Source organism: Mycobacterium mantenii (assembly GCF_010731775.1).
GTDB lineage: Bacteria > Actinomycetota > Actinomycetes > Mycobacteriales > Mycobacteriaceae > Mycobacterium > Mycobacterium mantenii.
Genome location: NZ_AP022590.1, coordinates 4867686 through 4978895, shown reverse-complemented (window position 1 = coordinate 4978895; position 111210 = coordinate 4867686). Strand labels below are relative to the sequence as shown.

The 111210-nt window shown below is 66.5% G+C and carries 118 protein-coding genes, 5 tRNA genes, 1 other RNA gene and 4 pseudogenes (2 of these 128 running past the window's edge); 64 read left to right on the top strand and 64 right to left on the bottom strand.

Annotated elements, in window-relative coordinates:
* On the top strand, positions 1-315 hold the 3' end of the coding sequence (leuA, locus tag G6N50_RS22760) for a 2-isopropylmalate synthase (RefSeq protein WP_083095560.1). It extends 1485 nt beyond the left edge of the window; the window shows 315 of its 1800 coding nt (coding positions 1486-1800); its start codon lies beyond the left edge, outside the window; its stop codon occupies positions 313-315.
* Here leuA and G6N50_RS22755 read toward each other — a convergent pair whose 3' ends face one another.
* A complete protein-coding gene (locus G6N50_RS22755) occupies positions 316-1308 on the bottom strand; it encodes a DEDDh family exonuclease (protein WP_083095561.1) in 993 nt (330 codons plus the stop codon).
* A 146-nt stretch (positions 1309-1454) separates the two neighbouring features.
* Here G6N50_RS22755 and G6N50_RS22750 point away from each other — a divergent pair, with 146 nt between their 5' ends.
* From G6N50_RS22750 to G6N50_RS22740, 3 genes are read left to right on the top strand one after another with little or no spacing between them, the layout of a single operon-like run.
* Entirely contained in the window at positions 1455-2684 is a 1230-nt protein-coding gene (locus tag G6N50_RS22750; RefSeq protein WP_083095562.1) for a Mur ligase family protein, read from the top strand.
* Positions 2685-2688: 4 nt separating this feature from the next.
* A complete protein-coding gene (locus G6N50_RS22745) occupies positions 2689-3384 on the top strand; it encodes a type 1 glutamine amidotransferase (RefSeq protein ID WP_142275589.1) in 696 nt (231 codons plus the stop codon).
* Complete coding sequence (locus G6N50_RS22740; protein WP_232068820.1) at positions 3384-3821, top strand: hypothetical protein; 438 nt, start codon at positions 3384-3386, stop codon at positions 3819-3821. The genes G6N50_RS22745 and G6N50_RS22740 overlap by 1 nt, the downstream gene beginning before the upstream one ends.
* Positions 3822-3827: 6 nt before the next feature.
* Here G6N50_RS22740 and recR read toward each other — a convergent pair whose 3' ends face one another.
* Together recR and G6N50_RS22730 are read right to left on the bottom strand one after the other, a co-directional pair.
* Entirely contained in the window at positions 3828-4439 is a 612-nt protein-coding gene (recR, locus tag G6N50_RS22735) for a recombination mediator RecR (protein WP_008263246.1), read from the bottom strand.
* 14 nt (positions 4440-4453) lie between these two features.
* Positions 4454-4798, bottom strand: a complete 345-nt coding sequence (locus G6N50_RS22730) for a YbaB/EbfC family nucleoid-associated protein (protein WP_083095564.1) — start codon at positions 4796-4798, stop codon at positions 4454-4456.
* A gap of 98 nt (positions 4799-4896) precedes the next feature.
* Between G6N50_RS22730 and G6N50_RS22725 the strand changes: the two genes are divergently transcribed.
* Entirely contained in the window at positions 4897-5658 is a 762-nt protein-coding gene (locus tag G6N50_RS22725; protein WP_197748036.1) for an Rv3717 family N-acetylmuramoyl-L-alanine amidase, read from the top strand.
* Between the two features lies 1 nt (position 5659).
* Here G6N50_RS22725 and G6N50_RS22720 read toward each other — a convergent pair whose 3' ends face one another.
* Positions 5660-6097, bottom strand: coding sequence for an SRPBCC family protein (locus G6N50_RS22720; RefSeq protein ID WP_083095566.1), 438 nt, complete (start codon positions 6095-6097; stop codon positions 5660-5662).
* Between the two features lie 139 nt (positions 6098-6236).
* Between G6N50_RS22720 and G6N50_RS22715 the strand changes: the two genes are divergently transcribed.
* Together G6N50_RS22715 and G6N50_RS22710 are read left to right on the top strand one after the other, a co-directional pair.
* Positions 6237-7583, top strand: coding sequence for an FAD-binding oxidoreductase (locus G6N50_RS22715; RefSeq protein WP_179970051.1), 1347 nt, complete (start codon positions 6237-6239; stop codon positions 7581-7583).
* A gap of 5 nt (positions 7584-7588) precedes the next feature.
* Positions 7589-8899 carry a class I SAM-dependent methyltransferase gene (locus tag G6N50_RS22710; RefSeq protein WP_372509953.1) on the top strand — a complete coding sequence of 437 codons (1311 nt, stop codon included), beginning with the start codon at positions 7589-7591 and terminating at the stop codon, positions 8897-8899.
* A 4-nt stretch (positions 8900-8903) separates the two neighbouring features.
* On the opposite strand, the gene G6N50_RS22705 is transcribed toward G6N50_RS22710, so the two are convergent.
* From G6N50_RS22705 to ffs, 3 genes are all read right to left on the bottom strand, one after another.
* Complete coding sequence (locus tag G6N50_RS22705; RefSeq protein WP_083095632.1) at positions 8904-10805, bottom strand: DNA polymerase III subunits gamma/tau; 1902 nt, start codon at positions 10803-10805, stop codon at positions 8904-8906.
* 141 nt (positions 10806-10946) lie between these two features.
* On the bottom strand, positions 10947-12239 hold the full coding sequence (locus tag G6N50_RS22700; RefSeq protein WP_142275590.1) for an aminotransferase class I/II-fold pyridoxal phosphate-dependent enzyme: 1293 nt from the start codon (positions 12237-12239) through the stop codon (positions 10947-10949).
* Between the two features lie 142 nt (positions 12240-12381).
* An RNA gene (gene ffs, locus G6N50_RS22695) (signal recognition particle sRNA small type) lies at positions 12382-12478 on the bottom strand.
* A gap of 76 nt (positions 12479-12554) precedes the next feature.
* Between ffs and G6N50_RS22690 the strand changes: the two genes are divergently transcribed.
* Positions 12555-12643, top strand: a tRNA-Ser gene (locus G6N50_RS22690).
* Positions 12644-12732: 89 nt separating this feature from the next.
* Positions 12733-13536, top strand: a complete 804-nt coding sequence (locus tag G6N50_RS22685; RefSeq protein WP_083095569.1) for a hypothetical protein — start codon at positions 12733-12735, stop codon at positions 13534-13536.
* Positions 13537-13542: 6 nt separating this feature from the next.
* On the opposite strand, the gene G6N50_RS22680 is transcribed toward G6N50_RS22685, so the two are convergent.
* On the bottom strand, positions 13543-14286 hold the full coding sequence (locus G6N50_RS22680) for an enoyl-CoA hydratase/isomerase family protein (protein WP_232068819.1): 744 nt from the start codon (positions 14284-14286) through the stop codon (positions 13543-13545).
* A gap of 18 nt (positions 14287-14304) precedes the next feature.
* Positions 14305-14682 carry a hypothetical protein gene (locus G6N50_RS22675; RefSeq protein WP_083095570.1) on the bottom strand — a complete coding sequence of 126 codons (378 nt, stop codon included), beginning with the start codon at positions 14680-14682 and terminating at the stop codon, positions 14305-14307.
* A 176-nt stretch (positions 14683-14858) separates the two neighbouring features.
* Here G6N50_RS22675 and G6N50_RS22670 point away from each other — a divergent pair, with 176 nt between their 5' ends.
* From G6N50_RS22670 to G6N50_RS22660, 3 genes are all read left to right on the top strand, one after another.
* Positions 14859-15317 (top strand): lipoprotein LpqH, encoded by a 459-nt coding sequence (locus G6N50_RS22670; RefSeq protein ID WP_179970179.1) that lies wholly within the window; start codon positions 14859-14861, stop codon positions 15315-15317.
* Positions 15318-15414: 97 nt separating this feature from the next.
* On the top strand, positions 15415-17139 hold the full coding sequence (locus G6N50_RS22665) for a hypothetical protein (protein WP_083095572.1): 1725 nt from the start codon (positions 15415-15417) through the stop codon (positions 17137-17139).
* Positions 17136-18521, top strand: coding sequence for a CHAT domain-containing protein (locus G6N50_RS22660; RefSeq protein ID WP_083095573.1), 1386 nt, complete (start codon positions 17136-17138; stop codon positions 18519-18521). Before G6N50_RS22665 ends, G6N50_RS22660 begins: the two co-directional genes overlap by 4 nt.
* Positions 18522-18524: 3 nt before the next feature.
* Here G6N50_RS22660 and G6N50_RS22655 read toward each other — a convergent pair whose 3' ends face one another.
* Positions 18525-18863, bottom strand: a complete 339-nt coding sequence (locus tag G6N50_RS22655) for a hypothetical protein (protein WP_083095574.1) — start codon at positions 18861-18863, stop codon at positions 18525-18527.
* Positions 18864-18907: 44 nt separating this feature from the next.
* On the opposite strand from G6N50_RS22655, the gene G6N50_RS22650 reads away from it, so the two are divergent.
* Genes G6N50_RS22650 through G6N50_RS22640 form a run of 3 tightly spaced genes read left to right on the top strand, consistent with a single transcriptional unit; the run spans position 18908 to position 22472 of the window.
* Positions 18908-20236, top strand: a complete 1329-nt coding sequence (locus G6N50_RS22650) for a hypothetical protein (protein ID WP_083095575.1) — start codon at positions 18908-18910, stop codon at positions 20234-20236.
* The gene (locus G6N50_RS22645) at positions 20233-21372 is read left to right on the top strand and encodes a hypothetical protein (RefSeq protein WP_083095576.1); all 1140 of its coding nucleotides are present in this window, start codon (positions 20233-20235) and stop codon (positions 21370-21372) included. The genes G6N50_RS22650 and G6N50_RS22645 overlap by 4 nt, the downstream gene beginning before the upstream one ends.
* A gap of 38 nt (positions 21373-21410) precedes the next feature.
* Positions 21411-22472 carry an NAD(P)H-dependent amine dehydrogenase family protein gene (locus G6N50_RS22640; RefSeq protein WP_083095577.1) on the top strand — a complete coding sequence of 354 codons (1062 nt, stop codon included), beginning with the start codon at positions 21411-21413 and terminating at the stop codon, positions 22470-22472.
* Here the strand turns inward: G6N50_RS22640 and lipL are convergent.
* Positions 22467-23741: an esterase/beta-lactamase LipL gene (lipL, locus tag G6N50_RS22635; protein ID WP_083095578.1), complete on the bottom strand. Its 1275-nt coding sequence runs from the start codon at positions 23739-23741 to the stop codon at positions 22467-22469. The two genes, G6N50_RS22640 and lipL, sit on opposite strands and share 6 nt — an antisense overlap.
* Before the next feature lie 38 nt (positions 23742-23779).
* A complete protein-coding gene (locus G6N50_RS28920) occupies positions 23780-23938 on the bottom strand; it encodes a hypothetical protein (RefSeq protein ID WP_169926963.1) in 159 nt (52 codons plus the stop codon).
* Positions 23939-23998: 60 nt separating this feature from the next.
* On the opposite strand from G6N50_RS28920, the gene G6N50_RS22630 reads away from it, so the two are divergent.
* The 3 genes from G6N50_RS22630 to G6N50_RS22620 are packed head-to-tail and all read left to right on the top strand — an operon-like array spanning position 23999 to position 25907.
* Positions 23999-24172 (top strand): CsbD family protein, encoded by a 174-nt coding sequence (locus G6N50_RS22630; RefSeq protein WP_083095579.1) that lies wholly within the window; start codon positions 23999-24001, stop codon positions 24170-24172.
* On the top strand, positions 24172-24894 hold the full coding sequence (locus G6N50_RS22625; protein WP_083095580.1) for a cutinase family protein: 723 nt from the start codon (positions 24172-24174) through the stop codon (positions 24892-24894). The genes G6N50_RS22630 and G6N50_RS22625 overlap by 1 nt, the downstream gene beginning before the upstream one ends.
* Before the next feature lie 26 nt (positions 24895-24920).
* Positions 24921-25907 (top strand): SDR family NAD(P)-dependent oxidoreductase, encoded by a 987-nt coding sequence (locus G6N50_RS22620; protein ID WP_083095634.1) that lies wholly within the window; start codon positions 24921-24923, stop codon positions 25905-25907.
* 12 nt (positions 25908-25919) lie between these two features.
* Here G6N50_RS22620 and G6N50_RS22615 read toward each other — a convergent pair whose 3' ends face one another.
* The gene (locus G6N50_RS22615; protein ID WP_083095581.1) at positions 25920-26309 is read right to left on the bottom strand and encodes a PPOX class F420-dependent oxidoreductase; all 390 of its coding nucleotides are present in this window, start codon (positions 26307-26309) and stop codon (positions 25920-25922) included.
* A gap of 246 nt (positions 26310-26555) precedes the next feature.
* Here G6N50_RS22615 and G6N50_RS22610 point away from each other — a divergent pair, with 246 nt between their 5' ends.
* Positions 26556-27977 carry a wax ester/triacylglycerol synthase family O-acyltransferase gene (locus G6N50_RS22610; RefSeq protein WP_083095582.1) on the top strand — a complete coding sequence of 474 codons (1422 nt, stop codon included), beginning with the start codon at positions 26556-26558 and terminating at the stop codon, positions 27975-27977.
* Between the two features lie 11 nt (positions 27978-27988).
* On the opposite strand, the pseudogene G6N50_RS22605 reads toward G6N50_RS22610, so the two are convergent.
* Positions 27989-28153 (bottom strand): annotated as a pseudogene (locus tag G6N50_RS22605) (aldehyde dehydrogenase family protein); the annotation flags it as partial.
* Between the two features lie 146 nt (positions 28154-28299).
* Entirely contained in the window at positions 28300-29004 is a 705-nt protein-coding gene (locus G6N50_RS22600) for an SDR family NAD(P)-dependent oxidoreductase (RefSeq protein ID WP_083095584.1), read from the bottom strand.
* A gap of 140 nt (positions 29005-29144) precedes the next feature.
* On the opposite strand from G6N50_RS22600, the gene G6N50_RS22595 reads away from it, so the two are divergent.
* The 5 genes from G6N50_RS22595 (at position 29145) to G6N50_RS22575 (ending at position 33400) form a co-directional block, all read left to right on the top strand.
* On the top strand, positions 29145-30110 hold the full coding sequence (locus tag G6N50_RS22595; protein WP_083095585.1) for a TIGR03621 family F420-dependent LLM class oxidoreductase: 966 nt from the start codon (positions 29145-29147) through the stop codon (positions 30108-30110).
* A gap of 101 nt (positions 30111-30211) precedes the next feature.
* Positions 30212-31093 (top strand): enoyl-CoA hydratase/isomerase family protein, encoded by an 882-nt coding sequence (locus G6N50_RS22590; RefSeq protein ID WP_083095586.1) that lies wholly within the window; start codon positions 30212-30214, stop codon positions 31091-31093.
* Positions 31090-32406 carry an aromatic ring-hydroxylating oxygenase subunit alpha gene (locus G6N50_RS22585; protein ID WP_083095587.1) on the top strand — a complete coding sequence of 439 codons (1317 nt, stop codon included), beginning with the start codon at positions 31090-31092 and terminating at the stop codon, positions 32404-32406. The genes G6N50_RS22590 and G6N50_RS22585 overlap by 4 nt, the downstream gene beginning before the upstream one ends.
* Before the next feature lie 49 nt (positions 32407-32455).
* Positions 32456-32782, top strand: coding sequence for a hypothetical protein (locus tag G6N50_RS22580; RefSeq protein ID WP_083095588.1), 327 nt, complete (start codon positions 32456-32458; stop codon positions 32780-32782).
* A 60-nt stretch (positions 32783-32842) separates the two neighbouring features.
* Complete coding sequence (locus G6N50_RS22575; RefSeq protein WP_067834319.1) at positions 32843-33400, top strand: TetR/AcrR family transcriptional regulator; 558 nt, start codon at positions 32843-32845, stop codon at positions 33398-33400.
* Between the two features lie 8 nt (positions 33401-33408).
* Here G6N50_RS22575 and G6N50_RS22570 read toward each other — a convergent pair whose 3' ends face one another.
* Positions 33409-34611, bottom strand: coding sequence for a cytochrome P450 (locus tag G6N50_RS22570; protein WP_083095589.1), 1203 nt, complete (start codon positions 34609-34611; stop codon positions 33409-33411).
* Positions 34612-34622: 11 nt separating this feature from the next.
* Complete coding sequence (locus G6N50_RS22565) at positions 34623-35456, bottom strand: mycofactocin-coupled SDR family oxidoreductase (RefSeq protein ID WP_083095635.1); 834 nt, start codon at positions 35454-35456, stop codon at positions 34623-34625.
* Between the two features lie 108 nt (positions 35457-35564).
* On the opposite strand from G6N50_RS22565, the gene G6N50_RS29785 reads away from it, so the two are divergent.
* The 3 genes from G6N50_RS29785 to G6N50_RS22555 all read left to right on the top strand — a co-directional run bounded on the left by G6N50_RS29785 (position 35565) and on the right by G6N50_RS22555 (position 37143).
* Positions 35565-36002: a cysteine hydrolase family protein gene (locus G6N50_RS29785; RefSeq protein ID WP_264028719.1), complete on the top strand. Its 438-nt coding sequence runs from the start codon at positions 35565-35567 to the stop codon at positions 36000-36002.
* On the top strand, positions 35948-36184 hold the full coding sequence (locus tag G6N50_RS29780; protein ID WP_264028720.1) for a cysteine hydrolase family protein: 237 nt from the start codon (positions 35948-35950) through the stop codon (positions 36182-36184). The genes G6N50_RS29785 and G6N50_RS29780 overlap by 55 nt, the downstream gene beginning before the upstream one ends.
* Before the next feature lie 131 nt (positions 36185-36315).
* The gene (locus tag G6N50_RS22555; protein WP_083095590.1) at positions 36316-37143 is read left to right on the top strand and encodes a rhomboid-like protein; all 828 of its coding nucleotides are present in this window, start codon (positions 36316-36318) and stop codon (positions 37141-37143) included.
* On the opposite strand, the gene G6N50_RS22550 is transcribed toward G6N50_RS22555, so the two are convergent.
* The 3 genes from G6N50_RS22550 to ligD all read right to left on the bottom strand — a co-directional run bounded on the left by G6N50_RS22550 (position 37084) and on the right by ligD (position 41355).
* Complete coding sequence (locus G6N50_RS22550; protein ID WP_083095591.1) at positions 37084-39123, bottom strand: glycoside hydrolase family 172 protein; 2040 nt, start codon at positions 39121-39123, stop codon at positions 37084-37086. The genes G6N50_RS22555 and G6N50_RS22550 overlap by 60 nt on opposite strands.
* A 414-nt stretch (positions 39124-39537) precedes the next feature.
* Entirely contained in the window at positions 39538-39717 is a 180-nt protein-coding gene (locus G6N50_RS22545; RefSeq protein WP_142275586.1) for a hypothetical protein, read from the bottom strand.
* Between the two features lie 606 nt (positions 39718-40323).
* A complete protein-coding gene (gene ligD, locus G6N50_RS22540) occupies positions 40324-41355 on the bottom strand; it encodes a non-homologous end-joining DNA ligase (RefSeq protein WP_083095592.1) in 1032 nt (343 codons plus the stop codon).
* Between the two features lie 26 nt (positions 41356-41381).
* On the opposite strand from ligD, the gene G6N50_RS22535 reads away from it, so the two are divergent.
* Positions 41382-42452 (top strand): ATP-dependent DNA ligase, encoded by a 1071-nt coding sequence (locus G6N50_RS22535; protein ID WP_083095593.1) that lies wholly within the window; start codon positions 41382-41384, stop codon positions 42450-42452.
* Positions 42453-42467: 15 nt separating this feature from the next.
* Here G6N50_RS22535 and G6N50_RS22530 read toward each other — a convergent pair whose 3' ends face one another.
* The 6 genes from G6N50_RS22530 to G6N50_RS22505 form a co-directional block, all read right to left on the bottom strand.
* Complete coding sequence (locus tag G6N50_RS22530; protein WP_083095594.1) at positions 42468-42755, bottom strand: CDGP domain-containing protein; 288 nt, start codon at positions 42753-42755, stop codon at positions 42468-42470.
* Positions 42756-42857: 102 nt separating this feature from the next.
* Entirely contained in the window at positions 42858-44117 is a 1260-nt protein-coding gene (locus G6N50_RS22525) for a cytochrome P450 (RefSeq protein ID WP_083095595.1), read from the bottom strand.
* Between the two features lie 35 nt (positions 44118-44152).
* A complete protein-coding gene (locus G6N50_RS22520; protein WP_083095596.1) occupies positions 44153-45058 on the bottom strand; it encodes a haloalkane dehalogenase in 906 nt (301 codons plus the stop codon).
* 1 nt (position 45059) lies between these two features.
* Positions 45060-45545 carry an NUDIX domain-containing protein gene (locus tag G6N50_RS22515; protein ID WP_083095597.1) on the bottom strand — a complete coding sequence of 162 codons (486 nt, stop codon included), beginning with the start codon at positions 45543-45545 and terminating at the stop codon, positions 45060-45062.
* 6 nt (positions 45546-45551) lie between these two features.
* Complete coding sequence (locus tag G6N50_RS22510; RefSeq protein WP_083095598.1) at positions 45552-46907, bottom strand: WS/DGAT/MGAT family O-acyltransferase; 1356 nt, start codon at positions 46905-46907, stop codon at positions 45552-45554.
* Between the two features lie 42 nt (positions 46908-46949).
* On the bottom strand, positions 46950-48026 hold the full coding sequence (locus G6N50_RS22505; RefSeq protein WP_083095599.1) for an SDR family oxidoreductase: 1077 nt from the start codon (positions 48024-48026) through the stop codon (positions 46950-46952).
* 308 nt (positions 48027-48334) lie between these two features.
* On the opposite strand from G6N50_RS22505, the gene G6N50_RS22500 reads away from it, so the two are divergent.
* Positions 48335-49141 carry a 1-acyl-sn-glycerol-3-phosphate acyltransferase gene (locus G6N50_RS22500; RefSeq protein ID WP_083095600.1) on the top strand — a complete coding sequence of 269 codons (807 nt, stop codon included), beginning with the start codon at positions 48335-48337 and terminating at the stop codon, positions 49139-49141.
* Positions 49142-49231: 90 nt separating this feature from the next.
* Positions 49232-49729, top strand: coding sequence for an adenosine-specific kinase (locus G6N50_RS22495; protein ID WP_083095636.1), 498 nt, complete (start codon positions 49232-49234; stop codon positions 49727-49729).
* Between the two features lie 10 nt (positions 49730-49739).
* On the opposite strand, the gene G6N50_RS22490 is transcribed toward G6N50_RS22495, so the two are convergent.
* Both G6N50_RS22490 and G6N50_RS22485 read right to left on the bottom strand, forming a co-directional pair.
* A complete protein-coding gene (locus G6N50_RS22490) occupies positions 49740-50126 on the bottom strand; it encodes a DUF1330 domain-containing protein (protein WP_083095601.1) in 387 nt (128 codons plus the stop codon).
* 7 nt (positions 50127-50133) lie between these two features.
* Complete coding sequence (locus G6N50_RS22485) at positions 50134-50991, bottom strand: SDR family oxidoreductase (protein WP_083095602.1); 858 nt, start codon at positions 50989-50991, stop codon at positions 50134-50136.
* A 104-nt stretch (positions 50992-51095) separates the two neighbouring features.
* On the opposite strand from G6N50_RS22485, the gene G6N50_RS22480 reads away from it, so the two are divergent.
* From G6N50_RS22480 to G6N50_RS22465, 4 genes are read left to right on the top strand one after another with little or no spacing between them, the layout of a single operon-like run.
* Complete coding sequence (locus G6N50_RS22480) at positions 51096-52181, top strand: NAD(P)H-dependent amine dehydrogenase family protein (protein WP_083095603.1); 1086 nt, start codon at positions 51096-51098, stop codon at positions 52179-52181.
* A complete protein-coding gene (locus G6N50_RS22475) occupies positions 52178-52684 on the top strand; it encodes a VOC family protein (protein ID WP_083095604.1) in 507 nt (168 codons plus the stop codon). The genes G6N50_RS22480 and G6N50_RS22475 overlap by 4 nt, the downstream gene beginning before the upstream one ends.
* Positions 52681-53454 carry an SDR family NAD(P)-dependent oxidoreductase gene (locus G6N50_RS22470; RefSeq protein WP_083095605.1) on the top strand — a complete coding sequence of 258 codons (774 nt, stop codon included), beginning with the start codon at positions 52681-52683 and terminating at the stop codon, positions 53452-53454. The genes G6N50_RS22475 and G6N50_RS22470 overlap by 4 nt, the downstream gene beginning before the upstream one ends.
* Positions 53451-54047 carry a TetR/AcrR family transcriptional regulator gene (locus G6N50_RS22465; protein ID WP_083095606.1) on the top strand — a complete coding sequence of 199 codons (597 nt, stop codon included), beginning with the start codon at positions 53451-53453 and terminating at the stop codon, positions 54045-54047. Before G6N50_RS22470 ends, G6N50_RS22465 begins: the two co-directional genes overlap by 4 nt.
* Before the next feature lie 5 nt (positions 54048-54052).
* Here G6N50_RS22465 and G6N50_RS22460 read toward each other — a convergent pair whose 3' ends face one another.
* Complete coding sequence (locus tag G6N50_RS22460) at positions 54053-55042, bottom strand: D-2-hydroxyacid dehydrogenase family protein (RefSeq protein ID WP_083095607.1); 990 nt, start codon at positions 55040-55042, stop codon at positions 54053-54055.
* A gap of 186 nt (positions 55043-55228) precedes the next feature.
* On the opposite strand from G6N50_RS22460, the gene G6N50_RS22455 reads away from it, so the two are divergent.
* Positions 55229-55609, top strand: coding sequence for a hypothetical protein (locus tag G6N50_RS22455; protein ID WP_083095608.1), 381 nt, complete (start codon positions 55229-55231; stop codon positions 55607-55609).
* A 59-nt stretch (positions 55610-55668) separates the two neighbouring features.
* Here G6N50_RS22455 and G6N50_RS22450 read toward each other — a convergent pair whose 3' ends face one another.
* Complete coding sequence (locus G6N50_RS22450; RefSeq protein WP_083095609.1) at positions 55669-57084, bottom strand: short-chain fatty acyl-CoA regulator family protein; 1416 nt, start codon at positions 57082-57084, stop codon at positions 55669-55671.
* 118 nt (positions 57085-57202) lie between these two features.
* Here G6N50_RS22450 and prpD point away from each other — a divergent pair, with 118 nt between their 5' ends.
* Genes prpD through G6N50_RS22430 form a run of 4 tightly spaced genes read left to right on the top strand, consistent with a single transcriptional unit; the run spans position 57203 to position 64131 of the window.
* Complete coding sequence (gene prpD, locus G6N50_RS22445; protein ID WP_083095610.1) at positions 57203-58702, top strand: 2-methylcitrate dehydratase PrpD; 1500 nt, start codon at positions 57203-57205, stop codon at positions 58700-58702.
* Positions 58702-59619 carry a methylisocitrate lyase gene (gene prpB / locus G6N50_RS22440; RefSeq protein WP_083095611.1) on the top strand — a complete coding sequence of 306 codons (918 nt, stop codon included), beginning with the start codon at positions 58702-58704 and terminating at the stop codon, positions 59617-59619. Before prpD ends, prpB begins: the two co-directional genes overlap by 1 nt.
* Positions 59616-60743: a bifunctional 2-methylcitrate synthase/citrate synthase gene (locus G6N50_RS22435; protein ID WP_083095612.1), complete on the top strand. Its 1128-nt coding sequence runs from the start codon at positions 59616-59618 to the stop codon at positions 60741-60743. Before prpB ends, G6N50_RS22435 begins: the two co-directional genes overlap by 4 nt.
* A 4-nt stretch (positions 60744-60747) precedes the next feature.
* Positions 60748-64131: a pyruvate carboxylase gene (locus G6N50_RS22430; protein WP_083095613.1), complete on the top strand. Its 3384-nt coding sequence runs from the start codon at positions 60748-60750 to the stop codon at positions 64129-64131.
* 79 nt (positions 64132-64210) lie between these two features.
* Here G6N50_RS22430 and G6N50_RS22425 read toward each other — a convergent pair whose 3' ends face one another.
* Genes G6N50_RS22425 through G6N50_RS22415 form a run of 3 tightly spaced genes read right to left on the bottom strand, consistent with a single transcriptional unit; the run spans position 64211 to position 67680 of the window.
* Complete coding sequence (locus tag G6N50_RS22425; protein ID WP_083095614.1) at positions 64211-65125, bottom strand: HpcH/HpaI aldolase/citrate lyase family protein; 915 nt, start codon at positions 65123-65125, stop codon at positions 64211-64213.
* Positions 65126-65138: 13 nt separating this feature from the next.
* On the bottom strand, positions 65139-66323 hold the full coding sequence (locus tag G6N50_RS22420) for a CaiB/BaiF CoA transferase family protein (RefSeq protein ID WP_083095615.1): 1185 nt from the start codon (positions 66321-66323) through the stop codon (positions 65139-65141).
* The gene (locus G6N50_RS22415) at positions 66316-67680 is read right to left on the bottom strand and encodes an LLM class flavin-dependent oxidoreductase (RefSeq protein ID WP_083095616.1); all 1365 of its coding nucleotides are present in this window, start codon (positions 67678-67680) and stop codon (positions 66316-66318) included. Before G6N50_RS22415 ends, G6N50_RS22420 begins: the two co-directional genes overlap by 8 nt.
* Before the next feature lie 68 nt (positions 67681-67748).
* Between G6N50_RS22415 and G6N50_RS22410 the strand changes: the two genes are divergently transcribed.
* The gene (locus tag G6N50_RS22410; protein WP_083095617.1) at positions 67749-68399 is read left to right on the top strand and encodes a GntR family transcriptional regulator; all 651 of its coding nucleotides are present in this window, start codon (positions 67749-67751) and stop codon (positions 68397-68399) included.
* Positions 68400-68755: 356 nt separating this feature from the next.
* Here G6N50_RS22410 and G6N50_RS22405 read toward each other — a convergent pair whose 3' ends face one another.
* The 6 genes from G6N50_RS22405 to G6N50_RS22380 all read right to left on the bottom strand — a co-directional run bounded on the left by G6N50_RS22405 (position 68756) and on the right by G6N50_RS22380 (position 74586).
* Positions 68756-69727 (bottom strand): LLM class flavin-dependent oxidoreductase, encoded by a 972-nt coding sequence (locus G6N50_RS22405; RefSeq protein ID WP_083095618.1) that lies wholly within the window; start codon positions 69725-69727, stop codon positions 68756-68758.
* 16 nt (positions 69728-69743) lie between these two features.
* Positions 69744-70223 carry a VOC family protein gene (locus tag G6N50_RS22400; RefSeq protein WP_083095619.1) on the bottom strand — a complete coding sequence of 160 codons (480 nt, stop codon included), beginning with the start codon at positions 70221-70223 and terminating at the stop codon, positions 69744-69746.
* Positions 70220-71458, bottom strand: a complete 1239-nt coding sequence (locus G6N50_RS22395) for an MBL fold metallo-hydrolase (protein WP_083095620.1) — start codon at positions 71456-71458, stop codon at positions 70220-70222. Before G6N50_RS22395 ends, G6N50_RS22400 begins: the two co-directional genes overlap by 4 nt.
* Positions 71459-71472: 14 nt before the next feature.
* Positions 71473-72744, bottom strand: a complete 1272-nt coding sequence (locus G6N50_RS22390; RefSeq protein ID WP_083095637.1) for a sulfotransferase family protein — start codon at positions 72742-72744, stop codon at positions 71473-71475.
* A 29-nt stretch (positions 72745-72773) separates the two neighbouring features.
* Positions 72774-74068 (bottom strand): IS3 family transposase gene (locus G6N50_RS22385; RefSeq protein WP_163650845.1). Its coding sequence is split into 2 segments (ribosomal slippage): positions 72774-73795 and positions 73795-74068, totalling 1296 coding nucleotides; the frame shifts between segments, so codons are not numbered across the junction.
* A gap of 131 nt (positions 74069-74199) precedes the next feature.
* Positions 74200-74586 (bottom strand): DUF2237 family protein, encoded by a 387-nt coding sequence (locus G6N50_RS22380; protein WP_083100221.1) that lies wholly within the window; start codon positions 74584-74586, stop codon positions 74200-74202.
* Positions 74587-74716: 130 nt separating this feature from the next.
* On the opposite strand from G6N50_RS22380, the gene G6N50_RS22375 reads away from it, so the two are divergent.
* The 3 genes from G6N50_RS22375 to G6N50_RS22365 all read left to right on the top strand — a co-directional run bounded on the left by G6N50_RS22375 (position 74717) and on the right by G6N50_RS22365 (position 77225).
* The gene (locus tag G6N50_RS22375) at positions 74717-75217 is read left to right on the top strand and encodes an NINE protein (protein WP_083100222.1); all 501 of its coding nucleotides are present in this window, start codon (positions 74717-74719) and stop codon (positions 75215-75217) included.
* A gap of 231 nt (positions 75218-75448) precedes the next feature.
* Positions 75449-76582 (top strand): cellulase family glycosylhydrolase, encoded by a 1134-nt coding sequence (locus tag G6N50_RS22370; RefSeq protein ID WP_083100224.1) that lies wholly within the window; start codon positions 75449-75451, stop codon positions 76580-76582.
* Positions 76583-76715: 133 nt separating this feature from the next.
* On the top strand, positions 76716-77225 hold the full coding sequence (locus G6N50_RS22365) for a DUF4185 domain-containing protein (protein ID WP_264028580.1): 510 nt from the start codon (positions 76716-76718) through the stop codon (positions 77223-77225).
* Between the two features lie 6 nt (positions 77226-77231).
* Here the strand turns inward: G6N50_RS22365 and G6N50_RS22360 are convergent, their stop codons facing one another.
* From G6N50_RS22360 to G6N50_RS22335, 6 genes are all read right to left on the bottom strand, one after another.
* Positions 77232-77708: a CAP domain-containing protein gene (locus tag G6N50_RS22360; RefSeq protein WP_169926989.1), complete on the bottom strand. Its 477-nt coding sequence runs from the start codon at positions 77706-77708 to the stop codon at positions 77232-77234.
* A 101-nt stretch (positions 77709-77809) separates the two neighbouring features.
* The gene (locus tag G6N50_RS22355) at positions 77810-78814 is read right to left on the bottom strand and encodes a glycoside hydrolase family 6 protein (RefSeq protein WP_083100226.1); all 1005 of its coding nucleotides are present in this window, start codon (positions 78812-78814) and stop codon (positions 77810-77812) included.
* A gap of 69 nt (positions 78815-78883) precedes the next feature.
* Positions 78884-79600: a cutinase family protein gene (locus G6N50_RS22350; protein WP_083100228.1), complete on the bottom strand. Its 717-nt coding sequence runs from the start codon at positions 79598-79600 to the stop codon at positions 78884-78886.
* A 743-nt stretch (positions 79601-80343) separates the two neighbouring features.
* Positions 80344-80433, bottom strand: a tRNA-Ser gene (locus G6N50_RS22345).
* Positions 80434-80462: 29 nt separating this feature from the next.
* Positions 80463-80921 (bottom strand): nucleoside deaminase, encoded by a 459-nt coding sequence (locus G6N50_RS22340; protein ID WP_083100230.1) that lies wholly within the window; start codon positions 80919-80921, stop codon positions 80463-80465.
* 12 nt (positions 80922-80933) lie between these two features.
* Positions 80934-81455 (bottom strand): tRNA adenosine deaminase-associated protein, encoded by a 522-nt coding sequence (locus G6N50_RS22335; protein ID WP_067836293.1) that lies wholly within the window; start codon positions 81453-81455, stop codon positions 80934-80936.
* A gap of 129 nt (positions 81456-81584) precedes the next feature.
* Here G6N50_RS22335 and G6N50_RS22330 point away from each other — a divergent pair, with 129 nt between their 5' ends.
* Complete coding sequence (locus G6N50_RS22330; protein WP_163650991.1) at positions 81585-82529, top strand: prephenate dehydrogenase; 945 nt, start codon at positions 81585-81587, stop codon at positions 82527-82529.
* Here the strand turns inward: G6N50_RS22330 and G6N50_RS22325 are convergent.
* The 5 genes from G6N50_RS22325 to G6N50_RS22305 are packed head-to-tail and all read right to left on the bottom strand — an operon-like array spanning position 82492 to position 86556.
* Positions 82492-83091, bottom strand: a complete 600-nt coding sequence (locus G6N50_RS22325) for a putative glycolipid-binding domain-containing protein (protein ID WP_163650880.1) — start codon at positions 83089-83091, stop codon at positions 82492-82494. The genes G6N50_RS22330 and G6N50_RS22325 overlap by 38 nt on opposite strands.
* Positions 83088-83807 carry an ABC transporter permease gene (locus G6N50_RS22320; protein ID WP_083097324.1) on the bottom strand — a complete coding sequence of 240 codons (720 nt, stop codon included), beginning with the start codon at positions 83805-83807 and terminating at the stop codon, positions 83088-83090. The genes G6N50_RS22325 and G6N50_RS22320 overlap by 4 nt, the downstream gene beginning before the upstream one ends.
* A complete protein-coding gene (locus tag G6N50_RS22315) occupies positions 83804-84490 on the bottom strand; it encodes an ABC transporter permease (RefSeq protein ID WP_083097322.1) in 687 nt (228 codons plus the stop codon). The genes G6N50_RS22320 and G6N50_RS22315 overlap by 4 nt, the downstream gene beginning before the upstream one ends.
* A 4-nt stretch (positions 84491-84494) precedes the next feature.
* Positions 84495-85607 (bottom strand): ABC transporter ATP-binding protein, encoded by a 1113-nt coding sequence (locus G6N50_RS22310; protein ID WP_083097335.1) that lies wholly within the window; start codon positions 85605-85607, stop codon positions 84495-84497.
* A gap of 1 nt (position 85608) precedes the next feature.
* Positions 85609-86556 carry an ABC transporter substrate-binding protein gene (locus tag G6N50_RS22305; protein ID WP_083097320.1) on the bottom strand — a complete coding sequence of 316 codons (948 nt, stop codon included), beginning with the start codon at positions 86554-86556 and terminating at the stop codon, positions 85609-85611.
* Between the two features lie 101 nt (positions 86557-86657).
* Between G6N50_RS22305 and G6N50_RS22300 the strand changes: the two genes are divergently transcribed.
* Entirely contained in the window at positions 86658-87008 is a 351-nt protein-coding gene (locus G6N50_RS22300) for a LapA family protein (RefSeq protein ID WP_083097319.1), read from the top strand.
* On the opposite strand, the gene G6N50_RS22295 is transcribed toward G6N50_RS22300, so the two are convergent.
* Both G6N50_RS22295 and G6N50_RS22290 read right to left on the bottom strand, forming a co-directional pair.
* Entirely contained in the window at positions 87005-88051 is a 1047-nt protein-coding gene (locus tag G6N50_RS22295) for a phosphotransferase family protein (RefSeq protein WP_083097317.1), read from the bottom strand. The genes G6N50_RS22300 and G6N50_RS22295 overlap by 4 nt on opposite strands.
* 61 nt (positions 88052-88112) lie before the next feature.
* Positions 88113-88751 carry a histidine phosphatase family protein gene (locus G6N50_RS22290; protein ID WP_083097312.1) on the bottom strand — a complete coding sequence of 213 codons (639 nt, stop codon included), beginning with the start codon at positions 88749-88751 and terminating at the stop codon, positions 88113-88115.
* 118 nt (positions 88752-88869) lie between these two features.
* Here G6N50_RS22290 and G6N50_RS22285 point away from each other — a divergent pair.
* The 6 genes and pseudogenes from G6N50_RS22285 to G6N50_RS22260 all read left to right on the top strand — a co-directional run bounded on the left by G6N50_RS22285 (position 88870) and on the right by G6N50_RS22260 (position 94355).
* Positions 88870-89542 (top strand): annotated as a pseudogene (locus G6N50_RS22285) (class I SAM-dependent methyltransferase).
* A gap of 84 nt (positions 89543-89626) precedes the next feature.
* Positions 89627-90676 (top strand): phosphotransferase family protein, encoded by a 1050-nt coding sequence (locus tag G6N50_RS22280; protein ID WP_372509885.1) that lies wholly within the window; start codon positions 89627-89629, stop codon positions 90674-90676.
* 1 nt (position 90677) lies between these two features.
* Positions 90678-91442, top strand: coding sequence for an SDR family NAD(P)-dependent oxidoreductase (locus G6N50_RS22275; protein WP_083097310.1), 765 nt, complete (start codon positions 90678-90680; stop codon positions 91440-91442).
* A gap of 57 nt (positions 91443-91499) precedes the next feature.
* Positions 91500-92783 carry an acyl-CoA dehydrogenase family protein gene (locus tag G6N50_RS22270; protein WP_083097309.1) on the top strand — a complete coding sequence of 428 codons (1284 nt, stop codon included), beginning with the start codon at positions 91500-91502 and terminating at the stop codon, positions 92781-92783.
* Complete coding sequence (locus G6N50_RS22265) at positions 92764-93387, top strand: TetR/AcrR family transcriptional regulator (RefSeq protein WP_083097307.1); 624 nt, start codon at positions 92764-92766, stop codon at positions 93385-93387. Before G6N50_RS22270 ends, G6N50_RS22265 begins: the two co-directional genes overlap by 20 nt.
* Positions 93387-94355, top strand: coding sequence for an NADPH:quinone oxidoreductase family protein (locus G6N50_RS22260; protein ID WP_083097305.1), 969 nt, complete (start codon positions 93387-93389; stop codon positions 94353-94355). The genes G6N50_RS22265 and G6N50_RS22260 overlap by 1 nt, the downstream gene beginning before the upstream one ends.
* A 14-nt stretch (positions 94356-94369) precedes the next feature.
* Here G6N50_RS22260 and G6N50_RS22255 read toward each other — a convergent pair whose 3' ends face one another.
* Positions 94370-96244: an alkyl/aryl-sulfatase gene (locus tag G6N50_RS22255; RefSeq protein ID WP_083097304.1), complete on the bottom strand. Its 1875-nt coding sequence runs from the start codon at positions 96242-96244 to the stop codon at positions 94370-94372.
* Between the two features lie 177 nt (positions 96245-96421).
* Between G6N50_RS22255 and G6N50_RS22250 the strand changes: the two genes are divergently transcribed.
* Positions 96422-96907 carry a lipoprotein LpqH gene (locus G6N50_RS22250; RefSeq protein ID WP_083097302.1) on the top strand — a complete coding sequence of 162 codons (486 nt, stop codon included), beginning with the start codon at positions 96422-96424 and terminating at the stop codon, positions 96905-96907.
* Here G6N50_RS22250 and G6N50_RS22245 read toward each other — a convergent pair.
* From G6N50_RS22245 to G6N50_RS22225, 6 genes are all read right to left on the bottom strand, one after another.
* The gene (locus tag G6N50_RS22245; protein WP_083097301.1) at positions 96904-98442 is read right to left on the bottom strand and encodes a sensor histidine kinase; all 1539 of its coding nucleotides are present in this window, start codon (positions 98440-98442) and stop codon (positions 96904-96906) included. The genes G6N50_RS22250 and G6N50_RS22245 overlap by 4 nt on opposite strands.
* Positions 98420-99124 (bottom strand): response regulator transcription factor, encoded by a 705-nt coding sequence (locus G6N50_RS22240; RefSeq protein WP_067913133.1) that lies wholly within the window; start codon positions 99122-99124, stop codon positions 98420-98422. The genes G6N50_RS22245 and G6N50_RS22240 overlap by 23 nt, the downstream gene beginning before the upstream one ends.
* A gap of 151 nt (positions 99125-99275) precedes the next feature.
* Positions 99276-99431, bottom strand: coding sequence for a DUF6131 family protein (locus G6N50_RS28915; protein ID WP_165606956.1), 156 nt, complete (start codon positions 99429-99431; stop codon positions 99276-99278).
* A gap of 24 nt (positions 99432-99455) precedes the next feature.
* Positions 99456-99695, bottom strand: a complete 240-nt coding sequence (locus G6N50_RS22235) for a hypothetical protein (protein ID WP_067836350.1) — start codon at positions 99693-99695, stop codon at positions 99456-99458.
* Positions 99696-99800: 105 nt separating this feature from the next.
* On the bottom strand, positions 99801-100208 hold the full coding sequence (locus G6N50_RS22230; protein WP_083097299.1) for an MmcQ/YjbR family DNA-binding protein: 408 nt from the start codon (positions 100206-100208) through the stop codon (positions 99801-99803).
* Between the two features lie 102 nt (positions 100209-100310).
* Positions 100311-101255, bottom strand: coding sequence for a class I SAM-dependent methyltransferase (locus G6N50_RS22225; protein ID WP_083097331.1), 945 nt, complete (start codon positions 101253-101255; stop codon positions 100311-100313).
* A 124-nt stretch (positions 101256-101379) separates the two neighbouring features.
* Here G6N50_RS22225 and G6N50_RS22220 point away from each other — a divergent pair, with 124 nt between their 5' ends.
* From G6N50_RS22220 to G6N50_RS22205, 4 genes are read left to right on the top strand one after another with little or no spacing between them, the layout of a single operon-like run.
* Entirely contained in the window at positions 101380-101736 is a 357-nt protein-coding gene (locus G6N50_RS22220; protein WP_083097297.1) for a nuclear transport factor 2 family protein, read from the top strand.
* Between the two features lie 39 nt (positions 101737-101775).
* Complete coding sequence (locus tag G6N50_RS22215) at positions 101776-102774, top strand: phosphotransferase family protein (RefSeq protein WP_276053088.1); 999 nt, start codon at positions 101776-101778, stop codon at positions 102772-102774.
* A gap of 19 nt (positions 102775-102793) precedes the next feature.
* A complete protein-coding gene (locus G6N50_RS22210) occupies positions 102794-103279 on the top strand; it encodes a hypothetical protein (RefSeq protein WP_083097294.1) in 486 nt (161 codons plus the stop codon).
* A gap of 9 nt (positions 103280-103288) precedes the next feature.
* Positions 103289-103861, top strand: coding sequence for a GNAT family N-acetyltransferase (locus G6N50_RS22205; RefSeq protein ID WP_232068817.1), 573 nt, complete (start codon positions 103289-103291; stop codon positions 103859-103861).
* Here G6N50_RS22205 and G6N50_RS29775 read toward each other — a convergent pair.
* Positions 103858-103986, bottom strand: a complete 129-nt coding sequence (locus G6N50_RS29775; RefSeq protein WP_264028567.1) for a hypothetical protein — start codon at positions 103984-103986, stop codon at positions 103858-103860. The two genes, G6N50_RS22205 and G6N50_RS29775, sit on opposite strands and share 4 nt — an antisense overlap.
* A gap of 364 nt (positions 103987-104350) precedes the next feature.
* On the opposite strand from G6N50_RS29775, the pseudogene G6N50_RS22200 reads away from it, so the two are divergent.
* A pseudogene (locus G6N50_RS22200) lies at positions 104351-104702 on the top strand (WhiB family transcriptional regulator); the annotation flags it as partial.
* 42 nt (positions 104703-104744) lie between these two features.
* On the opposite strand, the gene G6N50_RS22195 reads toward G6N50_RS22200, so the two are convergent.
* Together G6N50_RS22195 and G6N50_RS22190 are read right to left on the bottom strand one after the other, a co-directional pair.
* Positions 104745-104817, bottom strand: a tRNA-Arg gene (locus G6N50_RS22195).
* Between the two features lie 30 nt (positions 104818-104847).
* Positions 104848-104939: transfer RNA gene (locus G6N50_RS22190), tRNA-Ser, on the bottom strand.
* A gap of 83 nt (positions 104940-105022) precedes the next feature.
* Between G6N50_RS22190 and hisC the strand changes: the two genes are divergently transcribed.
* Positions 105023-106090: a histidinol-phosphate transaminase gene (gene hisC, locus G6N50_RS22185; RefSeq protein WP_083097292.1), complete on the top strand. Its 1068-nt coding sequence runs from the start codon at positions 105023-105025 to the stop codon at positions 106088-106090.
* A 10-nt stretch (positions 106091-106100) separates the two neighbouring features.
* Positions 106101-106562 (top strand): DUF4334 domain-containing protein, encoded by a 462-nt coding sequence (locus G6N50_RS22180; protein WP_083097291.1) that lies wholly within the window; start codon positions 106101-106103, stop codon positions 106560-106562.
* Positions 106563-106678: 116 nt separating this feature from the next.
* On the opposite strand, the gene G6N50_RS22175 is transcribed toward G6N50_RS22180, so the two are convergent.
* Complete coding sequence (locus tag G6N50_RS22175) at positions 106679-107263, bottom strand: TIGR03086 family metal-binding protein (RefSeq protein WP_179970050.1); 585 nt, start codon at positions 107261-107263, stop codon at positions 106679-106681.
* 23 nt (positions 107264-107286) lie between these two features.
* Between G6N50_RS22175 and G6N50_RS22170 the strand changes: the two genes are divergently transcribed.
* From G6N50_RS22170 to G6N50_RS22155, 4 genes and pseudogenes are all read left to right on the top strand, one after another.
* A complete protein-coding gene (locus G6N50_RS22170; protein ID WP_083097289.1) occupies positions 107287-108111 on the top strand; it encodes a crotonase/enoyl-CoA hydratase family protein in 825 nt (274 codons plus the stop codon).
* An 84-nt stretch (positions 108112-108195) separates the two neighbouring features.
* The gene (lipE, locus tag G6N50_RS22165) at positions 108196-109431 is read left to right on the top strand and encodes a lipase LipE (RefSeq protein WP_083097287.1); all 1236 of its coding nucleotides are present in this window, start codon (positions 108196-108198) and stop codon (positions 109429-109431) included.
* 29 nt (positions 109432-109460) lie between these two features.
* Complete coding sequence (locus G6N50_RS22160; protein ID WP_083097286.1) at positions 109461-109649, top strand: hypothetical protein; 189 nt, start codon at positions 109461-109463, stop codon at positions 109647-109649.
* A 37-nt stretch (positions 109650-109686) separates the two neighbouring features.
* A pseudogene (locus tag G6N50_RS22155) lies at positions 109687-110806 on the top strand (Rv2629 family ribosome hibernation factor).
* 3 nt (positions 110807-110809) lie between these two features.
* On the opposite strand, the gene G6N50_RS22150 reads toward G6N50_RS22155, so the two are convergent.
* Positions 110810-110896, bottom strand: a tRNA-Ser gene (locus tag G6N50_RS22150).
* Positions 110897-110933: 37 nt separating this feature from the next.
* On the opposite strand from G6N50_RS22150, the gene G6N50_RS22145 reads away from it, so the two are divergent.
* Positions 110934-111210, top strand: the start of a protein-coding gene (locus tag G6N50_RS22145; protein ID WP_083097328.1) for an NAD(P)H-quinone oxidoreductase. 692 nt of this gene lie beyond the right edge of the window; only the first 277 of its 969 coding nucleotides appear in the window; it begins with the start codon at positions 110934-110936; its stop codon lies off the right edge, out of view.

Below are 111210 nucleotides of genomic sequence, written 5' to 3'. Positions count from 1 at the left end.
GCTTCCGAGGAGGACGGCGGCGTCACCCGCATCACCGCGACCGTCAAGGTCAACGGGGCCGAGACCGAGATCAGCGGGGCCGGAAACGGCCCGCTCGCCGCGTTCGTCGACGCGCTGGGCACCGTCGGGTTCGACGTCTCGGTCCTGGACTACTCCGAGCACGCGATGAGCTCCGGCGAGGAAGCCCAGGCCGCGGCGTATGTGGAGGCCTCGGTGGGCGGCCGGACGGTATGGGGAGTCGGCATCGCGCCGTCCATCACCTCCGCGTCGCTGCGGGCGCTGGTGTCGGCGGTCAACCGCGCCGCTCGCGCCTGATCAGAACAGCGCGAGCTGCTGGTCCAGCGTGCTGGCGTCGGTGAATTCGTCCATCCCGGTGCCGCCGATGACGGCGCCCACGCAGGCCATGAACTGCGCGTCGGAGATCACCGGCACGCCCAACTGCCGGGCGAGGTAGCCCTTGCCCTGTTCGGGGGCGGGATCGTTGCAGACCACCAGCGAGGTTTCCCGGTCGACGGCGTCGGTGTAGGCCAGCCCGGCATGCAGGATCCGCTCCACGAGTTCCTCGTGGGTGCGGCCAACCTCGGCGGCCAGCGCCACACGCATGCCCTGCACCAGCGGTCGGCCGCCGACGTAGGGGCCGGGGTTGAGGTACGGGCAGGGCATCCGCGACGCCAGCACCTTCAGCGGTCGCAGCTCGTCGTGGGTGACCCGGCCATTCGGCCAGCGGCGCTTGGTCACCGGATGCACCGGCAACCAGATGTCGCCCTCACGCGCCAGCTTGAGCGCCGACGCGAGCACGCCGGTCAACACCAGCGCGTCGTCGAAGGCGTCGTGCGGCCGCTCCTGGGTGACGCCCCAGTGCGCCGCGAGCGTCTCCAACCGCAGGTTGTCGATCCCGAGGTCCAACCGCCGCGCCAGCTCCACCGTGCACATGACGCTGTCGACGGGCAGTTCGGTCTCGGCCAGTTCGGCTTCGGCGGCAAGAAACGCGTAGTCGAACGCCACGTTGTGGGCCACCAACGTGCGGCCGCGCAGTACCTCGGCCAGTTCGCCGACGATGTCGGCGAACTGTGGCTGGTCTTCCAGCATGGCGGCGGTCAGGCCGTGCACGTGGGTGGGACCCGGATCCACCCCGGGGTTGAGCAGGCTGACGACCGATTGCTCGACTTGGCCGTCGCCGTCCAGGCCGAGCGCCGCGACGCTGATGATGCGCGCCTGGCCGGGCCGAAACCCCGAGGTCTCGACATCGACGACGGCCCAGCCGGCGTCCGGCTCGCTGGCCGGCCGACCCCAGGACACCGCGCTCATGCACTGAGGATGGCACGGCAGGCCGACAACACCTGGGCGCTGCGCGCCGTGTCGGCGCTGAATTCGAGGGGCAACGGCCCACGGCGCCGAGCTCGCGATGGCCCGGAATTCGAAGACGGCGACGGCCCACATTTAGACTCACCCGCGTGATCACCACCCGTGCCCGCCTGGCCCTCGCCGCAGGAGCGAGCGCGCGCTGGGCGTCGCGGGTGACCGGACGCGGGGCCGGGGCGATGATCGGCGGGCTGATCGCGATGACGCTGGACCGCTCGGTTCTCCAGCAACTCGCCTCCGGACGGCGCACCGTCATCGTCACCGGCACCAACGGCAAATCCACCACCACCCGGATGACGTCGGCCGCCCTGACGACGCTGGGCGCGGTGGCCACCAACGCCGAGGGCGCCAACATGGACGCCGGCCTGGTCGCCGCGCTGGCCGCCAACCGCGATGCGCCGCTGGCGGCTCTGGAAGTCGACGAAATGCACGTCCCGCACGTTTCCGACGCCGTCGAGCCAAGCGTCGTCGTGCTGCTCAATTTGTCCCGCGACCAGCTGGACCGGGTCGGCGAAATCAATGTCATCGAGCGGACCCTGCGCGCGGGCCTGGCCCGCCACCCCCGCGCGGTCGTCGTGGCCAACTGTGACGATGTTCTGATGACGTCGGCGGCCTACGACAGCCCGAACGTGGTGTGGGTGGCCGCGGGGGGGTCGTGGTCGAACGACTCGATCAGCTGCCCGCGCAGCGGCGAGGTCATCGTTCGCGATAAGGGCCACTGGTATTCCACCGGCGCCGACTTCAAACGCCCCAGCCCGCAATGGTGGTTCGACGACGACACCCTCTACGGGCCCGACGGCCTGGCCCTGCCGATGCGGTTGGCGCTGCCCGGCGCGGTCAACCGGGGCAACGCCGCGCAGGCCGTGGCGGCCGCCGTCGCGTTGGGCGCGGATGCCGCGGCGGCGGTCGCGGCCGTCTCGTCGGTCGACGAGGTCGCGGGGCGTTATCGCACGGTCCGCGTCGATGCGCATGAGGTGCGCATCCTGCTGGCCAAAAACCCGGCCGGCTGGCAGGAAGCGCTGTCGATGGTGGATAAGGAGGCCGCCGGCGTGGTCATCTCGGTCAACGGCCAGGTGCCCGACGGTGAAGACCTGTCGTGGCTCTGGGACGTGCGTTTCGAGCACTTCGAGGAAACCGCGGTAGTGGCCGCCGGGGAGCGCGGCACCGACCTGGCGGTGCGTCTGGGGTATGCGGGCGTCGACCACACCCTGGTGCACGACACCGTGGCCGCCATCGCGACCTGCCCGCCCGGGCGGGTGGAGGTCGTCGCCAACTACACCGCGTTCCTTCAGCTGCAGCGAGCGTTGGCGCGCCATGGCTGACTCGGTGGTGCGGATCGGGCTGGTGCTGCCCGACGTGATGGGCACCTACGGCGACGGCGGCAACGCGCTGGTGCTGCGGCAGCGGCTGCGGCTGCGTGGCATCGCCGCCGAAATCGTCGAGATCACGCTGGCCGACCCGGTGCCCGAGTCATTGGACCTCTACACGCTGGGCGGCGCCGAGGATTACGCGCAGCGGCTGGCCACCCGGCACCTGATCAAGTACCCGGGCCTGCAGCGCGCCGCGGATCGGGGCGCTCCGGTGTTGGCGATCTGCGCGGCCGTTCAAGTGCTCGGGCACTGGTATGAAACGTCGGCCGGGGAACGCGTCGACGGCGTGGGCATGCTGGACGCGACGACGTCGCCGCAAGGGGCGCGAACCATCGGCGAGCTGGCGACCACGCCGCTGCTGGCCGGCCTGACCGAGCGTCTCACCGGGTTCGAGAACCACCGCGGCGGCACCGTTTTGGGCTCCGCGGCGACGCCGCTGGGGGCGGTGGTCAAGGGCGCGGGCAACCGGGCCGGCGACGGCTTCGACGGCGCGGTGCAGGGCAGTGTCGTTGCGACCTATATGCACGGGCCGTGCCTGGCCCGCAACCCGCAACTGGCCGACCTGCTGCTGAGCAAGGTGGTCGGTCAGCTATCCCCGCTGCCGCTGCCCGAAGTGGACCTGCTGCGCCGCGAACGCCTGGCGGCGCGCTAGTGCGGGCCGAGCTGGCGAAGATGACGCCGTGGCGGGCCGTCGGGGCCGCGCTGCTCGCCGCGTTCATCACGTCGTCGATACCGGCGAACGCCGCCCCGGAAGTGCCGAACGGCCGCTACAACGTTCTCTACGCGGGCACCGACAAACCGACCGCCTGGCTTTTTGTGCCGTGCGGATCGGACTGCACCCTGGCGACCTCGCAAGATGGCGGGACGTTCGTCATCAGCTGGGAATTCCACCTCGCCAATGGCCGATGGACGCACAGCGGTACCGCCCAGGCGCCGTGTCCGAACGGCGCATCGGCCCCGGTGACCGTCAACTACAGCTTCGATGCCGTGTCGCTTGCCGGCGAAGCCCAGACGACGGCGTCGCCGGACGCGTGCAGCGGGGAGCCGGGCAACACCTTTACCCGGACGTTCCAATTGAGCAAGGCCTGACGAAAGTCAGACCATGGCCCGGCGCCCGGCGAGCGCGCGGCCCAGCGTGAGCTCGTCGGCGAACTCCAGGTCGCCACCCATCGGCAGCCCCGACGCGATCCGCGTCACGGTCAGGCCGGGGATGTCGCGCAGCATCCGCACCAGGTAGGTGGCCGTCGCCTCGCCTTCGGTGTTCGGGTCGGTGGCGATGATCACCTCGGTGATGTCGACGTCGTCGACCCGCTCCCCGATCCGGCTCAGCAGCTCGCGGATGCGCAGCTGATCGGGCCCCACTCCCGACAACGGATCGAGCGCACCACCCAGAACGTGGTAGCGGCCGCGGAATTCGCGGGTGCGCTCGACGGCCTGGACGTCCTTGGGTTCCTCGACGACGCACACCTGCGAGCCGTCGCGGCGGGGATCCGCGCAGATCCGGCACCGCTCGTTGTCGGACACGTTGCCGCACACCGCGCAGAACCGCACCCCGTCGCGGACCTTCGCCAGCACCGCGGTCAGCCGGTCGATATCCGGCGGTTCCACCGACAACAGGTGGAAGGCGATGCGCTGGGCGCTTTTGGGCCCGATGCCCGGCAGCTTGCCGAGCTCGTCGATCAAATCCTGGACGGGTCCTTCGAACATGTCGGCCGCGGAATCTACAGCCCCGGCGCCGGCGCGGGCGGTTGTCCGGGCGGCGGGCCGAAGCCGCCGGCCAGCGACCCCAGTCGCTCCTGGGCCATCCGGGTGACCTGCTTGGAAGCGTCGCCCATGGCGCCGACGATCAAGTCTTGCAAGGTCTCGACGTCAGAAGGGTCGACGACGGAGGGATCGATCTTCACCGCGACCACCTCGCCGCTGCCCTTGACTACGACACTGACCAATCCCCCACCGGCCTGACCATGCACCTCGGCGTTCGCCAGTTGTTGCTGGGCTTCCATGAGCTTCTGCTGCATCTGCTGCGCCTGGGCCAGCAGCGCCGACATATCGCCTCCGGGTTGCATGACAATCCCCTCGCATCTTGGTCTCGAGTTGGTTTCGCTCGTGAGTCTCCGGCGATTCGAAACCCCCAGCGTAGACCGCGCGGCGTTAGCTTTGCGCCGTGGACCTACGACTGAGCAGACGTGTCGGGATCAAAGTGGCGGTTGGTGTACTCGTTGCTGCTTCGACGGCGATTATGCCGACGGCGACGGCGGTCCCATCCAACATCGCCGGCATGGTGGTTTTCATCGATCCGGGCCACAACGGCTCCAATGACGGCTCCATCAACCGTCAGGTGCCCACCGGCCGCGGTGGCACCAAGGACTGCCAGACCAGCGGGACCGCGACCAACACCGGGTATATGGAGCACACCTTCACCTGGGACACCGCGCTGCGCGTCCGCGCCGAGTTGAGCGCCCTGGGCGTGCGGACCGCGCTGTCCCGCGCCAACGACAGCGGCCTGGGCCCGTGTGTCGACGAACGCGCGAACGCGGCCAACGCCCTGCGCCCCAACGCGGTCCTGTCCATCCACGCCGACGGCGGCCCGCCGTCCGGCCGCGGTTTCCACGTCAACTATTCGGCCCCACCGCTCAACCAGGTGCAGGCGGGCCCGTCGGTGCAGTACGCGCGGATCATGCGCGACCAGATGCAGGCCTCGGGAATCCCGCCGGCCAACTACATCGGCCAGAACGGTCTGTACGGCCGCTCGGACCTGACCGGCCTGAACCTGGCGCAGTACCCGTCGATCCTGGTCGAGTGCGGCAACATGAAGAACCCCGCGGACTCGGCGCTGATGGAGTCCGCCGAGGGCCGGCAGAAATATGCCGACGCACTAGTCCGCGGTGTCGCGGGCTTCCTGGCCTCGCAGGGCCAGGCGCGCTAGCTCAGCCCTCCAGTTCCCTTTTCAGGTTGGCCAGCACCTCGCCCTGAATCCTCTTCAGCCCCAACGGCGCAAAGGTTTTTTCGAAAAAGCCCTTCACACCACCCGCGCCCGTCCAGGTGGTCTTCACGGTGACGCTGGAACCCGGTCCGGCGGGCGCCACCGTCCAGTTGATCACCATGGACGAGTTGGTGTCCTTCTCGATGATGGTGTGCCCGGCCACGTCGACGTTGACCTGCACGTCGCGCACGCGTGATTTGGTGGCCTGCAGCTTCCACTTGGCGACCGTGCCCGGTCCCTGCCCACCCTGTAGCACCTGGTAGTCGCTGTACTGCGGGGAGAGAATCTTCGGGCGGACGTTTTGATAGTCCGCGACGGCGGCAAGGGCTGCCGCGGGCTCCGCGTTGATCAAGATGGTGCTCTCGGCGCTCACCTGTCCCAAGGCGACCCCTCCTTATGGTGATTTCCCCCGGCGCCGCCGCTCACGACGGGTGCACGGGCTGTTGTCGAAGACTAGGGTATATGTGGTGCCTGTCCTTGGATCCGAACTCTCGGCCCACAAGTCTGGCGTCGACCGGATAATGGCAAGTTATCGATCCATTCCGGCAACATCCGCCGTCCGGCTGGCCAAGCCGACGTCAAATCTGTTCCGCGCCCGCACCAAACGTGATGCGCCAGGTCTGGACACTTCCGGGCTGACGGGCGTTTTGAGCGTGGATCCCGAGACCCACACTGCCGACGTGGCCGGCATGTGCACGTACGCCGACCTGGTGGCCGCGACGCTGCCGTACGGTCTTTCGCCGCTGGTCGTCCCGCAGCTGAAGACCATCACCCTCGGCGGTGCGGTCAGCGGGTTGGGCATCGAGTCGGCGTCGTTCCGCAACGGCCTGCCGCATGAATCGGTGCTGGAGATGGACATCCTCACCGGCGCTGGCGATTTGCTCACCACCTCGCGCACCCAGCACCCCAACCTGTTCCGCGCCTTCCCGAATTCCTATGGGACGCTTGGGTATTCAACTCGGCTTCGGATCGAGCTGGAACCCGTTGCCCCGTTCGTGGCGCTGCGGCACGTCCGGTTCCGGTCGCTGCCGGATCTGGTCGCGGCCATGGAACGCATCATCGACACCGGCGGACAGGGCGGGACTCCGGTCGACTATCTCGACGGGGTCGTCTTCAGCGCCGACGAGAGCTACCTGTGCGTGGGCCGACGGACCAACACTGCCGGCCCGGTCAGCGACTACACCGGACGAAACATCTACTACCAGTCCATCCGGCACGACGGCCCGGGCGTGGAGGCCACCAAGGATGACCGGCTGACCATGAACGACTACTTCTGGCGCTGGGACACCGATTGGTTCTGGTGCTCACGCGCGTTCGGCGTGCAGAACCCGCGGCTTCGACGCTGGTGGCCGCGCCGCTACCGGCGCAGCAGCGTCTACTCGAAGCTGATCGCCATGGACCGCCGCTTCGGGCTGTCCGACCGCATCGAGACACGTAGCATCCGTCCGCCGGACCATCCGGTCCGTGAACGGGTGGTGCAAGACATCGAGGTCCCGGTCGAACGGACCTGCGACTTCCTGGAGTGGTTCCTAAAGGAAGTACCCATAACGCCAATCTGGTTGTGCCCGTTGCGTTTGCGTGACCATCAGGGCTGGCCGCTGTATCCGATACGGCCGGATCACACCTACGTCAACGTCGGCTTCTGGTCGTCGGTGCCGGCCGGCGCCACCGACGGCGCCACCAACCGGATGATCGAAGCCAAGGTGGGCGAGCTCGACGGCCACAAGTCCCTGTATTCCGACTCCTTCTACTCCCGCGAGGACTTCGACGAGTTGTACGGCGGCGAGGCCTACAACGCCGTCAAGAAAACCTACGACCCCGATTCTCGTTTACTCGACCTATACGCAAAGGCGGTGCAACGGCGATGACTTCGATCAGGGAGACCAAAGAACCCCACCGCTCGCCGACCGGCAAACTCAGCATGGCCGAGATCCTGGAGGTGTTCGCCGCGACCGGGCAACATCCGCTGAAGTTCACCGCCTACGACGGCAGCACGGCCGGGAACGAAGACGCCGAACTGGGTCTGGATCTTCGCACTCCCCGCGGTGCCACCTACCTGGCCACCGCGCCCGGCGAACTCGGCCTGGCGCGCGCCTACGTGGCGGGTGACCTGCAGGCGTACGGTGTGCATCCTGGTGATCCGTACCAACTGCTCAAGACGCTGACCGATCGGGTCGAATTCAAACGTCCGCCGGCCCGGGTGCTGGCCAACGTCGTGCGTTCAATGGGTTTCGAGCGATTGTTGCCGGTCGCACCACCACCGCAGGAAACCCCGCCCCGCTGGCGCCGGGTCGCCGACGGGCTGATGCACAGCAAGACCCGCGACGCCGAGGCCATCCACCACCATTACGACGTCTCCAACACCTTCTACGAACTCGTGTTGGGTCCGTCGATGACCTACACCTGCGCGGTGTATCCCGACGCCGACGCCACGCTGGAGGACGCTCAGCAGAACAAGTACCGGCTGATCTTCGAGAAGTTGCGGCTGAAGCCGGGCGACCGGCTGCTCGACGTCGGATGCGGGTGGGGCGGCATGGTGCGCTACGCGGCGCGCCGCGGCGTCCGGGCGATCGGCGCCACCCTGTCGGCCGAGCAGGCGAAGTGGGCGCGGCAAGAGATCGCCGACGAAGGACTATCCGAGCTGGCCGAGGTGCGCCACACCGACTACCGCGATGTGGGCGAGGCGCAGTTCGACGCCGTGTCCTCGATCGGGCTGACCGAACACATCGGCGTCAAGAATTACCCCGCCTACTTCGGCTTCCTGAAGTCGAAGCTGCGCACCGGCGGTCTGCTGCTCAACCACTGCATCACCCGGCACGACAACACCTCGACCTCGTTCGCCGGTGGGTTCACCGATCGCTACGTCTTCCCGGACGGGGAGCTGACCGGCTCGGGCCGCATCACCTGCACGATCCAGGATGCCGGTTTGGAGGTGCTGCACGCCGAGAACTTCCGCCACCACTACGCGATGACGCTGCGCGATTGGTGCCATAATCTGGTCGAGCACTGGGACGTGGCGATCGCCGAGGTCGGCTTGCCGACCGCCAAAGTGTGGGGCCTGTACATGGCGGCATCCCGGGTGGCGTTCGAGCAGAACAACCTTCAGCTGCATCACGTGCTGGCGGCCAAGACCGACGCGCGGGGCGATGACGACCTGCCGCTGCGGCCGTGGTGGACGGCGTAGCGCGCTAGCCGTTGTCGATGGGGCGGGCGCCGAGCTCGTTCTGTAGTAGTTCGAGCGCGACCTCTTCCGGGTCGCGGCGCGGCGCCGACGGCTCGTCGCGGACCGCCTCGGCGAGCATGTGTTCCTCTTCATCGCGGCGCGCGGACTCCACGTCGGGGACGGGCTCGGCCACATTGGGAATCGCCGGGCCGTTGCCCCCGCCGGCGGGAGGGGGCGCCGCGGCCGACGCCGGCGTGCCGGCCTCACACCGCACCCGCCAGTTCACGCCCAGCGCGTCTTTGAGCGCTTCGGCGATGACGTCGGCGTTGCGCTGTTCGCAGAGCCTCTTGGCCAGCGGCGCCGATTCATGGCTGAGCACCAATGTGTTGCCCTCGAGCGCCCGGACGGTCGCGCCGGCCAGCATCACCTCGGTGGTACGGCTGCGCTGACGCACCTTTTCGCGCACCGTCGGCCACATGCTGCGCACCGCGGCGGTATTGAGTTCACCTGGCGCAGAAGCTGTTTCGGCCGCAGGCGCCGGAGCAGCGGTTGGTTCGCGAGCAGCGGGCGCCGCCGCTGCCGGAGCCGGTTCGGGAGCCGGAGTCGGCTTGGGGGCCGGGGCCGGCCGGGGTTCGGGCTTCGGTGCGGGGGTCAATTCGGGTTTGGCGGCGGCCGTCGCGGACGGCCGGGTGAACCGCACGGGTTGCTCGGGCTCGCCCGGCGCCGTCCCGCCGCTGAGCGCCGTGGAGGTGGCGTCGGAGCCGGGAATGGACATGTCCAGCCGGGTCTCGATCCGCTCGACGCGCTGCAACAGCGCCGCCTCGCTGTCGCTGGCCGAGGGCAGCAGCAGTCGCGCGCACACAACCTCGAGGAGCAGGCGCGGCGCGGTGGCACCGCGCATCTCCCCCAGTCCCGCCTGCACCACCTCGGCGTAGCGGGTCAGGGTCGCCGGGCCGATCCGGGTGGCCTGTTCACGCATCCGCTCCAGCACGTCCTCGGGTGCGTCCACCACGCCGCGGCTGGCCGCGTCCGGAACGGCCTGCAGCAGGATCAGGTCGCGGAACCGTTCGAGCAGATCGGTGGCGAAGCGCCTTGGGTCGTGGCCGGCATCGATCACCGACTCCACTGCACCGAACAGCGCCGCGGCGTCGGCGGCGGCAAGGGCGTCCACAGCGTCGTCGATCAGCGCCATATCGGTGGCCCCCAGCAGGCCCAATGCCCGCTGGTAGGTCACGTGGGCGCCTTCGGCACCGGCCACCAGCTGATCCAGCACCGACAGGGTGTCGCGTGGCGAGCCGCCGCCGGCGCGGATCACCAGCGGGTAGACGGCGTCGTCGACGGCGACGCCCTCTTGCTCGCAGATCCGCCCGATCAGCGACCGCATGGTCTTGGGCGGCAACAACCGGAACGGGTAGTGATGGGTGCGCGACCGGATCGTCGGCAACACCTTCTCCGGTTCGGTGGTGGCGAAGATGAAGATCAGGTGCTCGGGCGGCTCCTCGACGATCTTGAGCAGCGCGTTGAATCCCGCCGTGGTCACCATGTGCGCCTCGTCGACGATGAACACCCGGTAGCGGGACTGCGCCGGCGCGTAGAAGGCGCGGTCGCGCAGTTCGCGGGTGTCGTCCACCCCGCCGTGGCTGGCCGCGTCGAGCTCGACGACGTCGATGCTGCCGGGCGCGTTGGGCGCCAGCGCCTGGCACGAGTCGCAGACCCCGCACGGCGTGGCCGTCGGGCCCTGAACGCAGTTCAGCGAACGCGCGAGGATGCGGGCCGAGGAGGTCTTCCCGCAGCCGCGCGGGCCGGAGAACAGATACGCGTGGTTGATCCGGCCGGCTTCCAGGGCGATCGACAGCGGTTCGGTGACGTGCTCCTGCCCCACCACTTCGGCGAAGGTTGCCGGTCGGTACTTGCGGTAGAGGGCCACGGTCAGCAGGCTACCGGCGCCGTGCGACGACGATGCGGGCACCGCAGGTCCCGTTGAGGAGTCGCACCATCGACACGGCGACTACAGCCGGCCGGGCGTCGAGCGTGCACGTAGGGCGAGATTTCGGCGATTTCCCCGCCCTCAGCGCACACTCGGCGCCGACGACGCCAGCAGCGACTCGGAGGCCGCCAGCAACGCGCAGGTGGCCAGGCCGTCGACGGCATCGCGCAGGTCCGGCAGCGACGGGAAGGTGGGCGCGATCCGGATGTTGGTGTCCTTCGGATCCTTCCGGTACGGGAACGACGCCCCCGCCTCGGTCACCGCGATCCCGGCGTCCTTCGCCAGCGCGACCGTCCGCTTGGCCGTGCCGGGCAGCACGTCGAGGCTGATGAAGTAGCCGCCCTTGGGATCGGTCCACGACGCGATCTTGGAGTCGCTGAGCCGCTGATCCAGGATCTCGGCCGCCAGCGCGAACTTCGGCGCCAGGATCTGCTGGTGACGCAGCATGTGCAGACGCACCCCGTCGGCGTCGCGGAAGAAGCGCAGGTGCCGCAGCTGGTTGACCTTGTCGGGTCCGATCGACTTCTTTCCCGCGTACTGCAGGTACCAGGCGATGTTGCCCAGCGATCCGCCGAAGAAGCTCACGCCGGCGCCAGCGAAAGTGATCTTGGACGTGGACGCGAACACGTATGGCCGATGCGGGTTGCCGGCCGCGGACGCCAGCCCGAGCACGTCGACCTGCCGGATGAAGTCGTGCGTCAGGGTATGCACCGCGTACGCGTTGTCCCAGAACAGCCGGAAGTCAGGCGCCGCGGTCCGCATCTGGACGAGCCGCAGAACCGTGTCCCAGGAGTAGGTGACCCCGGTCGGGTTGCCGAACACGGGCACCGTCCACATTCCCTTGATGGCGGGGTCGGCGGCGACCAGCTCTTCGATCAGATCGACATCGGGTCCCTCGGACAGCATCGGGACGGGGACCATGTCGATGCCCATCGTCTCGGTGATCGCGAAGTGGCGGTCGTAGCCGGGCACCGGGCAGAGGAACTTGATGCTCGGTTCGTCCTTCCAGGGCCGCTGGGAGTCCACGCCGCCGTAAAGCATCGAGAAGGCGACCAGGTCGTGCATCAGTTCCAGGCTGGAGTTGTTGCCCGCGATCAGGTTCTGCACCGGGATGCCCAGCAGCTCCCCGAAGATGGCCCGCAGTTCGGGCAGGCCGTGCAGGCCGCCGTAGTTGCGGGTGTCGGTGCCCTCGCTGTCGCGGTAGTCGTCCCCGGGCAGGCTCAACAACTGGTTGGACAGGTCGAGCTGGGCGGGAGCCGGCTTGCCGCGGGTCAGGTCCAGCGACAGCTTCTTGGCCTGCAGTTCCGCGTAATCCTGCCGGTGGCGGGCGTTCGCGGCCGCAAGCTCGGCCGGGGTGAGGGACTCCAGCGACACCATGAACCCTTTCGCTGTCGAAGGCGGGAAACCAGTGGCGATCGCGAGCGCGGCGGAGCCGGGCGAAGCGGGTCGCCACTCATGGACCTAGTGGCGATCGCAAGCGCGGCGGAGCCGGGCGCAGCGGGTCGGCACCCGTTTAAGCTAGGGGACCCCGCGCACCCGACAGAGCCCATTGACCCTTGCTGCCTTCCGGCCCTGGGGGAGTTCACAGGATAGACGCCGCGCGGGGTCCAGCGACGAGTCTAATACCTGCCCCGGAGTCGACGACGAGCAACTGGCGGGGCCCGGATGGCCCTCGGTTACCATGGCCACGGAGGATTCGCCTAGTGGCCTATGGCGCTCGCCTGGAACGCGGGTTGGGTTAACAGCCCTCGCGGGTTCAAATCCCGCATCCTCCGCCATTGGTCCGCCCCGCGGACAGGTACGAATTGAGACGGGTTCGGCCCGGCCGCCTTTAGGCTGGCGTGGACCCACCAGCACGAGGAGGGGTATGGGGCGCAAGATTGCCGTGCCATGGCACCTGCTGTTCTCGCTGGTTGCCGGCGCCCTCTACTTCTTCTTTGTGTTGCCCCGCTGGCCTGAGCTGATGGGTGACACCGCGCACACGCTGGGCACGGTGCTGCGCATCGTGACTGGGGCGCTCGTCGCGCTCGCGGCACTGCCCGTGGTGTTCACCCTGCTGCGTACCCGCAAGCCCGAATTGGGGACCCCGCAGCTGGCCCTGTCCATCAGGATCTGGTCGATCGTGGCCCACGTGCTGGCCGGGGTGCTGATCATCGGCGCGGCGATCAGCGAGATCTGGCTGACCCTGGATGCCGCCGGCCGGTGGTTGTTCGGGATCTACGGCGCGGCCGCCGCCATCGCGCTGCTCGGCATTTTCGCCTTCTACCTCTCCTTCGTCGCCGAGCTGCCCCCGCCGCCGCCCAAACCGATCAAGGCGAAGAAACCCAAGAAACGCCGCGTCCGGCGCAAGAAGGGCGGCGAGGCCGAAGAGGACGAGGCCGAAGAGACTGAGACCGCCGCGGCGGAGGCCGAAGAAACCGAGGAAGCCGAGCAGGCTGAACCGGCGGCGGAACCCGCCGAAGTCACCGCGGAAACCACCGCAGCCGAGGCGGCGCCGGAGCCGACCACCGAGGCGGCGGCCGTCGCGGACACCGCCGAACTTGCCGGCCAGGGCAACGAGCCGAAGGCCAAGTTGCGTAACCGGCGCCCGACGGGCAAGGGATCGCACCGGATGCGGCGCAGGAGCACCGGTGCCGGCGTGGCCTTGGACGAATCCGGCGACGAGGACTAACTCTCGTCAGTCTTTGCGGCGCAGACCCGCTACATAAGCGGCGATGCGCTGCTGGACCTCATCCGACCCCCACATCCGGCGGACCTCGTCGTCAGCGATGCCCGCCTCGCGGATCCGCGCCATCGTCGGGGCGTGCAGCTGGATTTTCGTGTGGCTGTAGGCGTCAGCCGGGATGTCGCCCAGGTCTGATGCCTCCGCCACGGCCGCCTCGAGAAGACCCTCAGCGACGACCCGGTCGGCGAGTCCACCGGCAACAGCCTCCGGGCCCCGGTAGGTGCGGCCGCCGAGCAGTACTTCGTTGGCGTGGCGTCCGCACGCGTAGCGGATGACCTCGAGCGCGGCCACCGGAAAGGGCACCCCGACGCGCACCTCGACTGCTCCGATCTGGGCGTCGGGACTGATCAGCCGGCGATCACACGCGCACGCGAGCACACACCCACCCGCAATGGCGGCGCCGTTGATCGCGGCCACCGTCGGCCCCGGGTAACTGAACATCGCCTCGAAGGCGACCGAGAGTGCCGGGACCAGCCGGTCGGTGTAGTCGGCGCCGCCCCCTACCACGCGGTTGAGGTCAACCCCGGCGCTGAACACGCGGCCCGCCCCGGTGATGACCAGCGCGTGGGCACCGGCACCAGCCATGTCGCGCAGCGTTGTGGCCAGCTCTTCGAGCAGCTCGACATCCTGGGCGTTGACGCGCCCCGACGACATGGTCAACACCTGCACTGTCCCTGCAGCGTGGATTTCGATCACGGTCCCAGTCTTCCCTTGTCAGCTCGACGCGGCGAGGACGACGGGGATGTCCGTGTTCTCGTCGGTGTGGTAACTCGCGCAGACGCGGTGGTATCCGTCGGCGATCTGCAGTGGAATCCCGGTCATGAAGTCACCCCGCACCAGCAGGATGGGTGACAGCGGTAGGCCCTTCTCGATCTTGGTCAGGTCAGCCGCGACGTGCGGATTGTCCGCCGGCAGCAGACTCAGCTGCGCCGCCCGCAGAATGTCTTTAGCCTTTCGGTGCGTCACGGTCTGCGACTTCAGCTTCTTGATCACCTTCTTCACGGTCTGCCGGCCCGCGAGCATGGTCAGATAGTCCGCCGCCGCCGGAAAGTCATGCGCCTCAGGCCTTTCCAGCCACTTCACGCTCAGCATCGCGTTACTCCTCTCGCCGGCTCTGACATCGACGCAGCCTACCGCCTCGGCGCCGCGAAAGTTGGGATCGGTAGCAACCGCGGCGGCCTGTACTTGCGCCAGGACGACGCCATCGGGGCGGCGCTCGAAGGAAGGAACTACAAGTGAAACGTCTTCTCGCAGCAGCGATTGGGACCGTGGGTTGCGCCGCGGCTTCAGTGGCCCTGGTGGGGTGCTCGGGCGGCGGCCACACGGCCGCACCGGCGTCGAGCACGACGCCCGGCGCCTCCACGGGTACCAACGCGCAGGTCAAGGTGGGCGGTACCGACCTGGCGGGCGTGAACCCGGCGTCGGTGACCTGTGTACGGACCGGCGGCAAGATCAACATCGGCAGCGGCTCCACGGGCGGCGCCCAGCAGGCGCTGGCCGTCGTGATGACCGACGAATCCGCCCCGAAGGTCCAGTCGCTGGCCCTCGTTGTCGACGGCAACGCCCTGGCGGTCAGCGACAACATGGGCGCGAAGGTGGGCTCGGCCAACGTCGCGGTCGATGGCAAGACCTACACCATCACCGGCCATGCACAGGGTGCTGACATGAAAAACCCGATGGCCGGGATGATCACCAAGGACTTCAGCATCAAGGTGTCCTGCGGCTGACCGGTTGTGGCCCTCGAGCGGCGGACGTGCTTCACTCACGCGTCCGCCGCTCGCGGTTTGGCCGATACGACACCGCCGGCGGACTTATGATGCAGCCGTGTCGATCCCGGACGAATTGGAGAAGGCGCGCCGTTTGGCGTTCGCCGCCGACGAGACCGGGGCACGCGATCTGCTGCTGTCGGTGATTCCGCGGATCCAGAGTGACGACCGCGACGACCTCATGCTCGAAGCCCTTGCGCAGCTTGGCGAGATCTACCTGGTGCGCGGGGCCTACGACGGGGTCCGGGAATCCCTCTGGCGCATACAAGAATGTTTGGCGATCTACGCCGGCATCGCCGCCGGAGCGAGCGTCGAACAGGTACGCCTGGCCGAGACCGAGATCGCGCGGATGATCTGCCGATACTCCCGACGCGCCCAGTTCCTGCAGACGGGTTTGGCCGCGGCGCTGGGCGATCACGAAGGCGCGGCGGCGGAGCTGACGTCATTGTGCGACAACGATTCCGGGACCGGATTCGCTGACCTCGCCGACGAACACCGACGCCTGTGCACCCACGCACAGGTCCTGTGTGCCACCGCCCTGTGCGATGACGATCTGCATGTGCGGTCAGTTCCATTGTGGGAAAAGGTTCTTGACAGTATCGGTGCCGCCGGCGGAAGCGGCGAGCACTCCGACTACGTGTGGGTCGCCGCCGCGACCGGGTACGGCAGGTTCTGTGTGGAAACCGGACGTTTGCCGGAGGCCGAGCCGTGGCTGCGCCGCGCCGAGGCGCGCGCGGAAGCCAACTGTTGGGAACTGGGTACGGCCAGAGCGCAATTGGAGCGTGCGGCGGCGCGGTGGGCGGCCAACGACCATGCCGGCACCGAAGAGTTGGTTGGCCGGGCCTACCCCATCATCGCGCGCCACGACCGCGCCCACGACGCCGCCCGGTGCTGGCTGTACATGGGACTGACCCGGCTGGGAGCCGGTGCGCTCGAGGCCGCCGACGAATGCTGGGAACATGCGGAACGACACTGGCGTGACCTGGGAAGGCCGCTGCCCCTGCACCGTACCCTGTTGCAGCGCAGCTGGATCGCCATATTCTGGAGCCGCTTTTCCGACGCGGTCGAGCTGATCGCGCAGGCCCGGGATCTGCTGGACTCCTCGCCACGCAGCAGCTGGTTGCAGTACGCCCGGCTCGACAACCATCTCGGAACGGTCTGGCGCGCGGACGCTTTGGCGGACCTCGGCTTCGACAGCTCGGGCGATCCCGACGAGACGCTGCAGGAGACCGAAGCTCGTCAGGCCGAGGGGCTCGGCATCCTGCGCGGCGAGGTCGGCACGCCGGAGTACTGGCGCGGAATGGCCAAACTCGAACAGGCCGCCGAGCTCAAGGTGCCGGCCGCGCTCGCGGTCGACTCGGTGCGCTATTCGATCGCCGACGCCGACGCGAGGGCACGCTGGGCTTCCGGCATTTCGGCGCCCATCCTGGCCGGGGCCTTTGCCGTGGCCTGGGAATGGGAGAACACCGCGCTGATCAGCGAGCTGGTCGAATACCACAGCGCGCGGGGGACTTTCGAGGGTCTGCAGCGGCCGCAGATCGGCGAGTGGGCATCGACGGCCATCGCGTCGGTTCCCGGCGACGCGAATGCCGAACCCGTCGCGCTGGCGGCCGCGGGTCCGTCGGTAGCAGGCGGGGCCTCGTTGACCCGGCTGGGGCCGTTGCCGCCGTTGCAGATGCAACCGGGGGCGGCGCCGATCCTGAGCCGCTATCGGGCGCTGGCCTTGCGGCGCTACGGGCGCGATGTCACTGCGGCCGAACCTGCCTGGTCGACCTGGCCATGAGTGAGACCGACCGGCTGACCCTGGTACTGCGATACGCCGACCTCGGAATCGCGACCTATGCCAGTCTGCGGATCGTCGGAGAGCCGGACCGAACCGTCACGTGGGTGCTGGAAGAACCACTGCTGTTGGCCGCGCTGCAGGAACTCACCGCCGCCCTGCCCGAACCGCACGGGACCGAAAGCCGCCGTGACGCCATCGAACGCGCGCTGAGCACGGGACCATTCGCCAAGCCGGACACCGAACTCACGGTGGCCTACATCCTCGGTGTATTGCTGATCGGTACCCCCGGGTGGCGGCTGCTGGCCGAATGCGTGGCCTCGCCGCGGGCCGTGCTGTTCGTCTCGCCCAGCGCACGGCTGGCCCGGGTGCCCTGGGGACTGCTGGCGATTCCGAAATCGGGACCGAGCAAAGAAGAACTGGTGCGTGCGCGCCAGGACGCGATCACCGCCAGCGGCCGCTCTGCGGCCCAAATCCCTTGGCAGCTCGACAATATCGAAGGGCTGACCGACGGCTATCGGTTGATGGAATTGGTCGACGTGCTGATGGCGGTGCCGCCCAATATCGTGCACTCGCCGCGAACACCCGCCGGATGGAACGCTCGGCGGGCCGGGCCACCGCTGCTGGTTCTCGATCCTCGGGTGCCGGGACAACGACCGGACTCCGCGCTCGGATCGGTGCTGGGCCGGCCTTCGCCCCACACGCCCGTGGCGCAGCACTTCGCCGAAGCCATGCAACAACGTCCCGTCCTGCCGCAGGCCGACACCGTCGTCGACCTGTTCCGTCGCCCGGATGCCGACCGCGGGTGGCTGGCCGAGATGCTGGCTCAAACCCCGTGCCGGTTGCTCTATGTCGGCCATGCGAGTTCGGCGGATGATCACCACGACCGGGGCCCTCGTGCGGACCGGGCCGCCCTTCACCTGGCCGACACCGCGGCTATTCCCGGCGACGCCAACGCAATCGGCGATCACCGCCCGTTGACCGCCTCGGACCTGATGACCCTTCGGTTGCCGATGCCGCCACGCGTCGCGCTGCTGGCCTGCGGATCGGGTGGTGACTATCAATTCGACGAGGCGACCGGCCTGGTGGCGGCGATCATCCTGAACGGCGCGCAGTTGGTGACGGCCACCCTGTGGTCGGTGCCGACGACCGCTGCGTACCGGCAGTTCACCGGGTGGGCCGGTGCGACCGACCGAGATCCGCCCGATCCGATGGCCGCTCTGGTGGCCGCCGTGGACACCGCGCACGATGCCGCCGAGGACGCGGGTTGCGCGGTGAATCGGTGGCAGCGTGAACAGATGCGGCGCTGGCGCGACGGGGATCTCAGTGCCAGCCCACTATATTGGGCTGCCCTGGTCACGTTCGCCGTGGACGGCGCGCGGTAGCGCTCACAGGGAGGCCACCCAGGCCGCGTGAACAGCCAGCACATCGTCGGGCAGCGAAAGCTCCTCGCGGGCCGTCGGATCGAAGGCCACCAGCACGACGAGACCCGGCCGCAGCACGGATAGGTCCGGGCCGCCGTCGCAGCGCGCCAGCTTGCCGATGAACGTCTCCCCCGAGACGGCCACCACCTCGATGAAGACCTGGCGCTTGACCTTGCGCACGGTGCCGACACCGACGGTGCGGTTCCCGGCATCCCGGTGGCGGCGGGACCTGAGCCATTCGGCCAGCAGCAAGAGCTTGTTCATGCGATCAGGGTCCGGCCGGACACCGGCTACCGAACCCAACTTTATGGCTGCCGCAAACTTTGCGTTGGCCCTATTCTGTCCAGATGAGCGCCGACCCGCAGGTAGCGGCCGCCGTGGGCGGTGAGGCGGTGGGGCATCCACGCCGGTTGGTGATCGAGGCGGCGTGGCGGGCCATCGGCCCGGGTGTGGAGGTGCTCAGCGGCGACGACGGCGGCCCGTTGAGCCGGACCGTCAAGCGCATCATCGACCCGTTGGTGCTGCGCCTACGCTCCAACCCCGCGTATTCGGCCTCGGTGGTCACGCCCGGCACCGCCGCGGCGATGCACCACCTCATCGTCAACAGCGGCGACGAATTGCGTGCGGCCGCAGCGTGGTTCGAGGCGCTTAGGCTGGAGCGCCGCCGGCATCGGATCCGCACCGGAAACGCCCAGGAACTGTACTTTCCGGTGTGCTTCGAACTCGCGGTGACGAAAGGCCCACCGACGCGGCAGGATTCCCAGACGGCGGCGGCGGTGCTCGGCGAGATCCACCGGGAGCGCGATCGTATCGGCATCGAGGCCCTGCATCGATACGTGGCGGATGCCGATGTCGTTGCCACGCTGGCCAAGCAATTGGAGCGCAGTTGGCGCGACATCCGGGCGGGCGAGGTCGTCATCGACCCGTTCCGCGCCGAGCTCGGCACGGTGTTGGGAGCGGTAAGCAGCCACGGCGCCGCGGCGGCGCGCCAGCGCGTCTGGTCGGCGATGATCACCGACCCCACCCCGTATAACCTGGGCGCGCTGGCCCATACCGAGACCACCCGACTGCCATGGTCGATCGTCGAGATAGGCTTGAGTTCGGCCGCGCCGCAACGCCGTCCGTTGGTGGCACAGAGCTCCGAGGGCGAGCGTCCGCTGGATCGCAGCGTGGTGGACCGGGTGCGCGCGACCCTGCGCCGCGCGCTGGATCGCGATGCGTTGCCTGAAATCCCGTTGCTGTGTGAGGAAGAAGTCGACCGGGCCTGCGCGCCGTGGGGGTTGCTGGCCGAAGACAAACAGGCCACGCTGGTGGCCGGCATCGAGGTCGCGGTCCAGCTGGCTCCGCTGGATCCGTCCGCATCCTGCCGCTACGACTTGGCAACGCAAATTCAGGCGCGGCTCCGAAAGGAAGCCTATGTGTTGCACGCCCGGCGCTACCTGGCCGAGAACGGCCCAATTCATCCCCGCCAACGGCAAGTGGTCGACGACCTCGCCGCCTACGCGCAGCCCTACCTGAGCCGGCTCTGGGCGCGGCTGCACGGGCGTGATGTCTGGCAGGAGCCCTGTGCGGACGTCGATGACGTACGGGCGCTGCTCGACGGGGTGGCGCGGTCGGTGAGCCTCGACCACCGGCAACGGATCAAAGCGATGCTGGAATTGCAGGTGGCCGGATGAGATTGGTTGCCGATTCCGGACTTTGGAGCACCGGCCCGGTAAAACTAACGGCCGCAATGCCATTGGTCGCGCTGCTGGAAGTCAGCGGCGCGGTGCTGTCCTGGACGGTGGACGATCCCGACGATGCGGCCCCGCACATCACGTTCACCGATGTATCGCGAGCCGACTGGTTGTGGCGAATCCTCGGCGAGGCCGGACACGTCGCGCTGGTAGCGGCGGTGGACGGCGCGGCCGGCCGGCGGCATGGCATCGAGCTCACCGGCGTCGACCTGGTACCGGGCTCGGTCGCCCCGCTGCGCAGGCTGGCCACCGGCCATTGGCTGCGCCGGTGGTGGCCGGCCAGCGGGCAGGACGGCATCGCCGGTCTGGACCGTGCGCTGCTCGATGTCGAGGTTGCGTTGCTGACCGCCGGGGCGCAGAGCTTCTTTCCCGACGACACGCTGGACTCCGATGTGGCGCAACTGTTGGACCCGCACGCCGCCGCACTGATAAGCCATGTCCACAGCAAGGATTCGCGGATCGTGGACCTGGTGAATGCTGGCGCCGAACTCGCCGCCGAACTCGGTACGGAGAACGAGCAGTGGCCCGAACTCATTGCGGCTCTCGATGATTCGATCCTGGTCCTGACGTCGCCAAGTGATCGTCGCGATGACTACGCGCTGGCCGCCGGCGCGGGCGCGGGTCCGCGCAGTGCGGGCGCGATCGCCCGGGGCGTCACATCCATCGCATGGAGCGGGGTTCCGCCGGCGATCTTCGATGCCGGTGAAAACACCGTCGACTGGAGCGTGGACGCCAGCGGCTCGACCGTCGTCGCCGTCGTGCACGCGGCGGTGATCGGCCCGGACCCGGCGACGGGCATCGCGGTGCGACTGCGTTCTGCGGCCATCGAGGGCACCAACACTCTGGACGCGACCGGGCGCGCCACGCTCCCGCTGGAAGACGGTCAGGGCCTTCCCCTTACCGAGTCGGCGGCATGGCACCACGACTGGTCGGCGACGTCGGTGCTCGTGGGCATCGAAACGGCGGAGTCCGCTGAGATCCGGCAGCGAGTACGGCGGTGGGTGCGATCACGGCTGGACCTGCCGCCGCACGACGCCTTCCTCGCCGAAATATTGGCCGCAGAATCTGCCTATTAGGCCTACTAAGAACCCCGGCCATTCCCTATGCTGAGCGAGTGCCAAACACCTATCGCGTGGTTCAGTGGAATACCGGAAACGTCGGCAAGAGCTCGCTGAAATCCATCGTCACCAACCCCACCCTGGAATTGGTCGGCTGCTACGCCTGGTCGGCGGAGAAGGCCGGGCGCGACGCCGGCGAACTCGTCGGGATCGAGCCGCTCGGTGTCACGGCCACCAACGACATCGATGAGCTGCTGGCGCTGAAGCCGGATTGCGTGGTCTACAACCCGATGTGGATCAACGTCGACGAACTGGTCCGCATCCTGTCCGCGGGCGTCAACGTGGTGACCACGGCCTCGTTCATCACCGGACACAACCTCGGCGACGGCCGCGACCGCATCTTGGCGGCGTGCGAGAAGGGCGGCTCCACGATCTTCGGGTCCGGCGTCAGCCCGGGCTTCGCCGAACTGCTGGCCATCGTGTCGGCGATGGTCTGCAACCGGATCGACAAGGTCACCGTCAACGAGGCCGCCGACACCACCTTCTATGACTCACCCGAGACCGAAAAGCCCGTCGGCTTCGGCCAGCCGATCGACCACCCCGACCTGCCGGCGATGGCCGCCAAGGGGACGGCCATTTTCGGCGAGGCCGTCCGGCTGGTGGCCGACGCCCTGGGCGTCGAGCTCGACGAGGTGAAGTGTGTCGCCGAGTTCGCCCAGACCACCGAGGACCTCGTCATGGCGTCCTGGACCATCCCCGCGGGCCACGTCGCGGGCACCTACATCAGCTGGCAGGGCATCGTCGGCGGCAAGACGCTGATCGACCTCAACGTCCGGTGGAGAAAGGGACAGACGCTCGAGCCCGACTGGAAGATCGAACAGGACGGCTGGGTCATCCAGATCGACGGGCAACCGACGGTCACCACCAAGGTCGGCTTCCTGCCGCCGCCGTACTTCGAGGCCACCACGCTCGAGGAATTCATGGACCTCGGCCACATCATGACGGCGGTGCCGGCCATCAATGCCATCGCCGCCGTCGTCGCCGCGGCACCGGGAATCGCCACCTACGCCGATTTGCCGCTGACACTGCCACGCGGCAACGCGCACGTCGGGCTATAGGGCGGCGCGCCGCCGAGCGGGTTTGACGTATGCGGCGCCCAGCGCCGGCACCGCGATCGGACCCTGGTCGCGGACCGCCTCGATGGCGTTGCGCAGCGGACGGGCAAGCCCCGCAAAGGATCCCATATCGAACAGCAGCGGCGTCAGCAGCCTGTTGTGGATGAAACCGAAGGAGCTGCTGGTCTCGGGGTCGGCCCAGCCGAGCGTTCCGCCCAGACCGACGTGACCGAAACCGTGCAGCAAACCGGGAACCGGCGACTCGTGGTAGCCCAGGTGAAAAGGCATGGGCACCACCATGTTCGCGTCGGGCCACTTGCGCCTCGCCTGCCCGGCCAGTCCGCGCGCCAGCTCCTCGGACAGGAACTTCTTGCCGTCCATTCGGCCGCCGTTGGCCAGCGCGCCGAACATCTTGGCCAGCGCCCGGCCGGTCACCACGCCGTTGGCGGCGGGGATCTCGCCGTCCAGGAACGGGGTGTCGCCCTTGATCAGCGATACGACGCCGGGAAAGTACATCGCGCCCAGCGCTCCGGAGAAAGGCAGACCGGCCACCCTCGGTGCGATGAAGTTGAACACGGGTGCGCGCAGCCGTCCCTGCGGTATCAGGATTTGGGCCGGCGTGGTCGGTGAGCCTTCCGGTGGGCGGCCCAGGTGCAATCCGTCGGTGTTGAGCGGCCGGGCGACCTCCTGGCGAATCAGCTCGCGCATGCCTTTGCCGGTCACCGCCCTGGCCAGACCGGAGAGCAGCCACCCGTAGGTGAGCGCGTGGTAGGCCTGCACGCCGCGCAGGTGGTCGACCGGGGCCGCCGCCAGCCGCTCCTCCATGAGCAGGTGGTCCATCAACTCCGTCTTGCTGACGCCCCGCAGGTGCGACAACCCGGACCGGTGCCGCAACACGTCGCGGACCGTGATGCCGGCCTTCCCGTTGGCGGCGAACTCGGGCCAGTATTCGGCGACGGGCGCGTCGTAGGACAGCAGGCCACGGTCGGCGAGCCGGTGAATCACCGTCGACGCGACGCCCTTGGTTGCCGAGAACACCATGGCACCGGTGTCCGCGGTCCAGCGCTGGGTGCCGGCCCGGTCGGACCACCCGGTCCAGACGTCCACGACGGGCACCCCGTCGACGTAGACGCTCAGGGCGCCCCCGCCGAACCGGCGGCCGGGAAACAGCTGGGAGAACACCTTGACGGCGCTCGCGAAACGCGGGTCGGCAGCACCGGACACACCGCGTGGCAAGCCATCGTCGGTGGCCAGCAGAGTCGACGGCGTCACTGCGTCGCGACACCCCGAGCGTTCACGAGATGAAGCTATCAGCCGGAATGCTCCGGAGGCTCGGGTTTTATGTCGGGGGGTTGATCGGTGGGCGAGTCCCTCAAATAGCGCCTCAGCCGCAGTAGCTGATTGACCACCATGCCGATGCCGAGGAGCATCAACCCCGCGACTACTGCCACCACGATTGCGGTGCTCACGGGTCCATGATGACAGGGTCGGGGTTTTGATAAGTCCTGCTGAGGGGTAGTCAGCACGCCATGAGCGCCGAAGACAAGTTGAAAAACAAGATCGAGGACCTCGGGGGCCGGGCCAAGGAAGCCGTCGGCAGGGCCACCGGGAACGCCGAGACCAGGGATGAGGGCCGGGCCGATCAGGCGAAGTCGGCGTTGAAAGATGCCGGCGAGAAGGTGAAGGACGCTTTCAAAAAATAATGACCATTCGCAAGGTGTTGGCCGTCGTGTCGGTGCGCCGACTGTCGGTTTCTGCGCTGTCCGCGGCGGCGCTTTTCGGTTCGTTGCTGTCGAGCGCGGCTATTCCGTCCGCGGCGGCCGAGCCGTGCCCCGATGTCGAAGTCGTTTTCGCCCGAGGGTCCGGGGAGCCGCCCGGTGTCGGCGGAATCGGCCAGCCGTTCGTCGATTCGTTGCGCTCGCAGCTCGGCGGCAAGTCGCTGACCGTGTATCCGGTCAATTACCCTGCCAGCACTGACTTTTCAAACCCCGACTTCCCGTTGACCGTCATCGACGGCATTCGGGACGCCAGTTCGCACATCGAGTCGATGGCGGCGAATTGCCCCAACACCAAAGAGGTGCTTGGCGGCTATTCGCAGGGCGCCGCGGTGGCGGGCTACACCACTTCGGCCGCCGTGCCCCCGGGCGTGCCCGCGTCCGCGGTGCCCCCACCGATGCCGCCGGACATCGCGAAGCACGTCGCCGCCGTGACGCTGTTCGGAACGCCGTCGGGTCAGTTCCTGCAGAAGTACAACGCACCGCCGCTGGCAATCGGGCCGCTGTATCAGCCCAAGACGCTGGAGTTGTGCGCGCAGGGCGACCCGATCTGCGGCACCGGTAACGGCAACGATTTCGCCGCGCACACTTCCTATCCGGTTAACGGCATGACAAACCAGGCCGCTAACTTCGCCTCCAGCCACCTCTAGGATTTGCGGTCTTGCAGAATGAGGCCATGCGGGTTCTGATCACGGGCGGTACCGGTTTTGTCGGCGGGTGGACCGCGAAGGCCATCTCCGATGCGGGGCACTCCATCAGGTTCCTGGTCCGAAACCCCGACAAGCTGAACAAGACGGTCGCCAAGCTCGGTGTCGACGTCTCGGACTTCGCCGTCGCCGACATCACCGATCGCGTCGCGGTGCGGGCGGCGTTGCAGGGTTGCGATGCCGTCGTGCACAGCGCCGCGTTGGTCGCCACCGACCCCCGCCAGACGGCCGAGATGCTCGCCACCAACATGCAGGGCGCCCAGAACGTGCTGGGCCAGTCCGTGGAGCTCGGCCTAGATCCCATCGTCCACGTGTCGAGCTTCACCGCGCTTTTCCACCCGGACCTGGAGACGCTGACGGCCGACCTGCCGGTGGTGGGCGGCGCGGACGGCTACGGAACATCCAAGGCGCAGGTCGAGATCTATGCCCGTGGTCTGCAGGATGCGGGTGCGCCGGTCAACATCACCTATCCGGGCATGGTGCTCGGTCCGCCGGTCGGGGACCAGTTCGGTGAGGCCGGCGAGGGCGTGCGCGCCGCCCTGCAGATGCACGCGATTCCGGGTCGCAGCGCGGCGTGGCTGATCGTCGACGTCCGCGACCTGGCCGCGTTGCACGCGGCGTTGCTGGAACCCGGGCGCGGACCGCGCCGCTACACCGCGGGCGGTCATCGGGTGCCCGCGGCGGATCTCGCCAACCTGCTCGGGCAGGTTGCGGAGACGCCGATGGTGGCCGTCCCCATCCCGGACACCGCGCTGCGCGTTGCGGGCGCGGTGCTGGATCGAGCCAACCGTTTCCTGCCCTTCGAGACGCCGTTCACCTGGGCGGGAATGCAGTACTACACACAGATGCCGGCCTCCGACGATTCGCCGAGTGAACGAGACCTCGGCATCACCTACCGGGATCCGCTGGAAACCGTGGCGGATACCTTCGAGGCTATCCGCGCCGAGAACGGCTAGCCGCGGTGCGCCTTACGCGGCGGGTTTGATCTCCAATCCGACGTGCACCTTGTCGATGCCGCCGCGGACGATCGAATGCACGTAGAACCACGGCGCGTGATACCAGTACCGCTGGAGGACGGCGTTGTAGACCCGCCGCGTCTCGGACTTCGGTAGCACCCGGGCGACGGCTTCGACCTCTTCGCCCTTGGGCTTGCCCAGCGCCCCGCTCTTGGCGATCGTCACCCTGGGAGTGTTGTTGATGCGCTTGGTTTTCCACGACCCGTCGTCGGTGACCACCAACAACGTGTCGTCGCCGTCGGGCACGCCCCAGATCGGTGTCGGCTTCGGACGGCCGTCCTTGGTGAATGTCGTCAACAGCAAGTACTTGGACTGAATAACGTCCTTGAAGCTGGGGGCCACGCGTGTTCCTTATCTGTGGATGGTTGCCCCATCCATTCCCAAATCGCCAGGTTCCCAATCATCGCGTCGATCACCCGGATTTACCAGCCCGCGGATTCTTCTCGCCGAGGACTTACGACTGCCGCGGCAGGGTCCTAATGCCCTCGTCGCCCCGGATCTGCGGAGCGACCATCTCCGTAACGGCCCGGAGTTTTCGAGCACCCATCTCCTCTGTCGGTCAACGAGACTTCGGATTGGAGATTCGCTATGACCAAACCAATTCCGCCGCTTGATCTTTCATGGCTGCTGATCGAATCACCGGCCGGCACGACGCATGTCGGCGCGATGTTGTTGTTCAAAAAGCCGGCCGGCCGCAGGCCGATCGTCCGCGAGATCGTCGAGACGTACCGGGCGTGCGAGCCGGTGCCACCGTTCAACTACGTGCCGGAGATCCTCGGTCGCGGCGCGCCCCATTTCCGAGAGGTCACGAGCTGGGACCCGCACTACCACGTCGGACACCTGGCGCTCCCCGCCGGAGCCTCGTACGAAGACCTGTTGCGGCTCGTCGCCGATCTGCACGAGCCGCAACTCGATCGCGACCGGCCACTGTTTCGCTGCTGGCTGATCGACGGGGTGCCGGACCGAATGTTCGCGATCTACACCAAGACTCATCACTCGATCATCGACGGTGAATCGGGCCTGAAGCTGCTATACGCGGGCCTAGACAAGTCCGATCAGCACACCATCCCCAAGCCCGCCTTCGCGCTCGGCGCTCCGGCACCCGCACCGCACCCGTCGACGCCGCTCGGGGAGCGGATCGTCGACTCCATCCGCGGGGCCATCACGCAGGTCGGGGCGCTCAACCAGGTTTCGTTCGGCGCACTGCGCAAGGTGGTCGCCGGTCTTGTCGGATCGCATCTGGAGGGCAGCCTCCCGTTCACGGCGCAGCATGCGCCCACCAATGATCCGCTCAAAATCGGGCGAAGCTTCGCGACGCTCGCGCTGCCGCTCGATGAGATGTGCGAGACCGGCCGCCACTTCGGGGCGACCCTCAACGACGTTGCAGCCACCATCATCGACGCGGGGTTGCACGCATACCTGCGCGAAACCGGCCGCGCCGTCGCGCACCCGTTCATCGCGATGTGCCCGGTCTCATTGCGCGCCGCCGACGACATGACGATCGGCACCCGGGTGTCGGCGATGTTCGTACGACTCGGCGAGCCCGGCGCGAGCATGCCGGAGCGGATCCACCAGGTGGTGCACTCGGTTGCCGCTGCCAAGCGGGAAGTCGGCGACATGTCGAACGAGGCGGCGATGACCTACGCGGTCGGCCTCCTCGCGCTCGCGGGCTTGGGCGCCTCAACACACCTGGACCGCATCGGGCACCCGGCGTGCAACCTCGTCATCTCCAACGTGGTGGGCGCCAAGGAGACCCGGTATCTCAACGGTGCGCGCCTGCTCGGCATCTACCCGGTCTCCGCGCTCGCCGCCTCGATCGGGCTCAACGCGACGCTGGCGTCCTACCACGGCAGCGTGGACTTCGGCTTCGTCGCAAACGCCGCAGCCATCGCTGACACAACGCAACTGGCCCGCCACACGCTGCGGGCCTATAAGGAGTTGACGGCGGCGGCGAGAAGCCGGCCGGCGCACCCGAAACGCGCAACTTTCCGCACTGTCAACGTGTCCTGAGCCGCCTCTGATCAGTTCGTTGCGGCACCGGCCGAAATGGATTGGCTCACCGTGTAACTGTCGATTCCCTCGGTACCGAGTTCGCGGCCGTACCCGCTGTTCTTGACGCCGCCGAACGGTGCCGCCGGATCCATAATGTAGCCCTCGTTGACGCCGAAAGTGCGCGTCCTTGCGCGTCTCTGGCACCAGGATCCGGCTGAGCGCATTGCACACCTGGCCGCTGTTGCCAGGCTGGCCATGGATCGCCTCCACTCCACATCGATGAAGAGCTGATCTCTCTCTCGTACATCAATCTCCTTGGGGCTCTGCGGGTTGAGCCCGGTCAGGTATTGCGACCGCCGTTGACTCCAAGTATCTGGCCGGTGATGTAACCGGCTTCCTCGGACACAAAAAAGGCGCATGCCGCGGCGATGTCCTCCGGCTTGCCCACCCGGCGCACCGGGGTGCGCTGAATGTGATCCTCGACCATGCCACCGAGCAGGTGCCGCCGCTCGGCACTGCGCAGCATCGGCGTGTCGACGAACCCCGGCGGAACCGCATTGACGGTGATTCCGGCCGGTCCGTATTCGAGGGCCAGTGATTTGGTCAGGCCGTTCACTGCGGACTTCGCGGCCACGTAGTGGGCCATGAACGGCTGCCCGGAGTGGGTGCTGGACGACGAGATGTTGACGATGCGACCCCATCCGGCCTCGACCATGTCGGGCAGCACGGCTTGAACGGTGTGGAAGACACCGTTCAGGTTCACATCGATCACCTTGGACCAGTCCTCGAAGGACATGTCCGAGAACTTCTTGAAGCCCTCCACGCCTGCCGCATTGACCAGCACCAGAATCGGTCCGTACGCCGCGCGGATCGCGGCTACCGCGGTATCGACCTGGGCGCGGTCAGTCACGTCGGCGACATAGCCGAAGCCGTCATCGGTGGGCGACAGATCGACGACGGCCACCCGAGAACCGTCGCTGCGTAATCGCTCGGCGACGGCACGGCCGATCCCCGAGGCGCCACCGGTCACGACCGCCGTCTTCACGCGCGCACCACCCCAGCTTTCCTGAGCGACCGCCCAAATAATCGGCTTCACATGCCTATCACCCGGCCTCGGCCACGGTCAAGCGCGAGGTGGGCGATTTCGCCTTGATTCCGCTCAGGCGCCCTGCTTAGGGTCCGTGGATGGACAGACCCCCGTTCCGTTTCGGAGTGCAGGCCACCAATGCCGCCGGGTCACGCGCGTGGCGCGACACGGTTCGTCGGGTCGAAGACCTCGGGTACTCAACGCTTTTCCTCGCGGATCACTACCTGGGCCCGGGACCCGCGCAGCGCGAGGCGCGCACCCCGCGCCAAGACCTGGCACCCATTGCGGCGATGGCGGCGGCGGCCGCCTGGACCGAGACCTTGCGCATCGGTTGCCGGGTCTTCTGCATCGACTACCACGTGCCCGCGGTGCTGGCCAAGGAAGCCGCGACACTCGATCTGCTCTCGGACGGCCGTCTCGAATTCGGCATCGGCGCCGGTTGGAGCGGAGTGGAGTACGCCGCGATGGGGCTGGAGTTCGACCGGCCGGGTCGGCGAATCGTCAAGCTGGCCGAGGTGGTCTCGCTCATCAAGGCCCATTGGCGGGGCGGGGAACTGGACTACTCAGGCGAGTTCGTTGACGTGCACGGATATGCGGGGCGGCCACGGCCGGTGCAGCAACCCCATCCGCCGATCATGATCGGCGGGGGTGGCCGGCGCGTTCTCACGCTGGCCGGGCGTGAGGCCGACATCGTCAGCATCTCGAGCGTGCCGTTTGTGGCACATGACGCCGAGGGCCTGGCCCCACAGGCGGTGGCGGAGCGCCGGATCGGTTTCGTGCGGGCCGCCGCCGGTGAGCGCTACGGCAGTCTCGACGTCGAAAGCTCCCCGTACTTCACGGAGATCACCGACGATCCCGAGACCGTGCTGGCGGGGCTGGCGAGGTCGACGGGCATCGCGGCAGACCTGTTGCGCGACCACCCGAATGTGCTGATCGGCTCGGCGGAATGCGTTGTCGAGACGCTGCATTCGCGGCGGGAAACCCTCGGCGTCAACTACGTCACAGTGCAGCAGGGACAGATCGAATCCTTCGCGCCAGTGGTAACCCGCCTGCACGGCCGGTGAACCTTGACCACCGCAACCGGAGGTGCAAGCATGTCAGCTACCCGGTTTGGGCGATCGCTCAAACCAGCTCGCTGACAGTTTCTCGGGAATGAGACGGCTCAATGGCAAAGCGAACCAGATACAGCGAATATCACGATCGGTACGCAAATTACCGGCTCGAGCTCTCCGACGACGGCATCCTGCTCATGCAGTGCCACACCAACGGCGGCTCCCTGGTGTGGGACTGGCGGGCACACGACCAGATGTCGGACGTGTTCGCCGACATCGCGGGCGACCGCGAGATCAAGGTGCTCATCCACACCGGAACCGGCGAGAACTACAACGCCAACTGGGGACGCCTGCCCAATGGGGACCCCGTCGAAAAACCCGACTATCTCCTCATGCCCGGCACCCGAGGATTGCTGAAGCTCGACGAAAAAGCTTGGTATGCGCGTCATTTGATCACCAATGTGCTCGATGTCGACGTGCCGATGATCAGCGCCGTGAACGGGCCCTGCAACATGCACTCCGAGGTGCCGTTGCTCGGCGATATCGTCCTGGCCTCCGAAGACGCCTACTTCCAGGATGCCTCGCATTTTCCGCGCGGCCAGGTGCCCGGCGACGGCCAGCACGTGATCTGGAGCTTCTTGGCCGGCCACACCCGTGCCCGCTACTTTCTGTTGACCGGCATGAAGCTCGGCGCGCAGGAGGCCAAGGAGTGGGGCGTGGTCAATGAGGTGCTGCCCAAGGACCGATTGCTGGATAGGGCTTGGGGACTCGCCCGCGAACTGGTCAAGCGCCCACCCCTGACGCTGCGCTATTCGCGCCAGCTGTTCACCAACCCGCTCAAGCGAGCCTTCCTCGACGAGCTCGGCCACGGCCTGGCCCGGGAAACCTACGCGCAGCGCGCCTTCTTCCCGTTCGGCGGCGAGATGGCACCGCTGGACCGGGCCTGGGACGCGGAGCCTTGGTCGACACCGATAAACGACGGAGTCCGATCATGACCGGCATCCAGCAGCGCCTGTCGACCGGGCGGGGCAAGTTCACCACCGACTATCCCGAACTCGGGACCGCGCCCGTCAGCTACGAGGACTCGATCTCTGAGGAGTTCTTCATCGCCGAGCGCAAGGCGGTCTTCGAGCGAAACTGGTTGTGCATTGGACGTATTGAACGCCTCCCCCGCAAGGGCTCGTACTTCACCCGCGATCTGCCCGGACGCCTCGCCTCGATTGTGATCGCTCGCGACCGGGATGACACCGTGCACGCCTTCCACAATGTGTGCGCGCACCGCGGCAACAAGGTTGTCTGGCAGGAGCACCCGGGTCGGGAATCGTCGGGCACCTGTCGCGCGTTCGCGTGCAAGTACCACGGTTGGCGCTACGGCTTGGACGGCAAGGTCAACCACATCACCAATGAGGGCGAGTTTTTCGACCTCGACAAGAGCGCACTGCGGATGCCGCCGGTGCACTGCGAGGTCTGGGCGGGTTTCATCTTCGTCAACCTCGCCTCGGAAAAGGACGGGGTCGCCGTGCCGTTGCGCGGTTTCCTCGGTGACGGGCTGCTGGGCATCGAGGCTTACCCCTTCGAGAAGATGACTCAGCATTACGGGTTTTCCACCCGCATCAACGGGAACTGGAAGCTGGCCGTCGACTCGGTCTGCGAGTGGTATCACCCGCCGTATGTGCACGGCCGCTTCATCGACCCCGATGTCTCGAAGGCCGAGAAGATGGTGCCGCCGGTCGACTCGTATCACTACGAACTGTTCAGGCCGCACATGCTCACCTCGGTACCGGGGCCGCCGCCGCTACCGCCGCGCGAGCCGGGCACCGCGGGACCGGCCCGCCAAGACCAGCGCTGGGTCTACAAGCTGTTCCGCGCCGGGTTGTTCGGGCCCGACGATGTGCCCGACTTGGGCTTCGAGGGACCGCAACCGGACTTCCTCAACCGCGGAAACATCGCCTCGTGGGGCAACGACCAGTTCTGGGCCTTCCCAAACATTTCGATCCAGATCTGGGCGCGGGGGTACTACATCACCTACACCTATTGGCCCGAAACCGTCGACTCGCACATCTACGAGATCGACATGTACTTTGTGCCGCCGGCCAACGCCGCCGAACGCCTCGCGCAGGAACTGGTGGTCGACAGCACGATCGAATTCGCGATGCAGGACGTCAACACGATCGAGGCCACGCATTCGGCCCTGAAGACCCGCGCGCAGAACACCTTCCACCTCAGCGACCAGGAATTGCTGATCCGTCAGTTCCACACCGTCATCCGCGACACGGTGGATGCCTACCGGGCCGGGGAGTCGTCATGACCCCCGTCGGCGACGATGCAGAGCGAAGCGATGCTGAGGAGCGACGCTCATGACACTGCCCGACGGGTTCGCCGACCTCGAACCGTTCGCCGCCGATTGGGCGCTGCCGGCCCGGGCGCAACGCTACGAGGCGCGGCTGTCGAAGCCCTACGACGAACTCGTCGAGTTTTACGACGCCATCGCCCCCAGGGCGGAGCAAGCGATCGCCTACCTGAATGAGCTCGACATCAACGCTTTACCGGACGACGCGACCAGGCTGCTGCACCTGCTGTATTCGATGATCCTGGTCTCCTATGCCGTCAACGTGTTCAAGCAGAACCGCATCCCGGATTCCGGTGCCGCGTTCTTCGACATGGTCGCCGAACCGGCCGTGTGATATGACCACACTGTGACCGCATCCCAGCGACCGAAGGCGCGCAACTCCACGACGCGCGACATGCTGGTGGCCGCGACGAGTCAGATCATGCTCGAGGAAGGCTATGCCGCGGCCACGTCGCGCCGCGTCGCGGCCAAGGCCGGGGTCAAGCCGGCGTTGGTGCACTACTACTTTCCCACGATGGATGACCTGTATCTGGCCGTCTTTCGCCGCGGCGCCGCGATCTACCTGGAACGCCAGCAAAAGGCGTTGGCCTCCGACCGGCCACTGCACGCGTTCTGGGCCACGCTCACCGAGCCGAAGGACACCCGGCTGCTGCTGGAGTTCATGGGACTCGCCAACCATCGCAAGGAGATTCGGGCCGAGATCTCGGCGTGGTCGGAACGCTGGCGCGAACAGCAGATCACCGCACTGAACTTCATCGTTCGCGAACACGAGCTCGATACGGACGAATTCCCGCCCGCCGCCCTCGCCGTCGTCATCGCCTCCATCGGCCGCACCCTGATCCTCGAGCAGGGACTTGGTACCCACGGTGGGCACGACGAGGCCGTCGCGTTGGTCAACCGCTTCCTGGACCGGTTCGAGATGCCCACGCCGAAGAGTCGCCGGAGCACCTGACACGCCGCTCAGGGCAACACGACGCGCAGCCGCTCCCAGCCGCGGACGGTCGATGTGGACGCCAATTGCGCGGTGTCGTAATCGATGTCCCATTCGGGCCACCGGTTGAGGATCTCGTCCAGCGCGACGCGGCCCTCGAGGCGCGCCAGGTTGGCACCCAGGCAGTAGTGCACACCCTTTCCGAAGGTGATGTGCGAGATGTTGTCGCGACGGATGTTGTAGGTGTCCGGATCGGTGTAGCGACGGGGATCGCGGTTGGCGGCGCCGAACAGCAGCAGCATCGCGCTACCCGCCGGGACGGTCGTGCCGTAGCACTCGAAATCCTTTGCCATCCAACGCGCGACGTGCGGGCCGGTGGGTTCGAATCGCAATGTCTCGTCGACGGTACGGGTCAACAGTGACCGGTCCTCGTAGACCTCGCGGCGCTGGTCGGGATGCTCGGCGAGCACCTTGGCCAGCCAGCCGATCAACCGGCCGGTGGTCTCGTTGCCCGCCCCGGCGACCACCTGCGTGTAATGCAGCACCTCTTTGCGGGTCAGCTTGCGGTGCACGCCGTTCTCGTCGTCGAATTCGACGTTGAGCAGTGTGGTCATCAGGTCGTCCGACGGGTTCTTGGAGCGCCATTCGACGTAGTCGGCGTAGATCCGGCCGTCGGCGATGGAGTCGGCGTTGGCGACCTTCAACGGCGCCCCGGGCTTGGTGCGCAGGTTGGCGTCGTTCGCGTCGCGTACCGAGACCTGTGCGGACTCGGGGATTCCCAACAACATCCCGATCACCCGCATCGGCATCATCGAGGCGAGTTCGGCGATGATGTCGAACCCGCCGGAGCCGACGAGGGGGTCCAGGCACCGCACGCAGTATTGCCGAATCTGGTCCTCGAGAGCGGCCATCCGGCGGGGGGTGAACACCCGCGACATCAGGCCACGCAGCATTGAGTGTTCGGGCGGATCCTGAAACATCATGACACCGCCGGGCATGTCGAATTTCGACTGGATGAGCTCAAGGATGTCGCTTCGCCTGTTGGAGAAGGTCTCCCAGTTGGCCAGCCCGCGCTCGACGTCGGAATGCCTTGACAAGGCCCAGAAATCGTAACGCTCGTTGTAGTAGATCGGCGCCTCTTCGCGCAGCCGCGCGTAAATCGGATAGGGGTTCGCATTGATGTTGACGTCGTAGGGGTCGTAGTAGACGTCGGTGTCGTTGGTGACGGTCATCGATGCTTTCCTTACTTCAGGCAGCTGCCGGCATCCACCGGCAGCGCAACACCGGTGATGTATCGGGCTTCGTCGGACGCAAGGAACAGCACGGCGTTGCTGATGTCCTGTGCGGTGACCCACGGGATGGGGAGCGTGTGGAAGGTTTGGCAGATCGGCGCGAGGTCGTCCGGCCCGGGGTTCTCCAGATCGGGGCGGAAAGCATGAAAGGTGCCTTCGTTGATCAGCAGTGGCGTGTTCACATGGGTTGGCAACACGGCATTGACCCGGATCATCTTGTGGCCCAATTCAACTGCGAACGCGCGCATCAGCCCGATCACCCCGTGCTTGGCCGACGTGTAGTGACCGGTGTGTAAGTAGGCCTTCCTGCCCGCGACCGACGATGTCAAGATGAGCGAACCGCCGCGGTCCCCGTCCAGCATTTGTGGGACACCGGCTTTGACCGTCTTCCACACCCCACTGAGGTTGACGTCGATCATCTCCTGCCACAGCGCCTCGTCGGTCTTGTGTAGCTTGCCGGTCATCGTGCCGATGCCCGCGTTGGCGACGATGACGTCCAGCCGTCCCAGCTGTTCGACGCCGCTGTCGACCGCCGCCTTCAACGCGTCGTACTCACGCACGTCGACTTCGGCGGTGACGACGCGAGCGCCCGCGTCCTTGACCATGCCGGCGGTGACGTCGAGGTCTTCCGGCGTGGCAGCGGGAGCCGGGGATCCCTCGAATCCGCGGCAGATGTCAACCGCGATGATGTCGGCGCCCTCCTGCGCGAGCCGGACGGCGTGACTTCTGCCCTGCCCCCGTGCCGCACCGGTCACGAAGGCGACCTTGCCGTCCATCCGACCCATGGCATCCTCCACCCAATCGACATTGGGCGATCGCCCAAAAGTGTGGCGCAGGCCATGTCTAGCAGCATCCCGACGAGTCCGTCAAGAGCGCAGGAGGGCAACCGAGAGATGATGCTCCGGTGGCGTATGACAAGGCGGCGACCGGGGCTTCCGCTGATCGATCCCTACAACGATTTCATTTCTCCCGGCGGGAAAGTGTGGGATCGGTTGCAAGGCGTCATCGAGAGCAACGACTGCGTTACCCACATGAAGCAGGTGCTGGACGCCGCCCGCGGTGCGAACCTGCGCGTCTTTTATGCGCTGCATCGTCGCTACCGGCCGGGCGACTATGAGACGTGGAAATACGTCGCGCCGGTCCAGCGGGCGGCCTGGTCGCGCAAGACCTTCGAATACGGCACCTGGGGTGGTGAGATCCGTGCCGGGTTCGAGCCACGACCGGGCGACATCGTCGCTCACAACATTGAAGTTCCAGCGGTTTCGCCAACACCGACTTGGACCTGCAACTCAAACGCCATGGGATCGAGCGGGTCATCGTCATGGGTTTGATCACGCATACGTGCGTCGAGGCGACGGTTCGGTTCGCCGCCGAGCTCGGTTATGACGTCACAGTGGTCTGGGACGCCACCGCCGACTACTCGGACACCGAGATGCGCGCCGCCCTCGAGGTGAACATGCCCAACCACGCTTCGGCCATCGTGACCACCGTCGCCGCGGTCGCCGCTCTTTAAGTAGAGGTCACGGGCCGCCCGCATCCGTGAAGATTTCTCGCACGGGTGTGAAGGCTTCGTTAAGAACGAGGCACGCCACCCGCCCGACCAGCACCGTAGAGCTATGACGCCCTTCGAGCTGCCGGCGAACCATGCCGCCTGAAGCCGCGGTCCGGGACGGCACACTGCGCTGGGCTCAGCTGCGGACCGTGCCCGGCGCGTCGTCGGTTCGAGTCACGGCTACCTACGCGGTCCTTTTGCTCGTCATCTATCTCATCCTCGCCGCGCTGGGGCCGCACGCACACGCGGTCGCCGTAACCCGAATGAGCACCAACATCCACAACCTCGGGCGGGGACAGCTGGGCACCCTGATCGGGAGCGCGTTCGTCAACGACGGCGGTGATCTGTTCTTCTGGCTGCCGGGGCTGGTCTGCCTGCTGGCCCTGGGTGAGCTCATGTGGTCCGGCAGGGGACTGCTCGTCACCTTCGCCGTCGGCCATATCGGCGCCACGCTGATCGTCGCGGTAGGACTGGTCGCCGCCATCGAAACGGAGATGCTGCCGGTCTCGGTCGCCCGCGCCAGTGACGTGGGAATCAGTTACGGCGCGGTTTGCGTGCTCGGCGCGCTCACGGCGGCGATCCCGGCGCGCTGGCGCGGCGTCTGGGCGGGCTGGTGGCTGGGTACCGCGGTGGTAGCGGCCGCCGCCGCGGATTTCACCGCCGTCGGCCACGTGGTGGCGCTGCTGCTCGGCATCGGATTGTCATTCCGGCTGCGCTCGGTGGCCTCCTGGACGCCCATGCACCAGGCGTTGCTCATCGTCGGTGTCACGTTCGGCTCTCTTTTGCTCGCCGGGCCTTCGCTGATGGCGCCCGCCGGTGGGTTGGCCGGTGCGCTTGTCGGGCTGGCCACCAATGGCTCCCTAGTCAGAGGACCCCGTCAGTGTGTCGACGTGGTAGCGGCTGGCTGTCCAGGGCGGTGAGTCGGCGGTAGGCGTCAGGCTGACCGTCACCTGCGCTTTACCGGCGGTCGCCGACTGCGGCACCAGGTAGCTGTCGTCCAGCCACCGGTGAAACGGATTGCTGCGCGGTTGAAGCCAGTTCCCCGTGGGCACGCCATCCACCGCCACGTCGGCCGATTGGAAGCCGGTCGCTTGATCCGATGTGCGGCGCAGCACGATGCCGTGATTGTCCGGATCGATCTGGACGTGAAAGATGATCGCGCCCTGGGCGGTACGGACCGAGCCGACGACGGGCAGGGTGTCCCGGGTGCCCTCGTACTCGCTGACCAGTAGTTGATCGATTCCATCGGAGTCGGCGTAGCCGTGCAGCGCTCGATTGACGGCATCGGTGGGGTTGACGTCGTCGCCACCGGTGACGCCGGCATCTGGCTGTGTATAGAGGAAAGCGGTTGAGCTGTAGTCGGGTTGGACCATGTTCCGTTTGCCGTGCTCGATGCCGAATCGCAGCGCGGAGTGATAGCCGATCGCGTCGGCCAGCATGATCCGGTAGACGGCGACGCAATAGTCGGCGCATCCGCCCGTGGCCGTGCGTTGATCGGGTTGGCCGTTGAGTGGGTCGCTGAAGTGCGTGCCGTTCTTGAAGTACCAGCCACCCTCGTACAGGTCCTCGGTGCCGGTGCCGTACCACTGCGGCGACGCGGCGCCGTCGGCATAGACCCGCTCGGCGCCCTCGAGAAAGTAAGGGGCATCGTCACTGAACGCCGTTTTGGTTCGATGGCCGTGAATGGTTTGACTGACACCGACGAATTTCCCGCGTCCCTGTTCGTCAGCGAACAACCAGTCCTGACCGGGGGCCGTCGGTCCGGCATGCGAGCGTGCGGTGAAGTACCCTGCACGTCCGCTGGTGAGTGCGGGCGCCCACTGGGCGTCGGGTGTGGTGGCGACGTCGCTGTCTATCCCCGACACTTCTTCGGTGCTCGCGTTGACCAGTGTGACGCGGGTCGAGTGCGCGAAAGGCATTGGCCACCAATCGCATAACACCAGAGACCCATCGGGTGCCGGGATGCTCGCGAACATCAGCGATCGCACGGTGTTGGCGCCCAGTCCGGCGCCGAAGAATTCCCCCAGCGGGGAGTCGACCAGGGTTCGGCCGTCGAAATCGATCCGCAGCCGCAACCCGGTCAACTGTCGGGCCGCCGGTTCGGGCAGCCGCAGCCGCAACGCCGAGATGCTCGCCGAGCCAGTCGATTCGGCGATGATCCGTTCCTCGCCGGCGGTTAGGTCGATGACCCGCTTGCTGTGCGTCGCACCGGCCGCGGCCGGTTTGGGGTCAACCGTGCCGGCGGAGCCGAGCGTCTCCAGCACATCGAGTGCGGGATCGGTTGGCGAGAACGTGTTCACCCCGTCGGCGTTGGGAAACTGCCGATAATCCACGTGGTAGTACTCCAAATGGGATGCGACGCTGACCCGCATCGACCGCTGATAAGGCATCGGCACTTTGATGTAGTCGCCTCCCGGCGTCTGAGCGGCATTGGCCACCAGCGGCCACACGAACGGGGCCCCGCGCTTGCCGTCGACCAACGATTGCAACGGTGTGTCTACTACGGTCTGCCCGTCCAGCTCGATGCGGATGTTTCCGACGGCGCGAACATTGCCGCCGTCGCGGGTCAGCCAGATCGAATCGATTTCTCCGGCACCGTGATCCTCCGCGATGACACAGCCGGCACCCCCTGCCGCCAGGCACCCGCCGCTGCCGTTGCGATTGCCGGTGGAAATGTCGAAGTCGCCGCCGCTGCGATCAAAACTCGAGACCTGCAGGGTCTGCGAGCCGGGGTTCAAATAGGGCAACCGGTCCAAGCGACGGTAGGTGTCCCACCCCACCATTCTTTCGTCGGGCCGAGTCGTGACGGGTGCAGGCTCCGCACCGGCCGCCCCGGCCCCGGGAATTGGGAACAGCAGCAACGCAAATACCGTGGAGCACACCCGCGCTGCCACCGACATAGCCACTGAGCCTACTTTTGCCGGTCTCATTAGCGGCCCTCGCGGCCCTGCAGTCCAACCAGAACGTCCACCCCGTACTTGCAGTTAGGGTAAAAAATGGATTCCGTACCCGAAGTTTGGTTCAGGCCAGCAGAACAGATTTAAATCCTCTTCAGCCGATTTTTTGTATGTCATTCCCACCATATTCCACGTCCGCGCGAGTAGACATCGCGCGGTGAATGCGCCGATTACCCGCCCTGCGGCGCAGTAGGACTCGATTTGCCCGCAAAGATTTCCGGGAACACTCAGTCACGAGGATTCAAAATCCACGATCGTTCTCTGCCGACTTTCAGTCAGGTGACGTATTTGAATGAAATTTACTCCATTTCCATAGCTTGCCGAGTTGTCGACGCGTAATATCACTTCCCTCGGGCGTCAGATTTCTCCCAAGAACGGAGTGGTCATGTCTGGTTTGAAATACAAAGTAGTTCTCGGTTTACTCCTCACCTTCACCGCCATCACGGCTTCCGGCTGCACAACGCCGATCACCATTGACTGCGGACCCAACCTGACCTGCACGATGTAGGTCTGCCGGGCAACCGGCACGGGTTCCACTCATTACTCGGTACGGCTCATCTTCGAGGCTATTGAGTAGCTCGTTTGATTGGCATTGGGTGCAAGCTTTTCGCACGGCGTTAGGCCCCTGCGTGCCGACGTAGCGGCCGATGCCGTGACGGCAACCGTCAAGTGTTCCTGGCGTGAAAACGTCTGGTTAACAGAGCTTTTGCCGATCCAGTCGGCTCTGTTCCGGCTATCCAACATCGCCGGCACACGGGCAATGCGAGGGCGTGCGCAGTCCTCGGGCCGTGCGCACGCCCGTCGCGAAATACCTGCTGGCGTTTGCCCGGATCAGCGGTAAGCTAATCGCCTCAGTGAAAGCGCTGAAAGCGGTTGGCTCCGATGCCTCGGCGGTTCGGGCGGGGAAATCATGCGGATGAATCCCGTTGGCAATTCCGGGGTTAGAGCATTGCCCCCGGTGTCACTATGACAAATCGCCCTAAGCCACTGCGCGGCAGGAAGAATCACCACTGCCGCACGGGTGCGCCGAGTGATACGTTGGGGTCCTCACCTGGGCACGGCGCCCCATCGACGTGAGAGGGATAATCGCGGGCCGAGAGCGGTTTTCGGTGCCGATCCCCTCGATGACTCCACACGTTTCAGCTAGTTTGGTTGGTTCTTGAGATCTCGATCCCGGCTGGGCTGAACGCGTTTGGGCTCACCGGGCATTTTCGGGTAGTTCGGCGGATACGGCATGTCGCCCAGGCCGCGCTCTTCGTCGGCCGCAGCCATTTCCAGCAACGGTGCGATCGACTGCGCCACGTCATCCATTGCGGCCCAGGGATCTTCGCGCTGCCGTACCAGGTCGGGCACGGTCGCCATGGTGTAGTCGTCCGGTTCGGCGCCGGCCAGCTCGTCCCATGTCAGTGGCATCGACACCGTCGCGATCGGCGTGTTCCGCACCGAGTAGGCCGACGCCATGGTGCGGTCCCGGGCATTCTGATTGAAATCGATGAAGATGCGCTCGCCACGCTCCTCCTTCCACCACGACGTCGTGACCGCCTCGGGTGCGCGCCGCTCTGTCTCGCGAGCCAGCGCGATGCCGGCGCGGCGCACCTCGGTGAAATCCCAATCGGTGGCGATCCGCAGAAAGACGTGAATCCCGCGGCCGCCCGACGTCTTCGGATACCCCACCAAACCGAGCTCGTCGAGCAGCGGCCGCAGCACGTCGACCGCGACGGTGCGCGCCTGCTCGAAGGCGACACCGGGCTGCGGATCCAGATCGATCCGCAATTCGTCGGGATGGTCGGTATCCGGGCAGCGCACCTGCCACGGGTGCAAGGTGACCGTGCCCATCTGCGCGGCCCACACGATCGCCGAAGGGTGGGTGACCTTCAGCGCGTCGGCGGTCCGCCCCGATGGAAACGTCACCCGACACGTCTGCAAATAGTCGGGATGGTGCTGAGGAATCCGCTTCTGGTAGATCTCCTCGCCGTCGATGCCGTCCGGGAAGCGCTGCAGGTGGGTGGGGCGGTCGCGCAGTGCGTCGAGCATCGGACCGCCCGCGACTGCTCGGTAGTAGTCCACCAGAGTCCGCTTGGTACCTTTCGATCCCAGTTTGGGGAAATACACCTTGTCCGGACTTGTCAGGCGCACGGCAATGCCGTCGACGTCGAGCTCTTCTGCAGCACCCATGCTTCCGATTCCAGCACAATCAGGCTATGGACCTCCCTGTCATGCCGCCGGTGTCGCCGATGCTGGCCAAGTCGGTACGCACGATCCCCCCTGATTCGTCCTATGAACCCAAGTGGGACGGTTTCAGGTCGATCTGTTTCCGCGATCACGACGAGGTCGAGCTGGGCAGTCGCAATGAACGGCCGATGACGCGCTATTTCCCCGAGCTGGTGGCGGCGGCCAGGGCCGAGCTGCCGGAGCGTTGCGTGATCGACGGCGAGATCGTCATCGCCACCGACCACGGGCTGGATTTCGAGGCGCTGCAGCAACGCATTCATCCGGCCGACTCGCGGGTACGGATGCTCGCCGAGACCACACCGGCGTCCTTCATCGCGTTCGACTTGCTCGCCCTCGGCGACGACGACTACACGCGGCGGCCCTTCAGCGAGCGGCGTGCTGCCCTTCTCGACGCTTTAGCGGGCTCGGGCCCGTCGATCCATGCCACGCCGGCGACGACCGATCTGGATACCGCGCAGCGCTGGTTCGGCGAATTCGAGGGAGCCGGCCTCGATGGCGTGATCGCCAAGCCGCTGGACATCACCTATCAGCCGGACAAGCGGATCATGTTCAAGATCAAGCACGAGCGGACCGCCGACTGTGTGGTCGCCGGCTACCGGGTGCACAAGTCCGGTGCCGACGCGATCGGTTCGCTGTTGCTGGGCCTCTACCAGGACGATGGCCAGCTCGCGTCGGTCGGTGTGATTGGCGCGTTTCCCATGTCCGAGCGCCGGCGGCTGTTCGACGAATTACAGTCCCTCGTCACCGATTTCGAGGGTCACCCGTGGAATTGGGCCGCGCATGAGGCCGGCGAGCGGACGCCTCGTAAGAACGAATACTCGCGCTGGAATGCCGGTAAGGATCTCTCGTTCGTGCCGCTGCGGCCCGAGCGGGTGGTCGAGGTCCGCTACGACCACATGGAGGGTCGGCGGTTTCGTCATACCGCGCAGTTCAATCGCTGGCGTCCGGACCGCGACCCGCGCTCATGCACCTACGAACAGCTGGAACAGCCGGTGACTTTCAGCCTCGGCGACATCGTGCCGGGACTTGGCGCTGGCTAGTCGCCGCCTTCCCGCTCAGCCGTCGATGTGCGTCGGTGGGTCGGCGAAGCCGAGATCCGGGTTCTGGCCGGGACCCATCAGGCCGCAGTGGTTGTCGGGCACGAGATAGGAACTGGCGCCGTTGGGAACCAACCGGGTGACCGCCACGCAACGCTGCCAGGTGCCGTCAGGCTGGACGGGCCCGTCGCACTTGCTTAGAACGGGCCCTCCGTACTGGCAGCCGGCGCCGGCCGGCGGCGACCCGGCGATCAGCCCCGTGGACATCAGCAGGGCCGCCAATCCTCCGACGATGCACCGCTTCATGGTCGCCTCCCGTCACAGCGCCGCTGGGGCGTTGCCGAGCGCTCGGGGTGGCGATCACCGTCGACAGCCCAGCCCGCAATCACTGACGCTACCGCTACGGGGCTAGACCGTCACTATGAGCTGCGACAGGCCGCGCAGCGTGACATTGGCCTTGTACTGCGGCTCACTGTCCAGCCGGGCGTTCGGGAAACGGGCCGTCACCGCCGACAGGGCCACACCGGCCTCCAGCCGGGCCAGTGGCGCGCCCAGGCAGTAATGCACTCCGCGACCGAATCCTAAGTGCCGCATGCCCTTTCGATCCGGATCGAAAACGTCGGGATCGTCGTATGCGGCGGGATCGCGCTGGGCGGCGGCGGTCAGCAGCATCATGATGTCGCCCGCGGGCACGTCGATGCCCCCAATTGTCATGTCGTTGCCCGCAGTTCGGGCGATCATTTGCACCGGCGGGTCGTAACGCAGGGTCTCCTCGATGACCGCGGGGACACGGCTGGCGTCGGCGCCGAGCGCGGTCCATTGCGACGGTTGGCGCAGCATCGCCAGGACCGCGTTGCCGATCAGGTTCACCGTGGTCTCGTGACCGGCGACCAGCAGCAGGACGCAGGTGGAGACGATCTCCTCCGCGGTCAGCTGGTCACCCGACTCTTCCACGGCGATCAGTCCGGACATGAGATCGTCGCCGGGGCGCGAGCGTCGCCGGTCGATCAGACCGTGCAGGTACGCCCGCAGCCACATCCCGGCGTCCATCCGCTCTTTCAGGTTGTCCGAGGGCGTTCCGGTGAATGCGACGAACGGGTCCAGTGATTGGGCCAGCAGCGCGGATACCCGGCTGAATTGCGGCTCGTCCTCGAGGGGTACGCCCAGCAGTCGGCAAATGACCGCCACCGGCAGTGGATAGGCGAGGTCTTCGACGACCTCGAACCGCCCCTTTTCGGCGATCCCGTCGAGCAACCCGTGAACCAGCGCGGTGAGGTCGGGTTGCAGCGCGTTCACCACCTTCGGTGCGAACGCCTTGCTGACCAGTTTGCGCAGCCGGGTGTGGTCCGGCGGGTCCTGAAACAAGAACCCCGGCGGGGTTTGCGGCGGCGCCTCGGCGCCCGCCTCGATGAGCTGCCGGGTCTGCGCCTCGATCTGCGCGCGGCCGGCAGTCGACTTGAGCCGGTCGCTGCTCGACGACGGGTGGCGCAAGGCTTCGTCACAGTCACGGTAGGTCGAGAAGACCGCAAGGTTGCCCGCCGGCACGGCGAACGATCCGCGTTCGCGAAAGTGAGTGAACAGCGGGTAGGGATCGGCGCGGACTTCCGGGTCCAACAAGCGCAACAACAATTCGTCGGGCGTCGCGGGCTCGGCAGGTGCGGTCGTCATCCCAATAGTGTGCCCGCCGCCGGGCGACCCCTTGGTCAGCGGCGTAAGAACGCCACGATGTGACCGGCCAGTTCCTCCCCCGCGTCCTCCTGCAGGAAATGCCCCGCGTCGCGGATCACCGGGTGCTCGATTCCCTGTGCGCCGCGCATCTCGCGCTGGAAGATGGCCGCCATCGGCCCGGTGATCGGGTCGCTGTCGCTGAATGCGACCAGCATGGGGGTCGGGCTCACCGAAAGCTTAATCCACGCGGTCTTATTGGCCGCCGCGGCCGGATCATCCGGTGACGTGGGCACCAGGCCGGGCATGGCGCGCGGCCCCGCGCAGTAGTCGTCCGCGGGGAACGGCGCGTCGTAGCCCGCACGTTCCTGCTCGCTCATCGGCCGGCGACAACCTCCCTGCACGAAGGCTCCGATGTTCAGCGTCGGCGCCGACGTGATGGCCTCACGGAATCGCCACCAGACGTCGGCCATGGGCTGCTCGCCATTGGGCAACCCGGTGTTGGCGACGACCAACCGGGCGAACCGTTCGGGATGCTCTGCGGCAAGCCGCAATCCGATCAGCCCGCCCCAGTCCTGGCACACCAGGGTGACCCTGCGCAGGTCCAGCACATCGAAAGCCACCGCCCGCATCCACTCGACATGGCGGGCGTAGGTGTGGTCTTCGCGGCGGGTCGGCTTGTCCGAACGGCCAAACCCAACCAGGTCGGGGCAGACGACTCGATGACCGGCGGCGACCAGTGTCGGGATCATCTTGCGGTACAGATATGACCATGACGGCTCGCCGTGCAGCATCAGGATGGGATCAGCGTTTTCCGGTCCGTCCTGGACCCAGGCCACCCGGAGCGCACCGCCTTCATCGTCGGGTACCTCGCAATACCTTGGGGTGTAAGGGAAATTGGGTATAGCGTCGAACCGGTCGTCGGGTGTCCGCACTGTTTGCATGTCAGTTCCCTTCCGATAGCCCGGCCAAGCCCGGATCGGTCATCAATCGATCGAGAAAGCCGTGCTGTCCCTTCAGTAGCTTGACGCGCGCGGTTGCCACCACGAACCAGCCCACCCGGTCGACCTCGGGGAACTCCCGCAGCGTGCCCGAATTTTTTGGCCACTCCAGTTCAAACGTGTTGCTGCGCGCATCAGTAACGTCGAGGTCGCTCCGCACGGCGAAGGCGGTCACCACCTTGCCGCCGGATTGTTTCAGCTGACCAAGGTCGATGCGCGGCCCCGCCGGCACCGATAGTCCCAGCTCCTCGGAGAACTCACGCTGCGCGGCCGCCCACACATCCTCACCGTCGGCGTACTCACCTTTCGGGATCGACCACGCGCCGTCGTCCTTGCGGGCCCAGAACGGCCCACCCGGATGCGCGATCAAGACCTCGACAACGCCATCGCAGGTCCGGTACAACAGCACACCCGCGCTCAACTTTGGCATTGATTTTTATTCTCCCACAGCGTGTTCCAGGTCCTTCAGCGAGGATTCCAGGTGCGCGAGCAGGCGCTGCAGGTGCGGCACGCTGCGCCGGCACCCCACCAGACCGAAGTCCAGATTGCCGGCGTTGGTGGCCAGCGTGATGTTCAGCGCCTGGCCGTCCAGCGCGATGGACAGCGGGTAGTTGCCGTCGAGCCGGGCGCCCCCGTAATAGATCGGCTGCGTCGGTCCCGGCACGTTCGAAATGATGATGTTGAACGGGGGTGACGTCGATGCCACCCAGCCCGGGACCGCCGCCAACGCCAACGCTGACGTATTGACGGCGGACAGCGCCAGGGCCTGGAACCGCGGCAACTCCGAGAACACCTTCTTGTTGCTGCGCATCGATTCGCTGATGGTCAGCAGGCGCTGCGCGGGGTCATCGATATCGGTAGCGAGGTTGCACAGGATGGCGCCGACCAGGTTGCCGCCCGCGTCGGCCTCTTCCTCGGTGCGCAGGCTGACCGGGACCATCGCGATCAGCGGCGTGTCCGGCAGCGCGTCTTGCTCGATCAGGTAGTAACGCAGGGCGCCCGAGCACATCGCCAGGACGACGTCGTTCACCGTGACACCCGCCGCCTTCTTCACGCTCTTGATGCGGTCCAGCGACCAGGACTGCGCGGCGCAGCGGCGAGCGCCGCCGATCTTGACGTTCAGCATGGTTTTCGGCGCCCTGAATGGCAGCGTCAGTTGCTGTTCGAGTAGCGCGGCACGCGCCAGGCCTAAAGTCGAGGGGGCAAGCGCCGCAATGGCTCCCGCCGCTCGCGCCAATGAGCTCAACGGAGACGACGGGCTGCTTGTGCGCTTGGGTTTGTGCAGGGTCCACGGGGCGTGGATCTCGGAGTCGTCGGGATCGGTGGACAACGCGCGCTGCATCAGCTTTTGCGCGGAGACGCCGTCGATCAGTGCGTGGTGAACTTTGGTGTAGATGGCGAAGCGGCCGTCCTTCAGGCCTTCGACTATGTGCGTCTCCCACAACGGTCGGTGACGATCCAGCAGGCTGCTGTGCCACCGCGACGTCAACTCGAGCAATTCACGGACCCGTTTGGGCGACGGCAGCGCCGAACGCCGGACATGGTAGTCGATGTCGACGTCGTCGTCGTATGTCCAGCCCAGGTTTGCGATTCCGCCGACAAAGCTCGCGGGATGCTTGCGAAACGTGGGCTGGAAATCCCGCTGGGAGGCCAGACTCTTGTAGAGCTCACGCACGAAACCGCGGCCTGCGCCCGGCGGGGGCTCGAACAACTGCAAGCCGCCGACGTGCATGGGATGTTCGCGGGATTCTCCCAGGAGAAAGATCGCGTCGGTGGGCATCATCAGTTCCATCCACCCATTAGACCGCGACTGACGCCGGGGCGATGGCGCTCGTCAGAACATCGCCGCCGAACCGGTGTCGGGATGGCTGCGCATGTAATCCACGAGCCGATCCACATAGCTGCGGAATGCGGGCGGCTCGATCCCACTGCCGGCGAGGTCGGCTCGGCAATGATCGGTCGAGTAGAAGGTGGGTTGGGCGAAGTAATCGACGGCTTCGGGAGGGATCCGCATCCAGCGGTAGAGCCCCGGCACATGCGCCAGTGAGGCTTTCGTCAATTTCCGGGGCAGCGGAATCTTGACGAGTTCGCGGCCCGTCGCCTGGGCCAACGTATCCGCCATCTCATCGACCGTGAGCGGACGCGGATCCGCCAGCTGATAGGTGCGCCCCTCGGAAACGGGCAGGCCGCTCAAATATCCGACCGCGTCGACGATGAAGTCGCGGGGGACCACGTTGACGCGCGTCATCGTGGGGTCACCGACCATCGGGAGGACCGCGTGCCGAGGCTGTCGCAGCAGCCACTGCATGACGAAGTAGGGTCCGTCGAATTTTTGTGTCTGTCCGGTGCGGCTGTCGCCGACGACAATCGACGGGCGATAGATCGTCGCGGGCATGCCCGCGGACATGTGCCAGCGCACGTCCGCCTCCGCGAGGTGCTTGGTCTCTTCGTAATGGTTGTTGAACGGAGCCCCGACTTCGAGGGCGTCCTCGCTGAACGGGCCGGCATAGCGCCCGCTGACGTAGCAGGTGCTGAAGTAGTGCAGACGCGTCAGGGAGGGACAGCGCTGGAGAACGTCCAGGACGTTTCGGGTGCCGTTGACATTGACCCGAACCGCCACGTCGCGGGGAACCGCCAAGTCATATGCGGCGGCCAGGTGCCACGCCTCGGTGACTTCGGCGAGGGTGTCCGCGCCGATGCCGAGACCGGGCTGGGTGATGTCGCCTTCGACCAGCTGAATCCGCCCCTCGAGGAAGGGTTCCGCAGAGCTCAGCTCCGCCACGCGTCGCTGAGCCGGTACGCCGAATTTCCGTTGCACCAGACAGATTGCCGAATCCCCAGTGCGCTTGAGAATGCCTGGCAGCAACGCGCTACCGAGAAAGCCGGGAAACCCGGTCATCAATACGGTCATGGCTGCACTCCTTACCGGCTCGGTTTGTTGTCAAAGTGGTTGCGGTGGAAAAACTTTGCGGCCCCGCGCCGCACGCGTGCGAAGCGCATTCCTCGATGAGAATGGGTAGGGCGTTCATCGCTCTCTCCCCTACCGACAGGGTGCCGTAGAAGAGAAGACGCTATCGACTCCGGGCGGGTGTTAGGGCGGGTCTTTTGACCCTCCACGACGGCCATTGGTCCTCGGGTTGGATTGACTGGCAGCCGGCCGGTGCGCAATCGCAGATACTGCTGATCAGATGTTCCACCTGAAGACAGCGCAGGGCAGTCATGAACGGCACCGAGGCCGACCAGCTTGAGCTGGCCAGATGGGATCCCGTCTTCACCGAGCTGATGATCAATCTGGTCACGCCTGTCATCCGGAGATGGTTTCGGTCGGAGGTAAGGGGCTTGGACACCTTCCCGCCGAACGGCGGCGCCCTGTTGGTGTCCAACCATTCCGGCGGTGTACTGACGCCCGACTGGAACGTGCTCGCCCCCGCGCTCTACCGCAGGTTCGGCTATGACCGCCCGTTGTTCACCCTGGCCCACTACGGGGTGTTCTTCACACCGTTCCGCGCAGCGCTAAGCCGGCTCGGTGTCATTCACGCCACCCGGGAGAACGCTGCCGCAGCGTTGCGTTCGGACGCGATCGTGCTGGCCTTCCCGGGCGGGGACTATGACGCGTTCCGGCCGACCCTGAGGCAGACCGTCGTCGATTTCGGTGGCCGGACCGGATACGTCAGCACCGCGATCAAGGCCGACGTGCCGATTGTGCCCGCCGTCTCGATCGGGGGCCAAGAAACCCAGCTCTTCGTCACCCGGGGCAACTTGCTGGCGAAACGGTTGGGGCTCAAGCGGTTCCGGATCGAGATCCTGCCGGTTACCATCGGCATCCCCTTCGGGTTGACGGTGTTCTTCCCCGCCAACATCCCGCTACCCGCCAAGGTCGTCTATCAGATTCTGCCGCCGATCGACGTCGCCGCGCAGTTCGGCAAGGACGCCGATGTTCACCAGGTCGACGCCCATGTGCGCGCGGTGATGCAAACCGCTCTGGACCGGCTGGGCCGCGAGCGCCGGTTACCGCTTTTGGGTTGAAGATCGCTTCCGTTGAAGATGCCTTTCGGCCCGGCATAAGGGACGAAAGCCTTTAGCTTTTGGGCCGTGGCCGAGTGGCAGCATGGGTTGGTGACGACAACATCGCTGACATGGGAAGTGGTGGCCGTTGACAAGCCGGAAGATGTCAACGTGGTCATCGGCCAGGCGCACTTCATCAAGACGGTCGAAGACCTGCACGAGGCGCTGGCCGGAGTGAGCCCGTCGCTGCGGTTCGGCCTGGCCTTCTGCGAGGCGTCCGGACCGCGGTTGGTTCGCCGCAGTGGCAACGACGCCGATCTGGTCGAATTGGCGACACGCGCCGCGCTGGCCATCGCGGCCGGGCATAGCTTCGTGATCTTCTTGCGCGAGGGCTTTCCGGTCAATGTCCTCAATCCCGTGAAGGCGGTGCCCGAAGTCTGCGGGATCTACTGCGCCACAGCGAATCCGGTCGATGTCATTGTTGCGGTGTCCCCGCGCGGTCGCGGCATCGTAGGCGTGATCGATGGGCAGCCTCCCGTTGCGGTGGAAGGCGATAGTGACGTGGCCGAGCGGCACGATCTGCTGCGCATCATCGGCTACAAACTCTGAGTAGGTCGAGTCAGTCGACCGCGACCGACCATACCGACGTCGCGATCAGGTCCCCGCGCTCCAACCCAACGGCGCGGTGTTGGTGAACCTCCGCGTACTCAGCGGTGCTCACCATGTCGATGAACGCCTGGGGCGTCGGATACTCGACAACGAGAATCGCGTCCCACCATGGCTGTTCACCATCGCCTATGACGAATGCCGGTGCGGTCCCCATGTACCGGACGGTGGCACCTACGCGCTGGAGGTGCGGTGCGACCTCACGCCCGTAACGCCGGTAAGACTCCACCCCACCCGGGGTTTTGAACTTCAACAGGTTGACCATCACGACCGGCGCGTCGCCGGGCCGCGCGGCCAGGGCCGCGAACTGTTCGGCGGTGGGCTCCAAGGAACTGCTCATTCGTCGATTACAGCAGATCGGTGATCGTCTTCAGGCCCGCGTCGTAGAGCACCCCGGGCAGCATCCCGCCGTCGCATTCGATGGTGGTGCCGTTGACGAAGTCGGCCTGTCCGCCGGCCAGAAAGACGCAGACCCGCCCGACCTCCGCCGGCTCGCCGGCACGGCGCAACGGGACGGCGGCGAAATACTTTGCGCCATCGGGGTCGTCCTTGGGCAGCACGAACGACCGGAAGTTCTCGGTCATCGTCGGTCCCAAGGCGACGCAGTTGACCCGCACCCTGGGACCCCACTCGTCGGCCAGCGAACGGGTGAGATGGTTGAGACCGCTTTTGGCCGCGCCGTAGGAGACCAGGGTTGGCGATCCGGCCGGATGCCCGGCGCCGCTAGAGATGTTGATGATGCAGCCGACGCCGTCCTGGGTCTGCATCTGCCGATACGCACGGATCGCGAACCACAGCGGGCTGATCAGGTTCATCTGCACGGCGAACGCGTGAAACAGGGCCGTGCGCGCGTAGTCGTCATCGGCGGCGGGTGCGCCCTGAATACGTTGCACCAGTTTGGGAATGCTCTCTGCATGCGGCGCTGGAACGGTGCCCCCGGCATTGTTCACCAGAATGTCGACCCGACCGTGGGTGGCCACCACGTCGGCGACGAACGCGTCGATCGAGCGATAGTCGCCCTGATCGCACACCTGCTGGGAAGCGCGATCCGCCCAGTCGGGTTCGATGCCGGGAATGGTGTCGAGCGTTGATCGCGAGCAGCCGATCACGGTGGCACCGGCGCGCAGCAGTTCATGGGCGATGCCCACACCCACCCCGCGACTGGTGCCGGTGACGATCGCGATCTTGCCGTCGAGAGCGCTCATGATCAGGCCTCCTAGCCGGTGCCATTGTTGACAGTCACTGCCAGCGGGTCATACTGTGCCATTTCGGTCGTTAACGTGTAAAGGCGCGTAATCGAGAGGAACCGATGAGTAGTTCGTCCAAGCTTCGCGTAATCCAGTGGGCGACCGGGGGCGTCGGTAAAGCCGCCATCGCGTGCGTGCAAAATCATCCTCAACTCGAGTTGGTCGGCTGCTGGGTGCATAGCAAAAACAAGAACGGCGTCGACGTCGGCCGAATCATCGGGACGCCGGATCTCGGCGTCACCGCCACCACCAGCATCGACGAGATCCTGGCGCTTGACGCCGACTGCGTCGTGTACAGCCCACTGATACCCAACGACGACGAAGTGATCGCGATCTTGCGGTCCGGCAAGAACGTGGTCACACCGATTGGCTGGGTCTACCCCGATCCGGCCAACAAGCGCCACCGGGCCGTCGCCGACGCTGCGACGGAAAGCGATGTGACGCTGCATGGTTCGGGCATTCACCCCGGCGGCATCACAGAGCGATTCCCGCTCATGGTGTCCTCGCTGTCGTCTGCGATCACGCACGTGCGTGCCGAGGAGTTCTCCGACATCCGCACCTACAACGCACCGGACGTGGTGCGCCACATCATGGGATTCGGCGGCACTCCCGAGGAAGCGACCCAAGGGCCGATGGCCGGCCTGCTCGAGGCCGGCTTCAAGCAATCGGTGCGGATGATCGCCGATCACATGGGATTCCGCATCGATCCCAACATCAGGACCATCCAGGACGTCGCGATGGCGACCTCCGACATCGACTACGACCCGTTCCCGATCACGGCCGGCACGGTGGCCGCACGCCGGTTCCGCTGGCAGGCGCTGGTCGATGGCGAGCCCGTCATCACCGCGGCGGTCAACTGGCTGATGGGCGAGGAAAACCTGGACCCCGCCTGGAATTTCGGCGAGCGGGGTGAACGCTTCGAGGTGGAGATCACCGGCGACCCCGACGTGAACCTCACCTTCAAGGGCCTGCAACCGGAGACGATCGCGGAAGGCCTGGTGAAGAATCCTGGTGTCGTGGTCACCGCCAACCACTGCGTCAACGCCATCCCAGACGTCTGCGCCGCCGAGCCGGGCATCAAGACCTACCTCGACTTGCCGTTGTTCGCCGGCCGCCCGGCCCCGGGGCTTGCCGCGGGCAGGACATGACCGAAAAGAGTGTGCTCGACGACGTGTCGTTCTGTCACCTGGTCGTCGGAGTCACGGACATGGACCGTGCGCTGGCGTTCTACCGCGACGCCCTGGGCATGGAGGTGGTCTTCGAAACCCTCATCTCCGGAGAGCCTTTCGACGCGGCATTGCACGCGACACGCAAGCAGGAGGGACGGGTGGTCGGCGGTCTGCTGGGTGGGTTGATGATCGAGCTGTTGTCGATCGGGGCCAATCCACCGGGCCAGCGCCCAACGCGTCGCGGCATCACCGGCATCCACAACGTGTCACTGTCGGTGACCGATCTTGACGACACCCACCGCCGCCTGAGCAACGCCGGCTATACCCCGGATCAGGGTCCGTTCGAGATCGGCGGTGTGCGAATGTTTTTCGTCAAGGACCCGGACGGGACACCGATGGAGTTCATCGAACTGCCTGACGGGGCGCGTAGCACCTACGAGATGCGCCGCGGAGTGCAGCTGCAAATGGGACCCGCCAGATGAGCTACAGCCACCCCGGTTCGATGCGCGGACACGTCGCGATCGTTACCGGTGCCGCCCAAGGCGTCGGTAAGGGTGTCGCCGCCGCGTTGCTCGAACGCGGCGCCGGCGTGCTGCTGGTCGACATTCAAAACGAGGTTCTCGACAAAACCACCGCCGAGCTCAGGACGCTCGGACGGGCGGAACAGCTCGTCGCCGATCTGCGCGACCCGGACAGCGCACAACGGATCGCCGCCGCCGCGGTCGACGCCTTCGGCACGGTGCACGGCCTGGTCAACAACGCCATCGCCACCAACGAGCCCAAGGCATTCGTCGACATCACCACCGAAGACCTCGCCCTGGGCTACGACGTCGGCCCCCGGGCGACCTTCCTGTTGATGCAGGCCGTGCACCCGTTGATGGTCCAGGCCGGCGGCGGATCGATCGTCAATCTCGGGTCCGGGACGGGCACCGGCGGCGAACCCAAGTGGGGCGGTTACGCCGCCGCCAAGGAAGGCATCCGCGGGTTGTCGAAGGTGGCCGCGTTGGAATGGGGGCGCGACAACATCCGCGTCAACGTCATCTGCCCCTTCGCCGAGTCCGACGGCGTCAAATTTTGGAAGTCTTTCGCGCCCAAGGAGTACGACAAGGCCGTGGGACGTGTTCCGATGAAGCGCATCGGCGATGTCCGCACCGACGTGGGCGCGCTGGTGGCGTTCCTACTCGGCAGCGACGCCACCTTCATCACCGGACAGACCATTCACGTCGACGGCGGGATCGGCTGCTTCCGATGACCGGCGAGTCGCTCCGCGACCGGCAGCGCGCACAGATCCGGGCCGATCTCCGGCGTGCGGCGTTCCGCCTGTTCGTCCAGCGCGGGTACGACGCGGTGACCACCGAGGAAATCGCGACGGCCGCGGGCGTTTCCCCACGCACGTTCTTTCGGCATGTACCGGCGAAGGAGGAACTTCTCCTTGCACCGGTGCGGTACGGCGGGGCCGCGATCGTCAACCTGCTCGAAGGGCGCCCCGCCGCCGAGTCACCCGATGTCGCCCTGATCAACGCCATCATCACGCGGACTCGCTCCTTCGAACAGGTCGACACCGAGGAATGGCGCGAGGCCCTGCTGGTGGTCCCCGACCTGCTCGACAAGGTCACCGTGCACCGGCCCGCCGATAAGGAGCGCGCAACCAAGCTCATCGCCGAACGGATGGGCGTCGATCCGGATGCCGATATCCGCCCCGGCCTACTGGTCCAACTCGCCTTCGCTGCAGCGGATTTCGCCTTTCAGCAATGGGTGCGGCAAGCCGGTAAGTCTCGGCCGCTGGATCGATACGTCACCGACGCCCTCGATGCGGTCAAAAGCCCGCACTGGAAACGCCGGTGAGTGCTTCAGCGCGGCCGCCCCGCTTCGGGATTGGCGATCCGGATGGGCGCCCCGTCCAGCCAGGCCACCACTGATTCCACCGTGTCCGAGTAGAAAGCACCCAGCATTTCGCGAGTGACATACCCCAGGTGGGGAGACAGGGTCACATTCGGAAGTTGCCGCAGCCGATGTTCTTTCGGCAGCGGTTCGGTGTCGTAGACGTCCAGCCCGGCCCCGGCGATGCGTCCGGCTTCCAGCGCGGCGATCAGCGCGGCCTCGTCGACGATCGGGCCCCTCGACGTGTTGATCAGGTAGGCGTGCGGCTTCATCAGTGCCAGCTCGGCCGCGCCGATCAACCCGCGGGTGCGCTCCGAGAGCACCAGATGCACCGAGACCACGTCCGAGGATTCGAACAGCGACGCTTTCTCCACCCGCCGTGCGCCCACGCTCGCGGCGGCGTCCAGGGTGAGATTCTGGCTCCACGCAACGACTTCCATGCCAAAGGCGGTGGCGTATTCAGCCATGCGTCTGCCGACTCTGCCCAGCCCGACAAGTCCCAGGGTCTTCCCAGACAGCGTCATACCCGCGCTGCTCTGCCAGCCGCCGCCACGCATGCTTCGATGCTCCTCGGCTAGGTGGCGCACCGTCGCAATCATCAGCCCCCAGGCGAGTTCCGGGGTGGCATCGCGCATGGACCTGAATCGGGGGTGCGCGAAATCCGACTGCGCCACCAGGATTCCGCGTTCGCTGGCCGCGGCCGTATCCAGCTTCGGCAGGCTTCTGCCGACGATGGTGATCAGCCTCAGCTGCGGCAGCCGCTCGATCAAGGTCCGCGGGAACGCCATTCGCTCACGCATGGTGCACACCACATCGAATGTCCGCAGCGCGTCGGCCGCCTCGTCCTCGGCAAGGTGCCGGTCGAAAACGGTCACCTCGGCCCGCTTTTGCACGGGCGACCAGTCGGCAACCTGCAGGGCCACCCCGGCGTAGTCGTCGAGGATCGCTACCTTGGGCATGCGGTCTCCCCATTCCGGTGCATGGCTCACTGGAACATTACGTCACGGGCCCCGTCAAGACCGCGAAGACGTTGCGCAGCGGCTGCGGCGAGGTGGCGATTCGCCACACCCGACGACCATCCCGACGGTCGACCAAAGTTGAGCGGATCCTTGGACGTTGCCGAGCAGCCACCGCATACTCATCGGGTGGGGCGTCGGCTGGCTCTGTTTCTGCTCGGGGCGGCATGGATGATCGACGGGGCACTCATGGCGCTCAATCCGCCGCCGCACGACGTGCGCAAAGCGGCGGCGCTGCCGTTCATCGGCTGGGTCACGATGGCCTTCGGTGTCTACATCGCGATCAAAGTGCTCTACCCGCCCGACATCGCGGACACCGGCAACCCGCCACGACACGCGAGCGGCGAAGAGCACAGCGTCCGCGACTCGGTCAAGGTCGTTTCTCGGCATGGTGTTCCGCGTGCGGTGGCTTCGCCCTCTGGGATGGCATCCATCGGGGCTGTTGTCGCTCGTCGGCATGGGAATCGCCACCCTGGCCCTGGGGCTGGTCGCGACACCGCTGGCACGTGACAACGTCAAATGGCTGCTGCGTCGGGTTCGTCGCTGACCGCGGCGCAGACGGCACGCACTCACGGCGTAATCGCCGGTGGATACGGCAGATCGGTGCTGCTGTGCGGGTCAACGTATACCGGCTGACCGAGATACGGGAAGGCGCGTTGCGGGCAGGCGGGCCGGTCGCAGATCTTGCAGCCGGCGCCGATCGGCACGATCGATTCGGCGTTGGTCGGGTCGATGCCGACGGAGTAGATGAGCTTCCCGGCGTGGGCGACATCGCAACCCAGGCCGATGGCGAAGCTCTTGTCCGGGCCGAGGTATCGGCTCGGCTCGGTCGTGGTGGTCCTGGCGATCCAGAAGTACGTGCGCTCGTCGGACATTTGCGCGACCTGCGTCAGAAACTGCCCGGGCCGGGAAAACGCGTGGTGCACCACCCATAGGGGACAGTTCCCGCCGACGCGGGAGAAATGAAATGCCGTGGCGGACTGGCGTTTAGAAATGTTTCCCGCGCTGTCGGTGCGGACGAAGATGAACGGGACGCCCCGGGCGTTGGGCCGCTGCAGGGTAGACAGCCGATGGCATGTGGTTTCGAACCCCACCTCGAATCGCCGTGCCAGGTGGTCGATGTCGTAACGGACGCTCTCGGCGGCATCGAGGAACCGAACGTAGGGCAACAGCAGGGCGCCGGCGAAATAGTTGGCCAGACCGATGCGGGCCACGCCGCGCGCGTCGTCGCTGAGCTGGTCGTCGCCGGCGATGATCCCGGTGATCAATCCGGCCTGGGTGAGCAACGCGATCTGGGTGGCGAGCTGAAAGGCGCGCTGGCCAGGGTGCAGCCACCGGGCCACATACAAGGTTTTCGATTCGGGCGCAAACAGTCGTTTGGAGTTGGGATCCAACGTTTGGCCGTCGTCGATCACCACCGTGACGCCGAGCTTGTCGGCGAGCAGCTCCGCCAGCTGGCCGTCGAGACCGCCGATGCGCAAGTGGTTTTCGTTGAACAGGTCTTCGGCCGCGACGTCCAGTTCGCCGATGTAGTTCTTGCGGTCGTAGAAGAAGTCGCGCACCTCTTCGAAAGGCATGGGCCGCTGCGATATTGCCGACGCATCGACATTGGCGCGACTGTGCAGCGTTTCGAGGTCGGCGGTGGTGTCGTGCAGCCGCCGGTGCAGATTGACCAGCGTCTGACCGATCGCCGGCATGCGGGCGACCAGCTCCTCGACTTGCGCGGCCGTGGCAGACGTATCGGCCAGCACCTCCCGCAGGTCCGCAATCAGGCGAGCGTCGGATTCCGGCGCGAAGTAGTGCGTCGGCAGGTCGAACCGCTCCGTCAGCGTGAGCAGCACCGGAACCGTGATCGGGCGCTGATCATTTTCCAGCTGGTTGACGTAGCTGGTCGACAACCCCAGGGCGCGCGCTAGCGCCACCTGGGTCAGCCCCTGCTCCTCGCGCAACCGCCGTAACCGTGCGCCGGCGAATGTCTTCGCCACCCGTCACACAGTACGCGTGGGCCTTTCACAAGATACGCAAAATTCTGCGGATATGGACACACAATTACGCTTTTACAGGGCATTTACCTCTCATCTGGGTTTGCGTACTGTGCGGCTTATGCGGATTCATGATGTTCGAACGCGGCGCAGCGCCGAGGACTTTCCTCGTACTGAGCTCCTGGCATGGAAGATCGCCGAGGTCGCGGCCGACCCGGTCGCGGTGCCCGCGGACACCGAGGCGATGGTGATCAACCGCATCATCGACAACGCCGCGGTCTCGGCCGCCTCCGTGACCCGCCGTCCGGTCGCCGCCGCCCGCGCCCAGGCGCAGGCGCACCCATTCAAGGGTGCCAAGGTTTTCGGTATCCAGGGCGACTACTCCCCGGAATGGGCGGCCTGGGCCAACGGCGTCGCCGTGCGCGAATTGGATTTCCACGACACCTTTTTGGCCGCCGAGTACTCCCACCCAGGTGACAACATCCCGGCCCTGGTGGCCGTTGGCCAGCACCTCGGGATCAGTGGGGCCGATTTGATCCGGGGCATCGCGACCGGTTACGAGATCCAGATCGATCTGGTCAAGGGAATTTGCTTGCACGAGCACAAGATTGACCACATCGCCCACCTCGGCCCGTCGGTGGCCGCCGGCCTGGGCACCATGCTGCGTCTGGACAAGGAGACCATCTACTCCGCGATCGGCCAGGCGCTGCACCTGACGACGTCCACCCGGCAGTCACGCAAGGGCCTGATCTCGAGCTGGAAGGCGTACGCGCCGGCATGGGCCGGCAAGGTTGCCATCGAGTCCGTCGATCGCGCCATGCGCGGCGAGGGCGCGCCCGCGCCGATCTGGGAAGGCGAGGACGGGGTGATCGCCTGGCTGCTCTCGGGCCCGGAGCACACCTATCACGTCCCGCTGCCCGAGGCGGGCGAGCCCAAGCGGGCCATCCTGGACAGCTACACCAAGGAGCACTCGGCCGAATACCAGAGTCAGGCGCTGATCGACCTGGCCCGCCGGATGCGCGAGAGCATCGGCGATCTGGACCAGATCGCGACGATCGAGTTGCACACCAGCCACCACACCCACTACGTGATCGGCACCGGGGCCAACGATCCGCAGAAATTCGACCCGGATGCCTCGCGCGAAACGCTGGACCATTCGGTGATGTACATCTTCGCGGTCGCGCTGCAGGACGGAACCTGGCATCACGAACGGTCTTACGCGCCGAAGCGGGCGCACCAGCCTGACACCATCGAGCTGTGGCGAAAGGTCTCGACGGTCGAAGATCCCGAATGGACCCGACGCTACCACTCCGCGGACCCCGGCGAGAAGGCGTTCGGCGCCCGCGCCGAAGTCACCCTCAAAAGCGGTGAGGTGATCGTCGACGAGATCGCCGTCGCCGACGCGCATCCCCTGGGGGCCAGGCCGTTTGACCGCGAGCAGTACATCGGAAAGTTCACCGGACTGGCCGAGGGAATCGTCAGCGATACCGAACGGCAGCGCTTCCTGTCGGCGGCCCAATCCCTTGCAGACCTGCCGGCCGGCGCGCTGGGTGCGCTCAACATCGTGGTCGGTCCGGCAGTGCTGGCTCACGCGCCCACGATTCCCCCGGGAATCTTCTGATGAGCGCACTGATCGGGGGCGCCGTGTCCGCGGCGACCAAGCGCGTTCAATTCCGCGCCGGGCTGGAAAGTGGTCGCCTGCAACGATTTCCGGGTGCCTTTTCACCCCTGGTTGCCAAGCTGATCGCCGAGCTCGAATTCGACGGGGTGTATGTGTCCGGGGCGGTGCTGTCGGCCGAACTCGGTCTGCCCGACATCGGCCTGACCACCCTGACCGAAGTCACCGGCCGTGGAGCGCAGATCGCTTCCGTCACCGATCTGCCCACCCTGATCGACGCCGACACCGGATTCGGTGAGCCGATGAACGCCGCGCGCACCGTGACCGTGCTGGAGGACGCCGGCCTGGCCGGCTGTCACCTGGAGGACCAGGAAAACCCCAAGCGGTGCGGGCATCTCGACGGCATGGCCGTGGTGCCGGCCACCGAGATGATCAAACGCCTGCGGGCCGCCGTCGCCGCGCGCAGGGACCCGAACTTCATCATCTGCGCCCGCACCGATGCCGCCGGGATCGAGGGTGTGCCCGCGGCGATCGAGCGCGCAAAGGCCTACGCCGGCGCGGGCGCCGACCTGATTTTCACCGAAGCCCTGCACACGCCGTCCGAATTCGAGCGATTCCGGGCGGCGGTGGACACGCCGTTGCTGGCCAACATGACCGAGTTCGGCAAGTCGGAGCTTCTGAGCGTCCAGCAGCTGTCCGACATCGGCTACAACGTGGTGATCTACCCGGTGACCGCGTTGCGGTTGGCCATGCATGCCGTCGAGGTCGGTCTTCGTCAAATCGCGGACAACGGAACCCAATCCGGTCTTTTAGACCGCATGCAACACCGCAGCCGGCTCTACGAGCTGCTGCGGTACGCCGACTACAACCAATTCGATTCCGACATCTACAACTTCGCCGTCCAAGGAGTCGCGCAATGAGCACCGTCGAGGACAACCAACCCCGCATCTACAAGGGCCTGGCTGGTGTCGTCGTCGACACCACCGCCATCTCCAAGGTGGTCCCAGAGACCAACTCCCTGACTTACCGCGGATACCCGGTCCAGGACCTGGCGGTGAAGTGCACCTTCGAACAGGTCGCCTACTTGCTCTGGCAGGGCGACCTTCCCGACGAACAACAGCTCGCGCTGTTCACCCAGCGGGAGCGGGCGGCCCGCCGGCTGAACCGAGCCCAGCTGTCGCTGTTGTCCAAGCTGCCCGAGACCTGCCACCCGATGGACGTGGTGCGCACCTTCATCAGCTCCATGGGTGCCGAGGACCCGGAGGAGGACGACGACAGCCCAGCGGCGAATCACGCCAAGGCGCTGCGGATGTTCGCGGTGCTGCCCACGGTCGTCGCCGCCGACATGCGCCGTCGGCGCGGCCTGGACCCCATCGCCCCGCACAGCCACATGAACTACGCGCAGAATTTCCTGCACATGTGCTTCGGCGACGTCCCCGAGCAGGTGGTCGTAGACGCCTTCGAACAGTCGATGGTCCTCTATGCCGAGCACAGCTTCAACGCCTCGACCTTCGCCGCGCGGGTGGTCACCTCCACCGGGTCCGACATGTACAGCGCGGTCACGGCCGCCATCGGTGCGCTCAAGGGTCCGCTGCACGGCGGTGCCAACGAGGCCGTCATGCACGACATGATCGAGATCGGCACCGCGGACAAGGCGGCGGAATGGTTGCGAGGCAAGATCACTCGAAAAGAGAAGATCATGGGCTTCGGCCATCGGGTCTACAAGAACGGCGACTCCCGAGTGCCGACCATGAAGGAAGCGCTCAAGCGCGTCGCGGCCGTCCGTAACGGTCAGAAGTGGCTTGACATCTACGAAGTCTTGGAACAGGGGATGGCCGAGGCCAACGGAATCAAGCCGAATCTGGACTTCCCGACCGGGCCGGCCTACCACCTGATGGGCTTCGACATCGGAATGTTCACACCGATATTCGTCATGAGCCGGATCACCGGGTGGACGGCCCACATCATCGAACAGACCGCGTCCAATGCGTTGATCCGCCCGCTGAGCGAGTACGTGGGGCCTCCGCAACGCACGCTATCGTAAAGCGATGTTCGGGAAAGTACTGGTCGCCAATCGCGGGGAGATCGCGATCCGCGCGTTTCGCGCGGCCTACGAGCTGGAACTGGCCACTGTTGCGGTCTACCCGTACGAGGACCGCAACTCCGTGCATCGGTTGAAGGCCGACGAGTCCTACCAGATCGGCGAAGAAGGCCACCCGGTCCGCGCGTACCTGTCGGTCGACGACATCGTCGCGACGGCGCGGGCTTGCGGGGCGGACGCGATTTACCCCGGCTATGGATTCCTGTCGGAAAATCCGGACCTGGCGGCGGCGTGCGCCGCGGCGGGCATCACCTTCGTCGGCCCGAGTGCGGAGGTGCTCGAACTCACGGGCAACAAGTCGCGGGCGGTCGCGGCGGCGCGGGCAGCGGGTCTTCCGGTGCTGGCTTCCTCGGCGCCCTCGACGTCGGTGGACGAACTGCTGGCGGCCGCCGAATCGATGACGTTCCCACTGTTTGTCAAGGCGGTCGCCGGTGGCGGCGGACGCGGGATGCGCCGGGTGGCCGACGCCGCCTCGCTGGCCGAGGCGATCGAGGCGGCCAGCCGCGAGGCTGAATCCGCGTTCGGGGATGCGTCGGTGTTTCTCGAGCAGGCGGTGATCAATCCCCGGCACATCGAGGTCCAGATCCTGGCCGACACCCAGGGCAACGTGATGCACCTCTACGAGCGGGACTGCAGTGTGCAGCGCCGGCACCAGAAGGTCGTCGAGATCGCACCGGCACCCAACCTGGATCCTGAACTGCGCCAGCGGATCTGCACGGACGCAGTGGCTTTCGCGCGGAGCATCGACTATACGTGTGCGGGCACGGTCGAATTTTTGCTCGATGAGCGTGGCAACCACGTGTTCATCGAGATGAACCCCCGCATCCAGGTGGAGCACACGGTCACCGAGGAGATCACCGACGTCGACCTGGTTTCGGCGCAGCTGCGGATCGCCGGCGGGCAGAGCTTGGAAGACATTGGGTTAAGCCAGGATTCGATCGTCCCGCACGGTGCGGCGTTGCAGTGCCGGATCACCACCGAGGATCCGGCGAACGGCTTCCGCCCGGACACCGGCCGGATCACGGCCTACCGCACCCCGGGTGGCGCGGGAATCCGGCTGGACGGCGGCACGACGCTGGGCGCCGACATCAGCGCACACTTCGACTCGATGCTGATCAAGCTGACCTGTCGGGGCCGCGATTTCGCCACGGCCGTGCGCCGGGCGCGACGCGCGGTCGCGGAATTCCGGATCCGTGGTGTCTCGACGAATATTCCGTTCCTGCAAGCGGTTCTGGATGACCCGGACTTTCAAGCCGGCCGTGTCACAACGTCGTTCATCGAGGAGCGCCCACAGCTGCTCACCGCGCGTAGCTCCGCCGACCGCGGCACCAAGATCCTCAACTACCTGGCCGACGTCACCGTCAACAAGCCGCACGGTGAGCGTCCGTCGGCGGTGTACCCGCACGACAAGCTGCCCGACATCGACCTGTCGAGCGCCCCGCCGGCGGGCTCCAAGCAGCGTCTGACCGGACTCGGTCCGGAGCGATTTGCGGCCTGGCTTCGCGAGTCACGCGGCGTCGCCGTCACGGACACCACGTTCCGCGACGCCCACCAGTCCCTGCTGGCCACGCGGGTCCGCACCAGCGGCCTGATCGAGGTGGCGCCCCACATCGCACGCACCACACCGCAGCTGCTGTCGATCGAATGCTGGGGCGGGGCGACTTACGATGTGGCGCTGCGGTTCCTGAAGGAAGACCCGTGGGAGAGGCTGGCAACGCTGCGCGAGGCGCTGCCCAACATCTGTCTGCAGATGCTGCTGCGCGGACGCAACACCGTGGGCTACACGCCATATCCGGAGACGGTGACGACGGCGTTCGTCGAGGAAGCGACGGCGACGGGCATCGACATCTTCCGGATTTTCGATGCGTTGAACAACGTCGACTCGATGCGACCGGCCATCGACGCCGTGCGGGACACCGGGGCGGCGGTGGCCGAGGTGGCAATGTCCTACACCGGTGATCTCAGCGATCCGGCCGAGAAACTGTACACGCTGGACTATTACCTGAAGCTGGCCGAACAGATCGTCGAAGCCGGCGCACACGTGCTGGCCATCAAGGACATGGCCGGACTGCTGCGCGCACCCGCGGCCGCGACCCTGGTCTCGGCGCTCAAGTCCCGGTTCGACCTGCCGGTCCACGTGCATACCCACGACACCCCGGGCGGGCAACTCGCCAGCTATGTGGCGGCCTGGCACGCCGGAGCCGACGCCGTCGACGGTGCCGCGGCTCCCCTCGCGGGGACCACCAGCCAACCCGCGCTGTCGTCAATCGTGGCCGCGGCGGCCAACACGACTTACGACACCGGGTTGTCGCTGCCGGCGGTATGCGACCTCGAGCCGTACTGGGAGGCGCTTCGAAAGGTGTACGCGCCCTTCGAGTCCGGACTCCCCGCGCCGACCGGACGCGTCTATCACCACGAGATCCCCGGCGGCCAGCTGTCGAACCTGCGCCAGCAGGCCATCGCGCTGGGACTCGGCGACCGGTTCGAGGACATCGAAAACGCCTACGCCGGGGCAGACGCCATCCTCGGGCATCTCGTCAAGGTCACGCCGTCCAGCAAGGTGGTCGGCGACCTGGCGCTGGCGCTGGTGGGCGCGGGCGTCAGCGCGCAAGAATTCGCCGACGACCCCGCACGTTACGACATTCCGGACTCGGTCATTGGCTTCCTGCGCGGCGAACTCGGCGACCCGCCGGGTGGCTGGCCTGAACCGTTGCGCACCAGGGCATTAGAGGGGCGCGGACCGGCGAAGCCGGAACAGGCGCTGTCCGCCGACGACGAAAAGACGCTGAGCATACCGGGCGCCGACCGCCAGGCGGCGCTGAATCGGCTGCTGTTCCCCGGGCCGACAAAAGAACTCGAAGAACACCGTGAGACGTACGGCGACACGTCTGGGCTGAGCGCCAATCAGTTCTTCTACGGGTTGCGTCAAGGGGACGAACATCGCGTCGAGCTGGAGCGTGGTGTGGAGCTGCTGATCGGGCTGGAGGCCATCTCCGATGCCGACGAACGCGGCATGCGCACCGTGATGTGCATCCTCAACGGACAGTTGCGGCCGGTCGTGGTGCGAGACCGCAGCATCGCCTCGGACGTGCCCGCCGCCGAGAAGGCCGATCGCGCCAACCCGGATCACATCGCCGCTCCCTTCGCCGGCGTTGTGACGGTGACCGCCGACGTGGGTGAGGAAGTCGAAGCCGGCCAGACCATCGCGACGATCGAAGCGATGAAGATGGAGGCCGCCGTCACCACCCCCAAGGCCGGCAAGGTCGCGCGAATCGCGGTCTCACAGACCGCGCAGGTGGAGGGCGGCGACCTCTTGGTGGTGATCGACTAGCGGCGATCGCAAGCGCGGCGCAGCCGCGCGAAGCGGGTCGCCGCCATCAGGTCCAGCCGCGCGAAGCGGGTCGCCGCCATCAAGCGCGGCGGCTCTTGATCAGGGCGGCGCGCGCGAGCGTCTGTTCCGCCTGCTTCACGTGGGCCGCGTCCACCAGGACGCCATTCACCCCGACGGCGCCGCGGCCCTTGGCCTCGGCCTCCCGATACGCGGCGACATTGGCTTCGGCCCGGGCGATTTCGTCGACGGTCGGTGCATAGACCTCGTTGGCGACGGGCACCTGGCCGGGGTGAATGGCCCACTTGCCGGTGTAGCCCAGTAGCGACGCCCGCCGCGCGTCGCGCTCGTACCCCGACAGGTCCCGGTAGTCGGGATACGGCGCATCGATCGCGTCGATGCCGGCGATGCGTGCGGCCACGATCACCTTGTTGCGCGCGTAAGCCCAGAATTCACCCGGATATTCGCCGAGTGGGACGAAGTTGGTGTCCACCCGGGCCCCCTGGGATAGCGAGAAGTCGCCCACCCCGAAGATCAGGGCGTCCAGGCGCGGGCTCGCCGCGGCGATCTCTTCGGCGTTGGCCAGGCCTTCCACCTCTTCGATGAGGACCTCGAGCCGAATGGGTTTGCCCAGGCCGAGTTTCGCCTCCAGCTGGGTGAGCAGCACGTCCACCCACCAGACGTCGCGCGCCCGGCGGGCTTTCGGAATGATGATCGTGTCGAGGTTCTGGCCGGCCTTGCTCACCACTTCGACGACGTCGTCGTGGCACCATTGGGTGTCCAGGCCGTTGATACGGATCGCCCGCGCGGTGCGGCCCCAGTCGATGTCGTTGAGCGCGGCGATCGCCTTGGCGCGCGACTCTTCCTTGTAGGCCGGCGGCACCGCGTCCTCGAGATCGAGGAACACCAGATCGGCGCCGCACCGGGCGCCCTTCTCGAACATGTTGTCATTGCTCGCGGGTACCGCGAGTTCGGATCGACGCAGCAGATCGGTCATGGATTTCCTTCTGTCACAACACGCCGCGGGCGCGCAGGTCGTCAATGTCGTTGGGAGTCAAGCCGAGTAGCTCGCCATAGACCTCGGCGTTGTGTTCGCCGAGGCCGGGTCCGAGATGGCCGACCGTGCCGGATGCCGACGAGAACCGCGGAACGGGCGCCTGTACCTTCATCGCCCCGAGCTGCGCGTCGTCGACGGAGATGAACACCTCACGGTGCGCCAGCTGTTCGTCGGCGACCAGATCGGTGATGTCATAGACTGGGGCCGCGGCGACCTCATGGGCGTCGAAGACCTCCATCGCCTCCGAAAGCGTCTTGTTGGCAACCCATTCGGCGACCACCTCGTCGACTTCGCGGGCCCGGGCCAGCCGCCGCTGCGGGTCGGAGAAGTCCGCGTCGTCCAGCAAGTCATTGCGGCCGATCGCCCGGAACACCCGCAGCGCCAGCGCCGGTGAACTGCCCGACATGGCCAGCCACTTGTCGTCGGCGGTGCGATAGGTGTTGCGGGGTGCGGAGATATCCCACCGGTTGCCGGAGCGCTCGGGCACCAGACCCAACTGGTCATAGCCCATCAGCGTCTGTTCCAGCAGCCGGGCCAGCGGATCGATCAGGTTGACGTCGATCAACTGCCCCGGGCCGCCGCGCACGTCGCGGTGATATAGCGCCATCATCACCGCGTAAGCGGCGTTCAGCGACGCGATTCCGTCAGCCAGCATGAACGGCGGCAGGGTGGGAGGACCGCCGGCCTGACCGGTGATGTGCGCGAATCCGCTCATCGCCTCCCCCAGCGTGCCGAACCCGGGGCGCTGACTCTTCGGCCCGCTCAATCCGTAACCGGTGATGTGCAGCATCACGATCCGGTCGTTGACCGCGCGCAGGCTCTCGTAATCCAGGCCCCATTTACGCAAGGTCTGGGGGCGGGTGTTGAAGATGGCCACGTCGGCATGCTCCACCAGGCGGCGCACCAGCGCCTGGCCTTCGGCGCAGCGCAGGTCCAGCGTGATCGATCGCTTGTTGCGCGAGATCGACTTCCACATCAAGCCGACGCCGTCGCGCTGGTTTCCCCAGCCGCGGATCGGATCGCCATGCCTGGGTTCTTCGACTTTGATGACGTCGGCGCCGAACTCGCCCAGGTAGGTCGCCACCAGCGGGGCGGCGGCGAGGGTGGCGAGGTCGAGTATCCGCAGGCCGTCAAGCATTCGCACCGGCGCCCGCCAGGCTGTTCGAAGGCCGTTGCAGCCCAAGGTGTCCCCGCAGCGTCGAGGATTCGTATTCGGTGCGGAACAGCCGGCGGCGCTGCAGTTCCGGGACCACCATGCGGACGACGTCTTCGAATGCGCCGGGCAGATGCGTTGCGGCCAGGACGAATCCGTCGCAGGCGCCGCTTTCGAACCAGTCGGCCATCTGGTCGGCGACCTGTTCACCGGTGCCGACGAAACGCGGCCCCTGTAGCAGGGTGGCGCGATGGTTGGCGAGGTCACGTAGCGTCACCGTGTCCCCGCCGATATGCGTGCGCAGGTTCTGCACCAGCCCGCGGATGCCGGACACCGAGTCCAGCAGGTCGTCGGTCACCGGGTCATCGAGATCGTGTTGCGCGAAGTCGTAATTCATCAACTCCGACAGCAGCGTCAGGGATGCCATGGGATGAACCAGATCGTTGAGGAACATGGCTTCGCGCTCCTTGGCGTGGGCTTCCGACTCGCCGACGACAGCGTATGCCATGGGGCAGATGCGAACCCCGGCGGGATCGCGGCCGGCGTCGGCGATACGACCCTTCTGATCGGTGTAGTGGCTGCGCGCGACGTCGATACCCGGGTCACCGGTGAAGATCAATTCGGCCCAGCGCGAAGCGAATTCGCGTCCGCGACCCGACGATCCGGCCTGGATGATGACCGGACGTCCCTGCGGCGTGCGCGGCACCGTCAGCGGGCCGCGCGCGGAAAAGAACCGGCCGACGTGCCCCAGCTCGTGCACCTTGCTCGGGTCCGCGTAGTGCCCGGACACCCTGTCGTGCAGGACGGCGTCGTCCTCCCAGGTGTCCCAGAGGCCGGTCACCACATCCATGAATTCGTCGGCGCGGTCGTAGCGTTCGTCGTGGCCGAGGTGTGCCTCTACGCCGAAGTTCTGCGCTTCGCTGTCGTTGACCGAGGTGACCACGTTCCAGGCGGCGCGGCCGCCCGAAAGGTGATCCAGCGAGGCGAAAGTTCTGGCGACGTGGAACGGCTGGTAATACGTCGTCGAGTAGGTGGCGCCCAGCCCGATCTTGGAGGTGGCCTGCGCCAGCACCCCGAGGATCACGCCGAGGTCCAGCTTGACCGGGCGGGCGCCGTAATGGACGGCTTCGTCCACGGATCCGCCGTAGACCCCCGGCATCGCCAGTCGGTCGTCGAAGAACATCAGGTCGAAGCAGCCCTCTTCGAGCTGACGGCCGATTTTGGCGTAGTAGGACGCGTCGAGGTATCGGTGCTCGGTTGCGGGGTGCCGCCACGAGCCCGCGTAGACCGAGGTGCTGCCGGCCTGCATGAAGGCAACGAGGGCCATCTTGTCGGTGCGCATGGTTGAAACTTAACATCTGATATTTCAGATATCAAACATTAGATCTGTCGCTTTGGTATCGTCTGCTGGTGGCCGCCATCGACATCTCCGGGACCGTCCGGGAGCGCGCCGCCCGGGAGCTGCGCGACCGGATTCTCACCGGCGCCTTGCCCGCCGGATCGCGCGTCGACCTCGATGCCATCACCGAGGAATTCGCCACCAGTCGCACGCCCGTGCGGGAGGCGCTGCTGGAGCTGTCGTTCGAGGGACTGGTCCGAGTCGCCCCGCGCAGCGGTGTGACGGTGATCGGCATCAGCCCCGAAGACGTCCTGGACAGCTTCACCATTCTCGGGGTGCTGACCGGGCAAGCAGCGGCGTGGGCCGCCGCGCGGATCGAGGCGCAAGAGCTCGAGGCGTTGCGCGAGCTCGCGGCCGACGTCGTCGCCCGGTCCGGCGACGACAGCATCGGCGAGGCCAACTGGCACTTCCATCAGATGATTCACCGTGCCGCGCACTCGCCCCGGCTGATGAATCAGATCAAGCAGGCCGCCCGGGTTGTGCCGAGCAATTTCCTCACCTTGTTCCCCGAGCACGAGAAGCACTCACTGGACGAACACCAAGAGCTGTTGGACGCCCTCGGCGATAAGGATGCCGAGCGCGCGCGCACGATCGCCGAACGACACGTGCTGGATGCCGGGCGCTCGCTGGCCGACTGGCTGGAGCAGCGCCGCGACGGTTAGCCGTTGTTCGATCCGCTCAGCCGCCGCCGCCAGCTCCTCCGCCTGCGGCGCCTCCGCCACCCGTGCCCGTTCCGCCGTTGTAGTACGGCGTTCGAGGCGCGGCCGGCGGTGGTGAGGGCGGCGGTGGCGCGGGGTTCGACGACGTGGGCGGCGGCGCCGCCGGGTCGTTGCTGGCCGATGCGCCTGGGGCGACGCCACAGCCGACCGCCAAAGCCAGCGCGGCGCTGCCGCCGAGTATCGCGATTGCCCTCCTGGCCTCGGATCTCATCAAATCTCCCGTTCCATAAGTTCAGCTTGGACTGTGGCCGCGTACCCCTAATTCGGGTTCACAATCGGGAGTGGAGAATTCGACGTGGTCAGGTCAGCGCGGGCAAGACGTTGTCGGTGAGCAACTGGACCGACTTCCACGCCTCGTCGACCGGCATGCCGCCGACCAGGGGATGCATGACGAGCGGGCCGTAGTTCTCGGCATCCCGCACCTCGGCGATCAGCTGATCGGGAGTAAGAAAGCGGTATCGTCCCGACGCCTTGACCTGGTCGAGTGTTTCGACACCCGGCAGGTGCATGAGCGAGCGCTGGTCGGTTGACCATCGTCCGTAAGTGACTGCCTCCCAAAGGATATGGTCACCCAGCTCCGCCCATGCCCGGTCCGGTTCCTCGTGCAGGTAGATCATTCCGCGGTTGATGGGCCCCGGCATGAGGATGAACGGTGACAGGCCGGCCTCGGCACACAGCTCGCGGTAATAATCGGCGATGTCGGGCAGGTGGTCGGCCAGGCGGAGCGGCAGCCGGAACCGGGCCGCGCGGCGCGCCGTGGCGCGCGCGCCGCCACCGACATACAGCGGTGGGTGCGGTCGCGTCCAGGTCCCGGTGCAGATCCCGTTCTCTAGGTCGCCGCCGGACCAGACCGCCAGCATGCGCTCGAGGAGGCTGTCCATCAGCGCGCCCCGCCCACCGAAATCGGCTCCGAGAGCGTCGTATTCGACAGGGCGATACCCCAGTCCCACCGTGGTGTGCAGGCGTCCGCGACTCATATTGTCGACCAGGGCGATGTCTTCGGCGAGCCGCACCGGGTTCCACAATGGCCCCAGTGCGCAATCGACGCTCGCGATCAGCGTCGAGGTCCGGGCCAAAAACATCGCCGCGGCCATGATCGGATTGCAGCTCCACCCGTGCCCGGTCGCGTGATGCTCGTCGACGCTGATGGACATGATGCCGTGGGACTCCCCCCACTGCCCCAGCTCGAGGGCCGCGGACAGGAGCTCGCCCTGTGTGCGTGAATCACCTTGGGGCGAGGCAAAGTTGAAGCGCAGCACGGTTAACAGCATCTGTGGCCTCGCCCTACTATGCTTCCGGGCCGGCGGCCGCCTGCAGGAACGCCGGAAAGTCCGGGAACAGCGCGCGGTCGACGATCTCGATGCGAGTTCCCGCCGCATCGATGTAGTAGGCGAACAGCGCGAGTTCGGGCGGTGCGGTGTCGGCGGTTGCTTCGAAGGTGAAGCCGTTGTCCTCCAATATCTTCGCGCTCTGGGCCAAGTTGTCGGTCCAGTAGCCAAGGTGGTGAACCGCGTTGCGGGGCGCCGCCGTCCAGGCCGTCCCGGGTACCTCCTTGATCAGTTCGACGTGCGGAGCCTGCAGCGAATAGACGAAAGTCGAAGTGACCACCTGGGTTCCGCTTGTCGTGCGAAACGGCAAGGTGTAGCTCACCGGCGTGATCCACCGGTAACCGGCCAGCGCACTCAGCCGGGCCATCGCTTCGTCGAGGTCGGGCACGATGATGCCGGTGTGATAGAAGTCCTCGGGCCGTAGTGCGAACGCGGTCATGAGTTCCTCGCTATCTGGTCGCGGAGCCAGGCACTTTCCCAGAAATTCGTGCTGCCCGCCAGAAGCTTTTCATGGGCTGCCCGCAGCACGTCGCGAACCCCCGGATGGTCCGCCGGAACGAGCTCGGCCAGGTGGATGGCCTGCAGTGCGCGATCGGCGCCCAGGTGTGCCCGGGCCCGAACCAGCAGCGCGTCGGCGCCGGCCAGCTCGACCACGTCGGCGGCGACGGAATCGAATCCGACCGGGTAAAGCTCGGTGGTCGATTCGTGATGGAACCAGCCCGAATAGTTCTCCCAGACGGCCCGCACATCCCAGGCGACTTTGCCGTAGCCCTCGCCCACTTCGTATTCCGCGGGCAGAGTGATTTCCCGCATCAAGGCGCGGACGTCTTTGCCGGCGTTCATCCCGGCGACAGTTTGGTCGTGGATGTATTCGATGGCGTTGCGCAGCCGGGTCAGCTCTTCATTGATTCGTTCGGCGCCCTTGACCGGCTCGAAGTGACCGGTCACCAGCAGGTCGGCCTGAAGGTCGCGGACCCTGTCTACCGATGCGATGGCCGTCAACGCGTCGCGGTAACGATCGCCCCGCATGGTGACGAGATTGGGAACATGTCCGATCAGTGGACCAAAAGTGTTCCCGCACAGACAGATCCGTTCCTCGGGCAGCCAGATCACCAACGAGTCGGTGGTCTCGCCGCCGGGCACGGAAATCAGCTCCAGGCGCCGGCCACCGACCTCCAGGCGGAGGGTGTCCTCGAAGTCGATGTCGACGACGGGCACGCTCTGACCGGCCAGCCGCGTGGTACCCAGGCGACGCTGGATGGCTTGGATGCCACTGGCCAGTGTGTCTTTGAAGGCGAATGCGCTGCGGCTGGCCCGGTACGGGATCAGCCGATCGTTGTCGTCTCGCCAGGCCTTCCAGTTCGCTTGCGCGACAACGATCGTCTCGGGATCCCGCACGCTGTCCAGGCCGCCGACGTGATCCACATGGCCTTGCGTGAAGATGATGTAGCGCACTGGTGACGGGTCGACGGCATCGAAGTTGGCGCGATGCACCGGCCCCTCGAAGCCCATGCCGGTGTTGACGATCACCCGGCCCTCGGTCGTGGTGAGCAGATACGAGTTGGACAATCCCGGCGAGCACCATAAACCCGGGGCGATCTCCTCAGCCCTCTCGGCGGACGCCGGGCGCATCGCGTCGGCACCCGGCCTGCTCCGATAGACGGGGTCGGACATCGCTGGTGACTCCTTCATTCGGGACGGACGTCGAACTTGTCGAAGTAGAAGCCGAACCGGCCGCGCAGTTCATCGGCGGAGGTGCCGAAGTGCCGTTGCAGTTCGTAACGGATACGGCCGTGTTTGCCCCGCGGATTGCCGTCCAGGTAGCGCTTGAATTGTTCGCGCACCTTGGGCGGCAAGTCGACGCCGGCGCACTGGTAAAGCCGTTCGAGCAACGGCATTTCGTTGCCGTTGAGCTGATGGAAGTTGATGTCGATGCTGCGTTCGGCGGGCACCAGGTCGCGGTCGCGTACGCATGCGCTGAGCAGTCGGTGTACGCGGTCGCTCCAATAGTCCAGCAGCCACTGCGGGTCAATGCTGTTTCGGCGCAGCCGATCCGAGTACGCCATCATGGTGATCGTCGACTGGATCACCGCAACGGGATCGCGGTGGGTGAAGGCCACCGTCGCGTCGGGGAAGGTCGTCATGAGCGGGCCGAGCTGTTCGCAGTGCTGCGGACTCTTGAGCACCCATGTCCGCGGCCCGCGCAGGAAGGTCAGCGCCTGCAGCACCCTCCTCATGTACGCGTAGTGCCGGGTTTGGTCCAGCCGTAAGTAATAGTCGCGCCAGTCGGGCACGCGCGCATGCCATTCCAGCACGTACGAGGCCAGATCGAGGTCGAGGAGCTCCACTTCCTCCTCGATCGCCTCGGGAAATCGGTCATGCATGGCGGCCACCACGGGCGCGCTCACCATCAGCGCGTCGTGCTCCGCCTTGGCCCGGGCGTAGCGAGGGTCGACGCCAAAGATGTCGGGGCCCTGCCCGCGAGCGGGGATGGGATCCTGGCTCTCCCAATACGGCAGGGCGCGCCGGCGCGGGTCGGAGGCAATGAGATTCACCAGATGCGTGGTGCCGGAGCGCGGCATTCCGACGACGATGAACGGCTTTTCGATCGGGATCGACTCGATCTCGGGATACCGCCGGACGAGCTCGGTGAGCGACAACCGGTTGCGCAGCAGGCGCACGATCCGCTGCCGCAGCGAACCGCGGGTGAGCTGGCGCAGGCCTTCGTCGGCTTCGATCGCCGCGACGTGGATCCGCAGGCGCTCGGCGTAACCATCGGTGTCGCCGAGGTCGGCGGCTCCGGCCGGCAGACCGGTCTGCTCGGCGGCCTCCGCGAGCATCCGGTCGATGTCGAGGTCGACTGGCTTGGCTTCGGTGAATTCCAGGATCTGGCGCTGCACGTCGGTCAGTTGCGGCGCGGTCAAGTCGTCGAAGTCGATGTCGTCAATCGCAGGACCCACCGGAACCCCTTTTTGAAGCATCCCGGGTTTCATGCACCCTCGGGGTTCTGTGAGCCGGCCGGTTGGTCGGTCACGTGTTGGGAATAGTACTGGGCTTCGGCTTCGGCGGGTGGGACTCGGCCGAGGCGGTGCATGAGGCGCTGCTGGTTGTACCAGGCGACGTAGTCGGCGGTGATGTACTCGACGTCACCGACCGTGGTGAGCGGCCCGCGACGGAACGGGGAATCAGGCCGGATGCACTCAGTCTTGTAGAGTCCGATCGTGGTCTCGGCCAGAGCATTGTCATAGGCATCGCCGACACTGCCGACCGAGGGTCGGATGCCCGAAAGGGCAAGTGTTTCACCGAATCTCACGCTGGTGTACTGCGATCCTGCGTCGCTGTGGTGGATGGCGTCCTCGATCGGGTGACCCTGACGCGACCGCAATGCGACGGCCTGACGGATCGCCGATTCGACGAACTGGGTCTGCTTGGAGGCGCAGGCCTCCCATCCCACGATCGCCCCGGCGTAGGCGTCGATGACGAATGCGACGTAGACGAACACCCCCGTGACGAGCTTGACGTAGGTGAAGTCCGCAACGAGCAGCTGGTTGGGTGCGCCCACCCCGAACTGGCGATCCACCAGATCCGGTGGCCTCACCGCCGCCGGGTCGGCGATCGTGGTGCGCACGGCCTTCTGGCGGCGTACGCCCTGCCACCCGTTTCGGCGCATCAGGCGTTCCACCGTGGACTTCGCCACCGGGATGCCTTTGCGCTGCAGATGTGCCCACATCTTCACCGACCCGTACAGCGACTCGGGCTTGCGCCGGCCGTGCTCATCGGGTTCGTAGTAGCCGGCCAAGACCTCGCTGATGGTGGCGTCCCACAGGGCTCGCTTCGACGGTGCCCGCTTGACCCAGGCGTAGAAGGTGCGTGGGGCGATCGGCACACCGTGCTCGGTGAGCACGCGGCAGATCGGAGCGACCCCGAAGCGGTGCCTGTGTTTGGCGATGAACTCGCAGACCGAACTGGTCAGCGGCGGTTGCGCGGGTCGCTCTCCCGCACGAAGAAAGACGTTGCCGCCTTGAGGATTTCGATCGTCTGCTCGAGCTCGGCGTTGCGCCGCTTGAGGGCGCGGATCTCAGCGGCCGCCGCCGAGGAGACACCGTCACGATCACCGTCGTCGACCTGCTGCTGACGGATCCAACTACGCAGCGTCTCGGCCGTCATCCCCAACCGCTTGGACACCGCCGTGATCGCCGCCCACTCACTTGGGTAGTCAGCACGGTGCTCCAACACCAGACGGACCGCCTTGGCCCGCGTCTGCGGGTCGTACTTGCTCGGCATGACATGCACCTTCCCAAGGAAGGAGGTGCGCATCAAACGCGGGATGGTTCATTTCGACGCATCAGGTGATATGACACAGACGCTAGCCGCGGTGGGGAGGCATCGTGCATCCACCTCTCGGTGGCGCGGCGCTACAGGTTGGCCAGATCGTCGGGAACGTCGACCTTGTGTTCCTCCAGCGCCTCCAGGGGCACCACCTCGAGGGTGCTCTCGTGGGTCGCCGCCAACACGACCGGCGCGGCACAGCCGTCGTTGTGAGCGCGCAGCCAGTTCAGCGCGGTCACGCACCAGCGGTCGCCGGGCAGCAGGCCTGGGAACCGGTACTCCGGCACGGGCGTCGACAAGTCGTTACCGATGGAACGCTGGTGCTCCAGGAACTCGGCGGTCATCACCGCGCAGATCGTGTGCCGCCCAAGGTCCTGGGGGCCGGTCGAGCAACAGCCGTCGCGGTAGAAGCCGGTCAGCGGGTCTGAGCCGCACGGTTCCAGCGGACCGCCTAACACATTTCGATCAGGCACCCGTTCAGTATTGCGCCCTGAGGGGTGAAGTTTGAAGAACTTTGCGGACTGCGTCGTCGGGTTTTTCGCTTACCGGCGCTGTCGACCGCCGGTGTGGACGCCGGGACGTCGGCCGTGTTAACTCGGTTTGATGTCGACGCCGCCCGACCAACCCGGAAATACCCCCGGCGAGCCACCCTGGGGTTGGCAGCCGCCCGGTTACGGATCGCAGCCGAACCCGCACACCCCGCCACCGCCGCCGGGATATCAGCCCCCGCGGGCCTACCCCGGGTACTCCGGTTATCCGGGTTATCCGGGTTATCCGGGTTATCCGGGTTATCCGGGATACGGTGACCCGCAGGCGCCCTATGGCCGCGATCCCGCTACCGGGTTGCCGCTGTCCGACAAGTCCGCCACCACAGCCGGCTTGCTCCAGCTGTTCCTCGGCTTGTTCGGGATCGGCCGTTTCTACATCGACTCGACTCAGATCGCGGTGGCGCAACTGTGTTTAGGTCTGTTCGGAGTTCTCTTCAGCCTGTTCTGTTTTCTGGGTTTCCCAGTCCTGCTCGGCGGCATCGTCTGGGCCATCGTTGACGCGGTCTTGATCTTCACCGGCAGCGTCAAAGACAACCACGGTCGCAAGCTGCGATAAGTCTCCAGAAGTCAGCCGTCGCCGGGCGCCCTCGATCGGTTGTCCGACAATGCGTCTGGCGTAGGGCGGGGCCGATTTTAACCTGACCGGCATGCTAGACGGCCGGGCTCGCCGGAGGCCAATGGTCACGGATTGGTCACGATTACCGGCCGGTAACAATTGTTGCCTCGACCTGTTGCGACGCGCTGAGCAAATCCCAGGGAAATCGCCCCGAAAACTTATCGTCACATCGTGGAACGACGGACGGCCCTGAAACTCCCTCTGTTACTGGCGGCAGGGGCCGCAGTTGCCCGGATGCCCCGGGCTTCCGCGGAGGAAGCGGGCCGGTGGTCACCCGAGCGCGCCAACCGTTGGTATCAAGCCCAGGGCTGGCTCGTTGGTGCAAACTACATTCCGGCGAACGCCATCAATCAGCTCGAGATGTTCCAGCCCGACACCTTCGACCCGCGGCGCATCGACACCGAGCTCGGCTGGGCCCAGTTCTACGGCCACAACACCGCACGGGTGTTTCTTCACGATCAGCTCTGGGCGGCCGATCAGCGCGGCTTTCAAACGCGCCTTGGGCAATTCGTCGACATCGCGGCGCGCCACCGCATCAAACCGCTGTTCGTGTTCTTCGACTCCTGTTGGGATCCGCAACCCCGAGCGGGACGCCAGCGCGCGCCGAGGCCGGGCGTGCACAACTCGGGTTGGGCGCAGAGCCCGGGCGCCGAACGCCTCGGCGACCCTCGCTACGTCCCCGTGATGCGCGACTACGTCACGGCGGTGATGACCCAATTCCGCAACGACGACCGGGTTTTGGGCTGGGACCTGTGGAACGAGCCCGACAACCCCGCACGCCAATACCGCAGCGTCGAACGAAGCGATAAGGAGCAGCTGGTCACCAACCTGCTCCCCCAGGTCTTTCGCTGGGCCCGGGCGGTCGAGCCCAGCCAGCCGCTGACAAGCGGTGTGTGGCAGGGGCATTGGGGACAATCGCAGGGCCGCAGCGCGATCAGCGACATTCAGCTCGCCAACGCCGACGTGATCACCTTCCACTCCTACGCCGGGCCCTCCGGGTTCGAGAACCGGATCAACGAGCTCACCCCGCTGGGCCGGCCGATCCTGTGCACGGAATACATGGCGCGGCCCCAGGGCAGCACCGTCGAATCGATCCTGCCGGTCGCGAAGCGCCACAGCGTCGGTGCCATCAACTGGGGCCTGGTCGCCGGCAAGACCCAGACCTACTTCCCCTGGGACTCATGGGATCACCCCTACACCTCGGTACCGAAGGTGTGGTTCCACGACCTGATCCGGCCCGAGGGACGGCCGTTCCAAGACATCGAAGCGCTGACGGTGCGCAAGCTGGCCGGCAGCCAGACCTGAACCTGAAGATCGACAACACCAACCCGCCACAGGCCTTCCGCTAGTAGGGTTGTAGCCGCTCAGAAGGGGCGGCAATGCTCGTCGGAAGCCTCTGGACGGGTCGTAGCGGGCCGCTGGTACAGCACCGACACAAATAAGCGGCTATCAGGCCAAAGGCGGCAACGTGTACATCGCCGCCGACTCCTTCGACCGCAGTCAAGGCGTCACTAAGTACCGTGTCGATCCCGACCACGTCACCGACCGCCAATTCTGGCAACCCTGGGACGGAACCGGCTGGGGCAAGGCCGGCGAACTGGCAACTGTACCTGTGACCGACCCTGGGGCCCGATTCGGTGAACTCAGTTTCCGAGAGGTCAGGCGGCAGCCCGTCTTATCTGGATTCAATGCAACTGCCGGCCCCGAAGCTGTACAGCTGTATGTCGGCAACGGCACAGACAATCCAGCCGAGATTTTCAATAACACTCCAACTACTTTGGCGCGCAACGACAACAACCACACTCCAGTTTCTGTCTTACAGCCCTACGGCGGATATATCCTGCCGAACTCCACACTTGACGACATCAACGCTTTCGTAAGCCAGTGGTTCACTAATTTGAACACCCCATATGAAGCGATGGGTGTCATCCGAAACCGCTTGTTCTAAAAGGGTTTACGATGCCGCGAAGTCACCCACGACGGTCATCTTGTTGCCGTCCCAGGCGGTGGCGAACCCGCCCGCGTTATATGCGCAGTTCAGGATGATGTCTCGGTGTGGCGGACTCTGCATCCACATGTCGAGGGCTTGACGGGGAGTCGCAGCGGATCCGGTGCCCCAGAACACGATCTCACCCGAGTACCTGCTCCTGTAGCCCGCAGCGGTGATACGAGCCTGCGGCGACGAGCCGTCCGAACCGATGTGTCCGTTCACCCCGTTTCGCAGCATGTCGTCGGCATGCCCCTGGGCTGCCTCGGTCAAACGCGGGTCGTCGCTGATCGGCCCGCATCCCTGGCGAAGCTGGTTGACGCCGTTGTACACCGCGGTCGCTGCATCGTCTGCGTGCGCGACGAAGCCGGATAGCGCGCTGGTAGACGTGATGAACGCAGTGCAGATCGCGAAGACGGCGATGATCTCGACCTTTTTGGCCATGATGCCTCTTTGTCGCGCGCTCGCTTTGCTGTTTTCGGTATCTAAATGTTACCCATTTTCAACCAAGAACGAGCACGAATCGCCAACCCGTTCCACGGCACCTAGTGGCCGGCGTTGCGCGCCAGGTCGATGGCATACTGGCTCACGAAGTTGCCCGCCGGCGGATCACCCTTGCCGCATGTTCCATCGGACTCACCGGGACGTTTGATCCACAAGTACGCGTCGGCGTGCGCGCCCGACGTGCTGGCCGTCGGCGGAGTGCCTAATGCTCGGCCGCTTGGGTTGCACCAGTTGAGATCCGAGTCGGGCGCCGGTCCGGCACCGTTGCGCGACGTGTCGATGACGTAGTGTGATCCGTTCGTGAGTCCCGAAATCGCTTCGCCATAGCCGATTTCGTCCTCGGTGGTAAAGAAGTTCGCGGTGTTTACGCTGAACCCCCGCGCGTGGCCGACGCCGGCCTGGTTGAGCCTGGCGGCCATGTCGTCGGCGCTGTGCCAACGCAGGTGACCCGCGTCCACGTAGACGGCCGCGTTCGGGTCGCGGGTGAGCGTGTCGACGGCGTAGCGAATCAGGTCGAAGCGTTCCTGGCGCGCATCACCCGGCAGGCAGTCGGCCATGGCGAGCGCGTCGGGTTCGACGACGATCGCCACCCGCGAGGTGCCCACACCGGATGCGATCGAGTCGATCCAGGAGCGGTAGTCGTCGGCCGACCCCATGCCGCCCGCGGCGAAGCTGCCACAGTCGCGGTGCGGGATTCCATAAATCGCCAGCACCGGGATGGCGCCGGCACCATTCGCGTCGCCGACATACTTCCCGACCGTCGCCGCCGACCCGCCCGGGACGATCCAGTAGGCCTGCGGGGTGTTGGCGATGGCGGTCAACTCGGCGCTCGGCGGATCGGCGCTCTGCGCTGCCCGCATGGCCGCCGACATCGGGTTGACGTAGAACGGCGCTCCGGCCAACGGATCGCCGTCGGCCACCAGCCGCACCGGCGGGCCGGGGCGGACCTGTACCGGGTCACCGACGTGACCCATACCGGCCACGGCTGCAACCGTGAGGAAGGGGGCGATCCACCGCGCGGCTGCACCAGCAGCTGAGAAGTTCACCTCAGGGAAATTAGTGGTTCGCAAGCATCGAGCGCCAATCGGACGACGGCCCGAGCTTTGGCGATGCGCTTACATCGAGCTGCGCCCGGCAGGACCTCCGCCGAGAAGGCTGGCCGCAAAGGCTGCGCCCTTGTCGATCATTGCCACGTTGGTCGAATACGTGTCGTGTGCGGCGAAATTCATCCCGTCGGAGCAGATCGGGTCCTCGGCCGCGCACACCTGGATGGTCTTGGCCTGATAGAGCGGGCCGATGGCGACCGGCGGCTCGCCGAAGAAGTTCATCGCCTTCTCGCTGGGCAGTGCGAAGAGCACGACGGAAGAGACGTGGTTGGCGACCTCCGGATCCATCGGTTTGGGCACGGTCGCCGGATCGATCCCATTCGGGACGACAGGCGAGGTGACAAAGCCCATCACGGCAGCGCCTTGTGAATACCCGCCGAGCACCATCTTGGTGTCGGGACAGTCGTGCGCCATCGAAACGACGTGTGCGCCCGCGTCGCTGACGCCGGCCTCGCCCGCGCTCGTCCAGTCATGGGTGGCGGGGTAATTGACCGGATACACGTCGAAGGACTTTGCGCCGACGCGCGGGTGGAGCGAGTCGACGAATGCCTGTCCGGTCGGTCCGAGGCCGGGTGGATCGTCGGTGCCGCGGGCGAATACCACCTGCACGTCCGGGCACGGACCAGCGCCCGCGGACGGGATGGCGGACGCGGGGACCGAGGCGCCGACGCACGACACCGCGAGCACCGCAGGAGCAAGGAGACGAGGGCTGTGACGTGCGATCATGCCGCTGGATGCCCGGAACTGTGATCGTTAAACCGCGACTTTTCGGCCCGATGGCACTGTCGCGCCCGCGCTACGTTCCGCGCAGACTGCGGGCACGCAAATGTTAGCCAGCTTCCGGTAAATCTGAGACGACTTCCCTTCCGGGCAGTCTTGGCGGCGGCACAGAAATTTGAGCCGTTGCCGTCGATAGACACGGCCGACGACGCCCCTGGGTAGACGCCCCGACCCGACCGCGAGCTGACGCCGGCCTCCGCCTTGGAAGGCGTCTTTTGTCACTTCTCCGGCAACGCTGGCGAAGTTAGACCTCCATGCAAGGAGATCTGCGATGGTCAGCACAGCTAATCGTTTGGCCCTCATCGTCTCGGCCATCTTCGCACCGCTCGTCAGCGCGACCTGCGTTTCGCCGGCAGTAGGCAGAGCAGCCGAATGTGCCGACGGGACAGTCTATGACGCGCCACCGGATACGTGCGTCGTTCTCGCACAGGCGCCCCCGCCGTCGGCCCCGCCACCTCCGCCAGCAGGTTTGCCACCGCCGCCTCCGCCCGCCTGGGGTGGGTATTACGGCCCGAGGCCATACGTCTCGGTGAGTGTTTGCGCGCCAATACCGTTCATACATATCTGCGCCGGCATCAGAAGCCTGCGAGCGAGGCGTGGGGCCGCCGTTCATAGACGTGGCACTTGCGCTGTTCAATGAACGCCGCGGGCCGACTGCCCCTCTGTTCTTCGAGGGTGCAACTGAGTTTTGGCGGTGGCGGAGGGATTTGAACCCTCGGACGGTTTTAGCCGTCACACGCTTTCGAGGCGTGCTCCTTAGGCCGCTCGGACACGCCACCGCCGAGCAGCTTACCCAACCGAAGGCCCGTCACCCCAATCGCTGGCGGGCGAAAAAGGCCTCCAGTGGCGCAGCGCACTCCTGCGCCAGCACACCACCGCGCACTTCGGGACGATGGTTGAGCCGCCGATCGCGGACTACGTCCCACAACGATCCGACCGCTCCGGTCTTGGGCTCCCAGGCGCCGAACACCAGCCGGGCGATGCGCGACAACACCAGCGCGCCCGCGCACATGGTGCACGGTTCGACGGTGACCGCCAGCGTCGCGCCCTCCAGCCGCCACCCGTCGCCGAGCACCCTGGCCGCCGCGCGCAGCGCCAGGATCTCGGCGTGCGCGGTCGGATCTCCCCATGCCTCGCGCGCATTCACCGCGCGGGCGAGCTCGGTTCCGTCGGCGCCGATCACCACCGCGCCGATGGGCACGTCGCGGGGACCCGCCGTCGCGGCAACCGCCAGCGCGGACCGGATCAGGTCTTCGTCAGCAATCACCGACGTCAGCGATCACCGACCGAGGCGGTCGATCACCGCCGACAGCTGATCGGCGAAGCCCATCTCGCGGGCGATACGGCCCAGCTGCTCGTCGGCGTACAGATCGGTCTCGTCGAGGATGACCCCAAGGACCGCCTCGGGCAGCCCGATGTCGGACAGCAGGCCCAAGTCGCCCTCTTCGAAGGGGTCTGAGTCCTCGAGATCCTCGGGATCGATGTCGGCGTCCAGCTTGTCGAGCACTTCCGCGGCGATGTCGTAGTCCAGCGCGGCGGTCGCATCCGAGAGCAGCAACCGGGTCCCCGAGGGCGCTGGCCGCACGATGACGAAGAATTCGTCGTCCACGTCCAGCAGGCCGAACACCGCCCCGGAACTGCGCAATTCGCGCAGCTCAGTCTCGGCGGCCGACAGGCTCAACAGCGACGCTCGGGCCATCGGAGCACAACGCCACTGTCCCTCTTCACGCACCACCGCAACGCCGAAACCGTCCGGCGTGTCCGCGGACAGGCCCTGGGCAGAGGCCCGTTGTGCTCCCATGGGCGCTTACGGTAGTCCCAGACCAGGCCGCTGACCAGATGGCTCGTGGTAGCCGCCACATCTGACCGCACCGTTTCCCGCCGGATGTGCCAACCTTGGAATGTGGCAAGCCCTCCTTCTAAGACACCGGTGTGTGTGCTCGGGTTGGGACTGATCGGTGGCTCGATAATGCGGGCCGCCACGGCAGCCGGCCGTGAGGTGTTCGGCTACAACCGCTCGGTGGAGGGCGCGCAGGCCGCGACCGCCGACGGCTTTGACGCCACCACCGATCTGACCGCCACCCTGTCGCGCGCCGCCAGCCGCGAGGCCTTGATCGTGCTGGCCGTGCCGATGCCCGCGATTGCGGGCATGCTCGCCCACATCAAGGAGACGGCCCCGGCGTGTCCGTTGACCGACGTCACCAGCGTCAAGCAGGCGGTGCTCGATCAGGTCGTCGCGGTGGGTCTGCAGGAACGCTTCGTCGGGGGCCACCCGATGGCGGGCACCGCGCATTCGGGTTGGACCGCCGGCTACGCCGGGCTGTTCACCGGGACCCCGTGGGTGGTCAGCGTCGACGACCATGTCGACCCTGCGGTCTGGTCGACGGTGATGACGTTGGCACTGGACTGCGGCTCGGTGGTGGTGCCCGCCAGGTCGGACGAACACGACGCCGCCGCGGCGGCCATCTCGCATCTGCCCCACCTGCTCGCCGAGGCGCTGGCCGTGGTCGCCGGAGACATTCCATTGGCTTTCGCGTTGGCCGCCGGGTCATTCCGTGACGGCACTCGGGTGGCGGCCACCGCCCCGGATCTGGTCCGCGCGATGTGCGAAGGCAACTCCGACCAGTTGGTGCCCTTGGCCGATCGCGTCATCGAGCTGATGAGTCGTGCCCGCGAATCGCTGGCTTCCCACCACTCGGTCGCCGAACTCATCGAGGCCGGCCACGCCGCTCGAACGCGCTACGACAGCTTCCCGCGCACCGACATCTTCCACGTCGTGGTCGGCGCGGAGAACTGGCGTCAGGAATTGGCCGCCGCGGGCAGGGCGGGCGGGGTGATCAGATCCGCTCTGCCAGGCCGGGATAGTCCACGATGAAGCCTTCTTCGTCGACGCTCACCGTGGTGTCAGAGATCGGCGAGCGCAACTTGATCTCACCTCGACTGCCGGGGCTGCTGTAACTCACCGTGTCCGCGGTGATGGACATCTCCGGCACGTTCACATACACCACGGGCAAGGTGACCGAGGCCGCTCGCTCGTGTAGCCCGAGCCGCCGGACGGGCAGCGCGTTGAAGAACGGGCTGAACTCCACGTCGACGTCGAGCGCGCCGTTGTAGGCCGCGCGGTGTTCGCCCTGATGGTCGGTGACCAGCCACATGTTCTCTTCGTCGCGGGCGAACGAGAAGACTCGCTCCCGCTCGGCCAGGGTGACCGTCATCCCGAGCCGCCTGGTGGCACCGGTCTCATCGGTCAGCAGGTCGTAGTAGGCGCCGAACGCCGGGTGGGTCGCGGTGGCGGCGGCGATGATGCGGCCATTGGCCTTGATTCTGTTCCCGGACACCTGGAGTCGCACCGATTCCATCCGGGCAGCATCCTGCGCGCGCCAGGTCAGCATCGCCTGCCATACGCGGCGAGACGGATCAGAGGGGGCTGGGTTCACTCATCTACCGTAAGCGTGCCCGCCGACCGCTGCGGAAGAGCCCGGTATGTTCGCCGCAGCCGACCGCTGCCCGGCGCCGAAATCCACACCGCCAGCGCCAGCAATCCGTCGAGCACCAGCGCCAACGCGGCCACCATCAGCGCCCCGACCAGGGCGAGATGAAACTCACGTTCTTTGATCCCGTCGATCAGGTATCTGCCCAGACCACCAAGGCTGGCGTAGGCGGCCACGGTCGCGGTGGCGACCACCTGCAGGGTCGCGTTGCGCAGCCCGCCCAGGATCAACGGCAACGCATTCGGCACCTCGACCCGCAGCAGCACCTGGGTCTCCGTCATGCCCATTGCCCGCGCGGCATCCACGACCATCGGCTCGACATTGGCGATACCGGCATAGGTGCCGGCCAACAACGCCGGCACCCCCAGCAGCATCAGCGCCACCAACGACGGACCCAGGCCCAGCCCGAACAGCAGGGTCCCGAACAGCAGCACGCCCAGCGTCGGCAGGGAACGCAAGCCGTTGACGGCGCCCACCACCAGCAGGGTGCCGCGACCGGTGTGCCCGATGAGCACTCCGACGGGAATCGCGATCAGCGCCGAGGCGGCCACCGCCAGAGCGGTGTACTCGAGGTGTTCCAGGATGCGGGCCGCGAGCCCGACCGGGCCGGTCCAGTTGTCGACGCTCAGTACAAAGGAGATCGCCCGCGCTACGAAGTTCACCGCGCACCGCCCACGACGGGCGCGACGATAGAGCGGCGGCCGGTGCCGCGCGTGGCGTGCGCCCAGGGCGTCGCCAGCCGGCCGGCCACCACGATAAGCACATCGATGACGACCGCCAGCAGGAACAACGCGATGATGCCGGCCAGAATCTGATCGCTCTTGTCGGTTTGGTACCCCTGGGTGAACCAGCTGCCCAGACCGCCGATGCCGATGACCGAGCCGACCGAGACCATCGCGATATTGGTCACCACCACCACCCGCAGCCCGGCGATGAGCACCGGAACCGATAGCGGCAGCTCGACTTTCAGCATCCGCGTGATCGGCGAATAGCCGACCGCCGTGGCGGCGTCCCGCACTTGGGCGGGCACCGCGTCCAGCGCCTCGAGCACCGCCCGCACCAGCAGCGCGGCGGTGTAGGCCGTCAACGCCACCATCACGTTGGCCTCGTCGAGGATGCGGGTTCCGATGAGCATCGGCAACACCACGAACAGTGCCAGCGACGGGATGGTGAACACCACGCTGGCGGTTGCGGTCGTCAGTCGGCGGGCAATTGGCTTGCGCTGCACCAGCATACCCAGCGGCAGCGCGATCGCCAGCCCGATCAGCACCGGCACCAACGACAGCCGAAGGTGCACGACGGTCAGGCGTCCGGCGTCGTCAAGATGGGTGAGTAGGTAATGCATTCGGCTAGGTCCCTTGAGGTTCCGCCGAGCCCAGCCGTTGCGACTCCACCGCGGCCAGCACATCGGCGGCCAGCACACCGCCGATCACCTTGCCGCCCTCATCGACGGCCACACCGATCCCCGACGGCGACGACAGCGCCGCGTCCAGCGCATGGCTCAGATTGCCGCGTGGCCGAAACAACGATCCGACCCCACTCACGCTGTCGGACAGCGACCCACCGTCGCGATGCCGACGCATTCCCTCGGCGTCGATCCAGCCAATGGGCGCACCGGCGTCGTCGACGACGACGGCCCAGCCGTCGGACAGTTTTGCCGCGGAGAGCCGCTCGACCTCGATCTGTTCGACGTCGCGCAGTGGCAGCCGCGCCGCGTCGAGCAGTTGCAACCACCGGTAGCCGCGGCCCAGGCCGATGAACCTCGACACGAAATCATTGGCCGGCCGCGACAACAGCCGCGCGGGCTCGTCGTACTGCTGTAACGAACCGCCCTTGAAGACGGCCACGCGTTCGCCGAGCCGCAGCGCCTCATCGATGTCGTGCGTGACGAACACGATCGTCTTGTGCAATTCGCCTTGCAGACGCAGGATTTCGTTCTGCAGCTCGTGGCGGACCACCGGATCGACGGCGGAGAACGGCTCGTCCATCAATAGGATCGGCGGGTCGGCGGCCAGCGCTCGGGCCACACCGACCCGTTGTTGCTCGCCACCGGAGAGCTGCGCGGGGTACCGGGTCGCGAGTTTGGCGTCCAGCCCGACCCGTTCGAGCACCTCGTAGGCGGCTTTGCGGGCGGCCCGGCGGGGCTGGCCGCGCAACACCGGAACCGTTGCCACATTGTCGATTACCCGTTGATGGGGCATCAGCCCCGCCTGCTGGATGACGTACCCGATTCCGAGGCGGAGCCGCACCGGGTCGCGGGTGGACAAGTCGACATCGTCGATGGTGATGGTGCCCGAGGTGGGCTCGATCATGCGGTTGATCATGCGCAGCGCGGTGGTCTTGCCGCTGCCGGAGGACCCGACGAATACGGTCAGCTTGCCGTTCGGAACGGCCAGGCTTAGCCGGTCCACCGCGGTCGTTCCGTCGGCGAATGACTTGCTGACGTTGTCGAAGACGATCAAGTCATCCTCCGATCGGATGGTCGAAGCCATTGTCCCGTATCCACTTTCGCGCTGCCTCGTCGGGATCGACACCCGCGTTCCCCGACACCGCGGCATTCAGCCCGGCAACACCGGAGGTGGTCAGCTGCGCCGACACGGCGTCCAGCACATCCTTGAGCCGGCCCGACTTCTTCATTGAACTGACCAGTGGCACAATGTTTCCGGCCAGAAAGTTGTGTTCGGGATCGTCGAGGGGCACCAGATGGTTCTGCGGTATGGCCGGGGATGTGGTGAAGATGTTGGCCGCGTTCACCCTCCCCTCCACCAAAGCGCGCACCGTGACCGCACCGCCGCCGTCATCGATGGCGACGAAGTTGCCTGGCTTGATGTCGAGCCCGTACTTCTCCCGTAACCCCGGCAGCCCGGCCGGCCGGGTCGCGAACGCCGAAGGCGCCCCGAATCGCACGTCCGCCGAATGGGCGGCCAAATCGGCGATTGTCTTCAGGTTCCAGGAGTCCGCCGTTCGTCCGGTCACGCTGACGGTATCGGTGTCGCTGGCCGGGGCGGGCGTCAGAATTGACAGATCACCGGGCAGCAGCTGGTGCAGCTCCCGCTCGACGGCATCGAGCGTGGTCGCTTTCGACTGGGGCGCAATATAGAGCAGAAGATTGCCGATGTACTCCGGCACCAGATCGATGGAATGGTCTTTGATCGCAGGGATGTACGTCTCCCGGCTACCGATTCCCATTCGCGTGCCGACCTCGAAACCATTGGCCTGCAAGGCTTGTGCATAGATCTCGGCGATGATCTGCGATTCCGGAAAGTCGCCGGAGCCGATGACGATGGAGTGGGGGCTTCGAACCTGCGTGCCCAACGGATCGGAATTGCTGCACGACGCAATGACGCACATCGCGATCAGCAATCCGGCCGCGCGCGTGATCCCGCCCTGCAGGCGCGGCGGTGTCGTCATATCGCCGACCCTAACGCCCGAACCACACGGACGCGGGCCCGCGACGACCGGGTTGCGGTGAATCTGTTTCAATCTGCGCCGGATAGGGCAAAGATGGCAGTATGAGCAGCCACACCCCTGACTCGCCTGGCCAGCCACCCCCCAAGCCCAACCCTGCGGCCAAGACGGGAGCACCCGCCAAGGAGCCGGCCATCGGGTTCACCCGCGCCGGTGCGCTGTGGTCGTCATTGATCGCCGGCTTCGTGATCCTGATTCTGTTGCTGATTTTCATCACCCAGAACACGACACCAGCAGAGTTTCAGTTCTTGGGCTGGCGCTGGAGCCAGCCCAAGGGAGTTGCGATCTTGCTGGCGGCCGTGGTCGGCGGGCTGATCACGGTTGCGGTCGGCACCGCACGGATCTTGCAGCTGCGCCGCGCGGCAAAACGGCAGCACGCGGCCGCCTCGCGCTAGCCGGGCAGCTTGGCCAGTTCGGCCAACCCCCGGGAGATCAGCGGCGCCACCACCTCCGGTGCATGGTCGGAGTCTCTTCCGCGAGCCTGATCCGACATCCGCCGGCGGAAGTCGATACCCGCGGCGATGATGGCGAGCTTGAAGTAGGCCAGCGCCATGTAGAACTCCCAATGGGCCAGCGGTATACCGGCCACCAGCGAATACCGGTCGGCCAGTTCGTCGGCCGTCGGCAACAACGGGGACGTCCACGCGGCCTGCGCATTGACGATCAAATCCAAGGCGGGGTCGCGGTACACGCACATCAGCGCCGCATCGGACAGCGGATCCCCCAGCGTCGAGAGCTCCCAGTCGACGACCGCACGGACGATCGTCGGGTCGTCGGCGTCCAGGATCGTGTTGTCGATCCGGTAGTCGCCGTGCACGATCGACGTGCGGCTCTGTTGCGGAATAGCCTCGCCCAGACCGGAATGCAGTCGCTCCACGTCGGCATCGCGCCGATCCTCGGGCAGCCGCACCAGCGACCATTGCGAGCCCCATCGCCGCACCTGACGCTCCAGATAGCCGCTGGGCTTACCGAAATCAGCCAGACCGACGGCGTTGGGATCGACATTGTGCAGGTCGACCAGCACCCGGATCAGCGAGTCGACGCAGCCCTCGATGACGGTGTGACTGAACGATTCGAGCTGAGCGCGGCGGCGCACCACCTGCCCGGCGACGAATTCGACGATCTGGAAGGGAGCCCCGAGCACCGAATCGTCCTGGCAGAGCCCGATCGTGCGCGCCACCGGAACCCGTGTGTCCTGCAGCGCCGCAACAACGCGGTACTCGCGGGCCATGTCGTGCGCCGACGGGGTCAACCCGTGCAGCGGCGGTCGGCGCACCAGCCAACTGGTGCTGTCGTCGTAGACGCGGAACGTCAGATTGGAGCGACCACCGGAAATGAAGTCCGCGCGTAACTCGCCGTCGCGCCCGATCCCAAGTGAACGCAGGTACCGGTCCAGCGAGGCCAGGTCGAGGCCCTCGAGTTGGTCAGCTGAAGTCACCGAACTTGTCTACCATCGCCGACCTCGACCCCGTGCAACACCTGGATTTGCCGGCGCCCGCTCAGGCCGTGCCTCGGCCCGCGTCGTCGTCGAGCAGCCGTTGGTTTCGTGGCAACAGGTCCCACACGTGTTCGGTGGTGTTGACCGCGGCCACCGTCGCTTGCCCGGACCGGGAGAACAGCAGCCGGGTGACCGAGGCGTAGTCGACGGGAAAGGACAGCAGTCGGGCGGTGCCGAGGATTTCGTGCAGGAGGACGTTGATGACCCCGCCGTGGCTGAACACCGCGACCGTGTGGTTGGGGTCGCCGGCGGCGACGAGGTCGTCGACCGCGGCGCGCACGCGGGCGCGGAATGCGTCCTCGTCAACCGCGCTGGGCAGGTGGCCCTGAGCCAGCCGCGCCCATTCCTCGGGCATCTCGGCACGGATCTGCTCGACCGGGATGTACACCGCAAGGTCGCGGTCGTACTCGGCGAAGCGACCGTCGATCTCGACGGTCAGGCCGCGATCCGCCGCGACCGGTTCGGCGGTCTGAACGGCGCGGCGCTGCGGGCTGCTCACCACACGCGAAATGGGAAACCTGGCGAGCGCCTTGGGGAGTCGCTCGATCTGGGCCAACCCTTCCTCCGACAGGTCCGGATCGGAACCTTGGCCGTGTTCGCTGCGCAACGGCAGCGCGTGCCGGACCAGAAGCACTTGCATATGTCTTCCTGTCTTATCGAGAGGTTGTGCCCGTCCGAAGTCTCTCATCGCCCCGTTTCCGTCGTTCACGGCGTGCACAATGACATCGCTGCACCCAACTCAATACCGAGGAGGACGGATGACCGAACCGGATCGGGATTGGGACGCCGCCTACCGACAAGCGGCGCCGCCCCCATGGAGCATCGGCCGGCCCCAACCGGAGCTGGCCCTGCTCATCGATCAAGGCAAGGTTCGCAGCGAGGTGCTCGACTCCGGCTGCGGCCATGCCGCACTCTCGCTGGCACTCGCCGCGCTCGGCTACACCGTTGTCGGCCTGGACGCCAGCGCGACCGCGATCCGGGAGGCCACCGCCGCGGCCGCCGAGCAAGGCCTCACCACCGCGACGTTCGCGCAGGCCGACGTCACCAGCTTCGGCGGCTATGACGGCCGCTTCTCCACGATCCTGGACAGCGGGCTGTTTCACGCGCTGCCGCCCGACCGGCGCCACGACTATGTGCGGTCCATCTTTCGGGCCGCGGCGCCGGGGGCCTCGCTGTACATCCTGGCCTTCGCCGCCGGCGCGCTGGACGACGCCCATTCGAGCCGGCCGGGCCCGCCCGGCTTCACCGAAACCGAATTGCACGATGCCGTCGCGACGCTGTGGCGGGTCGACGACGTTCGGTCGGCAAAGGTGTACGGCACGGACGAGGCGGCCGGATCGCCGGACGGTCCGCTGGCGCACCTGGACCACGACGACGAGGGTCACTTTATGGCGCCCGGGTTTCCTGCTCAGCGCGCACAAGCCGGACTGAGCCGAGTGCCGGGGCCGGCCCGTGGAGAATGCTATTCTCCATTCAGAGATTGGGATGTGCAGCGAATGGTGGACGGTGATGCACGTGAGTGAAGCGGGACTCGACACGGGCGTGCTCGCCCGCTGGCTGGATGCAAACGGCGCACCGGGCGGTGGCGAGGAGGCGCGGCTGACCCAGCTGAAGGGCGGCTCGCAGAACACCCTGTACCTGATCGAACGCGGCGGCCAACGAATGGTGTTACGGATGCCCGGAGCCCGGGCCGACGCCGCGCGCATCGACGGGCTGCTGCGCGAGATCCGCCTGGTACGGGCGCTGTCCGGCACCGACGTCCCGCACGCGGCGCTGATCGCGGCCGACGACACCGGCACCGTGCTCGGGATGCCCTTCTACGTCATGCAGGCGATCGACGGGTGGAGCCCGATGGACGGCGGGTGGCAGTCGCCGTTTGACACCGACCTCGCGGCCCGGCGCGGCCTGGCGTTCGAATTGGTCGACGGCGCCGCCAAGCTGGGCCGGGTGGATTGGCGCGAGCAAGGACTCGAAGGCTTCGGCCGCCCCGACGGATTTCACGAGCGGCAAGTCGATCGCTGGCTGGCGTTTCTCGACGCCTACAAGGTCCGCGAGCTGCCCGGCCTGGACGAGGCCTCCGACTGGCTGCGGCGCAACCGTCCGGCGCACTACCGGGCGGGCATCATGCATGGCGACTATCAATTCGCCAACGTGATGTTCGCGCACGGGGAGCCGGCGCGTTTGGCCGCGATCGTGGACTGGGAGATGACGACCGTCGGCGATCCGCTACTCGACCTGGCCTGGTGCCTACTGGGCTATGACGGTGAAAAGCCCCGCGAGGACGGGTTTTATCTCGACATGCGCGGCATGCCCACGCGCAGCGAGCTGTTGGAGCACTACGAAACCGTCAGCGGGTTGTCGACCGAGAACATTGACTATTACCTGGTGCTGGCCAACTGGAAGCTGGGCATCGTGCTGGAGAAGACCTACGCGGCCGGGGTGAGGACCGGCTCCCAAAAAGGAGGAGTCGACCCGAAGATCACCGGGGCGTTCGGTCCGATGATTCTGCAGCTCATCGCCACGGCCGCCGAGCTCGCCCGGTCGCTACCGGCCAAGGGATCCTGAAATGGGTTACGCCGACCAGCTTTTCGACCTCACCGACCGGGTCATCCTGATCACCGGAGGCAGCCGCGGGCTGGGCCGCGAGATGGCGTTCGGCGCGGCCCGCTGCGGTGCGGACGTGGTGATCGCCAGCCGCAACATGGACAACTGCGTCTCCACCGCCAAGGAGATCGAGGCCGAGACCGGACGTTCGGCCATGCCCTATCAGGTGCACGTCGGGCGTTGGGATCAGCTCGACGGGTTGGTCGAGGCGACCTATGAGCGGTTCGGAAAGGTCGACACGTTGATCAACAACGCGGGCATGTCGCCGCTGTACGACAAGCTCACCGACGTGAGCGAGAAGCTGTTCGACGCTGTGGTCAACCTCAACCTCAAGGGCCCATTCCGGTTGTCGGCGTTGGTGGGTGAGCGCATGGTGGCGGCCGGCCGCGGCTCGATCATCAACGTCAGCACGGCCGGCTCACTGCGGCCGACGCCCGACATCATCCCCTACGCTGCATCCAAGGCCGGGCTCAACGCCATGACCGAAGCGATGGCGAAGGCGTTCGGTCCCGCGGTGCGGGTCAACACGCTGATGGCCGGACCGTTTCTCACCGATGTGAGCAAGGCCTGGAATCTCGATGCGGCTCAACAGAATCCGTTCAAGCATCTGTCGTTGCAGCGCGCGGGTGACCCGCGGGAAATCATTGGCGCGGCCCTGTTCCTGGCCTCCGATGCGTCCAGCTTCACCACCGGCTCGATCCTGCGGGCCGACGGAGGGATTCCCTGACGTGGCGACCGCACACCCAGCGGATCGCCACCAAAGAACAAGAGGAGAGTGTTCTGAATGTCCTGGGACTTTTCTACCGAGCCGGAGTTCGAGGAGAAGCTCGAGTGGATCCGCGGCTTCGTTCGCGACGAGGTGCAACCGCTCGAGGTGCTGTTCCCCGGTTGCGAGTTTCTGCCGCTGAACGACGAGCGGCGCCGCATCGTCGACCCGCTCAAGCAGCAGGTCCGCGACAAGGGCTTGTGGGCACCGCATCTGGGGCCCGAACTGGGCGGCCAGGGATTCGGAGCGGTCAAGCTGACGTTGATCAACGAGATCCTGGGGCGCAGCCCGTGGGCGCCGATCGTGTTCGGAACGCAGGCGCCTGACACCGGCAACGCCGAGATCATCGCCCGGTTCGGAACGCAGGAGCAGAAGGACCGCTATTTGGCGGGGCTCCTGTCCGGGGAGATCTTCTCGTGCTTCTCGATGACCGAGCCGCAGGGCGGCGCGGATCCGCGGGTGTTCACCACCCGCGCCGTCCGCGACGGCGACGACTGGGTGATCACTGGGCGAAAGTACTTCTCCTCCAACGCCTCCGTCGCCTCCTTCTTCATCGTCGTCGCGATCACCGATCCCGACGTGCCGGTGCATACCGGCGCATCGACGTTCCTGATCCCGGCCCGAACCGAGGGACTGGTCCTAGAGGCCAATCACCACCTCGTCGGCGCCGACCCGCATGAGCCGGGACATTCCCTGGTGCACTACAACGACGTGCGGGTGCCGTCCGACGCCCTGCTCGGTGAGCCCGGCCAAGGTTTCCTGATATTGCAGACTCGGCTGGCCGGCGGCCGGCTGCATCACGCGATGCGCTCGATCGGGATGGCGCAACGCGCCGTCGAGATCATGTCGCGGCGAGCGAAAAGCCGCTTCACCCAGGGCAGTCTGCTGGCCGACAAGCAACTGGTCCAGGAGTTCGTCGCCGACTCGTACACCGAGCTGATCCCTTTCCGGCTGACCGTGCTGCACGCCGCGTGGCTCATCGACAACGGCGACGAACGCGGCGCACGCGCGGAGATCGCCGCCTGCAAGATTCTGGCATCGCAGGTGCTCAAATCGATTGCCCTGCGGGCGATTCAGGTACACGGGGCGCTGGGACTCACCGACCAGCTACCTCTGGTCAACGTCTTGCTGGGCGGCATCGCGCTGGGCCTCGCCGACGGGCCGACCGAGGTGCACAAGGTCAACCTGGCCCGGATGCTGCTCAAGGGTTACGAGGCCGAGGAAGGCGACTGGCCCAGCGAAATGCTCGACGTGCGCCGCGCGGCCGCGCGCGCCAAATACGGTGAGCTCGTTGACCTCTGACCGGGTGACCGCCGCGGTCGAGCGGGCGCTGGATGACCGCCAGCGGGAGGCCACCGAGGAGGTGGAGCGCATCCTGGCCGCCGCCGTGCGCGTCATGGAACGCGTCGCGCCCGAGCCACCCCGGGTCAGCGACATCGTCGCCGAGGCGGGCTCGTCGAACAAGGCGTTCTACCGTTATTTCGCAGGCAAGGACGATCTGATCCTTGCCGTCATGGAGCGGGGGGTGGCCATCGTGGTGTCCTACCTCGAGCACCAGATGGCCAAGGAATCCGTGCCGCGCGACAAGGTCGTGCGGTGGATCGAGGGCACGCTGGCCCAGGTGGCCGACCCCCACCTGATCAGCATGACCCGTGCGGCGGCCGGCCAGATGTCGGCCGGCACCAGTTGGCGCGCCGCGGACCAGGAGATGATGCGGCCGCTTCGCGAGCTTCTCATCGAACCCGTTGTGGCGCTTGGCAGTACCGACGTCGAACGCGATGTCCAGGCGGTGTTCAGCTGCACCGCCGCGACCATGCGCCGCTATGTGGGCTCGGCTGACCAGCCCGGCCCGGACGACATCGCACACGTGGTGGGGTTCTGTTTACGTGGACTGGGAGTCAGTTGATGCGCGCGGTGATCTGTCGTTCCTATGGCACTCCCGAGGACCTGGTGATCGAGAACGTGCCCGATCCCGTTGCGGGCCCCGGTCAACTGCTGGTTCGGGTCCGTGCCGCCGCGGTCAACTTCCCCGACGTCCTGTTCATCGCGGGCAAGTACCAGGTCAAAATTCCGCCGCCATTCATACCCGGCAACGAGATCGCCGGCGAGGTCGTCGCCGCCGGTGAAGGCGCGCCGTTCAGCCCGGGACAGCGGGTGTCCGGAACCACTTTCGGCGCGTTCGCCGAACAGGCGCTGCTCGACGCGAGCCAGGCCGAGCTGGTGCCCGAGGACGCCGACTTCGCTGCGGCCGCCGCCTTCGGCGTGACCTACCGCACGGCCTACCACGCCCTGCGTTCGACCGCCGCCGTCACACAGGGAGATTGGGTCGTGGTGCTCGGGGCCGCGGGTGGTGTGGGGCTGGCCGCGGTCGACCTGGCGGTCGCGATGGGCGCCCGGGTGCTGGCCGCGGCGTCGAGCCCCGAGAAGCTTGAGCTGTGCCGCAAGCGCGGCGCCGAGGCGATCGTTGACTATGACCGGGAGGACCTGAAGACGCGGATCCGCGAGCTCACCGGTGACAGGGCCCGGGTGGTCCTGGACCCGGTGGGCGGAGCGTATTCCGAGCCGGCCCTGCGTGGCCTCGCCCGCGGCGGCACCTTCGTCACGCTGGGCTACGCGGCCGGCACCATCCCGGCCATTCCGCTCAATCTCGTTCTGCTCAAAGATATCTGCGTGCGCGGCATGGAGATCCGCACCTTCATGACCGACCGGCCCGACGACGCGGCGCGCGACCTCAAGGAGTTGGCGCAGATGTTCGCCGCGGGAACGGTGCGGCCATACGTCGGCGCGCGATTCCCGCTCTCCGAGACGGCCGCGGCCTTAAGGCATGTGGCAGACCGCAAGGTGCTGGGCAAGGTGGTGATCGACGTCGCGTGACGGCGACCCGGATCTCACGGCGTGACGATGTTGAAGTTCTGGTCCGGCTCGTCGAGCACACCGAGGAACGTCTGCAGCGCCGACTGGTCGCCTGACACTTCCAGGCCCGGCGAGGCGAAGTCGCCCATCGCCACCAGCAGCAGCCGAAACTTGCTGTCCAACGTGACCGTGACGGTTGCCGTCGCGGGATCCGCGGCCACCTTGCGGTAGATCAACACGCCATTGCGCAGGGCGAGCCGGTAGTTGGTCGCCGAATCGGAGAAGGTCATGTCGATCGCGATGTCGAGGTCCCAGCTACTGGGCCCGTCGACCCGAAGAGCGAAACTGTCGAAAATCTGCTCCGACGTCAGCTGTTTGGCCATCGACATCGAGGCGGCCGTGACGGCGGTGCCAAAATTGCCGGCGCGCAATTCCGTGGCCCCGCTCATGAAGAAGTTTCGCCACACCGCATTCTCGGCGCCATAGGCCAATTGCTCCAACGTGTCGGCGTACAAGGCCCGGGCCGGTGCGTAGTCGGCGTCGGTGAAGATCGCATGGTCGAGTAAGGTTGCTGCCCAACGGAAATCGCCCGATTCGAAGGCGCCCCGGGCAAGCTCGACGACGCGGTCGATCCCTCCCATCGCCTCGACGTACCGCGGCGCGAGGGCTTCCGGCGGGTGCGGCCACAGCCGGCCCGGGTTTCCGTCGAACCAACCCATGTAACGCTGGTAGATCGCCTTGACGTTGTGGTTGACCGACCCGTAGTACCCGCGGGTGTGCCACGCCCGCTCCAAAGCCGGTGGCATCTGGAACATTTCGGCGATCTCGACCCCGGTATGTCCCCGATTCAGCAGACGCAGCGTTTGGTCGTGCAAATACGCATACAGGTCCCGCTGCAGCGACAGGAACTCGACGATGTTGTCTCGGCCCCAGGTCGGCCAATGGTGCGACGCGAACACGACGTCGGCGCGATCGGCGAAGGTGTCGATCGCTTCGGTGAGATAACCGGACCAGGCGTGCGGGTCGCGCACCAGCGCGCCACGCAGGGTCAGCAGGTTGTGCAGATTGTGGGTGGCATTCTCGGCCATGCACAAGGCGCGGAAACGCGGGAAATAGAAATGCATTTCGGCGGGAGCCTCGGTGCCCGGTGCCATTTGGAACTCGATCTCGACGCCATCGATGGTGTGCTTTTCGCCGGTCTCGCGGATGTCGACAGTGGGGACGATGACGGCCACCTCGCCGGTGGACGGCGCCTGGCCGAGCCCACACCCCACCTGGTCCAGCGGGCCGCGCGGCAGCAGGGTGCCGTACATGTACGTCGCCCTGCGAGTCATCGCCGGACCCGCGTATACGTTTTCCTGCACCGCGTGCTCGATAAAACCCTCCGGCGCGAGGACGGCCACCGCGCCGGCATCCACGTCGGCCTGCGAGGTGACGCCCAATACCCCGCCGAAATGGTCGACGTGGCTGTGGGTGTAGATCACCGCAACGACGCGGCGGTCACCACCCCGGTGGGTGCGGTACAGCGCCAGCGCCGCCGCGGCCACTTCGGTGGACACCAGCGGATCGATGACGATGATGCCGTTGTCGGATTCCACGAAGGTGACGTTCGAGATGTCGAAACCCCGGACCTGATAGATACCCGAAACCACTTCGTAGAGGCCCTGTTTGGCGGCCAGCGTCGACTGCCGCCACAGGCTGGGATGAACCGTCGCCGGCGCGGCGCCGCCCAGAAACGAATAGGCATCGTTGTCCCACACCACGCGCCCGTCGGCCGCCTTGATCACGCATGGGGACAGGGCGGCGATGAATCCACGGTCGGCGTTGACGAAATCCGCTTCGTCGTCGAAAGGCAGAACGAGGTCGCGATGAGCCGACTCGATGACCGCGCTGGGAGGCTTGTGGTCCACCCTCGTAACCTTGCCATTAATGCGCCATTCCACGTAGCGCTCCGGTGGCAATATGTCTACCGACTAATGAACCCAGAAACAATTTCCTGAGGCTCTGGATCCCGGCTCAGTTAACCCGCATACTGCCCAGACGGCCCTCAATGCCGAGGACCGCAACTATCGGGCAAAGGAGAACAGGTGAAGCGTCAATTGACGGTCGCGGTGGCCGGAGCGGCCATTCTCGCCGCGGGTATTTCCGGCTGTTCGAGTAATAACAAGTCGACCACAGGCAGTTCCTCGAGCAGCTCAAGTACCAGCGCGTCGGCCAGCTCCGGTGGAGCCGCCGGTACGAAGGTCACCATCGACGGCAAGGACCAGAACGTCACCGGCTCGGTCGTGTGCACGAACGCGGGCGGCACCATCAACATCGCCATCGGCGGTGCGGCGACCGGCATCGCGGCCGTGCTCAGCGATGGCAACCCGCCGCAGGTGAAATCGGTTGGGTTGGGCAACGTCAACGGCGTGACCCTCGGCTACACCTCGGGTACCGGCCAGGGCAACGCTTCCGCCAGCAAGGACGGCAACACCTACAAGATCAGCGGCACGGCTACCGGGGTGGACATGGCCAACCCGATGCAGCCGGTCAACAAGCCCTTCGAAATCGATGTGACCTGCAATAGTTAGTTAGGTGAGGCGTCTTGGGCGCCTTGGGAATTGGGTGCGGGCGGTTGCCATCCGTTGGGTGGCAACCGCACCGTGAATTCGGTACGGCCCGGCGTGCTGTCCACCGTGATCGTCCCGTTGTGCGCCCTGACAACCGCAGAGACGATCGCCAGGCCCAGCCCGGTGCTACCGCCCTTGCGAGAACGCGAAGAGTCGCCGCGGGCGAACCGTTCGAAGACCTCGGATTGCAGCGCCGCGGGGATGCCGGGCCCGTTGTCGATGACCTGCAGCACGGTGTGCGACGGCTCGGTGCTCAACCGCGTCGTCACGATGGTGCCCGCCCCGGTGTGGACGCGGGCGTTGGCAAGCAGATTGGTCAGCACCTGATGTAGCCGCGCCGCGTCCCCGGTGACGACCACCGGTTCCTCGGGCAGGTCGAGTTCCCATTGATGGTCGGGTCCGGCGACGTGAGCGTCGCTGACCGCATCGACCGCCAAGCGCGACAAATCGACCGGTTCGCGTTCCAGCGGCCGGCCGGAGTCCAGCCGGGCCAGCAGCAGCAGGTCTTCGACCAGGCGCGTCATCCGTTCGGTCTCGGATGCCACCCGGCTCATCGCCTGCGCCACCGCCTCACGGTCGTCGCCCATCCGTTGGGTCAGTTCGGTATAGCCGCGGATCGCCGCGAGGGGCGTCCGCAGTTCGTGGCTCGCGTCGGCGACGAACTGGCGCACCCGCGTCTCGCTGGCCTGCCGCGCCGACAACGCGGCCGCGATGTGGTCCAGCATCTGGTTGAGGGCCGTACCGAGTTGCCCCACCTCGGTGGAGGGGTTGGCGTCGGATTCCCGTACGCGCACCGGTAGTTCGACCTCGCCGCGCGCCAACGGCAGGCTGGCGACCTTGCTGGCGGTTTGCGCGACGCGGCGCAACGGTGCCAGCGCCCGCCTGATGATGATCACCCCGGCGGTGGTCGCGGCGACCAGCGCGATGACGGTGACGATCCCGAAAATGACCAGCATCCGCATCAGGGTGGTGTCGATGTTGGCCATCGACAGGCCCGTGACGATGACGTCCCCGCCGCTTCGGCTCGGGGCGGCGACCACTCGGTAGCGGCCCAGCCCGTCGAGGTCCAAAGTGACCGGCTTACGGCTGTTGGCGATGCCGGACAGCTGCAGCTGGGCGGTCGGGGTCAGCTCGGCCCGGTCGCCGCTGCTCGTCGTGTATCCGGCGTCCACCGTGTTCCCGTGGCTGACCACCGCGGCCACCATGCCCGCGGGCTGGCCCGGGGCATCCAGGAATCGCGGACCGGGCCCCGGCCGTGGATAGACGTGCTGATGCCGCCAGCCCGAATGCGGCGGCTCGGGGTACATGAGCGCCGAGCGATAGGACGTCCCGGCGAGCTGCCCGTCGAGCTGGGCCACCAGGTGGTGCAGCAACGCCAGTTCGGTCGCCGCGGTGATGCCCACGCATACGAATGCCAAGACGACGATCTGTCCGACCAGCAGGCGCAGCCGAAGGGACCAGACCCGCCGCGTGTCAGCGGGCCGGCTTGAGGACATAACCCGCGCCGCGCAGCGTGTGGATCATCGGTTCCCGGCCGTTGTCGATCTTCTTGCGCAGGTAAGAAATGTAGAGCTCGACGATGTTGGACCGGCCGCCGAAGTCGTAACTCCAAACCCGATCCAGGATCTGGGCTTTGCTCAGCACCCGCTTCGAGTTGCGCATCATGAAGCGTAAAAGCTCAAATTCGGTGGAGGTCAACGAGATTGGCTCACCGGCACGGGTGACCTCATGGCTGTCCTCGTCCAGCACCAGGTCCCCGACCACCAACTGCGCGCCGCTGTCCACCGTCGTCACCCCGGTGCGGCGCAGCAACGCCCGCAGGCGCAGCACGACCTCTTCGATGCTGAACGGTTTGGTGACGTAGTCGTCGCCGCCGGCCGTCAGGCCGGCGATGCGGTCTTCGACGGCGTCCTTGGCGGTCAGCAGCAGCACGGGCAGCTGCGGGATCTCTTCGCGAAGCTTGTGCAGAACGTCGAGGCCGCTCATGTCGGGCAGCATCACGTCGAGGACGACCACGTCGGGCCGCTGGGAACGGGCGGCCGCAATGGCCGATGCCCCGTCGCCGGCGGTGGAGATGTTCCAGCCCTCATACCGCAGTGCCATCGATACCATGTCGGCCAGGACCGATTCGTCGTCTACAACCAGAACGTTGATGGGGTTGCCGTCTGCACGGCACATGACCACCCGCTCTACAGAGGCTCGGGGCTGTGTCACAAGTTCCAGTATCCGACGGGGGCTGAGCCAATGCTATGGCCAACCTATGCGCATCCTGTGAAACAAATCGCGCGACTGCTGAGCAGTCGCGCGATCCGTTTTCCGGCCGGAGCGGTTAATACCAGTAGCGCCTGCCGGCCACCGGGCGGCCGACCGAGCCCAGAATCCACAGGATCGCACCGATGACCAGCAGGACGATGCCCAGCGTGATCAGGATGGATACGTGGAAGAAATACCCCAATACAAGAAGGACAATTCCCAAGATAACCATGTTGACTTCCTTTTGAGTGAGCGGTTAGAGGTTGATGGATTCCATTGAACTTGGTTGCGGCAGATGGCAATCCGTGACTTTCGGATTGACACCGAAATAATTCAGGGGTCCGGCGATCACGGTCACCGCAACCGTGCCCGCCGAGGCGCATGATGAGTTGTCATTTTTGAAGTAGTCGCGCTGCCACGCCGCGAAGACTCCGATCAGCAACCACACCAAAGCAACCGTTCCGATGATCCCGCTGCCACGCATCGTGACCTCCAATATGTTCGAGAAGAAGTTTTCTCGTGGACGTGAAGTTACCCATTCGACTCATGTCTAAACATGCAATTGGTTATGCGGCAGGGCTTGTCGGCACAGGTCGCAGCGTCAGATATGGTCGACGAGCCAGGTCGCGGCCCGCTTCTTCGACGCCCGGGACAACCAGGCGTCCTGGATCAGCTCAGCTAATTCGGTTCTGCTGATTTCCGCCAGCCGGCTGGCCCGCACCAGGACCGAAGGATGCCCGTCGAAATGATCCGTGGTGAAAAACGGCGACGTGGGATCGGAGATCAACGCCAACTTGTCGCTCTCCGATTCCACCCAGAGCATGATCACGTCCGCATAGCGCTCGCCGGTGTCAGGATCGGCCGCGTCGGGCCGCGGTGTGCGGAAGAAGACGAACGACTTTCCGCCCACCTGGTAAATAGCGTTGCCCTTGGGCCCCTCCAGGCGCTGAACGTGCATCGCGGCGGCGATCTCATGCACATCACCGACCCGGGCGCGTCGATCAGCCATAACGGCGAGGGTACCGGCCGTCCCGGGCCCGCACCTCACCTGCAGTGAGAGGCGTTGCGGTGCTGCGCGTTTGGGACTCGCGGCGACCCGTGGGTCCCTTGATCAGCCCGCTCGTCGCTGCGCGGACACGTAGAGGGTGGGCGGCATCGAGTCGTCGGCGCCGGCCGGAACGCTGCGGCCGTACCGCGCCATCAACTCCGCGAACGTCGCCGTCGTGACATCCCAGCCACGCTCACGCAGCCAGCCGTCGACGGGCGTGCGCTCCTCCGGGTACCAGAGGTCGTCGAAGTCGGTGATCTCGGCGTTGACCAGTTCTGCGGCCGCGGCCCGCATCCGTCGCATGTCCTCGCGCTGGCGCTGCACACGACCGGGGTCGGTGAACCCCGAGTCGGGCACGTTGGACGCCAGCCTGCTGCCCTCGGCGCTCAGCGAATCGATCCGCTCGAACAGCAGGTCCTGGGCCTGCGCCGGCAGGTAACGGACCAGGCCCTCGGCCGACCAGACCGCCGGCCTCGAGGCATCAAATCCGGCCTCCTGCAACGCTTTCGGCCAATCCTGGCGCAGGTCGATCGGAACGTTGACCAGGTGCGCCTTGGGCTCCGCCCCGTGCTCGCGCAGCGTGTTGGATTTGAACTCCAGCACCTTGGGCTGGTCGAGCTCATAGACGACGGTGCCGTCGGGCCATGGGAGCCGCCAGGTGCGCGCGTCCAGGCCGGCCGCCAGGATCACCACCTGCCGGACGCCGGCGTCCGCGGCACCGAGGAAGAACTCGTCGAAGAACGCCGTCCGGGTGGCCATGAAGTCGACCATCAGCTGGAGCCGGTTCCGCAGGTCCGGCTCCCCGTCGCCCGCCTTGGCCAGCAGCGCGGGGTCGGCGTAGATGCTCCACATCCCCTCGCCGGCGGCGTCGACGAACACGCGCGCGAACGGGTCGCTGATCAGGGGGTTTTCGCTCTCGGTCTCGGCCGCGCGAGCCGCGGCGACACCCAGCGCGGTGGCGCCCACGCTTTGAGTGATCTCCCAGGAGTCGTTGTCGGTCCGCGGCATCGGCATTTCCTTCCCCAGAAAGTAAGTTATGCACACTATTCTTCCAGCCGCCGCCGCCCGGGGCCGCCCCTCGCCCCTGCCCTAGTCTTTTTCCCAGACGGTCCACAGGTTGCAAGGGAGTGCCATGACGCCTACCCCGCGTACGCCGCAGGAGGTGTTCGCCCACCACGGCACGGCGCTGGCCGCCGGCGACCTCGCTGAGATCGTCGTCGACTATGCCGAGGATTCCGTGCTGATCAGCCCCGCCGGCGTCGCCCGCGGCAAGGATGCCATCCGCAGAGTCTTCGCGACACTGCTCGGCGATCTGCCGGATGCGAACTGGGACTTGAAAACCCAGCTGTTCGATGACGACGTGTTGTTCCTCGAGTGGACCGCCGATTCAGCGGTCAACCGGGTTGACGACGGTGTTGACACGTTCGTGTTCCGCGAAGGCATGATCCGGGTGCAGACCGTCCGATACACGCCGCACGCGAAGGGCTGAGGAGTGAACTACGTAGATCTGGAAGCCGTAGCGGAGTGGATGTCCGGGCAGGGCCTCGGCGAGGGGCCGCTGCAGGACGTTTCCAGTGTCACCGGCGGAACCCAGAACGTCATGCTGCGTTTCACCAGGGCCGGCCGGACCTACGTGCTGCGGCGCGGGCCTCGGCACCTGCGTCCGCGCAGCAATAGCGTGATCTTGCGGGAGACGAAAGTCCTTGCCGCACTTGCCGGTTCCGATGTTCCCCATCCACACCTGATCGCCGCCTGCGAGGACCCCGCGGTGCTGGGCGACGCCGTCTTCTACCTGATGGACCCGGTCGACGGCTTCAACGCGGGCGAAACCCTGCCACCGTTGCACGCCGGCGACGCCGAGGTGCGGCACGGCATGGGCCTGTCGATGGCCGACGCGCTGGCCAAGCTGGGCGCCGTCGACCACATCGCGGTGGGTCTCGCCGACTTCGGAAGGCCCGAGGGCTTCCTGGAACGCCAGGTGCCGCGCTGGCTTTCGGAGCTGGAGTCCTACAACGAGTACGACGGCTACCCCGGGCCCGACATCCCGGGCATCGAGGAAGTCTCGGCCTGGCTGGACCGGCACCGGCCGGCCAATTGGACGCCGGGCATCATGCACGGCGACTACCACGCCGCCAACGTGATGTTCTCCCGCACCGGCCCGGACGTGGTCGCGATCGTCGACTGGGAGATGTGCACGATCGGGGACCCGCTGCTGGATCTGGGCTGGCTGCTGGCCACCTGGCGCCAGCCCGACGGTTCCAGCGTGTTCAGCCACGCCCTGGGCGGCCAGGACGGATTGGCCAGCACCGACGAGCTGCTCGAGCGTTACGCCGCCAACACCACCCGCGACCTGTCCCATGTCACCTGGTACACGGTGCTGGCCTGCTTCAAGCTCGGGATCGTGATCGAGGGGACGCTGGCCCGGGCCTGCGCCGGAAAGGCGGAGAAGGAGGTCGGCGACCAATTGCACGCCGCCACGGTGCACCTGTTCGAGCGTGCGCTGGGCCTCATCTCCGGCGAGGGCTGACCTACTAACATCTCCACTCGTGCCGCCTTATCCCGAGGAACCGGATTACTACTCCGAGCCCACCGCGGCCGCGCGGTACGGCGGGTATGACGAGCCGCAGGCCCAACCACCGGAGCCGCCGACGCCGTGGTACCGCCGTCCGGCGGCGCTGGTCGCGGCCGGGGCCATCGGGGTGATCCTGCTGGCCGCGCTGGTGTTCGCGGTGGTCAAGCTCACGAGCGGGTCTCCGGCGCCCAGCCCCGCAACGCCGACGACCCCCGTCCCGTCCACCAGCGCCCCAGCGACCACGACGACGCACGAGCCGCGGCACCACGGGGGCGGCGGTGGCGGGGCGCCGACCGAAACCGTGACCGAGACGGCCCCGCCGCCGAGCACCGACACGCCCACGACGACGGAGCCGCCGACCACGGTCGCACCGAGCACCGAAACCAGCACCGTCACGCAAACCGTGACCGAACCACCCCGCCGGGGACCGTTCGGCGGACCCTTCCAACCGCGCCCCTAGCGCGGCGACGTGCAGGCGAGCAGCGGCCTGGTCCGCCCGGCATCGGCAGCGGATGCCGCTGCGTGCCTTGCCATTTATCGGCCGTACGTCGAGCACACGGTCATCAGTTGGGAGATTGCCGTCCCGACCGAAAATGAGATGGCCGCGCGCATCGCCGCCGCCCAGACGAGCCACGAATGGCTTGTGCTGGAACGCGATCGCCGAGTGATCGGCTTCGCCTACGGGCACGCACTCAACCGCCTTGCGACGCACCAGTGGTCGACCGAGACCGGGATATACCTCGACGCCGACTATCGCCGCACCGGAGGCGGGCGCGCGCTCTACACGGAGCTGTTGCACAGGCTCACCGAGCGGGGCTACCGGCAGGCGTTTGCCGGCATCACCCAACCCAACGAGGCCAGCAACAGCTTCCACCGCTCTTTCGGGTTCACCGACGCCGGGCTATACCGACGTGTCGAGTGGAAACACGGCAGTTGGCACGACGTCGCGTGGATGCAGTTCGAACTGCCGGCCGCTTGCGGGCCCGACGAACCCCCCGGCCAGATCGTCGGGCCGAGTGGGATGCGCGAATCGGAGGCTTAGCCGCCGCCGGCGCCACCACCGAGGAAACCGCCGCCGGCGCCACCACCGACAAAGCCACCACCGGCGCCGCCACCCAGGAAACCGCCGCCGGCGCCGCCGCCGATCTGCTCAATGCTCTTGGTCATGAGCGGAAGTTATCGGCGAAAAACCTCGACGACAAGAAACTGGGTCTTAACGATTCGAATCATTTCGGATTGCCGAACCCTGAGCTGGCGAGCGCGCACGAAGGGATTCGAACCCCTAACCTTCCGTGCGTGGTCAGGCGTCGCGCGAGAGACACCTTAGCGCCTGAGCGCTTGTGACATTAGCCCCTAGGTTTGCTTCAGGACTTTTTCATACGGTCGCGACAGACGCCTGATCGACACCGGCCTATCCGCGCAGCAGTGGGAGATTGAAACATCCGGGAACCCGGCCCCCCGCGTTCGCTGCGGGATGAGACAGGAAATCGAACTCGTCTGCTGATTTCGGCCGAGTGTGAAAGGGGGACTGATGTCAGCTACCGGGAGCACCGCAGCAAGCAACACAACTGGTTCAGTCCACCGCTCTGTCCACATCGCGAAAACCGACTCCCGCTCCGACTGGGTGTCCGAAGCGCGCTGTCTCGTGATCGATCCGGAGGAATTATTCGTGCCCGGCGCCGCCCAGCACACAGCCGCAGCGATCTGCCGGCACTGCCCGGTGATCATCGAGTGCGGCGCTGAGGCGCTCGACAACCGAGTCGAATTCGGCGTCTGGGGCGGGATGACCGAACGGCGGCGCCGTGCCCTCCTCAGGCAGCACCCGGAGGTCGTGTCCTGGGGCCCGGTTCTCCGCCGCGCAGAGTAGGCAACGTACGTGCATCAGCACCGCAGAGGCTGATTTAAAGGCGGCGGCGATCAGTGAGCGCGCCCGAAGGGATTCGAACCCCTAACCTTCTGATCCGTAGTCAGATGCTCTATCCGTTGAGCTACGGGCGCCTTGTTCTTCAGTTGTCGATCCGTGTTCCGTGGCGGAGGCGAGAGGATTTGAACCTCCGGTCCCCTTTGAGGGGGACAACTCATTAGCAGTGAGCCCCATTCGGCCGCTCTGGCACGCCTCCCTTGGACTTTCTGAGGGTACCGACCCCTTTCCGGTCTCGCGGAACCGGCCATACTGTACACAGTCGAGACATAAACTGTCGAAGTGACCGCTCGCCTTCGCAACGAACTGGCCGGACTGCCAGTGTATGTCCCCGGCAAGAACGTGCCGGGCTCTATCAAACTGGCCAGCAACGAGACCGTGTACGGGCCGTTACCCAGCGTGCACGCGGCTATCGAACGTGCGGTAGCCGTCGTCAACCGCTACCCGGACAACGCCAGCGTGGACCTCAAGGCCGCGCTGGCAATGCACCTGGGTTCCGACGTCGCCCCCGAGCACATCGCGGTCGGTAGCGGTTCGGTCACCTTGTGCCAGCAGCTGGTTCAGATCACCGCCACGGCCGGCGACGAGGTGATGATCGGCTGGCGCAGCTTCGAGTGCTACCTGCCCATCATCCAGGTGTCGGGCGCTGCGACCGTCAAAGTGCCGTTGACCGACCACACGCACGATCTCGACGCGATGCTCGCCGCGATCACCGACCGCACCCGGCTGATTTTCGTGTGCAACCCGAACAATCCGACGTCCACCGTCGTCGACCCGGACGCGCTGACGCGATTCGTCGACGCCGTGCCGCCGCACGTGTTGATCGCCATCGATGAGGCCTACGTCGAATACATCCGCGACGGCATGCTGCCCAACAGCTTGGACTTGGCGCTGACCCGCAGCAATGTCGTTGTGCTGCGGACCTTTTCGAAGGCCTACGGGTTGGCGGGCTTGCGCGTCGGTTATGCGATCGGCCACCCCGACCTGATCACGGCGCTGGACAAGGTGGTCATGCCGTTCGCGGTGACGAATGTCGCTCAGGCTGCCGCCATCGCGTCCCTCGAGGCCTCCGGCGAGCTGATGGCGCGCACCGACGCGCTGGTCGTCGAGCGCACCCGCGTCAGCGACGCTCTGCGCGACGCCGGATTCGAGCTGCCCCCGTCACAGGCCAACTTCGTCTGGCTGCCGCTGGGCGAGCGCACCATGGACTTCACCGAGCAGGCCGCCGACGCCCATCTGGTGGTGCGGCCGTTCGCGGCCGAAGGCGTCCGTGTCACGATTGGCGCGCCGGAGGAAAATGACGCCCTGCTGCATTTTGCCCGCGATTGGATTGCCCGCACCGAATCGTAAGGAGTCGTCCGTGGACCTCGCGCGGAAGAAGTTCACCGAGTTCAAAGAGCGCAGCGGCGACATCGCGGATTCCGAGCTCGACGAATTCTGGGCCCAACTTCAGCCCGCGACGATCGAGGGGATGCTCGGCGAGTGGAAGGGCGGCGAATTCCAGACCGGCCACAAGATGAACGGCCAACTGGAAAAGGCCGGCTGGTACGGCAAGACCTTCAAGTCCGTCCGCGACGTGCAGCCCCTGGTCTGCCTGGACGCCGACGGCAACAAGTTCTCCAACGTGGAGATGGGCAAGGGTGAGGCCAGCCTGTGGCTGGAGGAGTTCCGCGGGGAGGTCACCGCCACCATGGTTTACGACGGCCAGCCGGTGCACGATCACTTCAAGAAGATCGACGACGACGCCGTGATGGGCATCATGAACGGCAAGGGCGTCCGGGATAACGGCAAGTACTACTACTTCTACCTGGAACGGGAGTAACTCCCGGGCCGTCGCTTTGGCCGTCGAGTGTGAACTGACGGTTTTGCGTGTGCGTCCAGCGCGGCGACACGCCGGGCGCGCCCGCAGTGGCGCAACACTCGACGCCCAGCGCCGCGCTACCCCGCCGGATTGCGGCCGGTGAACGCGACCAGCTGCTCGAGCGCGCCGGCGTCGGCCGGGACGTCGACCGGGTCGTCGAATCCGGCCTGACCGCGCAACTCGGGCCTGATGATGTGCCGCGCGAGCCCCAGCACGTATTCCGCCAGCGGCTCGGGAGCATTGATCTCGTGATCCAGCGCGGCGGCGTAATCCCAAGCGTGGACCAGGAATTCGATCGACAGGATGGCGCACGCGCTGGTTGCGGGCATCTCGCCCTTTCCGAACGGCACCGTCCCGTCCAGACCGTGGCGGTGCCAGGCGTCCAGCGCCGGCCGGGCCGCGGCGACCACCTGACGCTCCACCGAATCGCCCTCGTCGCGCTCCGGAATCTCCGCGCCCACCATGCCCCCGAGGCCCCTGATCGAGTTCAGCAGGTGCCCGGTCAGCGCCGACACGTCGAATTCCGCGCACGGAGTCTGGCGGGACAGGTCGTCGGCGGCGATGGTGTGCAGCACCCGCTGCAGCACCCCGAAGGTGTCTTCAGCGCTGTGCAGCTCGTCGGTGGGCGGTGAATGCGGTCCGGGTCGCAAGTCAGGAGCCATATTCGCCACGCTACGGTCTCGATATGGCGCAAGCATACGAATCGGTCACCGTCGAGACGAAAGACCACGTCGCCCAGGTGACGCTGATCGGGCCAGGCAAGGGCAATGCGATGGGACCGGCCTTCTGGTCGGAGATGCCGGAGCTGTTCGCGGCGCTGGACGCCGACCCCGACGTGCGGGCCATCGTGCTGACCGGGTCGGGCAAGAACTTCAGCTACGGCCTGGACGTGCCCGCGATGGGCGGCGCGTTCACCCCGCTGCTGTCCGGTGCCGCGCTGGCCGGCCCGCGCGCGGCGTTCCACCGCGAGGTCAAGCGCATGCAGGGCGCCATCACCGCCGTCGCGGACTGCCGCACCCCGACCATCGCCGCGGTGCACGGCTGGTGCATCGGCGGCGGCGTCGACCTGATCTCCGCGGTCGACATCCGCTACGCCAGCGTCGACGCCAAATTTTCGGTGCGCGAGGTCAAGCTCGCCATCGTGGCCGACGTCGGCAGCCTGGCCCGCCTGCCCTACATCCTGAACGACGGACACCTGCGCGAACTAGCGCTGACCGGCAAGGACATCGATGCCGCCCGCGCCGAGAAGATCGGCCTGGTCAACGACGTGTACGCCGACGCCGACGCCACCCTGGCCGCGGCGAACGCCACCGCCGCGGAGATCGCCGCCAATCCCCCGCTGGCCGTCCACGGCATCAAGGACGTTCTCGACCAGCAGCGTGTCGCCGCGGTGTCGGAGAGCCTGCGCTACGTAGCCGCCTGGAACGCCGCCTTCCTGCCGTCCAAGGACCTGACCGAGGGCATCGCGGCGACGTTCGAGAAGCGCCCGCCGCAGTTCAAGGGCGAGTGATTGGACGCCACGTACCCTCGCTGAGGTGACGACGACACGCGCTGGCGACGATGCAGGGCGCAGCGATGAGGAGGAGCGGCGCCCGTGACGGCAGACGGCAGGATCCGCCTTCCGGCGGACTTGGACGCCGTGACGGCGATCGGTGCCGAAGACCACTCCGAAATCGACAGCGCCGCCGTCGACCGGATCTGGCAGGCCGCCCGGCACTGGTACCGGGCCGGCTTCCACCCCGCCATCCAGCTGTGCATCCGCCAGCATGGCCGCGTCGTGCTCAACCGCGCGATCGGCCACGGCTGGGGCAACGCCCCGAGCGATCCGCCCGATGCGGAGAAGATCCCCGTCACGCCCGACACACCCTTCTGCGTGTACTCGGCGGCCAAGGGAATGGCGGCGACCGTGGTGCACATGCTCGTCGAGCGCGGTGTCTTCTCCCTAGACGACCGGGTGTGCGAATACATCCCCACGTTCACCAGTCACGGCAAGCATCGGATCACCACCCGCCACGTCATGACCCACAGCGCCGGACTGCCCTTCCCGACCGGGACCAAGCCGGACGTCAAACGCGCGGACGACCACGAGTACGCACAGCAGAAGTTGGGCGAGCTGCGCCCGCTCTACCGGCCCGGGCTGGTGCACATCTACCACGCGCTGACCTGGGGCCCGCTGGTGCGCGAGCTCGTTTACGCGGCCACCGGCAAGGAGATTCGCGAGATCCTGGCCACCGAGATCCTCGGCCCGCTCGGTTTCCGGTGGACCAACTTCGGCGTCGCCGAGGAAGACCTGCCGTTGGTCGCGCCGAGTCACGCCACCGGCCGCCCGTTGCCGCCGGTGATCGCCCAGATCTTCCGCAAGGCGATCGGCGGGACCGTGCACGAGATGATCCCGATCACCAACACCCCGCTGTTCCTCAACACCATCATCCCGTCGTCCAACACCGTGTCGACCGCGCAGGAGATGTCGCGGTTCGCCGAAATCTGGCGTCGTGGAGGCGAACTCGACGGCGTGCGGGTGATCAGCCCGGAGACCATGTACGGCGCGATTACCGAATGCCGAAGGCTACGACCGGATTTCGCGGTCGGGTTGCAGCCGGCCCGCTGGGGCACCGGGTACATCCTCGGCACCAATCGGTGGGGGCCGTTCGGGCGCAACGCGCCACACGCGTTCGGGAACCTGGGCCTGGTCAACATCGCGATCTGGGCCGACCCCGCGCGCGGGCTGTCGGCCGGCGTGGTGAGCAGTGGTAAACCCGGGCGGGATCCCGAAGCTAAGCGGTATACGGCCCTGCTGGACACGATCACCGCCGAAATCCCGACCGGTTGACGGCGACGGGCAGTGGGAACACTGCCCGCATGGCTACCTATCGAGTGCTCGATCCGAAGGGTGACGTCGTCGCGACCAAAGACATCGAAAGCGCCGACGACGCACATGCGTGGTTCGTCGACAACAAGGCCGACAACAGCGAACTCGGCTGGCGCATGGAAGTGAAGCACGACGGCGACTGGCACTTCTTCGACGACAGCGAGGGCGACCGAAGCTAGGTGTTTGTCCCCCGGCTCGGGGAGCAACCAACAAGGCATGGACTCGCAACGCTTCCGCAAATTGCTGGACGCACCGGGGCCGTTCGCTTCGGTGTATTTCGACGATTCACACGACACGCACAACGCCGAGGCTCAACTCGAGCTGAAGTGGCGGGCGGTCCGAGAAGAGCTGGACCGGCAGGGCGCCGGCGCAACGGTCATCGGCCAGATCGAGGACGCGGTGATGAACCTGCGTCCGCCGATCGGCCGCAGTGGACGCGCGGTGGTCGCCAGCGCCGACGGTGCGGTCATCAACGAGCACCTGGCGCGCCCCGCCGCCATCGATGTTGTGCGGGTCTCCGATTGCCTTATCTGGTAACGATTCTGGAGCAGAGCTTCGATCATCCCGACTACGTGCTGGTAGTCGTCGACCACAGTGGTGCTGACATCACCACGCACATCGGCGGAACGCTGCGCACCGAGACCGTCGATGGCGGTGGCCATCCGGTGCACAAATCCGCCGGTGCCGAGTTCGCGGGCTACGGCGACCTCCAGTTGCGGACCGAAGAGGCGGGCCGCAAGAACTTGCGGGCCGTCGCCGACCGCGTCGCGGAGCTCGCCGACGACAAGGCGATCGAGGTGATCTTCGTGGTCGGTGAGGTGCGCTCGCGTTCCGATCTGCTCGCCGCGCTACCCGAGCGGTTGCAGCAGCGTGCGGTGGCGCTCGAGGTGGGCGCACGCCACAGCGGTCACGACTTCAGCGAGATCGAGCACGCCATCGAAAACGAATTCGTCAAGCGCCAGCTGCGCACGATCGACGATGCGGCGCAGCGCTTTACCGCCGAGATCGGGCGGCAGTCCGGGCTGGCGGCCGAGGGACTCGGCGCGGTCTGCTCGGCGCTGCGTCAAGGCGCGGTGGAGACGCTGATCATCGGAGACATCGGCGATGCGACCGTCGTCGCCGACGAAGGCTTGACGACGCTTGCCCCGACGAAAACGTGTTGTCCGAGCAGGGCGCCGCTCCCGCCAAGACGCTGCGGGCCGACGAGGCGCTGCCGGTATCGGCGATCTCGGTCGGCGCCGCCCTGGTGCGCACCGACGAGCGGATCGCCCCGGCCGACGGCGTGGGTGCGGTGCTGCGCTACGCGCCGACGCTGCACCAGAGTGTCGACTCGTGAGAGCGGTGGCGGAGGGATTTGAACCCCCGGACGGTTTTAGCCGTCTCTCGCTTTCAAGGCGAGTGCATTAGGCCGCTCTGCCACGCCACCACGAGTAAGGGTAACGGGGGTCGGTAGCGTGGCCACCATGCGCGCCATCGTCGCCGAATCACCCGATCAGCTCTCCTGGCAGGAAGTGCCCGACGTTTCCGCCGCGCCGGGCGAGGTATTGGTCAAGGTGGCCGGCGCCGGCGTGAACCGCGCCGATCTGCTGCAGGCCGCCGGCAAATATCCGCCCCCACCGGGAGCCAGCGAGATCATCGGCATGGAAGTGTCCGGCGTCATCGCCGACGTCGGCTCGGGTGTCGCCGAATGGTCTGTCGGACAACAGGTTTGCGCGCTGCTCGCCGGGGGCGGATACGCCG

Bases quoted from the DNA above. Each gene is read 5' to 3' on its own strand.
- G6N50_RS22755 (WP_083095561.1), bottom strand. From the start codon at position 1,308: ATGAGCGCGGTGTCCTGGGGTCGGCCGGCCAGCGAGCCGGACGCCGGC.
- recR (WP_008263246.1), bottom strand. From the start codon at position 4,439: ATGTTCGAAGGACCCGTCCAGGATTTGATCGACGAGCTCGGCAAGCTG.
- G6N50_RS22730 (WP_083095564.1), bottom strand. From the start codon at position 4,798: ATGCAACCCGGAGGCGATATGTCGGCGCTGCTGGCCCAGGCGCAGCAG.
- G6N50_RS22715 (WP_179970051.1), top strand. From the start codon at position 6,237: ATGGCAAGTTATCGATCCATTCCGGCAACATCCGCCGTCCGGCTGGCC.
- G6N50_RS22685 (WP_083095569.1), top strand. From the start codon at position 12,733: ATGGGGCGCAAGATTGCCGTGCCATGGCACCTGCTGTTCTCGCTGGTT.
- G6N50_RS22675 (WP_083095570.1), bottom strand. From the start codon at position 14,682: ATGCTGAGCGTGAAGTGGCTGGAAAGGCCTGAGGCGCATGACTTTCCG.
- G6N50_RS22660 (WP_083095573.1), top strand. From the start codon at position 17,136: ATGAGTGAGACCGACCGGCTGACCCTGGTACTGCGATACGCCGACCTC.
- G6N50_RS22650 (WP_083095575.1), top strand. From the start codon at position 18,908: ATGAGCGCCGACCCGCAGGTAGCGGCCGCCGTGGGCGGTGAGGCGGTG.
- G6N50_RS22645 (WP_083095576.1), top strand. From the start codon at position 20,233: ATGAGATTGGTTGCCGATTCCGGACTTTGGAGCACCGGCCCGGTAAAA.
- G6N50_RS22630 (WP_083095579.1), top strand. From the start codon at position 23,999: ATGAGCGCCGAAGACAAGTTGAAAAACAAGATCGAGGACCTCGGGGGC.
- G6N50_RS22625 (WP_083095580.1), top strand. From the start codon at position 24,172: ATGACCATTCGCAAGGTGTTGGCCGTCGTGTCGGTGCGCCGACTGTCG.
- G6N50_RS22620 (WP_083095634.1), top strand. From the start codon at position 24,921: ATGCGGGTTCTGATCACGGGCGGTACCGGTTTTGTCGGCGGGTGGACC.
- G6N50_RS22610 (WP_083095582.1), top strand. From the start codon at position 26,556: ATGACCAAACCAATTCCGCCGCTTGATCTTTCATGGCTGCTGATCGAA.
- G6N50_RS22595 (WP_083095585.1), top strand. From the start codon at position 29,145: ATGGACAGACCCCCGTTCCGTTTCGGAGTGCAGGCCACCAATGCCGCC.
- G6N50_RS22590 (WP_083095586.1), top strand. From the start codon at position 30,212: ATGGCAAAGCGAACCAGATACAGCGAATATCACGATCGGTACGCAAAT.
- G6N50_RS22585 (WP_083095587.1), top strand. From the start codon at position 31,090: ATGACCGGCATCCAGCAGCGCCTGTCGACCGGGCGGGGCAAGTTCACC.
- G6N50_RS22580 (WP_083095588.1), top strand. From the start codon at position 32,456: ATGACACTGCCCGACGGGTTCGCCGACCTCGAACCGTTCGCCGCCGAT.
- G6N50_RS22575 (WP_067834319.1), top strand. From the start codon at position 32,843: ATGCTGGTGGCCGCGACGAGTCAGATCATGCTCGAGGAAGGCTATGCC.
- G6N50_RS22570 (WP_083095589.1), bottom strand. From the start codon at position 34,611: ATGACCGTCACCAACGACACCGACGTCTACTACGACCCCTACGACGTC.
- G6N50_RS22565 (WP_083095635.1), bottom strand. From the start codon at position 35,456: ATGGGTCGGATGGACGGCAAGGTCGCCTTCGTGACCGGTGCGGCACGG.
- G6N50_RS29785 (WP_264028719.1), top strand. From the start codon at position 35,565: ATGATGCTCCGGTGGCGTATGACAAGGCGGCGACCGGGGCTTCCGCTG.
- G6N50_RS22555 (WP_083095590.1), top strand. From the start codon at position 36,316: ATGCCGCCTGAAGCCGCGGTCCGGGACGGCACACTGCGCTGGGCTCAG.
- G6N50_RS22550 (WP_083095591.1), bottom strand. From the start codon at position 39,123: ATGTCGGTGGCAGCGCGGGTGTGCTCCACGGTATTTGCGTTGCTGCTG.
- ligD (WP_083095592.1), bottom strand. From the start codon at position 41,355: ATGGGTGCTGCAGAAGAGCTCGACGTCGACGGCATTGCCGTGCGCCTG.
- G6N50_RS22535 (WP_083095593.1), top strand. From the start codon at position 41,382: ATGGACCTCCCTGTCATGCCGCCGGTGTCGCCGATGCTGGCCAAGTCG.
- G6N50_RS22530 (WP_083095594.1), bottom strand. From the start codon at position 42,755: ATGAAGCGGTGCATCGTCGGAGGATTGGCGGCCCTGCTGATGTCCACG.
- G6N50_RS22525 (WP_083095595.1), bottom strand. From the start codon at position 44,117: ATGACGACCGCACCTGCCGAGCCCGCGACGCCCGACGAATTGTTGTTG.
- G6N50_RS22520 (WP_083095596.1), bottom strand. From the start codon at position 45,058: ATGCAAACAGTGCGGACACCCGACGACCGGTTCGACGCTATACCCAAT.
- G6N50_RS22515 (WP_083095597.1), bottom strand. From the start codon at position 45,545: ATGCCAAAGTTGAGCGCGGGTGTGCTGTTGTACCGGACCTGCGATGGC.
- G6N50_RS22510 (WP_083095598.1), bottom strand. From the start codon at position 46,907: ATGGAACTGATGATGCCCACCGACGCGATCTTTCTCCTGGGAGAATCC.
- G6N50_RS22505 (WP_083095599.1), bottom strand. From the start codon at position 48,026: ATGACCGTATTGATGACCGGGTTTCCCGGCTTTCTCGGTAGCGCGTTG.
- G6N50_RS22500 (WP_083095600.1), top strand. From the start codon at position 48,335: ATGAACGGCACCGAGGCCGACCAGCTTGAGCTGGCCAGATGGGATCCC.
- G6N50_RS22490 (WP_083095601.1), bottom strand. From the start codon at position 50,126: ATGAGCAGTTCCTTGGAGCCCACCGCCGAACAGTTCGCGGCCCTGGCC.
- G6N50_RS22485 (WP_083095602.1), bottom strand. From the start codon at position 50,991: ATGAGCGCTCTCGACGGCAAGATCGCGATCGTCACCGGCACCAGTCGC.
- G6N50_RS22480 (WP_083095603.1), top strand. From the start codon at position 51,096: ATGAGTAGTTCGTCCAAGCTTCGCGTAATCCAGTGGGCGACCGGGGGC.
- G6N50_RS22475 (WP_083095604.1), top strand. From the start codon at position 52,178: ATGACCGAAAAGAGTGTGCTCGACGACGTGTCGTTCTGTCACCTGGTC.
- G6N50_RS22470 (WP_083095605.1), top strand. From the start codon at position 52,681: ATGAGCTACAGCCACCCCGGTTCGATGCGCGGACACGTCGCGATCGTT.
- G6N50_RS22465 (WP_083095606.1), top strand. From the start codon at position 53,451: ATGACCGGCGAGTCGCTCCGCGACCGGCAGCGCGCACAGATCCGGGCC.
- G6N50_RS22460 (WP_083095607.1), bottom strand. From the start codon at position 55,042: ATGCCCAAGGTAGCGATCCTCGACGACTACGCCGGGGTGGCCCTGCAG.
- prpD (WP_083095610.1), top strand. From the start codon at position 57,203: ATGCGGATTCATGATGTTCGAACGCGGCGCAGCGCCGAGGACTTTCCT.
- prpB (WP_083095611.1), top strand. From the start codon at position 58,702: ATGAGCGCACTGATCGGGGGCGCCGTGTCCGCGGCGACCAAGCGCGTT.
- G6N50_RS22435 (WP_083095612.1), top strand. From the start codon at position 59,616: ATGAGCACCGTCGAGGACAACCAACCCCGCATCTACAAGGGCCTGGCT.
- G6N50_RS22430 (WP_083095613.1), top strand. From the start codon at position 60,748: ATGTTCGGGAAAGTACTGGTCGCCAATCGCGGGGAGATCGCGATCCGC.
- G6N50_RS22425 (WP_083095614.1), bottom strand. From the start codon at position 65,125: ATGACCGATCTGCTGCGTCGATCCGAACTCGCGGTACCCGCGAGCAAT.
- G6N50_RS22420 (WP_083095615.1), bottom strand. From the start codon at position 66,323: ATGCTTGACGGCCTGCGGATACTCGACCTCGCCACCCTCGCCGCCGCC.
- G6N50_RS22415 (WP_083095616.1), bottom strand. From the start codon at position 67,680: ATGCGCACCGACAAGATGGCCCTCGTTGCCTTCATGCAGGCCGGCAGC.
- G6N50_RS22405 (WP_083095618.1), bottom strand. From the start codon at position 69,727: ATGCTGTTAACCGTGCTGCGCTTCAACTTTGCCTCGCCCCAAGGTGAT.
- G6N50_RS22400 (WP_083095619.1), bottom strand. From the start codon at position 70,223: ATGACCGCGTTCGCACTACGGCCCGAGGACTTCTATCACACCGGCATC.
- G6N50_RS22395 (WP_083095620.1), bottom strand. From the start codon at position 71,458: ATGTCCGACCCCGTCTATCGGAGCAGGCCGGGTGCCGACGCGATGCGC.
- G6N50_RS22375 (WP_083100222.1), top strand. From the start codon at position 74,717: ATGTCGACGCCGCCCGACCAACCCGGAAATACCCCCGGCGAGCCACCC.
- G6N50_RS22360 (WP_169926989.1), bottom strand. From the start codon at position 77,708: ATGGCCAAAAAGGTCGAGATCATCGCCGTCTTCGCGATCTGCACTGCG.
- G6N50_RS22350 (WP_083100228.1), bottom strand. From the start codon at position 79,600: ATGATCGCACGTCACAGCCCTCGTCTCCTTGCTCCTGCGGTGCTCGCG.
- G6N50_RS22335 (WP_067836293.1), bottom strand. From the start codon at position 81,455: ATGGGAGCACAACGGGCCTCTGCCCAGGGCCTGTCCGCGGACACGCCG.
- G6N50_RS22315 (WP_083097322.1), bottom strand. From the start codon at position 84,490: ATGCATTACCTACTCACCCATCTTGACGACGCCGGACGCCTGACCGTC.
- G6N50_RS22305 (WP_083097320.1), bottom strand. From the start codon at position 86,556: ATGACGACACCGCCGCGCCTGCAGGGCGGGATCACGCGCGCGGCCGGA.
- G6N50_RS22300 (WP_083097319.1), top strand. From the start codon at position 86,658: ATGAGCAGCCACACCCCTGACTCGCCTGGCCAGCCACCCCCCAAGCCC.
- G6N50_RS22290 (WP_083097312.1), bottom strand. From the start codon at position 88,751: ATGCAAGTGCTTCTGGTCCGGCACGCGCTGCCGTTGCGCAGCGAACAC.
- G6N50_RS22275 (WP_083097310.1), top strand. From the start codon at position 90,678: ATGGGTTACGCCGACCAGCTTTTCGACCTCACCGACCGGGTCATCCTG.
- G6N50_RS22270 (WP_083097309.1), top strand. From the start codon at position 91,500: ATGTCCTGGGACTTTTCTACCGAGCCGGAGTTCGAGGAGAAGCTCGAG.
- G6N50_RS22260 (WP_083097305.1), top strand. From the start codon at position 93,387: ATGCGCGCGGTGATCTGTCGTTCCTATGGCACTCCCGAGGACCTGGTG.
- G6N50_RS22245 (WP_083097301.1), bottom strand. From the start codon at position 98,442: ATGTCCTCAAGCCGGCCCGCTGACACGCGGCGGGTCTGGTCCCTTCGG.
- G6N50_RS22240 (WP_067913133.1), bottom strand. From the start codon at position 99,124: ATGTGCCGTGCAGACGGCAACCCCATCAACGTTCTGGTTGTAGACGAC.
- G6N50_RS28915 (WP_165606956.1), bottom strand. From the start codon at position 99,431: ATGGTTATCTTGGGAATTGTCCTTCTTGTATTGGGGTATTTCTTCCAC.
- G6N50_RS22230 (WP_083097299.1), bottom strand. From the start codon at position 100,208: ATGGCTGATCGACGCGCCCGGGTCGGTGATGTGCATGAGATCGCCGCC.
- G6N50_RS22225 (WP_083097331.1), bottom strand. From the start codon at position 101,255: ATGCCGCGGACCGACAACGACTCCTGGGAGATCACTCAAAGCGTGGGC.
- G6N50_RS22220 (WP_083097297.1), top strand. From the start codon at position 101,380: ATGACGCCTACCCCGCGTACGCCGCAGGAGGTGTTCGCCCACCACGGC.
- G6N50_RS22215 (WP_276053088.1), top strand. From the start codon at position 101,776: ATGTCCGGGCAGGGCCTCGGCGAGGGGCCGCTGCAGGACGTTTCCAGT.
- G6N50_RS29775 (WP_264028567.1), bottom strand. From the start codon at position 103,986: ATGACCAAGAGCATTGAGCAGATCGGCGGCGGCGCCGGCGGCGGTTTC.
- G6N50_RS22175 (WP_179970050.1), bottom strand. From the start codon at position 107,263: ATGGCTCCTGACTTGCGACCCGGACCGCATTCACCGCCCACCGACGAG.
- G6N50_RS22170 (WP_083097289.1), top strand. From the start codon at position 107,287: ATGGCGCAAGCATACGAATCGGTCACCGTCGAGACGAAAGACCACGTC.
- G6N50_RS22160 (WP_083097286.1), top strand. From the start codon at position 109,461: ATGGCTACCTATCGAGTGCTCGATCCGAAGGGTGACGTCGTCGCGACC.